Here is a 110361-nt window from a genome sequence, read left to right on the forward strand (position 1 = left end):
TCTTCCTGCCGCAGATCCTGATTCTTTTCCTCTTCATCCTCGCGCTGGAAGACTCGGGCTACCTGCCGCGCGCGGCCTTCCTGCTCGACCGCGTGATGGGCACGGTGGGGCTGTCGGGCCGCTCGTTCATTCCGCTGCTGTCGAGCTTCGCCTGCGCCATTCCGGGCGTGATGGCCACGCGCACCATCAGCAACTGGCGCGACCGCATCACGACCATCATGATCGCGCCGCTCATGACCTGCTCGGCGCGGCTGCCGGTGTATGCGCTGCTCATCGCGGCCTTCATCCCGGCGCGCACCGTGGGCGGCATCTTCAACCTGCAGGGCGTGGTGCTGTTCGGGCTCTACGTGTTCGGCATCGTCTCGGCCATGGCCGTGGCCTGGGTCATGAAGCGCTTCCGCGACAACGCGCAGCACTCGCCCCTGCTGATGGAACTGCCGGCCTACCGCTGGCCCAACCTGCGCAACCTGGCGCTGGGCCTGTACGAACGCGCGTGGATCTTCATCCAGCGCGTGGGCACGATCATCCTCACGCTGACGATCCTGCTGTGGTTCCTGTCGACCTTCCCGTCGCCGCCCGAAGGCGCGACCGGCCCGGCCATCCAGTACAGCCTGGCCGGCATGATCGGCCGCGGCCTGGAGCACATCTTCGCGCCCATCGGCTTCAACTGGCAGATCTCGATCGCGCTGGTGCCCGGCATGGCGGCGCGCGAGGTGGCCGTGGGCGCGCTCGGCACGGTGTATGCGCTGTCGGCCACGGGCGACGACGTGGCGGGTGCGCTGGAGCCGCTGATCGCCGGCAGCTGGACGCTGGCCACCGCGCTGTCGCTGCTGGTCTGGTACGTGTTCGCGCCGCAGTGCATCTCGACGCTGGCGGCCGTGAAGCGCGAGACCGGCTCGTGGAAGTACGTCTGGATCATGGCGGGCTATCTTTTCGCGCTGGCCTACATGGCCTGCTTCATCACCTACCACGTTGCGGTGGCACTCGGAGCAGGGTAAAAAAGCACATCCCCAGGCTTGCCCACTTCGTGTGGCCGCCACCCCCCTCGCCGGGGGCAATACCTGCGGCCCGGCAAAGCCGGTTCCGCGGTATTCCCCGCGGTGTAGGCTTCGGGATTGGAGTATTTGAGATATGACGCAACAACTGATCGTCGGATTGATCGTCGCGGCCGCCGCGTTCTACGCGGTCTGGCGCTGGATGCCCGCGGGATGGCGCCGCGGCGCCGCGCAGAAGCTTGCGGCCGGCACGCAGCGCGCCGGCCTGATCGACGAGGACCGCGCGAAGGAACTCGCCGCCTCGCTCGCCAAGACATCGGGCTGCGGCTCATGCGACACCTGCGGGAGCTGCGCTCCCAAGACCCCCCTCAAGCAACCGCAAGCCGACCAGGCCATCAGCCCCAGCCCGTCCACGCACGGCCGCTGAGACCGATGCCCGCGCACATCCTCGTCGCCGGGGGCGGCATCGGGGGGCTGGCCACTGCGCTGGCACTCGCTCGGGGCCGGCATCGGGCCGACGTGTTCGAACAGGCTGCGGCCTTCGGCGAGATCGGCGCCGGCGTGCAGTTGGGCCCCAACGTCACGCGCCGGCTCCAGAAACTCGACCTGGGCGCCGGGCTCGCCGCCATCGCGGCGCGGCCGGAGGCGCTGGTGGTCCACAGCGCCGAAAGCGGCTCCGAGATGGCCCGCATGCCGCTGGGCGACGCCATGCAGCAGCGCTACGGCGCTCCTTACTTCTGCGTTCATCGCGCCGACCTGCACGGCCTGCTGCTCGAGGCCGTGCGCACGCGCGGCACCGGCACGCTGGTGACCGGTGCCCAGATCCGGCAAGTGGAAACCAGCGACGACCTCGTCTGCCTTTCGAGCACCGACGCGCGCGCCTGGGAGGGCGAGGCCGTCGTCGGGGCCGACGGCCTGTGGAGCATGGTGCGGCGGCAGCTTGACAGCCCCGGCGCCGCGCAGCCGCCGCGCGTCACCGGCCACACGGCCTGGCGTGCGCTGGTCGAGCAATCCGCCTTGCCGGCCGCGTTGCGACGCGGCCGCGTCGATGTCTGGCTGGGTCCGCGCCTGCATGCGGTGACTTATCCGGTGCGCCGCGGCGAATGGCTCAACGTGGTCGTGATCGCCGAGTCCGCGCCCGCCGGCGATGCGCGCGACTGGGACCAGTCCACCAGCATCACCGCCCTGAAGCAGGCCATGGGCCGAAGCTGCGCCGGCCTGCAGTCGCTGCTCGACGCCATGCCCGCCTGGCGCGCATGGTCGCTGGGCGACCGCGCTCCGATGACGGGGCCCGCCGACATGGCGCACGAACGCGTCGCGCTGGTGGGCGACGCGGCGCACCCCATGGTGCCGTACCTCGCGCAGGGCGCGGGCATGGCCATCGAAGACGCGGTGGCGCTCGCCGATGCGATGGCCGACGCGGATGCGGCCGACGTGCCGGCCGCCTTTGCGCGTTACGCCCAGGCGCGCTGGGCTCGCAACGCACAGGTGCAGGCCCGCGCGCGCCGCAACGGCGAGATATTCCATGCCACAGGCCCGGTGCGGCTGGGCCGCGACATGGCGATGCGCCTGCTCGGTGCGAAGCTGCTTGACCAGCCCTGGCTATACGGCGGCTGAGATCCGATCGGCGCCAGGCAGCGCCCCTGATGCCAGGAACACCGCGGAACCGGCTTTGCCGGGCCGCAGGTGTTGCCCCCGGTGAGGGGGTTGGCGCAGCGACACGAAGTGCGCGAAGCCTGGGGGAGAGCCTTTTACAAGCTGAAGGTCTGCAGGTGGTCGATGCGCTCGGCCAGCCCTTCCTGCCCGAGGTAGTGGCCGTACTTGCCGCCCTGCATCTTCGCGAGCGAGTTCTCCAGCTCGAGCAGCATCGCGTCGCGCTCCGCGATGAACGCGGCAGGCACGTCGATGCCCGCCTTCGCGCAGGCCTCCGCGATCAGGTGGGCGCTCGCCGGCGCGCCGCAGGCCGCGCACTTGACGATCGCCGCCACGCTGGGCTCGGCACCGTTTTCCAGCAGGGCGCTCGTGAGCTCGGGCGAGATCTGCCCGTCGATGTTGCGCAGCGCATCGGCCGCCACCGGCGCGCCCGCGCGCACCAGTGCAGCGGCGGCCGCGAAGGCCCCGTGGCTCACCGCGACATCGGTGGCCAGCGCGCTGCCTTGCTGCGGCCCGCCGAAGTCCACGCCGGCAGCTGCAAGCTCGGCCACCAGCTTCGCGTCGTCGGTGGCGATCGCGTGGCGCAGGGCCACGCGCGCCAGCTGCGGCTTGTGGCGCAGCGTGCCTTCGGCCAGCGGCGTGCGCCAGTCGACGACCGCGCGGCAATAGAAGGTCACCAGCTTGTCCATCAGGTCGAGGTCGAGCCCGTGTTCCTCGTGCCGGTCGTCGAGGTAGCCGAGCAGCGTCTGGCCCGAGAAGTAGTCGCTGGTGGGCGCGAGCGGGTCTTCGTCCAGCCGCAGCGCAGCGAAGGCGCCGAAGAGGTCCGGCGCGACGGTGTTCACGCTGTCTTCGTGAAGCGCGTGCGTCCAGGCCGGCGGCAGCCCCTTCTTCCAGGCGACGATCTGGCCGTGTCCGGCGCCGGGCTCGACCACCGCGTAGATGCGGTCGGTGTACTCGAAGCCGCCGAAGGGCAGGTGCGTGAGCTTGCCGCTCCAGGGCGTGCCGTTTTCCTCGGCGGCCTCCTCGGCCAGTTCCTGCTCGTGCTCTATCCAGCCCTGCAGGTCGTTGTAGCCGTCGCTGCCGTTCCAGAAAAGCTCGCTCCAGCTGATGCCCTCGAGGTTGCCGTTCATCTCCAGCGACAGGTCGTAGTCGAGACGCCCGCCGGCGGTTTCCCGCCAGAGCGCGACCAGCGCTTCGGGAAGAGGGCCTGAGCAAAGGGCCTGCACCGCATCGACCTGCTGCTGCGGCATCGGCGGCTGCGCGTCGAAGATCACGCGCTCGGCGAACAGCACGATGCCGTGTTCGCGCAGGGTGGAGAGCTCGTCGGGTGTGAACCGGATGTCGTTCATGGCTGGGGCCTCCGTTGTTTTCCAAAAATGTAGCGCTTTGCGCTCGCGGAGCAATCCGGGCCACCCCAGCTTCATGAGGGCGTTTGCAGTGGACGAAGGCTACAGATCCGTGCGCAGCTTCCAGATCTCGGGAAACAGCACCACGTCGAGCATCTTGCGCAGGTAGCTCACGCCGCCGGTGCCGCCGGTGCCGCGCTTGAAGCCGATCACGCGCTCCACCGTCGTCACGTGGCGGAAGCGCCAGAGGCGGAAGGCGTCTTCCAGGTCGGTGAGCTTCTCGCCGAGCTGATAGAGGTCCCAGTGGTCGTGCGGGTTGCGGTAGACCGTGAGCCAGGCCGCCTCCACGCCGTCGCTCGGCTCATAGGGCTGGGTCCAGTCGCGCTCCAGCCGGTCGGCGGGCACGGGCAGGCCGTGGCGCGCGAGCAGGCGCAGCGACTCGTCGTAGAGCGACGGCGCGCGGTATGCGGCATCGACCTGCGCCAGCAGGTCGGCGCGGTGCGCGTGCGGCTTGAGCATGGCGGCGTTCTTGTTGCCGAGCGCGAACTCGATGCAGCGGTACTGCGCGCTCTGGAAGCCGCTGGAGTTGGCGAGGTAGGGGCGCATCGCCGTGTACTCGGGCGGCGTCATGGTCGACAGCACGGTCCATGCGTTGACCAGCTGTTCCATGATGCGGCTCACGCGCGCGAGCATCTTGAAGGCGTCAGGCAGTTTTTCCTGCGCGATGCAGGCGATGGCGGCGTGCAGCTCGTGCAGCATCAGCTTCATCCAGAGCTCGCTGGTCTGGTGCTGCACGATGAAGAGCATCTCGTCGTGCGCGGGCGACAGCGGATGCTGCGCGTTGAGGATCTCGTCGAGGTGCAGGTAGTCGCCGTAGCTCATGGACTTGCTGAAGTCCAGCTGGGCCTTCTCCTCGTGGACGATGTTCTCTGTGGTTGTCTTTTCGGTGCTCATGATGCTTGCTGGCGGGTCATCGCCAGACCACGGCGGTGTAGGAGACCCGGCCCATGCCGGATTCTTTCTTCGGATAGACGAAGCGCACGACTTCGTCCTTGCGCTTGAACTCCTGGTAGGTCTCGCCGCCGGGAATGCGGCCCTTCTCGCCCGGTGCGTAGCCCGTGGCGCGAGCTTCCTTGACGAGCACGTCGAAGGCAGCCTTGTCGGTCGTCGAGAGCTGGATGCTGTTCTCGGCGGCGCGGCTTTCCACATAGGTGGACTTCATGACGTTGGTGGTGTGGTCGTCGGCGAACTTGTCGTACTCGATCATGCTGACCCACTCGGTCGTGGTCTTGTCGCGGTAAGAGAAGCCCTGGCGCTTGATCTCCTGGCGGAAGGCGTCGGGAGACATGGCGACGAAGGCCTTGAGCTGGGGCAAGGTGAAGCTCGGCTGCTGCGCAAATGCCGGGGCAGCCAGCATCAGGAGCGATGCAAAGAAAGCGATCAATCGGTGGTTCATGGGGCGTTGCTCAGGTGACTGCGTTCTTGCGGTTGAATTCGGCTCGCTTCCATTCGCCCGTTTCGAGCACCTGCACGAGGTGCTCGACCGAGTCCCACACGTCCTCGAAGCCGATGTACAGCGGCGTGAAGCCGAAGCGCAGGATGTCGGGCATCTGCGAGTCGCCGGCGCGGTAGTCGCCGATGACGCCGCGCGCGATCAGTGCCTGCACGATGGCGTAGGCGCCTTCCTCCCTGCTCAGGCAGACCTGCGAGCCGCGCCGGGCATGGTCGCGCGGCGTGACCAGCGAGAGGCCGTGGCCGGCGCAGCGCTCCTCGACCAGCCTGATGAACATGTCGGTCAGCGCGAGCGACTTGGCGCGCAGCGCCGACATCGGGCCATGGTCGCCGTTGAACGACTCGGCCGCGAGCACCGTGTCGAGACCGCATTCGAGCCCCGCCAGCGCGATGATCGGCTGCGTGCCGCACAGATAGCGGCCCACGCCTGGAGCAGGGCGGTAGTGCGGCGTGAACTCGAAAGGCGCCGCGTGGCCCCACCAGCCGGACAGCGGCTGCTCGAACTGGCCCGCGTGCTTCGTGTGCACCCAGGCGAAGGCCGGTGCGCCGGGGCCGCCGTTGAGGTACTTGTAGCCGCAGCCGATGGCGTAGTCGGCGTCGGCCTCGTTCAGCGCCACGGGCACGGCGCCCGCGCTGTGCGCGAGGTCCCACACGGTGAGCGCGCCCACGGCGTGCGCCGCGGCGGTGACGGCCTTCATGTCGTGCATGGCGCCGGTGCGGTAGTTGACGTGCGTGAGCATCAGCACGGCCACGTCCTCTGTCAGCACGCCGGGCAATTCGGTCGCGTCGATCAGCTTCAGCGTGAAGCCGCGCTCGCGGCACAGCGATTCGGCGATGTAGAGGTCGGTCGGGAAGTTGCTGCGCTCGCTGACCACCAGCTTGCGGCCGCTGTCCTTCTGCTGCGAAAGCGCGGCGAACAGCACCTTGTAGAGATTGACGGACGTGCTGTCGGTGCACACCACCTCGCCGGGCGCGGCGCCGATCAGGCGGGCCACCTTGTCGCCCAGGCGCTGGGGCAGGTCGAACCAACTCGCGGTGTTCCAGGAGCGGATGAGGCCTTCGCCCCATTCCTGGGTCACCACTTCGGCGATGCGCGCCGGCGCGGCCTTGGGCATCACGCCGAGCGAGTTGCCGTCGAGGTAGAGCACGCCCTCGGGAATGGTGAATTGGTCGCGCAGGGCGCGCAGCGGGTCTTGCGCGTCGAGCGCGCGGCAGTCTTCAAGGGTCGTCATGGCGGAGGTTTCAGCGAGGAAGTTCGCGCAGCACGGCGCGAACGGGGGAGGCATCGGCGCTCACCAGCTTGAGCGGCAGCGCGATGAGTTCGTAGTCGCCTTCGGGCACGTCGTCGAGCACGAGGTTCTCGAGCACGCGCAGGTCGAGGCGGCGGATGCGTTGGTGGCTTTCCAGCGTCTTGCTGTCGGCCGGGTCGATGCTGGCGGTGTCGATGCCGATGAGCTTCACGCCCATGGCGGCCAGGCGCTCGACGGTTGAGGGCGCGTAGGCGGCGAGTTCGGGGTCCCAGCGGCCGACCGGCATGGCGGCGTAGGTGCGCACCAGCACGCGCTGCGGCAGGGTGCTGTCGACGGCGTGGGCGATGTGCTCCCACTCGATCAGCGGGCCCTTGTCGATGGCGTGGATCACGCGGCAGGGGCCGAGGAAGGGCGTCAGGTCGACGTCGCCGATGGTCTGGCCTTCGGGGTCGTAGTGCAGCGGGGCGTCGGCATGCGCGCCGACGTGGGGCGAGAGCTTGATCTCGCTGACGTTGACCGGGCTGCCCGGCGAAATGGTCGCGGCCCAGCGCTGCTGGTAGGGCGTGTCGCCGGGAAAGACCGGCGCGCCTTCATGCACGGGCGGCGAGATGTCCCAGATCTGGAGGCGGGGTTGCTGTGAACGCATGGCGCGAAGTTAGCGCCGGGCGAGGGGTCGTGGTGTCGGTTATTTCCAACACCAGGCGTGACGAGTTGAAGCCGGGGCCGTGATCAGTGCAGCGCCGGCAACCCGTGCCGGGCCCGCGCACGCTCGCAAGCGTCGCTGCCGGCCTCCAACTCGTGGCACGGATTCGGCCGCCATTCGTAGATGCCGCAGCCCACCGACTGGCCGATCTTGCCGGTGAGTGCCGCGCAGCGCGGCGATGCGTGGTCGGTGCCCCGCATGCGGCAGATGGCGTCGTTCACCTCGACGGCGAGGCCCGAGGGCACCTTGCCGCCGTTCTCGTCGAGCTCGTAGACGCTGAAGTCGACGCGATAGCTGGCGCAGCAGGCGCCGCATTGCTGGCAATCGGACATGTTGCGGCGCCCGCCGGATCAGAGCCTGCCGAGCAGCAGGAACTCCATCAGCGCTTTCTGGGCGTGCAGGCGGTTCTCCGCCTCGTCCCACACCACCGACTGCGGCCCGTCGATGACCTCGGCCTGCACTTCCTCGCCGCGGTGGGCGGGCAGGCAGTGCATGAAGAGGGCGTCGGGCTGGGCCGCGCGCATCATTTCCTCGTCGACGCACCAGTCGGCAAAGGCCTTGCGGCGCGCCTCGTTCTCGGCCTCGTAGCCCATGCTGGTCCAGACGTCGGTGGTGACGAGGTCTGCGCCGCGGCAGGCTTCCATCGGATCCTTGAAGACCTTGTAGCTGTCGCCCGAGCGGATGCCGGCGATCGACTGGTCGACCTCGTAGCCGCTGGGCGTGCTCACGTGCACCGTGAAGCCCAGGATTTCGGCCGCCTGCAGCCAGGTGTTGGCCATGTTGTTGCCGTCGCCGACCCACGCGACCGTCTTGCCCCTGAGGCAGGAAAGCACGTCGCCTCCGGCGCCTTGCGACCCACGATGCTCGATGTAGGTGAAGATGTCCGCCAGGATCTGGCAGGGATGGAACTCGTTGGTCAGGCCGTTGATGACGGGCACGCGCGAGTGCGCGGCGAAGGCGTCGATCTTGGTCTGCTCGTAGGTGCGGATCATCACCAGGTCGACCATGCGGCTGATGACCTTGGCGCTGTCCTCGATGGGCTCGGCGCGGCCGAGCTGGCTGTCGCCGGTAGTCAGGTGCACGACGCTGCCGCCGAGCTGGTACATGCCCGCCTCGAAGCTCACGCGGGTGCGCGTGCTGGCCTTCTCGAAGATCATGGCCAGCGTGCGGTCGACCAGCGGCTGGTGCTTCTCGTAGGTCTTGAACTTCTTCTTGATGATCGCCATGCGATCGAAGAGGTAGGCGTATTCGTCGGCCGTGAAGTCCGAGAACTGCAGATAGTGCCTGATGGCGGGCGCGGTCGTCGTCATTGGGCAGCAGGCTCCGACAGGAAGTTTTTGACGATGGGCGCGAGGATCGCGACGATCTCGTCGGCCTCGGCGACGCTCAGGATGAGCGGCGGCACCAGGCGGATCACCTTGTCGGCCGTCACGCTCAGCAGCAGGCCGGCGTCGCACGCGCGGTTGAGGATCACGCCGCAGGGGCGGTCGAGCTCGATGCCGATCATCAGGCCCTGGCCGCGGATTTCCTTCACGCCCGACAGGCCGCCGAGTTCGCGCTCCAGCGCCGACTTCAGGTGGGCGCCCACGGTGGCGGCGTTCTCGAGCAGGTTCTGCTCTTCCATGATGCGGATGGTCTCGACGCCGGCGCGCATGGCCAGCGGGTTACCGCCGAAGGTGGTGCCGTGGTTGCCGGGGCCGAAGATGTTGGCGGCCTTGGGGCCGGCCACCACGGCGCCGATCGGCACGCCCGAGCCCAGGCCCTTGGCCAGCGGCATCACGTCGGGCTTGATGCCCGCCCACTGGTGGGCGAACCACTTGCCGGTGCGGCCCATGCCGCACTGCACCTCGTCGATCATCATGAGCCAGTCGCGCTCGTCGCACAGCTTGCGCACCTGCTGGAGGTATTCCCAGCGCATCGGGTTGATGCCGCCTTCGCCCTGGATGGTCTCGAAGAACACCGCGACCACGTTCGGATTGCCTTCGGTGGCCTTCTTCAGCGCCTCGATGTCGTTCAGCGGCACGCGGATGAAGCCCTCGACCAGCGGGCCGAAGCCGGCCTGCACCTTGGGATTGCCGGTGGCCGAGAGGGTGGCGATGCTGCGGCCATGGAAGGCGGCTTCGTAGACGACGATCTCGGGGCGCTCGATGCCCTTGTCGTGCCCGAACTTGCGCGCCAGCTTGAGGGCGGCTTCGTTGGCTTCGAGGCCGGTACAGCAGAAGAAGGCATTGGTGAGGCCGGAGATCTCGGTCAGCTTGGTGGCGAGCTGTTCCTGGCCGGTCACGTGGTAGTAGTTGGAGCTGTGGATCAGCTTGGTCAGCTGGTCCTGCAGCGCGGGCACCAGCTCGGGATGGTTGTGGCCCAGCGTGTTCACCGCGATGCCGCCGAGGCCGTCGAGATACGCCTTGCCCGCGGTGTCCCAGACTCGGCAACCCTGACCGTGCGACAGCGCGATCGGCAGGCGACCGTAGGTGTTCATGACGTGGGGCGAGGTGGGCTGGGCGGTAGCGCTCATTCAGGTTCTCCAGATAGGGAAGGCGGATTCTAGGCGCGTGGTTTGACGGCTTCGTTGAGGATTGCGCATCACAGCAATGCCCCATGTTCAGGATGCAAAAAGGGGCGCGGATAGAATCGCTTGCTGCACCGCAGCACCTGCTCCGGTCGCCTCATTCAACGATGATTTCCCCCACAGCCAAAGAAATCTTCATCCAGGGCATCACCAAGGATGGCCGGACCTTTCGCCCGAGCGATTGGGCCGAGCGTCTGGCCGGCGTGATGAGCTCCTTCCGGCCCGGCGGCGCCTTTCCGGGCAGCTACCTGAGCTATTCGCCCTGGTGCATCCCGACGACCATCAACGGCGTGAAGTGCGTGGTCGTGAACCGCGCCCTGCGCGACGCCGAGCCGATGGCCTGGGACTTCTGCGTGAACTTCGCGAGAGACAACGACCTGCAGGTGGCCGAAGCCTGCCTGGTGCCCGACGCACCCATCCCCCCGAAAAAGGCCTGACAGGCCTTTTTCTTTGCCCGTTCCTCGCCTGACTTCCCTGGCTCGCGAAACGTTCGGGCATGAAAAAACCGCCCGAAGGCGGTTTTTCACTTTTGCTGCAGCGCACCCCGATCAAACGGCGGACCGGAGGATTCCGGTCCCGGGCTTGCCTGACAGGTGTCAGGCGGCGGCCTTTGCAGGCGCGAGGGCGAGGGCCTTGACCTTGGCCGACAGGCGGCTCTTGTCGCGGGCGGCCTTGTTCTTGTGGAAGATGCCCTTGTCGGCGATCGCGTCGACGATGCTCTGGGCCTTCGCGAACAGCTCGCTTGCCTTGGTCTTGTCGCCAGCCAGAACAGCCTTTTCGACGTTCTTGACAGCGGTACGGTACTTGGAACGCAGCGAGGTGTTCGCAGCGTTCAGCTTGGTGTCCTGGCGGACGCGCTTACGGCCGGAGGCGAGGCGCGGGTTCTTTTTCTTGGGCTTGGCGGATGCCATGATTTATGTCCTTAGGTGTCTGAGGATGATGCAGCAAAGCCCTCCATTATAGGCTGGGTTGGCTTTTCCGCCGAATCCGGGCGTTTCGGGGCTCCGGCGGGGCCTAAACTCGGCCCCCGTGTCCCTGCTCAAATCCGCCTCCACCGTCTCCCTGCTGACCCTCGCCTCGCGGATCACGGGCCTCGTGCGCGACGTGCTCTTCGCCTCGGTTTTCGGCGTCAGCGCGCTGACCGACGCCTTCAACGTCGCATTCCGCATCCCGAACCTGTTCCGGCGCGTCTTCGGCGAGGGCGCCTTCAGCCAGGCCTTCGTGCCGGTGCTGGCCGCCCGCAAGACCGAAGCGGGCGACGAGGGCGCCCGCCAGCTCATCGACCACGTCGCCACGCTGCTGACCTGGACGCTGGTGATCGTCTGCGTGGCCGGCGTGGCCGGCGCGCCGCTGCTGGTCTGGGCCATGGCCAGCGGGCTGCCCGGCTTCGACGCCGCCGTGGTCATGACGCGGTGGATGTTCCCGTACATCGGCTTCATGTCGCTGGTGGCGCTGGCGGGCGGCATCCTCAACACCTGGCGCAAGTTCGCGGTGCCGGCGGCGTCGCCGGTGCTGCTCAACGTGGCGCTGATCTTGTCGATCGTGGTCGGGGCACCGCTTTTCCGGCACTGGGGCATCGAGCCGATCTACGCCCAGTGCGTGGGCGTCATGGCCGGCGGCGTGCTGCAGCTGGCCCTGCAGATTCCCGCATTGCGCAAGCTGGGCCTGCTGCCGCGCCTGGGCATGAGCCTGCGGGCGCTGCGCACCGCCTGGACCGACCCGAACACGCGCAAGGTGCTCAAGCTCATGCTGCCGGCGCTGCTGGGCGTGAGCGTGGCGCAGATCTCGCTGCTCATCAACACGCAGATCGCCTCGCACCTTGCGGTGGGCAGCGTCACCTGGATCACCAATGCCGACCGGCTGATGGAGTTCCCGACCGCCATGCTGGGCGTGGCGCTGGGCGTGGTGCTGATGCCTCAGCTGGCCGGCGCCCGCGCCGCCAAGGACGATGCGCGCTATTCCTCGCTGCTCGACTGGGGCCTGCGCCTCGTGGTGCTGCTGTCGGCGCCATGCGCCATCGCCTTGCTGCTGTTCGCCAAGCCGCTGGTGGCGGTGCTCTTCCACAACGGCGCGTATTCCGGCGAGGACGTGGGCCGCACCACCCTGGCGCTGATGGGCTACGGCGTCGGGCTCGTCGGCATCGTGGCGGTGAAGGTGCTCGCGCCGGGCTACTACGCCAAGCACGACACGCGCACGCCGATGCTCATCGCGGTGGGCGTGCTGGTGCTGACGCAGATCCTCAACGTCTTCCTGGTGCCGGTGCTGCAGCACGCGGCGCTCACGCTGACGATCGCCATCGGCGCGCTGGTCAACGCGGCGTGGCTGCTGGTCGGGCTGATCCGGCGGGGCAGCTACAAGCCCGAGCCGGGCTGGGGCAGGTTCGCGTTCCAGGTCGTTGCCGGCACGGCGGTGCTTGCGGGGCTGCTGGTCTGGGGCTCGGCGCATTTCGACTGGGTCGCCCTGCGCGAGCAGCGCCTGCTGCGCATCGGCCTGCTGGCCGCGCTGGTCGCCGGCTCGGCGCTGCTGTATTTCGGCGTACTGGCGGCGGTCGGCGTTCGGCTGCGCAGCTTCGTCCGCCGCTGAGGCCCTGCCGGGGCTTTTCAGGCGGGCGCAATACGCGTGTGCCCCTCCTTGACGCTCCCGAATTGCTCCTCTACAAAGCCACATGACGTTCAGCTTTCAGGTTCCCACCGCCCTGGAGTATTTCGAATCGCTGGTCCGCAGCGACGACCAGTTCCCGCTGCTCGAGGCCGCCGCCAGCCTGGCGCAGGACGAATACCCCGATCTCGACGTGCAACAGGTGCTGGGCGACGTCGACCAGCTCCTGGCCCGTCTCAAGCGCCGCCTGCCCGCCGACGCGGCGCCCCTGGCCCGCCTGCGGGCGCTGAACCAGTTCTTCTTCAACGACCTGAACTTCGGCGGCAACGTCAACGACTACTACGACCCCGACAACAGCTACCTGAACGCCGTGCTGCGCACCCGCCGCGGCATCCCGATCTCGCTGGCCGTGCTGTGGATGGAGCTGGCTCAGGGCCTGGGCCTGCAGGCGCGCGGCATCGGGTTTCCGGGGCACTTCATGCTCAAGGTGACGCTGCCCAAGGGGCAGGTGGTGATCGACCCGTTCACCGGCAAGTCGCTCTCGCGCGAGGAACTGAGCGAGCGGCTCGAGCCCTACAAGCGCGGCAACGGGCTGGTGGGCGACTTCGACGTGCCGCTGGGCCTCTACCTGCAGCCCGCGAGCCCGCGCGAGATCATCGCCCGCATGTTGCGCAACCTGAAGGAGGTGCATCACGCGCAGGAAGACTGGCAGCGCGTCATCGCCGTGCAGGACCGCCTCATCGCCCTGTTGCCCAGCGCCTGGGGCGAGTACCGCGACCGCGGTGTCGCGCACGCCGAGCAGGGCAATACCGCATCGGCCGTGCGCGACCTCGAAACCTACCTCGCGAAGGCCGAGGACGCGCTTGACCTCGACGCGATCGCCGAGCGCGTCGCCACGCTGCGCCGCTTGGCCAGCTGAACCGCATGAGCACCCAGGCCGGCGTCAGCCCTGCGCCCGACCTGGGCACATTGCATCAGTTCCACGGCGTGCAGCCCGTGCTGCCGGTATCCGACGTCACCCGCGCCGCGCGGTGGTTCCGCGACGTGCTGGGCTTCGAGCTCGACTTCATTGCCGGCGAGCCGCCCAGCTACGCCCGGGTGAAGAAGGGCGACCGCAGCTACGGTGACCCGGTCTACTTGCGGCTGTGGCAATGCAACGCGCGCGAGGCGAAACCCTGGCGCGGCGAGATCGTGATCCACGTCGGTAAGGACATCGACGGCCTGCACGCCGCCTATGTGAAGCGCGGCGTGACGGTCATCGAGCCGCCCGTCTCCCAGCCGTGGGGGCTGCGCGAATTCGCGATCCGGGAGCCGGACGGCCATGTGTTGCGCTTCTGCGGCTATCTGCCCTGAATCCCGGTGCCCGCCCTCCGAATTTCGGAAACACAAAATTACAAATAGATCGGCACATCCGTGTCGATCCGGCTTCAGCTCGTCCGACGTGTGAACAGGAGCAGGCAATTTCCGACGCCGCTTCACCACCATCAACCTTCAGGAGAAACGAGATGCGATTCATGATTCTGGTCAAGGCCAACGCGGATTCCGAAGCCGGCGTGATGCCCAGCACCGAAATCCTCACCGCCATGGGCAAGTTCAACGAGGAACTGGTCAAGGCCGGCGTGCTGCTGGCGGGCGAGGGCCTGCACCCCAGTTCCAAGGGCGTGCGCGTGCGCTGCGAGGGACCGGCCAAGCGCACCGTCATCGACGGCCCCTTCGCCGAGACCAAGGAGCTGCTGGCCGGCTTCTGGCTGTTCCAGTGCAAGTCGAAGGAGGAGGCCATCGAGTGGATCAAGCGCAGCCCATTCCAGGAAGGCGAGATCGAGATCCGCCAGGTGTTCGAGGCCGCCGACTTCGGCGACTCCATGACCCCCGAGCTGCTCGCCCAGGAAGACCGCCTGCGCGCCGAGACCGAGGCCCGCACCAAGGCTGGCGGCTGAGCCGGCCCCGCCCCCGCACCGAAGGAGACACACCATGCGATTCATGATGCTGATGATTCCCCACGGCTACGAGAACGCCGCGCCCGGCACCGCGCCCGACGTCGAGGCGGTGTCGGCCATGATGGCCTACAACGAGTCGCTGCAGAAGGCCGGCGTGCTGGTCAGCTGCGACGGCCTGCACCCGCCCTCGATGGGCGCGCGCGTGAGCTTCAAGAACCGCAAGCCCAAGGTCGTCGACGGCCCCTTCGCCGAGGCGAAGGAGGTGCTGGGCGGCTTCTGGATCATCGACGTGCCCTCGCGCGCCGCCGCCATCGAGTGGGCCAGCCGCTGCCCGGGCGGCGACAACGAGGTCATCGAGGTGCGCCAGATCCAGGAGATGGAAGATTTCCCGGCCGACGTGCAGGCGGTGGCCGGCGAATTCACCTCGATGCAGGCGGTGAAGAAGCCCGGGGCATGAGCCAGGCCGAGGGCCGCGCCGAGGTTGCCGCCATCCACCGCACGATCGAGGCGGTGTGGCGCATCGAGTCCGCGAAAATCATCGCCACCGTCGCGCGGATGGTGCGCGACGTGGGCCTGGCCGAAGAGCTGGCCCAGGACGCGCTGGTCTCGGCCCTGGAGCAATGGAGCGAATCGGGCGTGCCCGACAACCCCGCCGCCTGGCTCACGGCCGTGGCCAAGCGCCGCGCCCTCGACCGCCTGCGCCACCTGCAGCTGGCCGAGCACAAGGCCGGTGAGATCGGTCGCGAGATCGACGCGCAGCACGAGATGGCGCAGGATGACTTCGCCGAGGCCGTCGATGCCGCGCTGGACGACGACATCGGCGACGACCTGCTGCGGCTGGTGTTCACCGCCTGCCACCCGGTGCTCTCGACCGAGGCGCGGGTGGCGCTCACGCTGCGGGTGATGGGCGGCCTGACCACCGACGAGATCGCCCGCGCCTTCCTCGTGCCCGAGGCCACGGTGGCGCAGCGCATCGTGCGCGCCAAGCGCACCCTGGCCGAGGCGCGCGTGCCCTTCGAGGTGCCGCGCCGGCACGAGCTGGAGGCACGGCTTGCCTCGGTGCTTGAGGTGATCTACCTGGTCTTCAACGAGGGCTACTCGGCCACCGCCGGCGACGACTGGATGCGCCCCTCGCTGTGCGAGGAAGCGCTGCGCCTGGGCCGCATCGTGGCCGAGCTGGTGCCGAAGGAATCCGAGGTGCACGGGCTGGTCGCGCTGATGGAGATACAGGCCTCGCGCACGGCCGCGCGCATGGGGCCCTCGGGCGAGCCGGTGCTGCTGCTGGAGCAGAACCGCGCGCGCTGGGACCAGATGCTGATCCGCCGCGGCCTCGCCGCGCTCGCGCGAGCCGAGTCGCTGGGCGAAGCGCTCGGCCCCTATGCGCTGCAGGCCGCCATCGCCGCCTGCCACGGCCGCGCCCGCACCGCCGGCGAGACCGACTGGGGCCGTATCGCCGCCCTGTACGACGCGCTGGCCGAGCTCGCGCCGTCGCCCATCGTCGAACTCAATCGGGCGGTGGCGCTGTCGATGGCCTTCGGCCCGGCGTCCGGGTTGGAATTGGCCGATGCGCTGCTCGACGAGCCTGCGCTCAAGGGCTACCACCTGCTGCCGACGGTGCGCGGTGACCTGCTCTTCAAGCTCGGCCGCTTCGACGAGGCGCGCAGGGAGTTCGACCGCGCCGCGACGCTCACTCGCAACACCCGCGAGCGAGCGCTGCTGCTGGCGCGCGCCCGGGCCTGCACGTCCGCTGCGAACTGAGCGACGAACTGAACCCCATCTGAACCCATTCAGGGCCGCGCCGGAGCAGAATGCGCAGCCATGCTGCGTGCCCCCTCCCTCCAGCGCCTGTGCGCCTTCGGTCTCGTTCTGCTGCCGGCCGCCTCGGCTCAGGCGCAATTCGATCCTTCCAAGTCGTGGGTCGAGCCGCCGGCCATCGCCGCGCGCTTTCCCGATCCGCCGGTGAGCTACGCCACGCCGGGCTTTCGCGCGGGCCGCACCGACTTCCCCTCGCATGCCGAAGTGCTGGCCTTCCTGGACGAGCTGGCGCGCCAGTCGCCCAACGTGCGCGTCGAGCGCATCGGGATGTCGCAGCAGGGCCGCGAGATGCCGCTGGTGGTGCTGGCCGAGCAGGGCCGCGTCGATCCGGCCCGGCCCACGGTGATGGTGATCGGCCAGCAGCACGGCAACGAGCCGGCCGGCGGCGAGGCGGTGCTGGCGCTGGCGCAGCAGTTCGCCACGGAGCCGGGCTCGGCGCTGCTCAAGAAGGTCAACCTCGTGCTGGTGCCGCGCGGCAACCCCGACGGCGCCGAGCGCTTCACCCGCGTCACCGCCAACGGCATCGACGTGAACCGCGACCACCTGCTGCTGCGCACGCCCGAGGCACGCGTGATCGCAGCGGCCACCCTGCGCTACGCGCCGCAGGTGGTGCTCGACCTGCACGAGTTCACCGTCGGCGGGCGCTGGATCGACAAGTTCGGCGCCGTCATGAAATACGACGGCCTGCTGCAGCCCGCCACCGTGGGCAACCTCGACGCTGCCATCGCCGCGAGCGCGCAGCGCGACTACGTCGACGCCATCCAGTCGGCCTTCGCGCGGGCCGGGCTGCAGGGCTTCAAGTACCACACCACCTCCGGTGGCAAGTCTGACGATCGCACGGTGTCGATGGGCGGCGTGCAGCCCGACACCGGCCGCAACGTGAGCGCGCTGCACCAGGCCGTGAGCCTGCTGCTCGAGGTGCGCGGAGTGGGCTTGGGCCGGGCGCATTTCGCGCGCCGCGTGCACACGCAGGTGCTGGCGGCCACCACGGTCATCGAGACGGCCGCTAAGCAGGGGCCGGCGCTGATGCAGCTCACCGCGCAGGCCGGCCAGCGCGCCAAGGCCGACGCCTGCCGTGGCGACCTGGTGGTCGAGGCCTGGCAGACGCCGGCGAAGCAGCGCCTCGAATTCCTCGATGCGAAAACCGGCGAGGACAAGGCCGTCGACGTCGACTGGCGCGCCGCCGAGCCGCTGAAGATCGTCAATGCGCGCCCGCGCCCCTGCGGCTATTTGCTCGCGTCGAGCGAGACCGTGGCCGTGCAGCGCCTGCAGATGCTGGGCGTGCGCGTGGAGCGCATCGACGGCGCGGCGCCGTGGTCGGTGGAGCGCTACGAGATCCTCTCGCAGGCCGACGGCCAGCGGCAGGATGCGCGTGGCGCCATCGAGGACGGCGAGGCGATCCGCAGCTTCCGCGTGCGGCTGCGCCACGGCCGTGCGGTGGTGCAGCCGGGCAGTTTCTACGTGTCGCTGGCGCAGCCGCTGTCGCCGCTGGTCAGCGCCGCGCTGGAGCCCGATTCGCAGAACAGCTACGCGGCCAACCGGCTGCTGGAGATCGGCGACGACAGGCTGCTGCGCGTGCCGGGTCCGGCGCCCGCGGGCGTCTGGCACTGAGCGGCGTCAGGCGCGGGAAGACGAACCCGCTTCCGACGGCGATCCCGGCAGCCCGAACTGGTGCCATGCGCGGCGTAGCTGCGTGTCGGGAGCCGAAGCCCGACTGCTCCGCCGCCCGCGTGACGCTCGCGCCCGAGGCCAGCGCCAGCTGGGCCGTCGCGAGCCGCAGCCGCCGCAGGTAGGCCAGCGGCGCCACGCCCGCATGCTCGACGAAGAGCCGCGTGAGGTGCCGCGCCGACGTATGCGCCACCTCGGCCATGCGCGGCACGTTCCAGTCGGCCTGCGGCCGTTCGCTCACGGCGTCCTGCACGCGATGCAGGGCGGCGTGCAGGTGGTTGCGGTATGCGAGGAAGGGCGAGAGCTCCGGATCGTGCGGCCCGCGGCGCAGCGGCATCACCATCGACTGCGCGACCTGCGCCGCGAGCGCCTCGCCGCACAGCTCGCCGATGCGGTGCAGGATCAGGTCGATGCCGGTGGTCACGCCCGCGCTGCTGTAGAGCGGCGGATCGATCACGAATACGCGGTTGCTCACCACGTCGCAGCGCGGCTCCACCTCGCGCAATTCGCCCAGGTGATGGTGATGCGTGGTGGCGCGACGGCCCGCCAGCGCCCCGGCGTACGCGGCCAGCACGGCGCCGGCGCAGACCGTCACCAGCTCCAGCCGGCCGCGCTCGAAGCGCAGGCCGCGCAGCCAGTGCAGCAGGTCCTGTGTCTCGGGGTTGTCGATGGCGATGGTGTCGCCCGGCAGGCCCACCAGCACGACCCAGCCGGAGCCGTCCCAGGCCGTGGGCAGCGGCGAGAGCCCGGCCAGCGCCACGCCCACCGAGCCCATGGCCGTCGGCCGGGGGCTGGCGAATTCGATGGCGAAGCGCTCGGGCCGCCCCGCCGCGCGCAGCCGCTGGTTGGCGATGCGCAGCGCCTCCGCCGGCCCGGCCCAGTCGAGCACGAGGCTCCCGGGCAGGAGGACGAACACTACGCGGATGGGGGCTGGCTCGGATTGCTGCGGTTCCATTCGTAGTCCATCTGGTGCGCGGTGCGCTCGGCGAGTTCGAGCCCGGCCAGCCGCTCGACGAGGTGCAGGCTCATGTCGATGCCGGCGCTGATGCCTGCCGAGCTGACGATGCGGCCGTTGTCCACCCAGCGCACGTCCTCGCGCACGTCGAGCGAGGGGAAGCGCTCGCGCAGCTCGGCGATGTCTTCCCAGTGGGTCGTGACCGGGTCGTCGGTCACCACGCCGCTTTGGGCCAGCAGGAAGGCGCCGGTGCAGACGGAGGCGACGATCTTCGCGCGGTCCGCCTGATCGGCTATCCAGCGCAGCGTCTGCGGGCTGGCCATGGGCGCATCGACCACGCCGCCAGGCACGATCAGCACGTCGGCCGCCGGGCTGTCGGCCAGCGTGTGGTTGGCCAGCAACTGCAGGCCGGCGCGCGCCTGAATGGGCTGGCCTGCGGCGGCGTGGGCCACCGAAGCGACCTCGAACAGCGCCGGCGAGCCCGGCCGCAGCCGCTGCCCGACCCGGCTCGCAGTGGTGAACACCTCGAAGGGGCCGGCGAAGTCCAGCGCCTCGACGCCGTCGAACGCGAGGATCAGAACGCGCCTGGTCATGCCGTTCATGCCGTTCATGCCACGGCCCGCTCTAGCGCCTGCGCCACGGTGCAGACGGTGGCGAATCGGCCATGCAGCACGGCGGCCGTGCGGGCCTTGATGTCGGCGGCGGCCAGCGGGCTGCCGTCGGGATGCTTCATGTCGAAGGTGAGGGTGGCGTCGGTGACGTAGTCGACCTCCCAGCCCAGGTCGGAGGCGTGGCGGGTGGTGGTCTCGCAGCATTGCTCGGTGCGGATGCCGCTCACGATCAGCCGGCCGATGCCGTTCTGCGTGAGCCACACGTCCAGCCCGCTGTTGACCAGCGCGCTGTGGCGGTGCTTGGTGAAAGTGGCGGCGGCATCGAAGGCGGCCAGCCCGCCGATGGGGCGCACATGGCCCGATTCGACCGCGAAGGGGTTGCTGGCATCGGCGGGTTCGTCGGTGTGGAAGACCCGCACGATGGGAATGCCCGAGGCGGCGGCGCCTTCGATCAGCGCGTTCTGCGCGGCGAAGTAGGGCGCGGCCTGGCTTTCGTTCCAGTAGGCGCGCTGGCGGAACGACTCCTGGGCGTCGATCACTATCAGACAGGTTTTCATGGCGGGGCTCGCAGGCGGGAGCGGAGGGGATGATGCCGCTCATTCTTTCGCTACGCCAACTTCCGGTCCGCTCGGCACCGGACCAGAATCGATCAGATCAGGACATCGGCCAGGGCGAAAGCCCCGTCAGACCAGCGAAGCCGCCTGCAGCTCTTTCTTCAGGTACGCGTAGTACAGGGGTGCCGCCACCAGCCCCGCGGGCCCGAAGACCGCCTCGGCCACGAACATCACCGCCAGCAGCTCCCACACGCTCATCTGCGTGCGCGCGCCCACCACCTTGGCATTGATGACGTACTCGGCCTTGTGGATCACGATCAGGAAGATCAGGCAGGCCGCGGCAGTGACCGGCGACACCGACAGCCCCACCAGCGTGATCACCGAGTTGCACACCAGGTTGCCCACGATCGGCACCAGGCCGGCCAGGAAGGTGAGGGTGATGAGCGCCGGCGTGTAGGGCAGGTGCGCGTCCCACAGCGGCATGATGAAGAGCAGGAAGATGGCCGTCAGCAGCGTGTTGAAGGCCGCGATCCAGAACTGGGCCGCCACGATCTGGGCGAAGGCCTCGCCGAAGGTCTGCACGCGCCGGTGGAGCTGTTCGGCCAGCGGCAGGCGCCGCATCGGCGCGTGGGCCACGGCGGCCAGGCTGCCGATGATCAGGCCCACGTACGAGAAAAGAATGCCGTGCAGCCACGCGCGTCCTGCCACGGCCAGCGAGCCGGCCTGCGCGCGCAGGTAATTGGCGATCACGCGCTGCACCTCGGCCGCGCCCTCGGGCAGGTAGACCGCGATCTCCACCGGCAGCTTGGAGCGCAGCTCCAGCACGGTGCGCGCGGTGTAGTCGAGCAGCTCCCGGTACTGGTCGGGCGCATCGACGATGTATTCGCGGGCCTGCGACAGCCCCAGCGTGATCAGCGCGATGGGCGCCAGCAGCACGACCGTAACGGCCACCACGCCGGCCCAGCCCTGGGCGCTGCCGGGCCGCCTGGCCAGCGCCGGGATGCGCCCCAGCCCCGAGGCGAGCAGGCGCGCGAACCAGCGCGTGACGAGAAAGCCGATGCAAACGCACAGCAGCCCCGGCAGCAGGTGCTCCCACATCACCAGCATCAGGGCGCCCAGCATCAGCAGGTAGCTGGCGATGGTCACGCCGCGCGAGGCCGCGGGGCGGATGGTGGAAGACGCCGATGAGGCGATGGGGGAGGGCTGCGGCTTGTTGGCCATCCGGTGCGGGTGCGTGCTCTATTCTTCGAAAAAAGTGGACGCAGCAGCCGGCGCTCAGCCGACGACCACGGCCGCGCCTTCGCCGCGCTCGGCGATCACGCCGATTTCGTGCACCGTTTCACCGGCGGCACGCAGCGTGGCGGCGCAGGCCGCGGCTTCGGCGGCGTCGATGACGACCACCATGCCGATGCCGTTGTTGAAGGTGCGGTTCATCTCGATGTCGTCGATGCCGGCCACCTTCTGCAGCCAGGCGAACAGCTCGGTCTGCGGCCAGCTGCCCTTCTTCAGGTGGGCGGCGGTGCCTTCGGGCAGCACGCGCGGGATGTTTTCCAGCAGGCCGCCGCCGGTGATGTGGGCCAGCGCCTTGATCGGGTGCTTGCCCAGCGCCTCGAGCACCGGCTTCACGTAGAGGTGGGTGGGCTCCATCACGGCTTCGCGGAAGGGCTTGCCGTCGAGGGTGGCGGGCAGGTCGGTGCCGGCGCGCTCGATCACCTTGCGCACCAGGCTGAAGCCGTTGGAGTGCACGCCGGCCGAGGCCAGGCCCAGCACCACGTCGCCGGGCTTGACGTTCTGGCCCGTGAGGATCTTCGACTTCTCGACCGCGCCGACCGCGAAGCCCGCCAGGTCGTACTCGCCAGCGGGGTACATGCCGGGCATTTCGGCCGTTTCGCCGCCGATCAGCGCGCAGCCCGAGAGCTCGCAGCCGCGGGCGATGCCGCCGACGACCGCCGCGGCGGTGTCCACGTCGAGCTTGCCGCAGGCGAAGTAGTCGAGGAAGAAGAGGGGCTCGGCGCCCTGCACCAGCACGTCGTTGACGCTCATGGCCACCAGGTCGATGCCGACGGTGTCGTGCATGTTCCATTCGAAGGCCAGCTTGAGCTTGGTGCCCACGCCGTCTGTGCCGCTCACGAGCACGGGCTCCTTGTAGCGCTTGGGCACCTCGAACAGGGCGCCGAAGCCGCCGATGCCGGCCAGCACGCCTTCGCGCAGGGTTTTCTTGGCCAGCGGCTTGATGCGGTCGACCAGGGCGTCGCCTGCATCGATGTCGACACCGGCGTCCTTGTAGCTGAGCGGGGTGGGCGTGGAGGAAGTCATGGGTGGTCGAGGTCGGAAGGGACGCAAAGAGTGGGGGCGGAAGGGGCGCCGGTAACCGTGGTGGCCGGGCCGATAGAATTCCCGATGATTTTAAGGGCCCCCGCGGCCCCCTCCATGAACCTTCCCGGGATGAAACAGCTCGCGCTCGATATCGGCATTGCGACGGGCCCCAGCTTCGACGCCTTTTTCGCCGGCCCCAACGAGGCGGCTCTGCGGCACCTGCAAGTGTGGGTGGGCGGCGCCGGCAGCCCCGTGCTGCACTCGCCGGTGCCCACCTACCTGTGGGGCGACGGCGGCAGCGGCAAGACCCATCTGCTCGAATCGGTGCGCGTCGCACTGCGCGAGCAGGGCGCCAGCGTGGGCTGGCTCCATGCGGGCCTGCTGGAGCCGCCCGAGTTCGACGAGCGCTGGGGCGCCGTCCTGCTCGACGACGTGCACCTCTACACCGCCGTGCAGCAGCACGCGGCCTTCAACTGGTTCGTCAACGCCCAGACCCTGCAGCGCGGCGTGGTCGCCGCCGGTGCATTGCCGCCGGCCGACCTGCCGCTGCGCGAGGACCTGCGCACCCGTCTCGGCTGGGGCCATGTCTTCCACATGCAGGTGCTGAGCGAAAGCGAACGCCGCGCGGTGCTGCGCCAGGCGGCCGACGCGCGCGGCGTGATGCTGTCGGACGACGTGCTCGACTACATGCTCCACCGCTTCAGCCGCGACCTCGGCAGCCTGATGGAGCTGCTCGGGCAGCTCGACGGCTACGCCCTGCAGACGCAACGCGCGATCACCATTCCGCTGATCCGCTCCATGCTCGAGAACGAATAGAAGAGCGAACAAGGCTTCCAACAACAATGATCAAGAAATTCATCGACAAGCTGCTCGGCAAGGGTGCCGGCGGCACGCAGGGCAAGAGCCGCTTCGGCAAGCGCCAGGAGGTGCCGGCCGAGGTCCACGGAATCGATCCGGCCCTGGTCGACGAGCGTGCGAAGAACGTGGTCACCACGCTTCAGCAGGCAGGCTACGAGGCCTACGTGGTGGGCGGCGCGGTGCGCGACCTGCTGCTGGGCCTGCGGCCCAAGGACTTCGACGTGGCCACCAACGCCACGCCGGAGCAGGTCAAGGCGCTGTTCCGCCGCGCCTTCATCATCGGGCGGCGCTTCCGCATCGTGCACGTGGTGTACGGCCGCGGGCGCGAGCACGAGGTGATCGAGGTCTCGACCTTCCGGGCCTACATGGACAACGCCGCCGCCGAGCAGGTGGCCGGCAACGAGCGCACCAGCAAGGGCGAGCTTGCCAGCATGAAGCACGCGGTGGACGCCAGCGGCCGCGTGCTGCGCGACAACGTGTGGGGCCCGCAGGAAGAAGACGCCGCGCGCCGCGACTTCACCGTGAACGCCATGTACTACGACCCGGCCAACCAGGTGGTGGTGGACTATCACAACGGCATCAAGGACGCCCAGAAGCTCACGCTGCGCATGATCGGCGACCCGGCCACGCGCTACCGCGAAGACCCGGTGCGCATCATCCGCGCCATCCGCTTCTCGGCCAAGCTCGCGGCGCTGGGCTTCAAGATGGAAGCCAAGACGGCCGCCCCGCTGGTCGAATCGAGCAAGCTGCTGGCCGACGTGCCGCAGAGCCGCCTCTTCGACGAGATGCTCAAGCTGCTGCAGACCGGCCACGCCATCGCCACGGTCGAGCAACTCAACAAGCTCGGCCTGGCCCGCGGCATCTACCCGCTGCTCGACGTGGTGGTGGAGCGCGCCGACCAGCCCTTCGTGAAGGCCGCCCTGCAGGACACCGACCGCCGCGTGGGCGAGGGCAAGCCCGTGGCGCCCAGCTTCCTGCTGGCCTGCGTGCTCTGGGCCGACGTGCGCGACGGCTGGGCCCAGCGCCAGGAAGGCCGCAACGGCCAGCGCGCGCAGGCGCCGTTCCCTGCGCTGCAGGACGCCATCGACGACGTGTTCAACGCGCGCATCGGCGACGTGTCGGGCCGCGGCAAGCTGGCGGCCGACATGCGCGAGATCTGGATGATGCAGCCGCGCTTCGACAAGCGCACCGGCTCCACGCCCTACAGCCTGGTCGAGCAGGCGCGTTTCCGCGCCGCCTTCGACTTCATGCGCCTGCGCGCCGACGTGGGCGAGGTGAGCGAAGCCATCGCCGAGTGGTGGCAGGAGTTCAGCACCGCCGACGACACGCGCCGCCAGGATCTGCTGGAGCAGGTGCGCGAGGAGCAGAAGGTGCGCCAGCGCGTGCGGGTGCGCGAGACGCCCGCGCCGAAGCCGCGCGGCGGTGAACCGGCTGCGCGCAAGAGTCGGGCTCCCGATTCGGAGCAGGACGCCGAGGTCGAAGAGGCTGAAGTGGAGGCCGGTGCCGTCCCGCCCGATGGCGAGGCGGCGCCGCGCAAGCGCCGGCGTCGCCGCAAGCCCCGAACCGGAGGCGGCGGTGGTGCTGGCGGTGAGGGCGGCCGGAGCGCCGAGGGCGCATGAGCACGCCAGACCGGCCGAAGGACGGCAAGCCGGGCCCCAAGGCCAAGGCTGTACCGCCGCGCGCGGGCGGAGGCGCCAAGCCTCCGTCTGCAGGCGCAAAGAGCGGGCCGCCTGCGCGCCGTGCGCCCACCCGTACCCCTACCCGTGCCCCTTCGCGCAGCCCGCGCGGCCCGCGGGAGGACTACCCCACGGTACAGGCCTTCATCGCCATCGGCGCCAACCTGGGCGATGCCGAGGCATCCGTGAAGGCCGCCATGGCCGACATCGGCGCACTCCAGCGAACCGTGGTGACGGCCCGTTCGTCGCTCTATCGCAGCGAGCCGGTGGATGCCGAAGGCCCCGATTTCATCAATGCCGTGGTGGCGGTGCGCACCGGCCTGGATGCCGAGCAGCTGCTCGTTGCGTTGCAGCGCCTGGAGACGCTGGCCGGCCGCGAAAGACCGTTTCCCAACGCGCCGCGCACGCTCGATCTCGACCTGCTGATGCATGGCAACTCGGTGATCGACACGCCGACGCTGACCCTGCCGCATCCCCGCATGCGCGAGCGAGCCTTCGTGCTGAAGCCGCTCGCCGAGATCGCACCCGACAAGGTGCCGCGCGCCGCGCTGGCGCGTGTCACGGGCCAGGTGGTCAAGCGCATCCTCTGAAGGCCGTGCTGCTCTACGTCCTCGATCTCGCCGGCGTGGCGGTCTTCGCGGTCAGTGGGGCGCTTGCAGCCGGCCATGCGGGCCTCGACTGGCTGGGCGTGGTGGTGATCGCTTCGGTCACCGCGGTGGGCGGCGGCACGCTGCGCGACCTGCTGCTCGACCGCCACCCGGTGTTCTGGATTCGCGACACCCGGTATGTCTACGTGATCCTCGCGGCGGCGGCGTTCACGATTGGCTGGGTGCACCTGATGCCGTTGCCCGAGCACGCGCTGGCCGTTGCCGATGCGCTGGGGCTCGGCTTGTTCGCCATCACCGGTGCGCAGGTGGCCGAGGAGCGGCGCCTGTCGGCCGTCATCGTGCTGCTGGTCGGCACCATGACCGGGGCGGCCGGCGGGCTGCTGCGCGACGTGTTCACCGCCCGCGTTCCGCTGCTGCTGAGCAGCGGCATCTATGGCTCGGCCGCCATTGCGGGCATCGCTGCCTACCTGCTGCTGCAGGCTGCCAAAACGCCGCGTCGCTGGGCCTTTCATGCCGGGGTGCTGCTGATCGTGGCGCTTCGTCTTGGCGGGATCTACGGCGGCTGGCACCTGCCGGTGCTGCGTCTGCCGGCCTGAATTGCAGGTGCTCCGAGGGCTTGAAAAGCCGGTCGGGCCGGGTCGGGGCCGCGCGGCCGTTAAACTTCGCGGGTTTTCATCAAGGCGTCATGAAATTGTGATTGGCGCAGCCTGGAGTTTCCATGTTCGGCAAGCTGCTGCCCCGCGAGGGGAATTTTTTTGAGATGTTCAACCAGCACGCCGAGCGCATCGTCGAGGCGGCGCGGGCGTTCGAGCAACTGGTGACCAATTACAACGACGTGCACCTGCGCGAGCAGTACAACCGCGACGTCGACAACGCCGAGCGCGCCGCCGACCGCGTGACGCACGACGTCAACCGGCTGATCCACAAGACCTTCATCACCCCCATCGACCGCGAGCAGATCCACAAGCTCATCAACACGATGGACGACGTGGCCGACCTCATTCAGGACTCGGCCGAGACCATGGCGCTGTACGACGTGCGCCACATGACGGAAGAGATCGTGCGCCTCACCTCGCTGAGCGTGAAGTGCTGCGACCGCCTGAAGGACGCCGTCAAGTTCCTCGGCCGCATCGCCGACCCCGCCGTGGCCGAGGCCACGCTCAAGACCTGCGAGGAGATCGACCGCCTGGAATCGGACGCCGACCGCGTGATGCGCAGCGCCATGAGCAAGCTGTTCCGCGAGGAGCCCGACGTGCGCGAAGTGATCAAGCTCAAGGCGATCTACGAACTGCTCGAGACGATCACCGACAAGTGCGAGGACGTGGCCAACGTGATCGAGGGCATCGTCCTCGAGAACTCGTAAGCGGGCAGCGACCGATGGCAACGGTTCAGGTCGCCCTCTGGGTGGTTGTGGTGCTGGTCGCTCTGGCGATCCTGTTCGACTTCATGAACGGATTCCACGATGCCGCCAATTCGATCGCGACGGTGGTGTCCACCGGGGTTCTCAGGCCGGGGCAGGCCGTGGTCTTCGCGGCCTTCTTCAACCTGGTCGCGATCTTCATCTTTCACCTGAGCGTGGCCGCCACGGTGGGCAAGGGCATCGCCCAGCCCGGGGTGGTGGACGTGCACGTGGTGTTCGGCGCGCTCGTGGGCGCCATCAGCTGGAACCTCGTGACCTGGTACTACGGCATCCCGAGCAGCTCGTCGCATGCGCTGATCGGCGGCATCGTGGGCGCCGTGATCGCCAAGACCGGCACCAGCGGGCTCGTGGCCTCGGGCATCTGGAAGACGGTGGCGTTCATCTTCGTGTCGCCGCTGCTGGGCTTCCTGCTCGGCTCGCTGATGATGATCCTGGTCGCCTGGGGCTTCCGCCGTGCCACGCCGTCGCGCATCGACCGCTGGTTCCGCCGGCTGCAGCTGGTTTCGGCCGGCGCCTACAGCCTGGGCCACGGCGGCAACGACGCGCAGAAGACCATCGGCATCATCTGGATGCTGCTGATCGCGACGGGGTATGCCTCCGCCAGCGACGCGACGCCCCCGAACTGGGTCATCGTGAGCTGCTACGCCGCGATCGCGCTGGGCACCATGTTCGGCGGCTGGCGCATCGTGAAGACGATGGGCCAGAAGATCACCAAGCTCAAGCCCGTGGGCGGCTTCTGCGCCGAGACCGGCGGGGCACTGACCCTGTTCCTGGCCACTGCGCTGGGCATTCCGGTGTCGACCACGCACACCATCACCGGCGCCATCGTCGGTGTCGGCTCCGCGCAGCGCGCAAGCGCGGTGCGCTGGGGCGTGGCGGGGAACATCGTGTGGGCCTGGATCTTCACGATCCCGGCTTCGGCGTTCGTGGCGGCTATTGCCTACTGGATCAGCATGCAGCTGTTCTGACGGCGGCTACTGCGAAATCTTCCGCCCCTCTTCGATCTGGTGCTCGAAGTAGCGCTGGAAGCTGAAGACGATGCTGGCCATCAGGATCGTGCTGCCGAAGAAAAGGGCCAGCACGACGGCGCCGATGGTGAACCAGTTGGTGCGGCCGGGTTCGGCGTCGGCCGGGGCGCTGGTGTTGAAGCGGGCGTTCCACTTCTCGGGCGTCATCAGGCCGTAGATGATCGCCATCAGCGCGCAGCCTGCGATGGTGAAGCCCAGCAGCGGTATCAGCGCCCAGCTCAGCCCGTCGTCCACGCCGTACATGCGCACGCGCTCGATGCCGTAGACGCCCAGCGCGGTGGGAATGGGCAGCAGCCAGCCTAGCCAGTCGCCCAGGCCGCGCAGGTAGAAGCGGTGCAGCCCCAGAGGGCCGCCGAGGAAGGAGAGCCAGGCGGCAACGGTCTTGTTTTTCATTCGGGTCTGGTGGTGCTGCCTTCGCCGAGCACCTTTTCCATCAATACGACGTCGCGCCATTCGCCGAACTTCCAGCCGCAGTCCTTCAGCACGCCGACGTGCGTGAAGCCCTGGCTGCGATGCACGCCGATGGAGCCTGCGTTGGCCGAGTCGCCGATCACCGCGATCAGCTTGCGCACGCCGGCTGCCTCGGCGGCCTGCGACAGCGCGGCCAGCAGCTTGGCGCCCAGACCCTTGCCGCGCGCTGACTCGGACACGTAGATCGAGTCTTCTGCAGAGAAACGGTATGCCGGGCGCGGCTTGAACCAGTTGCAGTAGGCAAAACCCAACACTTTTCCGTCTTCCTCGGCAACCAGGTAAGGCAGGTTCCTGGCCAGCACGTCGGCGCGGCGTGACGCCATGTCGGTGGGGGAGGGCGGCTCCGTCTCGAAGGTGCCGGTGCCGTGCAACACGTGGTGAGCGTAGATGGCGGTGATGGCTGCGACGTCTTCTTCGCGGCTGGGGCGGATGGCGAGGGGCATGCGGATGGAAACGAATGGCGCAGGGCCGGAATTGGGGGAAAGCGCTTGTCGGGCTATAATCGCGGGCTTTTCAGCGTGTCGCTGGCCGGGTGGCCATGTCGCGTGTCTCGACGCTGGAAGAACATTGTGAGCAGGCCTTCTTTTCATCCACTAGGCTTGCTGACCACCCAAGGATAAATCATGGTCGTCATTCGACTCTCCCGCGGCGGCTCCAAAGGCCGTCCGTTCTTCAACATCGTCGTGTCGGACAAGCGCGTTCGCCGCGATGGCCGTTTCATCGAGCGCCTGGGCTTCTACAACCCGACCGCCAAGGAAAACGAAGAAAGCATCCGTATCGCCCAGGACCGCCTGGCGTACTGGAAGAGCGTCGGCGCACAAGCTTCGCCCACCGTTCTGCGCCTGATCAAGCAAGCCGCCGCGGCAGCTCCCAAGGCGGCGGCCTAAGCCGCCCGCACGGCGATGCTGCCTGCACTCGAAGCCGCCGAATTGCCGGCGGATGCGATCGAAGTAGGGCGCATCGCCGACGCCTGGGGCATCAAGGGCTGGTTCAAGGTCCTGCCCCACAGCGCCCGGCCCGAGGCGCTTTTTTCTTCCAAGCGCTGGTTCCTGCAGGCTCCCGGAGCCTCGGCGAGCACAGCCTTCCGGCTCGCGATCCGCGAAGCCAAGGAACATTCCGACTGCATCGTCGCCACGTCCGCTGACGTGCCTGACCGCAACGCCGCCGAGGCGCTGCGCGGGGCGCGCGTGTTCGTGCCGCGCTCCAGCTTTCCCACCGCCGGCGACGACGAGTACTACTGGGTCGACCTGATCGGCCTGTCGGTGGTCAATCGTGAAGGCGTGGCGCTCGGCGCCGTGCGCGAGCTGCTCGCGACCGGCCCCCAGACCACGCTGGTGCTGGCCGCCGAAGAGGGCGGCAAGGCGATCGAGCGCATGGTGCCCTTCGTCTCCGCCTTCGTCGACAAGGTCGACCTGCCCGGGCGGCTCATCACGGTCGACTGGCAGCCGGACTACTGACCGGCGCCCGCGCGGCATGCGCTTCGACGTCCTCACGCTCTTTCCCGAAATGTTCGCGCCCTTCGTGGCCAGCGGCGTGACGCGCCGTGCCTACGAATCGAAGCAGGTCGAGGTGGTGCTGTGGAATCCGCGCGACTTCGCGCAGGGCAACTACAAGCGCGTGGACGACCGGCCGTTCGGCGGCGGCCCCGGCATGGTGATGATGGCGGAGCCGCTGGCGGCTTGCCTCGACGCGGCGCTCGCGGCGCGTGGCGCCGCCGGCGATGTGCCGGTCGTGCTTTTTTCCCCCATTGGCGAGGCGCTGCGGCACGAAGCGGTCGAGCGCTGGTCGGCCAGTGAAGGGGCGGTGCTGATCTGCGGGCGCTACGAGGGCATCGACCAGCGTTTCATCGACGCGCGCGTCACCCACCAGATCAGCCTTGGCGATTTCGTGCTTTCAGGCGGCGAGATTGCGGCGATGGCCCTGCTGGACGCCGTGGCCAGGCTGCAGCCTGGCGTGCTGGGCGACGAAGCCAGCCATGTGCAGGACAGTTTCAACCCCGCGCTCGATGGCCTGCTCGATTGCCCGCACTACACGCGGCCCGAGCAGTGGAACGGGCAGGGGGTGCCGGCGCCGCTGCTCTCGGGTCATCACGCCCAGATCGAGCGCTGGCGCCGCGATCAGCGGCTGGCAATCACGGCTGCCCGGCGGCCGGAATTGGTCGAGGCGGCGCGTGCCGCCGGACGGCTTGGCAAGGCCGATGAGGCTGCGCTCAAAAAAAAGCTATAATCCCGGGTTCCCCGATCCTCTGTCCGGCCGCGCCCGGTCTTCTTGCGGTTCTCCCCGCGAAAGCCAAAGGCGCCTTTTGTGCAGCCCGGCAAGATCGAATATCAGGAAATCATGAACCTCATCCAGACCCTCGAGCAGGAAGAAATCGCCCGTCTCGGCAAGACCATCCCCGATTTCATGCCCGGTGACACGGTCATCGTCAGCGTGAACGTCGTCGAAGGCACCCGCAAGCGCGTGCAGGCCTACGAAGGCGTCGTGATCGCCAAGCGCAATCGCGGCCTGAACAGCGGCTTCACCGTGCGCAAGATCTCCAGCGGCGAAGGCGTGGAACGTACGTTCCAGACCTACAGCCCGCTGATCGCCGGCATCGAAGTCAAGCGCCGTGGCGATGTGCGCCGCGCCAAGCTGTACTACCTGCGCGACCGCAGCGGCCGTTCGGCACGCATCAAGGAAAAGCTGCCGAGCAAGTCGACGGCTTCGACGGCCGCGTAAAGCAGCCTTCCTGCCGTGCAAAAAAGCCGCCGCTCTGGCGGCTTTTTGCGTTGTTGCCCCCGCTCGGCGACAACTTTCCCTTTTTCCGCTCTACTTCGTCTACCCCGACTCCGGTACCTTTCATCTCTTGACCAACTCATCCACCTCCCCGCAGGCCGCTTCCGCCGAAATCGTCAATGCCGTGGCGCCGCCCACGCTGATGCAGTTCGACCCGCGCAAGGTGCCTTTCGTGGCTGGGGAGGTCCAGGGGCTGCCGGCGGTACCGGCCTCGCAATTGACGGCCCAGGCACTGCGCTCGCGCTTCGCGAACCCGCCCGACTGGACGCCCGAGCTGCGCCGCGAGCCGAGGATGAGCGATCGCGTTCCCGCGCAGGCTGCCGTACTGGTGCCCATCGTGCAGCGCCCGCAGGGCGCGACGGTGCTGCTGACCGAGCGCACCTCGAACCTGTCGACGCATTCGGGGCAGGTGGCATTTCCCGGTGGCCGGGTCGACCCCGAGGACGCCAACATCGCGGCCGCCGCGTTGCGCGAGGCCTGGGAGGAAGTCGGCCTCTCCGCGCAGTACATCGAGGTGCTCGGCAGCCTGCCTACCTATACGACGGTGACTTCGTTCATCGTGACGCCGGTGGTTTTCGCTGGTGCAGCCCGACTTCGAACTCACCATTAATCCTTATGAAGTAGCGCAGGCCTTCGAGGTGCCGCTCGCGTGGCTGATGGATCCGGCCAATCACCGCCACCACACCGTGCCCGCACCGGACGGCACACGGCGCCACTGGTATTCGATGCCCTATCAGGACGGTGCCGACGAGCGCTTCGTCTGGGGTGCGACCGCGGGCATGCTGCGCAATCTCTACCGTTTCCTCGCCGCCTGAGAAGAGCCTGAATGCGGCCTGAACCTTCAGGCGCGCTCGCTATCATCGAAGGATGAGCTTTTTTGCCATCCTGTGCGCGCTGCTGATCGAGCAGGTGCGGCCCCTGGGCCCGCACAACCCCGTGTACGGCGCGGTGCTGGCGTGGACACGCTGGACCAGCCGCAACTTCGATGCGGGCAAGCCGCACCACGGATGGATCGCCTGGGGTCTCGCGGTGTTCGTGCCCACGATCGGCGCACTGGGCATCCACTGGCTTCTGGTGCTCACGCTGGGCCTGCCGTTCGCGGTGCTCTGGAGCATTGCGGTGCTCTACGTCACGCTGGGCTTCCGGCAGTTCAGCCACCACTTCACCGACATCCGCGATGCGCTCGACGAAGGCGACGAGCCGCTGGCGCGCTCGCTGCTCGCGCACTGGCAGGGCGTCGACGCGGCAGACCTGCCGCGCAGCGAAATCGTGCGCCATGTCATCGAGCATTCGGTGATCGCCGCGCATCGCCATGTGTTCGGCGTGCTTGCATGGTTCTCCATCATCGCGGCCATCGGGCTCGGCCCGGCGGGCGCGGTGTTCTACCGCATGAGCGAATTCGTCTCCCGCTACTGGGCGCACAAGAACGGCGCCGCGGTTCAGCCCTCGAGTGTCGCGGTGCAGGAGGCGGCCGATCGTGCATGGCACGCGATCGACTGGTTGCCCGCGCGCATCACCGCGCTGGGCTTCGCGGTGGTCGGCAGCTTCGAGGAAGCGATCGACTGCTGGCGCAACGACGCACAGCGCTTTCCCAACGAGAACGACGGCGTGATCCTCGCGGCCACCTCCGGGGCCGTGAACGTGCGCCTGGGCGGCGGCTCGCTGCGTCCGATCCCGGTCGCCGATCCGCTTCCGCGCGCCCAGGCAGGCGAATCGCTGGCCGACGGCCGCCGCACCGACAGCGGCAGCACGCCTGGACGAGAGCCCGAGCCCGGCCACCTGCGCAGCGTGGTGGGCCTGGTCTGGCGCTCCGTCGTGATGTGGATGGTGCTGCTGGCCTTGCTGACGCTGGCTCGCCTGCTCGGCTGAGCGGCAAGGAGAACGCCAAGCCATGACGCAAGAAGGACAACCGGCGCCCGTCTTCTGGAGCCCGCGCATTGCCGCGCTCGAGCCCTACGTGCCCGGCGAACAGCCGCGCATCGACAACCTCGTCAAGCTCAACACCAACGAGAACCCGTATCCGCCGTCGCCAATGGCCATCGAGGCCATCCGCCGCGCGGCCGAGAACGGCCTGCAGCTCTATCCCGACCCCGCCTCGCTGGCCCTGCGCGAGGCCGTGGCGCGGCGGCACGGCCTGAGCGCCGACCAGGTGTTCGCCGGCAACGGCTCCGACGAAGTGCTGGCGCACGCGTTCTTCGCGTTCTTCCAGCAGGCCGAGCCGCTGCTGATGCCAGACGTGAGCTACAGCTTCTACAAGGTCTACGCGCAGCTCTACGGCATTGCCTGCGAGCAGCTACCTGTGGACGAGGGGCTGCGCATCGACGTCGACGCGCTCGCGGCGCGTGCGCGCCAGGGCTGCGCGGGCATCGTCATCGCGAACCCGAACGCGCCGACGGGCATCGGCCTGCCGCTGTCGCGCATCGAGCAGTTGCTCGAAGCCTGTCCCGATCGCGTGGTGCTGGTCGACGAGGCCTATGTCGACTTCGGCGGCGAAAGCGCGTTGCCGCTGATCGACAGGTATCCGAACCTGCTGGTGGTGCAGACCCTCTCCAAGTCTCGCTCGCTGGCCGGCCTGCGCGTCGGCTTCGCCTGCGGGCAGACGCACCTGGTCGATGCGTTGGTGCGCGTGAAGGACAGCTTCAACTCGTATCCGCTCGACCGGCTGGCATCCGCCGGCTCGGTCGCCGCGCTCGACGACGAGGACTGGTTTCGCAGTACCCGGAACAAGATCGTCGATACCCGCGAAGGACTCTGCCTCCAGCTCGAGGATCTGGGCTTCGAGGTGCTGCCGTCGCAGGCCAACTTCGTCTTCGCACGCCATCCGCAACGCGATGCGGCGGAACTGGCCTCGCTGCTGCGCCAGCGCGCGGTGCTGGTGCGGCATTTCAGGCAGCCGCGCATCGCGCAATACCTGCGCATCAGCATCGGCACGCGGGAACAGTGCAGCACGCTGGTGCGGCACCTGCAGGACATCCTCAATCCATCCGCCTGAAGGACTCACTGGCATGTCGACCTACGACACCGATCCACGCGCCGAGGCCTGTGCGAGCTTCTGGCAGGCCGTGAGCACCCGGCTCGAGAGCCTTCGCGCCTTGCCTGCCCGCGAACTGATGGAAGGGCTGAACTCGCTGCTGGAGCCTCACTTTCCGCGACTGGCCGCCGAGGTGGCCGGCGATCCGCCCGTGTTCAAGCTGGTGCTCACGGCACACGGATCGGTGGACGATTTCGAAGACCTGATGATGCTGGTGCAGAGCAGCCCGAAGCTGCCGAAGGTCGAGGTGGAGGCCTTTCGCCAGCGATCGCGCGACGGCTTCGGCATGCGCATGAACAACTTCGAGCTGGCGAGCTCCGAAGTCCTGGTGAAGCATCAAAGCTACCGCGGGCGGGTGGCGCTGGAGATCGGCTTCGCCAAGCCGATTCCGATGGACATGCAGGACCACGCCCGCCACATGAGCCTCATCATGCTCGACCACATCCTGGGCGAGTACGACTTCGCGGTGAAGGTGGGCGCGGTCGACTATTGCGAGGCCGACGCGCAGGCCGGTTTCGACGGCGTGCCGCTCGACGATTTCGTGCCGCTGTTCGACGCCTGCTGGCGCGACGAGCTCGGCCACACCGGGGTGTTTCCTCCGGGCGAGCACGCGTGGTCCGGCTTGAGCGCGACGCGCACCGCCGAGGACGGCCGCGAGATCGAGATGATCGTCATGCGCAACGACGTGGCGACCGCGCTGGTGGGGCGGGCCGACCTGTGCCACCGTCTGTCGGTGGCGATGCCGGTCGAGTCGGGCGAGGAACTGGACGAGGCGCGCGCCTACGAAGACCGGCTGACTGCGCGGCTGCAGGTGCACGAGGCCGGCTGCTGCACGCACGTGGTGCTGGAGGAGGGCGTGCGCACCGTTCACTTCCAGGTGGCCGACCCCGACAGCGCGATCTCGCAGGCGCAATCGCTGCAGGAAGACATGGATGTGGCGGTGGAGATGGAACTCGTCTTCGATCCCACTTGGCAGTCCTACCGGGTCTGGCTCGGCTGACGGGCGGGACGAAGCCGCCTCCGTTCAGTAGCGCTTCTGGCTCAGCTCGGCGAAGAGCTCGCCATAGATCCTGTAGCGGCTTGCGCTGATGGCGCCCGGCGCCGCGGCCGTTTCCACGTTCGCGATCACGCCGCAGCCCGGCTCGTGCAGGTGCGTGCAGTTGTAGAACTTGCAGTCGCCGGCATGCTCGGCGATGTCGGGCATGAGGCTGGCGAGCTGCATCGGCGCGATGTGGTTCAGGCCGAATTCCTGGAAGCCCGGCGAATCGATCAGGCCGGTGGTGCGGGCCTCGTCGATCCAGTACCAGGTGGTGCTGGTGGTCGTGTGCTTGCCCGAGTTGAGCGCCTGCGAGATCTCCTGCGTCAGCACGGCCGCACCCGGCACCAGCAGGTTGGTCAGCGTGCTCTTGCCAGAGCCCGAAGGGCCCAGCACCAGGGTGGACTTGCCTGCGAGCAGTTTCATCAGCGAGGCGTGGTCCGCTTCCGCCGAGGCCCTCAGCGACAGCGGCAGCACGCCGTGGTGCATGCGCCGATAGGGCGCGAGCCTGGCCCATGCGCGCTCGAAGGGTTCGACCAGATCGCTCTTGTTGAGCGCGATGATCGGCGCGATGCGCTCGGCCTCGGCGGCGATCAGCGCGCGGGCCAGCTGGTGCTCGGAGAACTCCGGCTCCGCCGCGATCAGGATCAGCACGTGGTCGAGGTTGGCCGCGAACGACTTGGTGCGGATCTCGTCCTGCCGGTAGAAGAGGTTGCGGCGCGGCAGTACTTGCTCGATGGTGCCTTCGTCCTCGCTGGGCTGCCAGCGCACCCTGTCGCCGACCACCGCCTGGCTCTTCTTGCCGCGCGGATGGCAGATCAGCCGCTCGCCGGAGGGCGTTTCGACGATGCAGTGGCGCCCGTGGCTGGCAACAACGAGGCCTTCGTGGAGGGCCTTCGCAGCGGCGGCTGCGGGCGCGGCGCGGCCAGGCTTAGCCAAGGGCGCGATCCGTCATCAGGCGGCGGGCGCGGCCCCGACCAGCGCGTCGGCCTGGCGGGCGCAGTCGAAGTCGGTGACCGACAGACCGTTCACGTCGTGCGTGTTGAAGCGCACCACGCAGCGGTTGTAGTGCACCGAAAGGTCGGGGTGATGGTCTTGCGTGTGCGCCACGAAGGCCAGCGCGTTCACGAAGGCGATGGTCTCGAAGTAGTCGGCGAAGCTGAAGGTCTTTTCGATGGCGACATCGGCGCCGTCGCCCGTGAGCTTCCAGCCGTCGAGGCGCGCCAGGGCGGACACGATCTCGGTGGCGCTCAGCGCGTTGCGGGAGGGAGGTTCTTCCAGTCCTTGGGCTTGAACATGCTGCTCATGATGGGCTTCTTCGGAATGCGAGGGTTGGTCGGGTCATGCTGCCGCCGCCATGCGGGCGAGGCGCTCGGAAGCCGGGGGGTGCGAATAGTAGAACTTGACGAACACCGGGTCGGGCGTGAGCGTCGACGCGTTGTCCTGGTAGAGCTTGAGCAGGGCTGCCGACAGGTCGGCGCCGCTGGTCTGTGCCACCGCGTAGGCATCGGCCTCGAACTCGTGCTTGCGCGACAGCCGCGCGGGCAGCGGGGCGACGAAGAAGCCGAACACAGGCGCCGCGAGCATGAACAGCAGCAGCGCCAGCGCGCTGTTGGGCGCAGCCATGTTGGGCTGCACGCCCAGGCCCGTGTAGAACCAGGCTTGCGTCGACACCCAGCCCAGCAGCGCGAAGCCGGCCAGGCTCAGCGCGAACATCGCGACCAGCCGCTTCACGATGTGGCGATGCTTGAAATGGCCCAGTTCGTGCGCGAGCACCGCCTCCACCTCGCCGGCATTGAGCTGGCGCAGCAGCGTGTCGTAGAACACTACGCGCTTGCTGGCGCCGAAGCCGGTGAAGTAGGCATTGGCATGGGCGCTGCGCGTGCTGCCGTCCATCACGAACAGGCCCTTGGCCGCGAAGCCGCAGCGCTTCATGAGGGCGGTCACGCGCTCCTTGAGCGTGGGGTCGTCCAGCGGCTGGAACTTGTTGAACAGCGGCGCGATGAAAGTCGGGTAGATCAGCATCAGCAGCAGGTTGAAGCCCATCCACGCGCCCCAGGCCCACAGCCACCACAGTTGGCCGGCCGCGCCCATGAGCCAGAGGATCAATGCCGCGATGGGCAGGCCGATCACCGCGCCCAGGAGCGTGGACTTGAGCGTGTCGGCCAGCCAGAGCTTCCAGGTCATCTTGTTGAAGCCGAAGCGCTCCTCGAGCCTGAAGGTCTGCCAGAGCGTGAAGGGCAGTTCGAGCAGTCCGCCGATGGCCGCGAAGGCCGCCAGCAGCACCAGTTGCTGCACCATGCCGCCGCCGATCCAGCCCAGCAGGAGCTTGTTGAGCACGTCGAGGCCTCCCAACAGGGTCCAGCCCAGCAGCAGCGCCGCGCTCCATGCCATCTCGACCAGGCCGAAGCGCGCTTTGGCGATGGTGTAGTCGGCCGCCTTCTGGTGGGCGGCGAGGGTGATGGTCTGCGCGAAAGCGGCCGGCACGGTGCCTCGGTGCTGTGCCACGTGGCGGACCTGCCGCGTGGCCAGCCAGAACTTCACGAGCAGGCCCGCGACGATCGCTGCCGCGAAGGCGATGGTGAAGATGAGCGAATAGGACATGGATCGGCGAGTTTAGCCCTCGCTATCCGGGGCCGCAGCCCTTCGACGACAATCCTGCGATGCCCGAATCCCTTGAACCGACGCCCCTCGCAGCCCCGCCGACATTGAAGAAGAGCGACCAGAACCTGGTCTGGCTGGACTGCGAAATGAGCGGCCTCGACCCCGAGAAAGAGCGCCTGCTCGAAATCGCCGTGGTCGTCACCGGCCCCGACCTCACGCCCCGCATCGACGGCCCCGTGCTCGTCATCCACCAGAGCGACGCCGTGCTCGACGGCATGGATGCCTGGAACAAGGGCACCCATGGCCGCAGCGGCCTGATCGACAAGGTCAAGGCCTCCACCCTCGACGAGGCCGCCGCCGAGCAGCAACTGCTGGAATTCATCGCCAAATACATCCCGCGCAGCGGCTCGCCCATGTGCGGCAACACCATCGGGCAGGACCGGCGCTTCCTGGTCAAGTACATGCCCAAGCTGGAGGCTTATTTCCACTACCGGAACCTCGACGTGAGCACGCTGAAGGAGCTCGCCAAGCGCTGGAAGCCTGCCGCCTACAACAGCTTCAAGAAACAGCAGGCGCATACGGCGCTGGCTGACGTGCACGAGTCCATCGAGGAGCTTGCGCACTACCGCGAGACCTTTTTGCGCCTCACGGACTGAGTAAAGAGCAGGGATTAGGTAAAAACCCGAATCCATGCCATAATTGCGGGCTTCGCTGACAGGGCAGGTATTTTTGGCCCGGTGAGCGTTTCTCGCATCTCCCTATCTTGCACACCGCGCCCGATCGCATTCGCTGATCAAAAAGGGCCGCAGCCTCGGGCACCCGCCCGGAGTTGAATGTCGTTGGATGGTTGATGTTTTTAACCACCCAACGGGGCGCCGTCCACGGCGGCGCTCGCGTTTGAGATTGAAATTCATGACCGACGCTTTTGAAGCGCAGGGCGAGTTCGCGCCTGTGCAATCCGCTACCCACAACGAATTCACCGCCGCCACGGACACTGTTTCCGAGGCGCCCATCCTCGAAGCGCTGGACGGCGCCGCTCCCGAAGCTGCTGCGGCCGAAGAACCCGCCGCTCCCAACGGCTTCATCAAGCTGGGCCTCGCCCCCGAGCTGATCGCCGCCGTGGCGGACATGGGCTTCACCCAGCCCACCGCCGTGCAGGAAAAGGTCGTTCCCATCGCCATGGGCGACCAGGACGGCGCAGCCAAGTCGGCGCGCTTCGTCGACCTGATGGTCTCCAGCCAGACCGGCTCGGGCAAGACCGCAGCCTTCCTGCTGCCCGTGCTGCACACCCTCATCAAGCGCCAGGCCGAAGCCGAAGCAGAGGCGAAGGCCGAGTTCCAGCGCCTGGCCGAAGAGGCCGCTGCCCGCGGCGAAGCTCCTCCCAAGAAGCCGAAGCGCAAGGACCCGACCAACGCCCGCCATTTCAAGGCGGCCACGCCCGGCGCCCTGGTGCTGTGCCCCACGCGTGAACTCGCGCAACAGGTCGCGCACGACGCCATCGAACTGGTTCGCCACTGCCGCGGCCTGCGCATCGCGAACGTGGTGGGCGGCATGCCCTACCAGCTCCAGATCGCCCGCCTGCAGAACGCCGACCTCGTGGTCGCCACGCCGGGCCGCCTGCTGGACCTGCAGCGCTCGATGCAGATCAAGCTCGACCAGGTCAAGTTCCTGGTGGTCGACGAGGCCGACCGCATGCTCGACCTGGGCTTTGCCGACGACCTGGCCGAAATCAACCAGCTCACCATCGAGCGCCAGCAGACCATGATGTTCAGCGCCACCTTCGCGCCGCGCATCCAGCAGCTGGCCGCCCGCGTGATGCGCGAGCCGCAGCGCGTGACCATCGACAGCCCGCAGGAAAAGCACGCCAACATCAAGCAGGTGCTGTTCTGGGCCGACAACGCCCAGCACAAGCGCAAGCTGCTCGACCACTGGCTGCGCGACACCAGCATCAACCAGGCCATCGTGTTCGCGAGCACGCAGGTCGAGTGCGACGGCCTCGCCAATGACCTGCAGCAGGACGGCTTCAGCGCCGTCGCGCTGCACGGCGCCCTGAGCCAGGGCCTGCGCAACCGCCGCCTGATGGCGCTGCGCAACGGCCAGGTGCAGATCCTGGTGGCCACCGACGTCGCCGCGCGCGGCATCGACGTGCCGACCATCACCCACGTCTTCAACTTCGGCCTGCCGATGAAGGCCGAGGACTACACCCACCGCATCGGCCGCACCGGCCGTGCCGGTCGCGACGGCATCGCCGTCACCTTCGCGGAGTTCCGCGATCGCCGCCGGATCATGGACATCGAGCACTACAGCCGCCAGCAGTTCAAGGCCGAAGTGATTCCGGGCATGGAACCGCAGCAGCGCATGCCGCAGTCGCGCCCTGATTTCGGTGGCCGCGGCGGCCGTGACGGCCATTCGCGCGACCGCAAGTTCGGCGGTGGCGGTGGTGGCTACCGTGGCGGCAACGGCGGCGGCTATGCCGGCGCCAGCGGCTTCAACGACCGCAACTCGCGTGGCCCGGGTGCATCGGGCCCGCGCGGCGGCTATCAGGGCCAGAACGCCGGTTTCGGCGGCGGCCGTGAAGAAGGCGGCAACGGCGGCGGCTACGGCCGCAAGCCGGGCTGGGGCGACAGCGCTCCGCGCAGTGGCCACGGTCACGGCGGCGGCCGTGGCGACGGCGGCTTCGCGCCCCGTGGCAATGGCGCCGGCCATGGCGGCCCGGGCAAGGTGTTCGTGCCCCGCGACGCCCAGAAGCGTGCGTTCAAGCCCAGCCGCTGATCCGTCCCGGCACGCAGCCTGATGGCTGCACCATCCTCGCGAAAGCCCGCGTTCTCACGAGCGCGGGCTTTTTTCGTTTCGGGCGCGTTCCGGGTTTCCGAGCACGCCGATCTCGTCGAGTTTGATTGACATCTGAATCGATGAAAAGTAATGTAATGGCGCATTGCTTCCCCGGAGTCGCCCCGCGGCCGCCGGTTCATCGACACCTGCTTTTCGACTTTCGACATGAAAATTGCGATTCTTGGGGGTGGTCATGGCGCCTACGCGGCTGCCGCGGACCTGTCTGAAACCGGCCATGAAGTGCGCCTGTGGCGCCGCGATGCCGCAGCGCTCCAGCCGCTGACGCGCGCCGGCGCGATCACGCTGAAGGACGCCGACGGCTCGCGCGAGGTGCCCATCGCGCTCGCCACCGCCGACATCGGCGCCGCCATGCAGGGCGCCGAGCTGATCGTCATCCCGACCCCCGCCATCGCCCAGCACGACATCGCTCTTGCCATGGCGCCGCATCTGGTCGACGGCCAGGTCGTCTTCCTGCCTCCGGGCACCTTCGGCAGCTACGTGATGGCGCGCACCGTGAAGGACGCCGGCAGCCGCGCCGACGTCGCCTGGGCCGAAACCGGCACCTTGCCCTACCTGGCGCGCAAGCACGGCGAGCGCGAGGTGAACGTCACCATCCGCGCGATCCGCCTGCCGACCGGCGTCTATCCGGCCCGCAAGGAGGCGCAGGCGATCGAGGTGATCCGCAGGGCCTATCCGGCGGTGCACGGCTGCGGCGATGCGCTCTCGGGCGCGCTGATGAACGCGGGCCCCGTCATCCACCCGCCGCTGATGGTGATGAACGCCGCGCCGCTGCAGCACTTCGAGCGCTGGGACATCCACAACGAAGGCACGCAGCGCGCCGTGCGCGACGTGACCGACCGGCTCGACCAGGAGCGCATCGCGGTGCGCGAAGCCTTCGGGCAGGGAGCGCCGCACTATCCGCTGGCCGACCACTACAACAACGACCGTTGGATGTACGGCGATGCGCACAAGCAGCTCGTCAAGTCGGGCGACTGGCGCGAGAACATCGACCTGCACACGCACCGCTACATCACCGAGGACACAGAACTCGGCCTCGCCTTCCTCGCCTCCGCCGCGCGCCATGCGGGCGTGGATGCGCCCATCGCGCACGGTCTGCTGGCCATCGTCGGCGGCTTTCTCGGGCGCGACCTGCGGCGCGGCCCCCGTACCTTCGAGAGCCTGGGCTTCGCCGGCCTGAGCACCGCGCAGCTCAAGCAGAGGCTCCACGATGGCGAATGAAACCGCCTCGCTGCCTCGCTTCGCGGCCGTGGGCGCGGGCCGCATGGGACGCGGCATCGCCATCGCGTTCGCCTATGCCGGCCACCGCATCTCGCTGATCGACCTGCGCCAGCGCACCGACGAAGCGTGGCAGCGGCTGCGCGACGAAGCGAAGGCCGAGATCGACGCCAGCCTCTCGGGGCTCGCGCAGCTCGGCGTGATCGGCGAGTCGCAGATCGCCGACATCGCTGCGCGCGTCGATTTCGTCGAGGCCGCCGCCGCCCCGCGGGTACTGGCCGCAGCCGAGCTCGTGTTCGAGGGCGTGCCCGAAACCATGGAGGCCAAGCGCGATGCCTTCGAGCAGCTCAACCGCCATTGCCGCGACGACGCGATCCTCACCTCGACCACCAGCAGCATCCTGGTGACGCAGCTCGCGTCGCTGGTGCGGCTGCCCGGGCGTTTCCTCAACATGCACTGGCTCAACCCGGCCTATGTGATCCCCGTGGTCGAGCTGAGCTGCCACCCCGGCACCGACGCCGCGGTGCTCGCACGCACCAAGGCGCTGATGGAAGAGATCGGCAAGCTGCCCGTGGTCTGCGGCGCATCGCCCGGCTACATCGTGCCCCGGCTGCAGGCGCTGGTGATGAACGAGGCCGCGCGCATGATCGAGGAGGGCGCCGCCACTGCGGAAGAAATCGACAAGGCCACGCGCTACGGCCTGGGCCTGCGCTTCGCTGCGCTGGGCGTGGTGGAGTTCATCGACTTCGGCGGCTGCGACATCCTGCATCACGCGAGCCGCGAGATGTCGGCCTCGCTCGACGCCGGCCGCTACACCGCGCCGGCGATCGTCGGGCAGATGGTCGAGCAGGGGCGGCTCGGCCTCAAGAGCGGCAGCGGCTTCTACGACTACGAGGGCCGCGACGTCGCGGCCTACCGTCGCGACGTGCTCTCGCGCACGCTCGGCGAGCTGCGGCATGCGGGCCTGTGGCGCGCACCTGCCGACCGGACCCTGTCATGAGCAGCATCCGCCGCGCATTCGCCGACCTGTCGGTGGGGCAGGTGCACTACGCGGCATGTGGTGACCGTACGGCACCGGCCGTGCTGCTGCTGCACCAGTCGCCGCGCAGCTGGACCGAGTATCGCGCGGTGCTGCCGCTGATCGGCGCGCGCCGCAGGGCCATCGCGATGGACACGGCCGGCTTCGGCGATTCGGCCGATGGCGGCGTGCCGGCGAGCATCGAGCAATGGGCGCGCGTGGCCTGCGAGCTGCTCGATGCGCTGGGCATCGAGAAGATCGACGTGCTGGGGCATCACACCGGCGGCGTCATCGCGGTCGAGCTTGCCGCGGCGTTTCCGCAGCGCGTTCGCAGCCTGGTGCTGTCCTCCACGCCGTACACCGACGAGCCCTTTCGCAAGGCGCGTGCACAGCGTCCGCCCATCGACGAAGTCGCGCCGAGCGAAGACGGAACGCATCTCGCCGCGCTCTGGCAGAAGCGCCAGGGCTTCTATCCGGCCGGTCGTCCCGAACTGCTCGAAGCCTTCGTGCTCGACGCATTGAAGGTCGCGCGTGTCGAGGAAGGGCACCGTGCCGTGGCGTCGTACCGCATGGAAGAGCGCATCGGCCGCATAGCGCAGCCGGTGCTGATCGTGCGTGCGACCGACGACCCTTTCGCCGCTCCCCATGCCGCCGAACTGCAGCACCACCTTCCGCAGGCGCGCATCGTCGACATCGAAGGCGGCATGGTGCCGCTGCCCGATCAGATGCCCGATGCCTTCGCGCGTACGGTGCTCGATTTTCTGGAGAACCTGCCTTGAAAGCTGTGCGCATCCACGGATTCGATGCTGTGCCCGTGCTGGAAGAGATCGCCGAGCCCACGGCACGGCCCGGGCGCACCATCGTGCGCATGGAGGCTGCGACGGTTGGGCACATCGACCGCACCGTGTGGCGCGGCAGCTTCCTCAAGCATCCGCCCTTGCCCTATACGCCGGGCGTGGAGGCTGCAGGCGTCGTCGTCGCGAGCGGTCGCTACCAGGCGGGGCAGCGCGTCTGGCTGCGAGGAAGCGGCCTGGGCACGCTCTTCGACGGCACATGGTGCGAGCAGATCGATGCGCCCGACGAGGCGCTGGGCCTGTTGCCCGACGACGTGCCGATGACTTTGGGCGCGGCCTTCTTCTCTCCGACGACCTCGGCGTGGGTTGCGCTGCATGAAGTCGCGAAGCTGCAGGCGGGCGAGCAGGTGCTTGTGACCGGGGCGAGCGGCGCCGTCGGCTCGCTCGTGATGCAGCTTGCGCGCGACGCCGGTTGTACGGCCGTCGCGGTCGCTGCGGATGCGGAACCGCCTGCGGTGGCCAGCGCCGATCTGCTGATAGATACCGTCGGTGGCGACGTGCTCGCGCGAACGCTGCCTGCAGTGCGCCCCGGTGGGCGGGCCGTGCTGGTCGGCTACACCGCGGGGCCGACGCTGTCGCTCGACATCGCGCACTTTCTCCAGCGCGACGTGGCCCTGTTGCCCCTCAACATGTTCAGGCGCGAAGCCCAAGGCCGCGCAGCGGTCCCCGAGTTGCTTGCAAGGCTCGCCGACGGCCGCCTGAATCTCGACGTGCGGCCCTTCGCGCTTGCGGATGCCGCGGCCGCACTCGACTGGATCGCACAGCGCGGCCATCGCGGCCGCGCCGTTCTCGTGCCCCGCCTCTGAGCTGCGGGGCCCGAGGGCTCAGTCTTCTTCTCGCTCGTCGGCCGGCAGGCGCATGTGCAGGTCGATCATCTGCCGCAGCGTCTGCTTGAGCTCTTCCGCGCGACGCAGCCCGAAGGGCTCGAGCACGCGCCGCTCGTGCTCGCGCGCAAGTTCCATCAGGTGCTCGACGGCCTTGAGCCCCTTGCGCGTGATGCGCACCAGCGTGATGCGGCGATCACTCTCGTGGGGCAGGCGCTCGACCTGTCCGCGTGCTTCCATGCGGTCCAGCAGCCGCGTCACCGTGGGCTGCTTCGTCACGGTGACCTGCGCGAGCTGGCCGATGCTGACCGGCTCGCTGCCCGCGAGCGAGGCCATCACGCGCCACTCCGACACGGAGAAGCCCTGCTGGCGCGCCACTTCGTGGAACTCCGAGGAGATCAACTGGCTGGCCTGCGCCAGCAGCGCAGGAAGGTAGTCATCGACGAAGCGATGCGATTCGACGGGTTGATCAGCCATGAAGGCACCTCACAGTCGCCACGGGCACGCTGCTTGCATGTCTAGGGTAATTCATGATTGTGGATACATTCATTTGTCAACATTATAGAAAGCACGATGCAACCTCCTGGTCGCATCGTCCCACGACAGACAACAAGGACCCCGATGGCAGAGCGTTCATTCGTTGAAGAAGTCAAGAAACTGCGGCTTTCTGGTGGGGAAGTCTTCCGCGGTGAGGGCATTCTGGCGGTCACCAAGGCCCTTCTGGAGTCGGGAGTTTCCTACGTGGCGGGCTACCAGGGCGCGCCCATCTCGCACCTGATGGACGTGCTGGCCGATGCGCAGGACATCCTCGCCGAGCAGGGCATTCGCTTCGAGAACAGTGCGAGCGAAGCCACCGCTGCCGCCACGCTCGCGGCCTCCGTCAACTACCCGCTGCGCGGCGCCGTCACCTTCAAGGCTACCGTGGGTACCAACGTGGCCTCCGACGCGCTGGCCAACCTGGCCTCGGGCGGCGTGACCGGTGGCGCGCTCATCATCGTGGGCGAGGACTATGGCGAAGGCTCCTCGATCATGCAGGAGCGCAGCCACGCCTTCGCGATGAAGTCGCAGATCTGGCTGCTCGATCCGCGCCCCAACCTGCCCAGCATCGTCGATGCGGTGAAGCAGGGCTTCGATCTCTCCGAAGCCAGCAACACGCCGGTGATGCTGCAGCTGCGCATCCGCGCCTGCCACGTGCATGGCCACTTTGTCGCGGGCGACAACAAGCGCGCGAAGTTCACGCTGAAGGACGCGCTCGAGAACCCGCAGCGCGACGTGGGCCGCATCGTGCTGCCGCCCGCGAGCTTCGTGCATGAACAAGAGAAGGTGAAGGACCGCTGGCCCGCGGCCGTGCGCTTCATCGAGGAGCGCAAGCTCAACGAGTTCTTCTCCGAGGACGCTGACGACATCGGCATCATCGTCCAGGGCGGCAGCTACAACACGCTGGTGCGTGCGCTCGAACGCCTGGGCCTCGCGGACGTCTATGGCGAAACCCAGGTGCCGCTGTACGTGATGAACGTGGCCTATCCCGTCATCGAGAGCGAGGTGATCCGCTTCTGCCAAGGCAAGCGCGCGGTGCTCGTGGTGGAAGAGGGGCAGCCCAACTTCGTCGAGCAGAACCTCGCGACCATCCTGCGCCAGGCCGGCTCCTCCACCGTGCTGCACGGCAAGGACATGCTGCCGGTGGCCGGCGAATACACGGCCGCCGAGCTGCTCAAGGGCGCGCGCAGTTTCTGCGAGCGCTACGAACGCCTCGCGCCATTGCCGGTGCCCGCGCCCGTGCGCAAGGTGATCCCGCTGACCGAGGTCGCGGCCGAGCCGGTGCAGCCTGTCGCGCCGCTCGGCGAAGTGGTCCACGCCCGTCCGCCGGGCTTCTGCACCGGCTGCCCCGAGCGCCCCATCTTCAGCGCGATGAAGCTGGTCGAGCGCGAGCTCGGTCCGCACCACGTGAGCGCCGACATCGGCTGCCACCTGTTCTCCATCCTGCCGCCCTTCAACATCGGCAACACCACCATGGGCTACGGCCTGGGCGGCGCGGGCGCCGCGGCGCTCAACGCGCCTGCAGGCAAGCGCGCGATCTCGATGATGGGCGACGGCGGCTTCTGGCACAACGGCCTGACCAGCGGCGTCGCCAACGCCGTCTTCAACAAGAGCGACAACCTCACCATCGTCGTCGACAACAACTACACCTCGGCCACCGGCGGGCAGGACATCCTCTCGTCGAACGCCGTCAACAAGACGCGCAGCACCGGCCACGAGATCGAGAGCGCCGTGCGCGGCGTGGGCGTGAAGTGGGTGAAGACCATGCGCCGCACCTACGACATCGCCGGCATGCGCGATGCGCTCAAGGAAGCGCTGACCACCAAAGAGAAAGGCCCGAAGGTCCTGATCGCGCAGTCGGAGTGCATGCTCAACAAGCAGCGCCGCGAGAAGCCGCTGGTGCGCAAGGCCATCGCCGACGGCAAGCGCATGGTGCGCGAGAAGTTCGGCGTCGACTCCGACACCTGCACCGGCGACCACTCCTGCATCCGCCTCTCAGGCTGCCCGTCGCTGTCGATCAAGCCCAATCCCGATCCGCTTCGCACCGACCCGGTCGCGACGGTGCTCGACAGCTGTGTGGGCTGTGGCGTGTGCGGCGAGGTTTCGCACGCTGCCGTGCTGTGCCCCTCCTTCTACAAGGCGCAGATAGTGAGCAACCCCAGCCGCTGGGACCAGCTGCGCGAGCGCGTGCGCGCAGCCGTCATCGGCTGGATGCAACGCGGCGAGGCTCGCCGCCGTGAAGCCTATGCCTTCTGAAGCGATGACGAACAGCAAAGCCCAACCGATCAAGATCGCGATCCTCGCCATGGGCGGGGAGGGCGGCGGCGTGCTCGCGGACTGGATCGTCGACATGGGCGAGGCCAACGGCTACGTCGCCCAGACCACCTCCGTGCCGGGCGTAGCCCAGCGCACTGGCGCGACGATCTACTACGTCGAGCTGTACCCCGCTGCGCAGGCCGAAGCCGATTGCGGCACGCCGGTGCTCGCGCTGATGCCGCTGCCGGGCGACGTCGACGTGGTGCTCGCATCCGAGCTGATGGAAGCCGGCCGTGCCGTGCAGCGCGGCCTGGTCACGCGCGAGCGCACCACGCTGATCGCATCCACGCATCGCGTGTTCTCCATCGCCGAAAAGAGCGCGATGGGCGACGGCCGCGTCGACAGCGGCCAGCTCCTCGCCCACACCGCAAACGCCGCCAAGCGCTTCATCCGCTTCGACATGGCCCAGGCCGCTGAGGCTTCGGGCAGCGTGATCAGCGCGGTGCTCTTCGGTGCGCTGGCGGGCTCGGGCGTGCTGCCCTTCAGCCGCGCGCAGTTCGAGGCGACCATCGAACGCGGTGGCGTGGGCGTGAAGCCCAGCCTCAAGGCCTTCGGTGCGGCGTTCGAACGCGCGCAGGGCGGCGACGACGGCGAGCCGGTGAAGGAATCACCCATCGCCGCCCCCGCACCACAGCCGCGCCACCCTGCGGTGCGCGCACTGGTCGAGCGCGTGCAGAGCAGCTTCCCGGCCGAAGCGCAAGACCTGCTGCTCGAAGGCGTGCGCCGCCTCATCGACTACCAAGACCCGGCCTACGCCGGCCTCTACCTCGACCGCATGGCCTCCATCGCGGCCTTACCTGCGGGCGACCACCGCCTGCTGCGCGAGACCGCGCGCCACCTCGCGCTCTGGATGTCCTACGAAGACACCGCCCGCGTCGCGGCCCTGAAGACCCGCGCCACCCGCTTCGAGCGCGTGCGCGGCGAGGCGCGCGTGCAGCCCGGCCAGGTGCTCGCCATCAACGAGTACATGCACCCGCGCCTGCAGGAGATCTGCGAGACGCTGCCCGGCGGCATCGGCCGCTGGCTGATGAATTCCACGCTGCCGAAGAAGATCGTCGAGCGCTTCACGCAGCACGGCCGCGTGATCCAGACCAGCTCGCTGCGCGGCTACCTCATGCTGCGCATGGTGGCGGCATGCAGGCGCTGGCGCCTGTCGACCATCCGCTACGCCGAGGAGAACCGCCGCATCGAGGAGTGGCTGCAGCGCATCGCCGCCACGGCGCAGCGCAATCCGGACCTTGCCGTCGAGCTCGCCCAGTGCCAGCGCCTGGTCAAGGGCTACAGCGACACGCACGAGCGCGGCATCCGCAACTACGACACCGTGATGCGCGCCTTCGAGCGCGCGGGCGAGAGGCTCGCACCGGCCACGCTGCGCGAGCTGCGCGACGCGGCGCTCGCCGACGAGCACGGCCACAAGCTGCAGGCCGCATTGGCGCAGCACGCATTGGCCTGAAGAGAGAACCACGAAGATGAGCACCCCCTCGGCCACCATTCCGCTGCGCGTCACCGAAGCGCGGCAACTGAATCCGCTGATCCGCATGCTTCGCCTGCGTGCCGAGGATGGCCGCGCGCTGCCCGGCTTCGCGGCCGGTGCCCACATCCGTGTGCAGGTATCGCTGGCCGATGGCAAGACCGACTGGCGCCACTACTCGCTCATCAACTTCGACACGGCGCGCAACGCCACCAACGCACCGACCGAGTACGTGATCGCGGTGCGCAAGGAAGCCGAAGGCCGCGGCGGTTCGCGCTTCATGCACGAGGGGCTGAAGGAGGGCGACACCATCGCCATCGAGCCGCCGAAGAACGACTTTCCGCTGCACACCGGCCCGGGCGGCTCGGTGCTCGTGGCGGGCGGCATCGGCGTGACGCCGCTTGCCACCATGGCCGCGCGACGTCGTGCCGAGGGCGCGGCGGTGCGCATGCACTACGCCGGCCGCAGCCGCGAGCTGATGGCGTTCCTGCCCGAGCTGCAGGCGCTGCTGGGCGACGACCTGCACGTGCACGCCGATGCCGAAGCAGGCACGCCGCTGGCCATCGACGCACTGCTCGACGGCGTTCCCGCCGGCGACCGCCTGTACGTGTGCGGCCCCAAGGTCATGCTCGACGCGGTGCTCGAACGCACCCAGGCGCGCGGCTGGGAGCATGACCGCGTGCACTTCGAGCTCTTCACCGAGCCCGTGGCGGAAGAGGGCGACCAGCCTTTCGAAGTGGAGCTGGCGCAGTCGGGCCAGTGCTTCACGGTGCCGGCGGACCAGAGCATCCTCGACTGCCTCATCGAGCAGGGCTGCGACCCGATGTTCGACTGCAAGCGCGGCGAATGCGGCGTGTGCGCCGTGCCCGTGCTCGAAGGCGAGATCGACCATCGCGACTACGTGCTCACCGCCCGCGAGAAGGCGCAAGGCAACGTCATGCAGATCTGCATCTCGCGTGCCAAGGGTGCGCGCCTGGTGCTGGATATCTGAAGCAAGGAGACATGAACGCCATGACCTCGTACAGAGACAACCCCGATGCCATCCGCGCGCTGGTGCAGAACGACCGGGTGCACCGCGACCTGTACACCAGCCAGGAACTCTTCGAGCTGGAGCAGGAGCACTTCTTCGCCAACACCTGGAACTACGTCGGCCATGAGAGCCAGCTGCCCAAGCCCGGCGACTGGATCAGCAACGAGATCGCCGGACGTCCGCTGATCGTTGTGCGCCACTCCGACGGCAGCGTGCGCGTGATGATGAACCGCTGCGCCCACAAGGGCTCGCGCCTGGTCAACGGGCCCTGCGGCAACACCGGCAAGTTCTTCCGCTGCCCTTATCACGCCTGGACCTTCAAGACCGACGGCGCGCCGCTGGCCATTCCGCTGAAGACCGGCTACGAGAACACGCAGCTGCACGAGTGCGAATCGGGCAAGGGCCTGACCACCGTGAAGCACGTGCGCAGCCACCGCGGCTTCATCTTCGTGAAGATCAACGACGCCGGCCCCGATTTCGACGAGTACTTCGGCGACTCGCTGAGCTCCATCGACAACATGGCCGACCGCTCGCCCGAGGGCGAACTGGAGATCGCCGGCGGCTGCCTGCGCTTCATGCACCAGTGCAACTGGAAGATGTTCGTGGAGAACCTCAACGACACCATGCATCCGATGGTGGCGCACGAGTCCTCGGCCGGCACCGCCAAGCGCATGTGGGCCGACAAGCCCGAGAGCGAGCCCAAGCCCATGGCGGTGGAGCAGTTCGTGCCCTTCATGTCCGACTACAAGTTCTTCGAGGACATGGGCATCCGCACGTACGACAACGGCCACAGCTTCACCGGCGTGCACTTCAGCATCCACAGCAAGTACAAGGCGATCCCCGCGTACGACAACGCCATGAAGGCGCGCTACGGCGACGAGAAGACCGCGCAGATCCTCGGCATGGCACGGCACAACACCGTCTACTACCCGAACCTCACGATCAAGGGCGCGATCCAGGCGATCCGCGTGGTCAAGCCGATCTCGGCCGACAAGACCCTCATCGAGAGCTGGACCTTCCGCCTCAAGGGCGCACCGCCGGAACTGCTGCAGCGCACCGCGATGTACAACCGCCTCATCAACTCGCCTTTCTCGGTGGTGGGCCATGACGACCTGCAGGCCTATCGCGGTATGCAGGCCGGCCTGCACGCGAGCGGCAACGAGTGGGTCAGCCTGCACCGCGACTACGACCCGACCGAGCTGAAGGGCGGCGAGATCACCACCGGCGGCACCAACGAGCTGCCCATGCGCAACCAATACCGCAGCTGGGTGCAACGCATGACGGAGACGATGTGATGGCCGGCAGCGCGTCAGAAATCACCCGCCAGCACCTGATCGACTTCGTCGTGAACGAGGCCTACCTGCTCGACACCCGCCGCTACGAGGAGTGGAACGCGCTCTTCACCGACGACGCCTTTTACTGGATACCGCTGATTCCCGATCAGGAGGATGGTCTCAATCACACCTCGCACCTCTATGAGGACAAGCTCCTGCGCGAGCTGCGCATCGAGCGCCTGAAGAGCCCACGCGCCTTCTCGCAGCAGCCGCCGAGCCGCTGCCATCACCTGCTGCAGGTGCCGGTGGTGGAGCAGTTCGACGCGGAATCCCGCCGCTACGTGGTGCGCACCTCGTTCCACTACACCGAGTCGCAGGGCGACGAGATCCAGTTCTACGTGGGCACCTTCTTCCACCACCTCACGGTGCAGGACGGCGCGCTGCGCATGACGCTCAAGCGCGTCAACCTCCTCAACTGCGACGCGGCCCTGCCGGCCGTGCAACTCTTCATCTGACAGGGACGAGATGCCGCACGCCACCGTCCACGACGTCTTCGCAGCCCACCGCGGCCCGCACGCCGCAGGCCGAATTCCTTTTCACCGAATCGGTGACCGCCGCCGCCTACGGCATCGAAGCGGGCGCCATCCGCTGGGGCGAAGCTGCGGAGCGCATCGAGCGGCTGCGCGCGGCCTACGCACGCGCCGGCTACGGCCACGGCCATCGCGTCGGCCTGCTGCTGGAGAACCGGCCGGCTTTCATCTTCCATTGGCTCGCGCTGAACGCACTGGGCGTGAGCGTGGTGCCGATCAATGCTGAGATGCGCTCGGCCGAGCTGGTCTACCTGATCGGCCACAGCGAGATAGGCCTGGCCGTGACGCTGCCCGAGCGCGCGGTCGATCTGCGCGCGGCGGCCGCACAGGCAGGCATCGCCTTCGAGACCATGGGCCCGGACGACGCGGTGCCGCCCGCGAAGACAGCCGCGCCGCGCGCTGGCGAGCCCGTGGGCATCGACACCGAATGCGGCCTTCTCTACACCTCGGGCACCACGGGGCGCCCCAAGGGCTGCATCCTGAGCAATGCCTACTTCCTGCGCGCGGGCGAGTGGTACGCGGCGCTCGATGGCGTGTGCAGCATCCGACCCGACAAGGAGCGCGTCATCACGCCGCTGCCGCTCAACCACATGAACGCGATGGCCTTCTCCACCATGGTGGTGCTGGTCGCGGGCGGCTGCCTGGTGCAGCTCGACCGCTTCCATCCGAAGACCTGGCTGGCGAGCGCGAAGGAGAGCAGCGCGACCATCGTCCACTACCTGGGCGTGATGCCCGCGATGCTGCTGTCGGCACCCGCATCGGCGGCCGACCGCGACCATGCCATCCGCTGGGGCTTCGGCGCCGGCGTGGACCGCAAGAACCACGCACCCTTCGAGGAACGCTTCGGCTTTCCGCTGGTCGAGGCCTGGGCCATGACCGAGACCGGCGCGGCCGCCTGCATCATGGCCAACCGCGAGCCGCGCCTGGTGGGCACCAGTTGCTTCGGCCGGCAGGAAGACTTCGTCGAGATCCGCCTGGTGGGCGACGACGGCAGCGACGTCGGCGTAGATGCGCCCGGCGAACTGCTGGTGCGCTCGGCCGGCCCAGATCCGCGGCGCCACTTCTTCTCCGGCTACCTGAAGGACGACGAGGCCACGCGCGAAGCCTGGGCCGACGGCTGGTTCCACACCGGCGACCTGGTGCGCCGTGATGCCGAGGGCAACTGCTTCTTCGTCGATCGCAAGAAGAACGTGATCCGCCGCAGCGGCGAGAACATCTCGGCCGTCGAGGTCGAGAGCGTGCTCAACCAGCATCCGGCGGTGAAGGCATCGGCCGTGGCGGCCACGCCCGACGAAGTGCGCGGAGACGAGGTGCTGGCCTGCATCGTGATGCGCGAGGGCACTGATGCCTCGCAGCTCGAACAGACTGCGGCCAGCATCGTCCAGCACGCGCTGGCGCAGTTGGCCTACTACAAGGCACCCGGCTACGTGGCCTTCGTCGATGCACTGCCGCTCACGCCGTCGCAGAAGATCCAGCGTGGGCAGCTGCGCGACATGGCGCAGTCGCTGCCCGGCCAGGCCCATTGCATCGACACCCGCTCGATGAAGAAGAGGCAGGCATGACGGCGAAGCGGCTCTCGTACGAAGGCGTCGCAGTCGCGGTGCCCATCACCGTGCCCTACGTGCGCTACTCCACGCGCACCGCGCACTGGTTCGTCGGCCAGGCCATCCAGGCGCTGGTGAAGGCCAGCGGCGTGCCCAAGGAACAGATCGACGGCCTGTGCCTCAGCAGCTTCTCGCTCGCACCCGACACGGCCGTGGGCGTCACCCAGCACCTGGGCCTGTCGCCGCGCTGGCTCGACCACGTGCCCACCGGCGGTGCATCGGGCGTGATGTGCTTGCGCCGTGCGGCGCGCGCGGTGCAGGCGGGCGATGCCGACATCGTGGCCTGCGTGGGGGCCGACACCAACCACGTCGATTCCTTCCGCCAGACGCTGGGCAGCTTCAGCAACTTCGCGCGCGATGCGAGCTACCCCTACGGCTCGGGCGGCCCGAACTCGATCTTCGCCTTCATCACCGCCAACTACATGCGCACCTACGGCGCCAGGCGCGAGGATTTCGGCCGCATCTGCGTCGACCAGCGCACCAACGCGCTGGGCAACCCGAACGCGATGTTCAAGAAGGGGCTGACGCTCGACGAGTACATGGCCGCGCGGCCCATCTCCGACCCGATCCACCTGTTCGACTGCGTGATGCCCTGCGCCGGTGCCGACGCCTTTCTCGTGATGAGCGAGGAGCGCGCCCGTGACCTGGGACTGGCGCACGTGGTGATCCGCGGCGCCATCGAGCGCCATAACGCCTACGCCGAAGACCCGGTGATGGTGCAGGGCGGCTGGCGCAAGGACCGCGACGACCTCTACGCGCAGGCCGGAATCCAGCCAGCGGAGCTCGACTTCGTGCAGACCTACGACGACTACCCCGTCATCGTGATGATGCAGTTCGAAGACCTGGGCTTCTGCGAGAAGGGCGAGGGCCCGGCCTTCGTGCAGGCCAACACCATGACTTTCGACGGCAGCTTTCCGAACAACACGAGCGGCGGGCAGCTTTCGGCGGGGCAGGCGGGGGCTGCGGGCGGCTTCCTCGGCATGGTCGAGGCGATCCGGCAGCTGACCGGCGAAGCCGGCGCGCGCGCCGTGCCCGACGCACAGCTGGGCCTCGTCGCCGGCTTCGGCATGGTGACCTACGACCGCTGCCTGTGCACAGGCGCGGTGATCCTCGGGAGATCGGCATGACCATGCCCTTGATGCGCCCCCCGCGCAAGAACCCGGTGCTGCGCACCCGGCAGATGAACCTGCCGCCTGGCGCGCGCGGCCGCGTGGCGCTGGGCCTGACCGCGGCCGCAGCCGAAGGCCGCTTCGAACTCCAGACCTGCGACGACTGCGGCACGGTGCAGTACCCGCCGCGCGAGGTCTGCCACAAGTGCCTTTCCGCCGCGCTGCGCTGGCGGCAGCAAAGCGGCGAGGGCGAACTGCTCGGCAGCACCACGCTGCATCACAGCAACGACCTGTTCTTCCGCGAGCGGCTGCCCTGGCGGCTGGGCCTGGTGCACCTGGATGCCGGCCCCACGCTCATGGTCCACCTGCATGGCGAGGTCGGCGACGCGCCACAGAGGGTGCGCGTAGGCGCACGGCTCGACCGTGCGGGCCAGGCCGTTCTCATTGGTTTTCCGAACGAAGGGAGTCCCCACATGGCCGACGACAAGATGCTGCGCGAGATGACCAGCGACCCCAAGTTCCGCAAGGTGCTGGTGACCGACGGCAAGACGGAGACCGGCCAGGCCATCGTGCGCGCGCTGGTGAAGGCCGGCGCCGACATCGTCTGGGTCGGCCACGCCGAGCCCTGGAAGAAGATGGGCGACGGCCTCGATGACATCTCGGCGCTGCCGCAGGTCACGCTGGTGCCGCTGGACCTGACCAACGGCCGGCAGGTCACGGAGCTCGCGGGCTCCATCGGCGGGAAGGTCGACATCGTCATCAACAACGCGGAGGTGCACCGCACCTTCGGCATCGGCGCGCGGCGCGGCACCGATGTGGCCAAGGCCGAGATGGACATCAACTACTTCGGGCTGCTGCGCCTCGCGCAGGAGTTTGGTCCCGCGCTGAAAGGCCGCTCGGCCGACGGCGTGACGGGTGCGACCGCGTGGGTCAACCTGCTGTCGATCTACGCGCTGAGCAACTTCCCGCCGCACGGCACCTTCAGCGCATCGAAGGCGGCGGCGCATTCGCTCGCGCAATGCCTGCGCGCGGAGATGCGGCCCGCCGGCATCCGCGTGATCAACGTGTTCCCCGGTCCCATCGACGACGAATGGAACCAGCACACGCCACCGCCCAAGCTCGCGCCCTCGGCACTGGCCAACGCCATCGTGAAGGCGCTGCGCGACGGCGTGGAAGACGTATACCCCGGCGACGTGGCGCAGGAGTGGCTGGAGCGCTGGCGCGACAACCCCAAGGTGCTCGAGCGCGAGCTGGCCGCAGGCGGTTGAGACAGGAGCCAACGAATGACCACGACGACCGAACTGATGTCCACCGCCGAGATCCTCGGCGGCCTGGTGACCGCCATGGCCAGCGGCCGCATCCGCGTGATCGACCTCACGCAGACACTGACGCCCGAGTTCCCGCAGATCGCGCTGCCGCCCGAGATGGGCCAGTGCTGGCCTTTCCGAATCGAGGAGGTGTCGAAGTACGACGAGCGCGGACCCGGCTGGTACTGGAACAATTTTTCCTGCGGTGAACACACCGGCACGCACTTCGACGCGCCGATCCACTGGATCTCGGGCCGCGACCTGCCGAACAACTCGGTGGACACCATCCCCGTGCAGCACTTCGTGGCGCCGGCCTGCGTGATCGACTGCTCGCCGCAGGTGAAGGACGACCCCGACTACCTGCTGACCCTGGAAGACATCGAGGCCTACGAGGCTGCGCACGGCCGCATCCCGAAGGGCGCGTGGGTGCTGATGCGCACCGACTGGTCGAAGCGCACCGACCCCGAGGCCTACCAGAACTTCGACGAGACGGGCCAGCACACGCCCGGCCCGAGCACCGCGGCCGTGCGCTTCCTGGTCGAGCAGCGCGACGTGCTGGGCTTCGGTTCCGAAGCCATCGGCACCGATGCCGGGCAGGGCTACCACCTGCGCCCGCCGTACCCGTGCCACTACTACATGCACGGTGCGGGCCGCTACGGGCTGCAGTGCCTGAGCAACCTCGACCTGCTGCCGCCTTCGGGTGCGGTGCTGATCTGCCCGCCGCTGAAGATCGAGAAGGGCAGCGGCAGTCCGCTGCGCGTGCTGGCGCTGGTGGGAGCGCAGGCGTGAGCGCGGCCGCCCCCAAGGTCGCGGCCGTCACCGGCGGCAGCGCAGGCATCGGCAAGGCCATCTGCGAAGACCTGCTCGCGCAGGGCTACGAGGTGGTGTCGCTCGCGCGCCGCAAGGCCGAGATCGACCACCCGAAGCTGCACAGCATCGAGGTCGACCTGAGCGACCGCGCCGCCACCGGCGAGGCGGTGCGCGAACTGGTCGAGCGCTTCTCGCCCACCACCATCGTGCACAACGCGGGCGTGATCCGCGCCGCGCTGCTGCCCGACGTGAAGCTCGACGACCTCGACGCGCTGGTCGACCTGCACCTGGGCTGTGCGATCCAGCTCGTGCAAGGTGCGTTGCCCGCGATGCGTGCGCAGCGCTTCGGCCGCGTGGTGCTGCTGTCGTCGCGCGCCGCGCTGGGGCTGGCCACGCGCACCAGCTATTCGGCCACCAAGGCCGGCATGCTGGGCATGGCGCGCACCTGGGCGCTGGAGCTCGCGGGCGACGGCATCACGGTGAACGTGGTGGCGCCGGGCCCCATCCGCACCGACATGTTCTACGACGTGGTCGAGGCCGGCAGCGACAAGGAACGCGCGCTCGCCGCATCGGTGCCCGTCAGGCGGCTCGGTGAATCGGCCGACGTGGCACGCGCCGTGCGTTTCTTCGCGGATGCCGACAACAGCTTCGTCACAGGCCAGGTGCTGTACGTGTGCGGCGGCACCAGCGTCGGAAGTCTCGCCCTCTGAACCTCTTCTCGCCTTCCTGCTTTCTCTCGTCCCTCAAAAAAACCACCTCTGGAGCACCGCCATGAAAGTACTGAACCGAATTCGCACATTCGCGGCCATCGCCGCGGGCCTCGGCGCGCTGACGGGCGCCGCGGGCGCGTGGGCCGCCGATCTCAAGGTCGGCTTCATCACTTCGATGTCGGGGCCGGTGTCGTCGCTGGGCATTCCGTACGACAAGGGCATGAAAGCGGCCGTGGCCTACAAGTCGGAAGTCGGCGGCCGCAAGGTCCAGGTGATCCAGCTCGACGATGCGTCAGACCCGTCCACGGCGGCGCGCAACGCGCGCAAGCTGATCGAGGAGGACAAGGTGGACGTCATCATCGGCACGGCCGGCGCGCCGGGCTCGCTGGCCATCGCCGGCGTGGCGCGCGAGACGAAGACGCCGCTGATCTCCATCGCCAACGCCGACCTGGCGGGCGAAGACGGCGCGTGGATGGTGACGCTGCCGCAGCCCGCGCCGCTGATGATGGGCGCGATGGTCGAGAAGATGAAGCAGTCGGGCGTGAAGACGGTCGCCTACATCGGCTATTCCGACGCCTGGGGCGACCTGGTGTACGACGCGCTCATGAAGTCCGCGCCCGGCGCCGGCATCAAGGTGGTGAGCAACGAGCGCTATGCGCGCAGCGACTCGTCGGTGGCTGGCCAGGTGCTGAAGATCGTGGCGCTGCGCCCCGACGCGGTGATCACCGGCGCATCGGGCACGCCGGGCGCGCTGCCCTACCTGGCGCTGCAGGAGCGCGGCTACAAGGGAAAGATCTACGGCATGCACTCGCTGATCAACCCCGACTTCATCCGCGTCGGCGGCGCGTCGGTCGAAGGCCTGCTGGCGCCCACGGGCCCGGTGGTGGTGGCCGAGCAACTGCCCGACGCCAACCCGATGAAGAAGATCGCGATGGACTTCCGCGCCGCCTTCCAGAAGGCCAACGGCGCACCGCCCACCGACACCTTCTCGGCCTACAGCTTCGATGCGTGGCTGATCTATCTCGACGCCGCGCAGCGCGCGCTGGCCAGCAAGGCCGAACCCGGCACGCCGCAGTTTCGCGTGGCGCTGCGCGACGCGATCGTGAGCACCAAGGAGCTGGTGGGCACGCACAGCGTCTACAACTTCAAGCCGACCGACCGCTACGGCTCGGACGACCGCTCTCGCGTCGTGGTGCGGCTCGACAAGGGCCAATGGAAGCTCGTTCCCTGAAACGCCCGACGTGAAGACCCCCATGAAAAAGATCACCCGCATCCTCGCCGCCACGGCAGTCGCTGCAGCCGCCGCCCTCGCCGCGGCGCAGGCCATGGCTGCCGACCTGAAGATCGGCTTCATCAGCTCGCTCTCCGGCCCCGTGGCCGCGCTTGGAGTGCCGTACGAGAAGGGCATCCGCGCCGCGATCGCGGAACGTCCCGAGATCGCCGGACGCAAGGTGCAGCTCATCGTGCTCGACGATGCCTCCGACCCCACCACGGCGGGCCGCAACGCGCGCAAGCTGGTGACCGAGGACAAGGTCGACGTGCTCATCGGCACATCCGGCGTGCCCGGCGCGATGGCCATCGCCTCGGTGGCGCGCGAGCTCAACACGCCGCTGATCTCGCCCACGCCCGTGACCATTCCCGGCTCCGAGGGCGCGTGGACCGTGACCGTGTCGCAGCCCTTCCAGCTCATGGTGGCGGGCGTGGTCGAGCGCATGAAAGCTTCGGGCGTGAAGACGGTCGCCTTCATCGGCTTCTCCGACGCGCTGGGCGACCTGGCCTACGACTCGCTGGTCAAGAGCGCCGACGCGGCCGGCATCAAGGTGGTGGCGAACGAGCGCTATGCGCGCAGCGATTCGTCGGTGGCCGGGCAGGTGCTGAAGATCGTCGCGGCCCGGCCCGACGCGGTGTTCGCCGGCAACTCGGGCACGCCGGGCGCGCTGCCCTACATCGCGCTGGCCGAGCGCGGCTATAAGGGCAGGATCTACGGCACGCACGGCCTCATCAACGCCGACTTCGTGCGCGTGGGCGGCGCTTCCATCGAGGGCCTGCAAGTGCCCAGCGGTCCGGTGCTGGTGGCCGACCAGCTGCCTGACAGCAACCCGATCAAGAAGGTGTCGATGGGCTTTCGCAATGCGTACCAGAAGCTCAACGGCGCGGTGCCGACCGATGCCTTCTCGTCGTACACCTACGACGCTTTCCTGCTGCTGGCGGACGCGGCCTCGCGCACCAAGGGCGAGCCGGGCACGCAGGCCTACCGCACGGCGCTGCGCGATGCGATCGTGAGCACGAAGGAGCTGGTGGGCACGCACGGCATCTACACCTTCAAGCCCGACGACCGCTACGGCTCCGACCAGCGCGGCGTGGTCATCGTGCAGATGACCAAGGGCCAGTGGAAATTGGTCCCGTAGCCCCCGGACCGGCCACCGAGCACAGCCATGACCACCTACCGCAATCGCCCCGATCTCGTCGCGGCGCTGGTGCAGGACGACCGGGTGCACCGCGACCTGTACCTGAGCGAGGAGCTTTTCGCGCTGGAGCAGGAGCATCTGTTCGCCGGCACCTGGGTCTTCCTGGGCCATGCGAGCCAGGTGCCGCAGGCCGGCGACTTCGTGACCCAGGAGATCGCCGGACGGCCGCTGCTCATGGTGCGCCAGCCCGACGGCGACGTTCACGTGCTCTACAACCGCTGCGCCCACAAGGGCACGCAGCTGGTGACGGACGAGTGCGGCAACACCGGCCGCTTCTTCCGCTGCCCGTACCACGCCTGGACCTACAAGCTCGACGGCGCGCCGCTCGGCCTGCCGCTGAAGAACGGCTACGAGGGCACGCAGCTCAAGGCTTGCGAGTCGGGGCAGGGGCTCTCGGTGGTGAAGAACGTGAAGGTGTACCGCGACTTCGTGTTCGTGCGCCTTTCCGACACCGGCCCTTCGTTCGACGAGTACTTCGGCGAGGTGCTGGGCGCCATCGACAACATGGTCGACCGTTCGCCCGAAGGCAAGCTCACGGTGGGTGGCGGCGTGCTGCGCAACATCGTCCACTGCAACTGGAAGATGTACCTGGAGAACATCAACGACACGGTGCATCCGATGTCCACGCACGAGTCGGCCACTAAGGCGGCCGAGGCGCTGTGGGAGGGCCATGCGCCCTCCGACCCCAAGCCGATGGCGATGGAGCAGATCCTGCCCTTCGGCGCGGGCTACGAGTTCTTCGACAGGATGGGCGGGCGCGCGTTCGCCAACGGCCACAGCGTGCTGGGGGTGAACTTCAGCATCCACTCCAACTACGCGCAGCTGCCCGAGTACGAAGCCGCCATGAGCGCTGCGCATGGCGAGGCGCGCGCGGCCGAGATCCTGCAGCGCTCGCCGCAGAACTCGGTTTTCTTTCCGAGCCTGTCGGTCAAGGGCTCGCCGCTGGCCATCCGCGTGATCCGCCCGCTGGCGGCCGACCGCACGTTGATCGAGGCGTGGAGCTTCAGCGCGGCCGGCGCGCCTGCGCTGCTCTTCGAACGTGCCATGAGCTACAACCGGCTGGTGTTCTCGCCGATGTCGGTGGTCGCGCACGACGACGTGCACCTGTTCGAGAGCATCCAGCAGGGCCTGCGCGCGGGCGGCAACGAATGGGTGAGCCTGCATCGCAACTTCGACCCGGCCGAGAAGCAGCAGGCCACGATCACCACCAACGGCACCAACGAACTGCTGATGCGCAACCAGTTCCGCGCCTGGGCGAAGGCCATGGCGGCGGGCATGGAGGCCACGGCATGACGGATCCGCGCGATTTCGTCGCCCATGAGGCGGCGCTGCTCGACGAGCGCCGCTTCGACGACTGGCTGGCCCTGTTCGCGGAAGACGGCCACTACTGGGTGCCGCTGCTCGGCGCGGCGCAGGCCGATCCCTTCTCGCACAACTCGCTGGCCTTCGAAGACCGCCTGCTGCTGCAGCTTCGCGTGGAGCGGCTGAAGAACCCGCGCGCGCATTCGCAGCATCCGGCCAGCCACAGCCAGCATGTGCTGCAGCCCTCGCGCATCGAGCGCGAGGAGGGCGATGAAGCGTGGCTGCGCACGCCGTTCCTCTACGTCGAGGCGCGCGGCGAAGGGCAACTGCTGCTGAGCGGCACCGCACGCCACCACCTCGTTCGCACGTCCACGGGATGGCTGATCCGCGAGAAGCGCATCGACCTGCTCAACGCCCCGCGCGCGTTGCCCGCCATCCAGTTGTTCATCTGATCCATCCGAGTTACCCGTTGTCCATTCCAACCATCCTCACCGGAGCTACGACATGAAGAGCCTGATGCAGACCTTGACGCGCGGCGCCCTTGCCGCCGCGCTGACCGCCTGTGGCGTTGCCAGCGCATTCGCGGCCGACCTCAAGGTCGGCCTGAGCGTGTCGCTGTCGGGGCCGAACTCCTCGCTGGGCGTGCCCTACGCCAAGGGCATGCAGGCCGCACTCGCCTACAAGGGCGAGGTGAACGGCCGCAAGATCCAGCTCGTCGTGCTCGACGACGGCTCCGACCCGACCACGGCCGGGCGCAATGCGCGCAAGCTCATCGAGGAGGAGAAGGTCGACGTGCTCATGGGCACTTCCGGCGTGCCCGCCGCCATTGCCATGGCGCAGGTCAGCAAGGAGGCGAAGACGCCGCTGATCGGCCTCACGCCCATCCTGCTCGACCCCAACGAGAACCCTTGGGTGATGACGGTGGCCCAGCCCACGCAGCTCATGATCGACGCGGTGGTCGAGCGCATGAAGCGCAACAACGTGAAGACCGTGGGCTACATCGGCTTCTCCGACGCCTGGGGCGACCTGGTGTACGAGGCGCTGATGAAGGCCGCGCCCGCCGCCGGCATCAAGGTGGTGAGCAACGAGCGCTACGCGCGCGCCGACGCCTCGGTGACCGGGCAGGTGCTGAAGATCGTGGCGCTGCGCCCCGACGCGGTGATGACCGGCGGCGCCGGCACGCCGGGCGCGCTGCCGTTCCTGGCGCTGCAGGAGCGCGGCTTCAAGGGCGGCGTTTACGGCCAGCACGGACTCATCAACCCCGACTTCGTGCGCGTGGTCGGCGCGGCAGGTCAGAACGCGCTGATGCCGACGGGCCCGGTGATCGTGGCCGAGCAGCTGCCGGCCGACTACCCGACGAAGAAGATCGCGACCGACTTCCGTGCCGTCTTCCAGAAGGTCAACAACGCACCGACCAGCGATGCCTTCTCTGCCTATTCCTTCGACGGCTGGCTGGTGTTCGCCGATGCGGCATCGCGCGCGATGAAGAAGGCCGAGCCGGGCACGCCCGAGTTCCGCGTGGCGCTGCGCGACGCCATCTTCAGCACCAAGGAAGTGGTGGGCACGCACGGCGTTTACACCTTCAAGCCCGGCAGCCTCTACGGCGTGGATGAACGCGCCCGGGTGATCGTCAAGCTCGACAACGGCCAATGGAAGCTCGCACCTTGAACCTCTTGCCTTCGACTCTGTGGAGGGCCGCGCGATGACCTGGGACGTGGCCCTCATCCTCATCACCGACGGCCTCGCCAACGGTGCCATCTATCTGCTGGCCGGCCTCGGGCTGGTGCTGATCTTCTCAGTCACGCGGGTGGTGTTCGTGCCCTTCGGCGACATCGCGGCCTTCGCGGCGCTGTCGCTCGCGGCCTTCGAGACCGGCCGCGTGCCGCCGACCATCGGCATGGTCGCGGTGCTCGCGGCGCTGGCGCTGGCCACCGAAGTCGGCAGCCTCCTGCGGCGCGGCGAGACCGCGCGCATTCCGAAGGCGGTGCTGACCTGGGGCGTGCTGCCAGCCATTCCCTGCGCGCTGGCGTGGCTCGCGGCGCGGCCCGGCGTGCCGGTGGCGGTGCACATCGCGGTGGCGGTTCTGCTGGTGGTGCCCATCGCGCCGCTGCTGGCGCGGGTGGTTTTCCAGCCGATCGCCGATGCCTCGGTGCTGGTGCTGCTGATCGTGTCGCTCGCGCTGCACTTCCTGCTGTCGGGCCTGGGCCTGCTGTTCTTCGGGCCCGAGGGTTCGCGCACCACGCCGCTGACCAGCGCCGTGTTCACGCTGGGCGAAGGCTTCACCGTCAGCGGGCAGGTGGTGCTGATGGTGGGGGCGGCCATCGTGCTGAGCGGCCTCTTCTTCCTGGTGTTCGAGCGCACGGTGGCCGGCAAGGCGCTGCGTGCGACGGCGGTGAACCGCGTGGGCGCGCGGCTGGTCGGCATCCGGCCGGTGCGCACCGCGCTGCTGGCATACGGCTGCGCCTCGCTGCTGGCGGGGCTGATCGGCGTGCTGATCGCGCCGGTGACGACGATGTACTACGACTCGGGCTTCATCATCGGCCTGAAGGCCTTCGTGGCCGCGATCATCGGTGGCCTCGTGAGCTACCCGATGACGGCCGTGGGCGCGCTGGCGGTCGGCGTGGTGGAGAGCTTCGCCTCGTTCTGGAGCGGCGCGCTGAAGGACGTGATCGTGTTCAGCCTGCTGATCCCGGTGCTGATGCTGCGCTCCTTCGCGGCCGCGCATGCCGAAGAGGAAGAAGACGAGGTGGACGAATGAACGGCAATCGCAAACGCATGGCGTGGATCGTCGGGCTGGTCGTGGTGCTGGCGCTGGTGCCGGTGTTCGCGGGCAGCTTCACCGTCTCGCTGCTCAACGACATCGGCATCGGCGCGCTCGTGGCGCTGGGCCTCGTGCTGCTGACCGGCGTGGGCGGCGCCACCTCGTTCGGGCAGGCGGCCTTCGTGGGCATCGCGGCCTATGCGACCGCGTGGCTCACCACTGCGCAGGGCATGTCGCCCTGGCTGGGGCTGCTGTTCGCGCTGCTGCTCACGGGGCTGTCGGCATTGGCCATCGGCATGCTCACGCTGCGGCTGGGCGGGCACTTCCTGCCGCTGAGCACCATCGCCTGGGGGCTCTCCATCGCGATGCTGTTCGGCAACGTCGATGGTCTGGGCCGGCACACGGGCCTGTCGAACATTCCGGCACTGCAGATCGCGGGCTGGTCGCTGGCCGATCCGCGTGCGATGTACTGGCTGATCTGGACGGTGGTGGGGCTGGCCTGCCTGTTCAGCCACAACCTGCTGCAGTCGCGGCCGGGGCGCGCCATCCGTGGACTGCGCGGCGGCGCGACGCTGCTGGCGAGCGTGGGGGCGGACGCTTACCGCGTGCGGCTTTCGCTCTTCGTCACTGCGGCCCTGCTCGCTGGGCTGGCGGGCTGGCTCTACGCCCACATGAACCGCTTCGTGAGCCCGTCGCCATTCGACGTGCGCGCCAGCATCGAGTATTTGCTGATGGCGGTGGCCGGCGGCCTGGGCCAGCTGGGCGGGGCGCTGGTGGGCGCCGCTCTGGTGCTGGTGCTGAAGAACGGCCTGCAGGACGTACTGCCGATGCTCACGCAGCGCGCCGGCCAGCTGGAGGCAGTGGCCTTCGCCGCGCTCTTCATCCTGCTGCTGCACTTCGCGCGCGGCGGCGTGATGGGGCTGCTGCGCCGCTGGACGCGACGCCGCGCCGGCGCGCGGGGGCCTTCGCGCCACGAAGGGCCCGCGGTCGACCCGCTGCCCAACCGCACGCTGCCCGCCCGCGGCTCGCCCGTGCTGTCGGTGAACGGCGCGGTCAAGCGCTTCGGCGGTCTGGTGGCGGTGAACGACGTGAGCTTCGACGTGAAGGCCGGCGAGATCGTCGGGCTGATCGGGCCGAACGGCGCGGGCAAGTCGACCATGTTCAACCTGCTGACCTGCACGCTGCCGATGAGCTCGGGCCAGGTGCGCTTCCTCGAGCACGACATCGCCGGCATGCCGCAGCGCGAGGTGGCGCGGCTGGGGCTGGCGCGCACTTTCCAGCACGTGAAGCTGCGCCCGCACATGAGCCTGCTCGACAACGTGGCGCTGGGCGCGCATTCGCGCACGCGCTCGGGCATCCTGAAGGCGGGCCTGCGGCTCGATCGCACGGAAGAGCAGCAGATCCTGCAGGAAGCGCAGCGCCAGCTCGACCGCATCGGCCTGGGCGACCGTGCGCACGAGCAGGCGGGCAGCCTGCCGCTGGGCACGCAGCGCATCCTGGAGATCGCTCGCGCGCTGGCCGCCGACCCGGTGCTGCTGGTGCTCGACGAGCCTGCGGCCGGGCTGCGGCGCAAGGAGAAGATGGCGCTCGGCGACCTTCTGCGCAAGCTGCGCGAGGAAGGCGTGACCATCCTCATCGTGGAACACGACATGGACTTCGTGATGAAACTGGTGGACAGGCTGGTGGTGATGAATTTCGGCTCCAAGCTCGTGGAGGGCGTGCCCTCGGCGGTGCGCGCGGATGAGCGCGTGCAGGCGGCTTATCTGGGGAGCGTTGTATGAGCGCCGCACGGCCGCCCGAAGGCGCGGGCCCCCTTCAGGGGGCGCGCGAAGTACACGAAGTGACGAGCCTGGGGGTGTCGGTATGACCGCGATGCTGGAGATCGGCGACCTGCATGTGTCATACGGGCAGGTCGAAGCTGTTCGCGGCGTGTCGCTCGACCTGCAGCCAGGCCAGATCATCTCGGTGATCGGCCCCAATGGCGCGGGCAAGACCACGCTGCTGGCCGCCGCCATGGGCCTGCTGCCTTGCAAGGGCACGCTGCGCTTCGAGGGCGAGGACCTGCAGGGGCTCGACGTGGAGGCGCGCGTGGAGCGCGGCCTGTGCCTCGTGCCCGAGAAGCGCGAGCTCTTCGGCGAGCTCACCGTGCTCGACAACCTGCAGCTCGGCGCCTATGCCAAGCGGCTGCGCGGCGACGCGATGAAGAAGCGGCTGCAGTCGGTGTACGACCGCTTTCCGCGCCTGGCCGAGCGCCGCTCGCAGCGAGCCGACACGCTCTCGGGCGGCGAGCGGCAGATGCTGGCCGTGGGCCGCGCGCTGATGTCGGCGCCGCGCCTGCTGATGCTCGACGAGCCCAGCCTGGGCCTGGCGCCGCTGATCGTGCGCGACATCCTGGCGATCGTGCGCAAGCTGCGGGAGGACGGCGTGTCGATCCTGCTGGTGGAGCAGAACGCGCGCGCCGCGCTCGAAAGCTCCGACCACGGCTATGTGCTGGAGACGGGCGAGATCGCGCTCTCGGGAGCCTCGGCCGAACTGGCGAGCGACTCGCGCGTGCAGGCCACCTACCTCGGCGGAGGCACGCACGATGACGACTGAGCCCCGCGCCGTACCGCCCGCGCAACGTACGTTGCCGGTGATGCTGCAGCGGCAGCCCGAACTGTTCGGCGCGCGCACGCTGCTGAAGATCGCGGGGAGCGCGTGGACGCACCGCGATGCGGCTCGCGTTGCGGCGGCGCGGGCCGGCGCGCTGACGCAGGCCGGCGTGGTTCGCGGCGATCGCATCGCGGTGATGTGCGGCAACCGCGTCGAGTTTCTCGAAAGTTTTCTGGGTGCGGGATGGCTGGGCGCTTCGACGGTGCCGGTCAATACGGCGTCGATGGGGCCGCAGATCGAATACTTCCTTGCGAACAGCGAGGCGAAGCTGCTGGTGATCGAAGCGGGCTTCCTGGAGCGGCTTGCGGCGGCAGACCTGGGGCGTACCGCGCTGCGGGAGATCTGGGTTGTCGGCGAGACGGCTTCGGATGCCTGGCGGGCACTTGCGGGCGTGCGCGTCGTGGCGTATCCCGCGCATGGGGAACCCGTCGAGCCTGCGCCGGTGCAGCCTGGGGACGCGCTCGCGATCCTCTACACCTCGGGCACCACGGGGCCCGCCAAGGGCGTGGTCTGCCCGCACGCACAGTATTTCTGGTGGGGTGTGAACACCGCGGAGGTGCTCGGCGTGGGCACCGACGACGTGCTGTGCACCACGCTGCCGCTCTTCCACATCAACGCGCTCAACACCTTCGCGCAGGCTGCCCTGACGGGCTCGCAGGTGGTGTTCGAGACGCGCTTCTCGGCGTCGGGCTTCTGGCCGACGATGCGCGCGAGCGGGGCGACGGTGGTCTATCTGCTGGGAGCGATGGTGCCGATCCTGCTGGCCCAGCCCGAAGGGGCCGGGGAGCGCGACCACCGCGTGCGCATCGGGTTCGGGGCCCGGCGTGCCGGCTGCCGCCGCTGCCGCGTTCAAGGCGCGCACGGGCGTGTCGCTGCTGGAGGGCTATGGCTCGACCGAGACCAACTTCGCCATCGCCACCGCGCCCGATTCGCCGCGCGGCGGCGTGATGGGCTGGCTGCGCCCGGGTTTCCAGGCGCGCGTGGCCGACGAAGACGACGCGGCCCTCCCACCCGGCGAGGCGGGCGAACTGCTGCTGCGCGCCGACGAGCCCTACGCCTTCGCGAGCGGCTACTTCAACATGCCGGAGAAGACCGTCGAGGCCTGGCGCAACCTCTGGTTCCATACCGGCGACCGCGTGGTGCGCGATGCGGATGGAGCCTTCCGTTTCGTCGACCGCATCAAGGACGCGATCCGGCGGCGCGGGGAGAACATCTCGTCGTTCGAGGTCGAGCAGGTGCTGCTGAGCCACCCTGCTGTGGCTTCGTGCGCCGTGTACCCGGTGCGCTCCGAGCTCGCCGAGGACGAGGTGATGGCCGCGCTTGTGGTTCGCGAGGGCGCGACCGTCGATCCTGCCGAGCTCGCGCGCTTCTGCGAAGGCCGGCTGCCGTACTTCGCCGTGCCGCGCTACATCGATGTGCTGGCCGACCTGCCGCGCACCGAGAACGGCAAGGTACAGAAGTTCAAGCTGCGGGAACGCGGCGTGGGGCCGCAGACCTGGGACGGTCGGCCCGCGAAGGCCTGAGCATGACGAACCTGGCGCCGCAGCTTCCTCTTTCCGGGCGCGTGGCGTTCGTGACGGGAGCGGGGCAGGGCCTGGGCGCGGCCATCGCGAGAGGGCTGGCACAGGCGGGCGCGCGGGTGGCGCTGGCCGACATCGAGCTGCCGGCGGTCGGGGCCGTGGCCGGCGAGATCGGCGGGTTCGCGCTGCGGCTCGACGTGCGCGACGAAGCGGCATTCCGCGAGTGCTTCGACAGGGCCGTCGCGCATTTCGGCTGCGTCGACATCTTGGTCAACAACGCGGCGCGCACGCCATCGACCTCGCTGTGGGACATCACGCCCGAGGAGTGGGACGACGTGCTGGCCATCAACCTGCGCGGCAGCTTCTTCGGCTGCCGCATCGCGGGCGCCACATGCGTGAGCGCGGCGGGGGCCGAATCGTCAACCTCGGTTCGATGGCCGGGCAGCAGGCGAGCAGCGCGACAGGCGTGCATTACGCGGCGAGCAAGGCCGGGATGCTGGCGCTGACGCGGTCGTTCGCGCAGGAACTGGCGCCTCATGGCGTGACGGTGAACGCGCTGGCCCCGGCGGCGATCCAAAGCCCCGCGCTCGATGCAATGGAACCTGCGCGGCTGCAGGCGCTGCAGGCGGGCATTCCGCTCGGGCGTTTCGGGCTGGCCGAGGAGGTGGCGGCGGCCGTGGTCTACCTGGCTTCTCCTGCGGCGGCCTTCATGACCGGCGCGACGCTGGACCTCAACGGCGGCCGTTTCATGCGCTGACAAGGCTTGCCGGGCCATCCGGTTAAAATGGTTCAGAACTAAATCATTCAGGTATGCAATCAAATTCACTGACTGGCCGGCACGCCCTCGTCACGGGCGCTGCACGCGGCATCGGGGCGGAGATCGCCCGCACGCTGGCTGCCGAAGGCGCCACGCTGACATTGCTGGGTCGTGACCGCGAGGCGCTGCAGCGGGTGGCGGATTCGCTGGCCGGCAGCGGGCACGGCGTCGTCGCCGCGGACGTGGCGAGCCCGGAGGCCGTGCAGGCGGCGTTTGCCGAGGCCCGGGCGGCACGCGGGCCGGTCGTGGTGCTCGTCAACAATGCGGGCGCTGCGGAGAGCGCGCCCTTCCTCAAGACCTCCTTCGAGCTCTGGCAGCGGATGCTGTCGGTCAACCTCACGGGCAGCTTCCTCTGCGCGCAGGCGGCGCTGCCGGACATGCTCGACGCCGGCTGGGGCCGCATCGTCAACATCGCCAGCACGGCGGGGCAGAAGGGCTATGCCTACGTGGCGGCCTACACCGCGGCCAAGCACGGCGTGGTCGGGCTCACGCGCTCGCTGGCGCTGGAGGTGGCGCGCAAGGGCATCACGGTGAACGCCGTGTGCCCGGGCTATACCGACACCGACATCCTGCGCAACAGCGTCGCCAACGTGGTCGGCAAGACGGGGCGCAGCGAGGCCGATGCGCTGGCGGAGTTCTCCAGCGTCAATCCGCAGAAGCGCATCGTGCAGCCGGCCGAAGTGGCCGATGCCGTTCGCTGGCTGTGCGGCGAGGGTGCCGCATCGGTCACCGGGCAGTCGATCTCGGTTTCAGGGGGAGAAGTGACATGAGCACACGCAACGACGCCTCGCATGCCGTGCTGAGCGATGCGGAAGAGCTGGGCCACGAGGCCCGCGCCGGCCACGACGATCACGCGGTGCTCAAGCTGTGGCTGCGCATGCTGGCCAGCACCACGCAGATCGAGTCCGAAATCCGCCGCCGGCTGCGCGAGCGGTTCGGCATCTCGCTGGCGCGCTTCGACTACATGGCGCAGCTCTACCGCTACAAGGACGGCCTGAAGATGCGCGTGCTGTCGCGCTACCTGATGGTGACCGGCGGCAACGTCACCGGCCTGACCGACGAACTCGAGCGCGAAGGCATGGTGGCGCGCTCGCCCAGCCCCGACGACCGCCGGGCCTGGATCGTGAGTCTCACGCCCACGGGCCGCCGCACCTTCGAGACCATGGCGAGCGAGCACGAGCAGTGGATCCTCGAGATGTTCTCGGGGCTCGACATGAAGACCGTTAAGCAGCTGCACACCCAGTTGGGCCTGCTGCGCGTGCACGTGATGCGCGGCGAGCCGGCAGGCGAGGAGGGCTGAGCGTGGCCGGCGCAAAAGAGTTCTGCAGGCCGCGGCTGATCCGCTTCTCGGACTGCGATCCGGCAGGCATCGTCTTCTATCCGCAGTACTTCGTGATGCTTAACGGCCTCGTCGAAGACTGGGTGAACGAAGGCCTGGGCCTGAGCTACCACGGGCTGGTGGCGCAGCGGCGCATCGGCCTGCCCACGGTGAAGCTCGAGGTCGATTTCCGCGCGGTGAGCCGCATGGGCGACCAGGTGATGCTGGGGCTGGCCGTGGAGCGTCTCGGCTCCCGCTCGATGACCTTGCGCGTGCGCTGCTTCGAGCCGGTGAGCGGCGAAGTGCGCATGCAGATGCAGCAGGTGCTGGTGACGACGTCGCTGGAGACCCATCGGGCCGTCGAAATTCCGGACGACATGCGCGCGGCCATCGTGCGCAACGCCCCCGAGCTGGGCTGAGGCTTCTTCAGGACGCGGGCTCGCTGCCGGCAGCGGCGTCCTGCGCGCGCTTCTTCAGCCAGCCCGCGAGTTCCTTCTTTCCCTTGGCGTTGGCATTGCGCCAGGCTTCGCGGGCCGCGGCGACGAAGCGTTCCTCGGCAGCATCCGGCACTTCGCTGGGCCGGTCTTCCTCGTCGAGCCAGCCGAGCTCGACGCCGCAGTGCTTTTCGATCTGCCTCGCCAGGTTGTCGCCAATGGGACGGGAGCTCTTGATCTGGCTCCACATGCTGGGGGAAATCTCGATCTTCTTCGCGAACGCCTGGTCCAGCCCCTTGGCTGGCAAGCCTGCGGCAACGGCCTCTTCGAGAAAGCGGCGGTGCAGCGCAAGCGCATTGCGGCGACGCGCGACGGTGATATTGGGCACTGTTCAAAAACAACAACAAGACAAAAAAAGATTGTCCCGGTTGTTGACGCAGTCGTAAACACTATTTACAGTTGCCCTCAATCGCGGCCCCAAGCCGTACCATTTTTCCAACCCCTAACGGCCGACAGCGGCAATTTTTGACTCAGGACCCATCGTGAACACCGCACTGAACCTCACCAGCATTCGACCCGCTTCGGGTCGCTCGCTCGTGCGCGTCTGGGCGTGCGGTGGTTTCGTCGGCATGCCGTCGGTCCGATCGAGCCAGCACCGGAGCCGCGCGTATTCCACGAAAGCCGCAGCCAGCCTGCGTTTTGGAAAACTCGAGGATCAGGTGCTACCGGGTGGAGGTTGCGCATAGGCGCACACCTTCCAAGCTCTCTCATGTGGAGGCCCGGAAACCGCAAGGTTCCGGGCCTTTTGTTTTGGTTTTTCATTTCGGGTGTGCCTTCACCACACCGCCAGAACCCACCGCGTAGACGGTCTGGCGGGATGTGCAGGAACTGATCACTCCTGTGCAGCGACGTCGTACGGGACAGCGCCCAGCGTGCTGTCCGTCGCGTGAGGACACAACCGAAATGGAAAGCGAATCACCGTTTTTCGAGCAAGACAACAGAACCCGAGCGGGACAGGGCCATGCAGATGGCCCTCCCGCGGAAACCGGCCGCAAAGATTGGGCGGCGCCGGAACTCGTAACCGGACACTTTTTGTTTACGACCCGCGTTAGCTCAATGGATCAGAGCACTTGCCTACGAAGCAAGGGGTTGCACGTTCGAGTCGTGCACGTGGGGCCATTTCTTCGCTTTTTTGTTCGCTGTCACATCACCGAGGAGCAATCGCCATGCGCAAGCGCAATACCCCGATCCGGATGATCGCCGTCCGCCCGGCACAGCCGCGCGAGCGCAGCACGGTGCTGGGCCTGGTTCGGCGCTTCGGCCTCATGGCCGGTCCCCGCACCCCGAGTTCGTGCGAGCAGGGGCGCGAGTCGCCGCTTGAAGCACTCGATCTCGACCAGCGCGTTCGCGCGGTCGGCGAGTGGTAGCTGGTCACCCGTCTGTTCTTCGTCTTCATGGTGCGCGTAGCTCAATGGCAGAGCCGCGGGTTGTGGTCCCGCTGACGACGGTTCGATTCCGTTCGTGTACCCCATGGCTTCTTGCCTTCATTCATCAACAACCCCGCAACCGTCGCCGCGAAAGGAGGCGATTCATGCACCCTCACGTCCTGCAACTCGATATTCAGGGCACGCCGCAAGCCTGGATCTCGCTGGAGCAGGCGGTGTTGCACTACGCGACCGGCTCGGTCGCCTGGGAAGACGGCGATCAGCCGCTGGCCACGCTGCGCGGCGGATTCAACATGGCGCGTGGTGCGCAGTCGCGCATCGAGGTGGCACCGATCATCGCGCTGCGCGGTGCGTCGAAGATCAACCTCTTCGACGTGATTCCGAGCGTCACCAAGAGCAAGCTGCTGCGCCGCGACCGCTACACCTGCGCCTACTGCGCAGGCGTCTTCCACGAGCGCGACCTGCAATGCGAGCACGTGCTGCCCGAATCGCGCGGAGGTCCGTGGACCTGGACCAATCTCGTGAGCGCATGCGCGGCCTGCAACAACCGCAAGGCCGCGCGCACGCCGGAGGAGGCAGGCATGCCGCTGGTGTATCTGCCTTACGTGCCAAGCCGCTACGAGAACTTCCTGCTCGAAGGCCGCAACATCCGTGCGGACGTGCATGAGTGGCTGGCGAAGCGGCTGCCCAAGGGCTCGCGGCTTCAGTAGGGGCTGGATGGTGATCCTGTCCTGCGCCCATGAAAAAAGCCCGCTGTCCTCGGGACGGCGGGCTTTTGCTCGTATGGACGGGGCCGAGTGGTCAGCGCCCGATGCCGAAGAAGCGGTAGGCGACCACGCCGGCTGCTGCCAGGCCGCCCACGATGGCCAGGATCACCTTGGCCGCACGGCCCGAGCCGCGCTTCGAGCGTGGCCAGTGGTCCGGCCCGATCAGGTCGATGGGAACGGTGGGTTTGCCTATGTCGGACGCCTTTTCCATGGGAGGAAATATAGCTCACGCCCGAGGCGTGGTCCGAGGCCGGGCGCATTCTGTCGCCTCGATGCATCGTCCTCGAGTCCGGCCGCGGCCAGACAAAAAAATACCCGCATGAGCGGGCCGAACGAGCCTTGGCGGCTTCGAATTTGCTATCCCTGGGTCTTTCTTGTTCGATGCGTGACAGCAGGTGCAAGATGCCACGTCGGATGGAGGTAGCTTGTAACTCGAAGGCGAGCGGCATGTAGCCGATGGAGTAAACCGTGAAATATTTCCTTATGAACAAAGAAATCATTCTCGAAAGCCTGAAGCGTGCATTGGAGAGTTGGGTTCGCAATGCTTCGGCAGCGCAGCTGTGGCAGGTGCATCAGGAGGGCGGTCTCGGCGCGTCGATCGAGGCGGACGACGACGTGGTGCAGGTGCGCATCGTCCTCGGCGGCTCACGAGATGCGTTGTCGGCCATCGGCAAGACCGATGGGCGATTGCCCGTCACCGAAGCCTTTCTCGGCAGCGCCGCCTGGGGAGCGCCGCCGGCGCAGGGCAGTCCGGAACGAGAGCAGTGGTTCCTGTCGAGCGAACTTGCGCAGACGCATGCGCGCCAGTACCTGGTGGCCGAGGTGAGCGAGCGACATGACTCGCTCGAGCGCTGCGTCGACGAGTGGATCGCGCTGCGGGAGAGCTGAGCCCGAAGCGGGCTGGTGACCGGCGCAGCCAAAGAAGAAAAAGCCTCCTCACGAAGGTCATGAGGAGGCTTGGACGAAAAAATAGCGCGGAGACCGCGCTATTTTTAGTGTTGGTGGTGGGCCCTGAGTGACTCGAACACTCGACCTACGGATTAAGAGTCCGCTGCTCTACCAACTGAGCTAAGAGCCCTTGCTTTGAAAACGTTTAGTGTTTTCTGGCAAGACCACGAGTATATCCCAGAAATCGAGCTTGTCCAAAAAATTTGTGACTTGCAGCGTTAGGATTCGTCATCAACGATGGGGCAGGGCCCCTCAACCCAGGAGAACTTCGATGACTGACGCCAGCACCACGCCACATGTCCTGATCACCGGCGCCGCAGGCGCACTGGGCCGCGCGGTAGCCCAGCACTTCATCGATCAGGGCGCGCGCCTCGCGTTGGTCGATCACCACGCGGGTCGTCTGGCTGAAGTGTTCCCGGGACTCGACAACTCGCGGCACCTCCTGCTGTCCGGCGACGTGACTTCCACGGCCGAGATGGCGGCTCTTGCGGAACAGGCGCTCAAGTCCTTCGGGCGCATCGATACGCTGGTGCATATCGCGGGTGGCTTCGAGATGGGCGAGGCGACGCACGCGCTCACGCGAGCAAGCTGGGACCGCATGATGAACCTCAACGCCTGGTCGTTCGTCGCGGTGACGCAGGCAGTGCTGCCCTCGATGATCGAGCGGCGCGCCGGCAGCGTCATTGCCGTCACCGCCAAGGTGGCGGCGCGCGGCGTGCCGGCGATGGCCGCGTACATCGCCTCGAAGAGCGCGCTGCAGCGCCTGGTGGAAGCGATGGCGGCGGAAGCGGCGCCACATGGCGTCAACGTCAACAGCGTGGCTCCCAGCGTGCTCGATACGCCAGCGAACCGGCAGGCGATGCCTGATGCGAATCCTGCCGAATGGGTGTCGACCTCGGTCGCCGCACAGACCATCGCATTCCTCGCGTCGCCGGGTGCTGCTGCGCTGCACGGGCAGCACCTGACGCTCGATGCCTGAGCGAAAAGAGAAAAGGCCTTGGCGGATGCCAAGGCCTTTTCGTGTCGGTTGGTGGAGTGGCTCGAACGTGGACTGTACAGGCGACTCGGATGAAGGCTCAGAAAGAGCATCGCGTGCCGCTTTCGACGCATGCCATCGCGCTCATCAAGGTGCAGCCTCAGATTAAGGGCAATGAGCTGGTCTTCCCAGCTCCTCGAGGCGGCGTGTTGGGGACGGCCTTGTGAAACGTGTTCCACGCGAAACGCAGGGGACTCAAAATCCTCCGCACGCGAGGCGTGCCGGTTCGATTCCGGCCTCGGGCAATACCGGCGTGACAGGCCGGTATTCGCCCGGGGCCGACCCCCCGTCCTTGGCACTCAGGTTTGCAGCTTCTTGGCCCACTTGCCGAGGTGTGCTAGACAGATCCCCGAAAGGGCGAGTATGGCCAACGCGACCCAGCCGGCGACGGTCTCGGGGACCATCATTCGCAGCCACCAAGGCAGCGCTGCCAAGAAGTCCGGCGGGACGATGCCGGTGCGAGCGGACATCCGTTCGACCTTTCCGCCGATGCGATCAAGACGCAAGCCCAGCACTGCGAGAAGCCCGGCCAGGGAGAACAACGCTCGGCCCACCGCATTGAATGCGGCGGGGTAAGAAACGAGCAGACCGAAGAACCACTCAGGCATTGCATCCCTTCGTCGGGAGTGCGAAGCATCGCACGCCTGCAACGCGACCCGCAACTCAGTTCGCTCAAGCCGATCAACTTCGAACGGTTTCAGACCTGAACGGCTGCAACAAGGAGGCGCCAGCGAACGGCGCTGCCGTTGTTGTGCTGATGGTGGTTCTGCGGTGGCAAGGCGTGATCCTTCGCAATCCCAATCTCATCACCGCAACCTGTGCAGCGGTAAATCCCTGCGTCAGGCGCCGCGGTTCCGGGTGTTCTGTCGGTATCAAAGTTTCCGTGCTGAGACTGAGTCAGATGGGTGCCGTACTTGTACAAAGCCATGATGTCTCCTCCGCGCCAAATTGCGCGGGAAGATCGTGCGCGCGGCAGGCGGACCCGTTGAAGAGGGTCGACCCTCTCGCCCGTTTCGGGGATGGACAAGGCCGCCGGAACTCGTTCCACGCGAAACCTGTAGCCTCGGAGCATGAATTTTTTGCCCATCTATGTCACCGACGAAGAGCTTGCATTCATCTGCTCGCCACTCGTACAGCGTGGTGGGAGAGCGGGGAGCAGAGCTGTTCATCCCCAGCGTGCCCGGCACGATCGTTCCGAATCACGCGATGGCCGCGGCCGGAGGCGGCACCACCATCTACAACCGAACGGTGGGCGATGTGGCCACGAAGCATGGTGATTGAGGCCATGAAAGTCGTGCAAAACCAGCAGGCCGCGCGGTATGCGCGCAGTCGTGATTTCGGAGGTGTGGTTGCATGACGCTGATCGCAAACCTTGCAACAGCCGATGTACGCGTCAAGGCGTTCGAGTCGATAGATGCTCTCGTGTGTCAGCCGCCGGTTTGGAGTATGCCGATAGCCTGCAGAGCGAAAGAGATATCGGTCCCCTGCAACAACTTCTGCCGCTCTTTGTGGGCGACGGCTACACCCACAACCGGGAAGCCGAATCTGAAGTCGTTTTCATCCTCGCTATGGAATTGCCATATTGGCCCCCCACTCATGCCTTGGGGCTTCGGGAACACAACCGCTTCCTTCTGAGCGTTGATTCCCGATTTCCGGTCAAAGTTGAGTAGCAGATGGTCTTGGGTGGGCAAATTCAACTCGGAATACACACTTTCGTCCGCTGAGTGACCGAAGTAGGCATATGCTTTTGCGCGGATCTCCCCGTGCGCACGACGAAATTCGTTCTTTGATGAGGGAAAACCAAGAACGGCAAAGTCGCGCCCTATACGTGGTAACAACCTAGGACGAAGCTCATGGATTTCGAATGCGAGTCGCTCGATCTCCCGGTATGGCGGCCGCGGCGTGCCGGGGGCGAGGCGCACGACTGCTACATCAATATTGTCTTGGTCACGGGGCACATTTTTGCCGCTATGACATAGCTGGCCGAGCACTTCCGTCCTGATGTTTGATCCGCTATAAAAATAAAGTCGCCCTTCCGACCTCAGGTCGAGGACATGGGCGGCTGAAACCAAGTAGTCGGCTGGCCCCAACTGCACCAAGAACGCTGTGCCAACTTGCTCGGGCAAGCCGTTCCAGTTGTCAATGTAGAGAGGAATGACGTAATGCGTCATCACGTCGGCTGCGCGGGAGAACATCTGGGGTTCGAATCGCTGCTCAGCCATGGCGGGTTCAGTGGTGGGTAGAAAGCAAAACGGGCCTTCCAGGCCCGTTGTTGCTAGCGAAATGGTGGAGAGGAGGAGGATCGAACTCCCGACCTCCGCATTGCGAACGCGGCGCTCTCCCAGCTGAGCTACCCCCCCAACGCAAGGCGAATTTTAACCAAAACTCCCGTTTTGGCGCATGCCGCCGTGCCAAGATGCGCGCCTCGCGAAACACGGAGCAAAGACTGCATGGCCTCGTTCGACCCCGCCTGGCTGGAAGGCATGTACAACAACCTCGCGCGGGTCAGGAACCACCCCGCGTATTTCGAGCGCTGGGCGAAGGAATCCGCTGCGGCGCGCGAAGCCCTTCCGGCCCGCATCGACGTGCCCTACGGCCAGGGCGTGAACGAGACGCTCGACATCTTTCCCGCGCCGGTGCCCGATGCGCCTGTGCTGGTCTTCATCCACGGCGGCTACTGGCGAGCGATGGACAAGAAAGACCACTCCTTCATCGCCCCGGCCTTCAACGATCGCGGCATCTGCGTGGTCCAGCCCAACTACGCGCTCTGCCCCGGCACTTCGGAGCAGCCCGTCACTGTGCCCGGCATCCTGCTGCAGATGGTGCGTGCGCTCGAATGGACGTGGCGCCACATCGCTGATCACGGCGGCGACCCGGCACGGATCACCGTCGCGGGCCACTCGGCGGGCGGCCACATGGCGGCGGCGCTGCTGGCCTGCGACTGGAAGGCCGTCGCGCCCGACCTGCCTGCGCATCTGGTGCGCAACGCGCTGTCGATCTCGGGCCTCTACGATCTTCGCCCGCTGCAGCGCACGCCGTTCCTCGAGAACACGCTGAAGCTGACCGACGCCGATGTCCTGCGCGCCAGCCCCGCCTTGTGGCCGGCGCCGAAGCGCGGCCAGCTGTACACGGTGGCCGGCGGCAGCGAGAGCGAAGAATTCATCCGCCACAACGCGATGATCCGCGACGCGTGGGGCCGCAACACCGTGCCGGTGTGCGAGGTGCTCCCGGGGCTCAACCACTTCGACGTGGTGGACGCGCTCGCCGATCCGGCGCATTCGCTGCACCGGCACGCGGTGCAGCTCCTGGAAGCCTGAGGAGGGCCGTTACATCAGCAGGTGCTCGCCGGCGTTGTCGCCGCCGAGCGTGACGTAGTTGACCTTGCGGATGTCCATCAGCGCGCGGCCACCCGCGTAGCTGATAGAGCTCTGCACGTCCTGCTCCATCTCGATCAGCGTGTCGGCCAGCTTGCCCTTGATGGGTTCGAGGATGCGCTTGCCCTCGACGTGCTTGTACTCGCCCTTGTTGAAGTCGCTGGCCGAGCCGTAGTACTCCTTGAAGAGCTTGCCTTCGACCTCGACGGTCTTGCCGGGCGACTCCTCGTGCCCCGCGAACAGCGAGCCGATCATGACCATCGACGCGCCGAAGCGCACGCTCTTGGCGATGTCGCCGTGGTCGCGGATGCCGCCGTCGGCAATGATCGGCTTGGTCGCCACGCGGGCGCACCACTTGAGCGCCGACAGCTGCCAGCCGCCCGTGCCGAAGCCGGTCTTGAGCTTGGTGATGCAGACCTTGCCCGGGCCGATGCCGACCTTGGTCGCGTCGGCGCCCCAGTTCTCGAGGTCGATCACCGCCTCGGGCGTGCCGACGTTGCCGGCGATCACGAAGGTCTTCGGCAGCTTCTGCTTGAGGTAGCCGATCATGTTCTTCACGCTGTCGGCGTGGCCGTGCGCGATGTCGATCGTGACGTACTCGGGCACGAGGCCCTGGGCCACCAGCTGGTCGATGGTGTCGTAGTCCGCCTTCTTCACGCCCAGCGAGATGGAGGCGAACACGCCCTTGCCCTGCATGTCCTTGACGAACTCGACGTTGTCGAGGTCGAAGCGGTGCATCACGTAGAAGTAGCCGTTCTGTGCCAGCCACAGGCAGATCGACTCGTCCACCACCGTCTTCATGTTGGCGGGAACCACCGGCAGGCGGAAGCAGCGCTCGCCCAGCGTGACGCTGGTGTCGCACTCGGAACGGCTCTCCACGCGGCACTTGCGCGGGAGGAGGAGGATGTTGTCGTAGTCGAAAATCTGCATGACCAGGCTCCAGTAAATATGGCCCCCCGGCTTGCCACTGCGTGTGCTTCGCCACCCCCCGAGGGGGAGGCTCGAGCCGCCTTGGGGCGGCCCGGCGGCGGCCGGGATCGTTGAAAGAAACGAATGAGCGCTTGGTCCGGCCGGCTTCTGCAGTACGTTTCGCGAAGGAAACGCCCACAAAAAAACCGGGCGCAAGAAACTTGGGCCCGGTGATTGATTTTACGCGGACTCGCGAAGCCGGGTCTTCCGCTTCTTTATATAACCCGCATACGCCGTGGTTTCTACAATTGGAGGATGTTGTTTAACGATCCTGCGGCCGACGCCCATCCCCCAGCGCTGCCGCTGCTCCAGAACCTGAACGCGGAGCAGCTTGCCGCGGTCACGTTGCCCGAAGGCAACGCCCTCATCCTGGCAGGCGCCGGATCCGGCAAGACGCGCGTGCTCACCACCCGCATCGCCTGGCTGCTGCAGACCGGCCAGGTCTCCGCCGGCGGCATCCTCGCCGTGACCTTCACCAACAAGGCCGCCAAGGAAATGATGACGCGCCTTACGGCGATGCTGCCCGTCAACGTGCGCGGCATGTGGATCGGCACCTTCCACGGCCTGTGCAACCGCCTGCTGCGCGCGCACTGGAAGCTCGCCAACCTGCCTTCCACCTTCCAGATCCTCGACACGCAGGACCAGCTCTCGGCCATCAAGCGCCTGATGAAGCAGTTCAACGTCGACGACGAGCGATTCCCCGCCAAGCAGACCCAGTGGTTCATCGCCGGCGCCAAGGAAGACGGCCTGCGCCCCGACGCGATCGAGGTGCGCAACGACGACGACCGCAAGAAGGTCGAGCTCTACCGCCTCTACGAAGAGCAGTGCCAGCGCGAAGGCGTGGTCGACTTCGGCGAGCTCATGCTGCGCAGCTACGAGCTGCTGCGCGACAACGAACCGGTGCGCGAGCACTACCAGCGGCGCTTCCGCCACATCCTGATCGACGAGTTCCAGGACACCAACCGCCTGCAGTACGCGTGGATCAAGATGCTCGCGGGCAACACCGTCGAGGGCCGCTTCGTGCCGGGCCAGCACAACAGCGTGATCGCCGTGGGCGACGACGACCAGAGCATCTATGCCTTCCGCGGTGCGCGCGTGGGCAACATGACCGACTTCGTGCGCGAGTTCGACGTGCGCCACCAGATCAAGCTGGAGCAGAACTACCGCAGCTACAGCAACATCCTCGATTCCGCCAACGAGCTCATCGGCCACAACAAGAAGCGCCTGGGCAAGAACCTGCGCACCGACCAGGGCCCCGGCGAGCCCGTGCGCGTGTACGAGGCACCCACCGACCTCGCCGAGGCGCAGTGGATGGTCGAGGAAATGCGCCAGCTCGTGCGCGACGGCTACGAGCGCAAGGAAATGGCCGTGCTCTACCGCAGCAATGCGCAGAGCCGGGTGATCGAAACCGCGCTCTTCAATGCCTCGGTGCCGTACCGCGTGTACGGCGGCCTGCGCTTCTTCGAGCGTGCCGAAATCAAGCACGCGCTGGCCTACCTGCGGCTGCTGGAGAACAAGGACGACGACACCAGCTTCCTGCGTGTCGTCAACTTCCCGCCGCGCGGCATCGGCGCGCGCACGCTCGAAACCCTGCAGGACGCTGCGCGCGCAGCCAACCGTTCGCTGCACGACGCGGTGAGCGTGGTCGGCGGCAAGGCCGGTGCCAACCTCACGGGCTTCGTCGCCAAGATCGACGTGCTGCGCGAGCAGACCCAGGGTGCGAGCCTGCGCGAGATCATCGAGCTGGTTCTCGACCACAGCGGACTCGTCGAGCACTACAGGGCCGACCGCGAAGGCGCCGACCGCATCGAGAACCTGGACGAACTGGTGAACGCGGCCGAGAGCTTCGTCACGCAGGAGGGCTTCGGCCGCGACGCCGTGGCGCTGCCTGTGGACGAACTGCGCCAGTCGCCCGCGAGCCAGGGCCTGGACCCCAACCGCCCGGTGCTCGACGAGCCGCTCGCGCCCGACGCCGAGACCGGCGAAACGCTGAGCCCGCTGGCCGCCTTCCTCACGCATGCCGCGCTCGAATCCGGCGACAACCAGGCGCAGGCGGGCCAGGACGCGGTGCAGCTCATGACCGTGCACGCCGCCAAGGGCCTGGAGTTCGACTGCGTGTTCATCACGGGCATGGAAGAGGGCCTGTTCCCGCACGAGAACTCGATGAGCGACTTCGAGAGCCTCGAGGAAGAGCGCCGGCTGATGTACGTGGCGATCACGCGCGCCCGCAAGCGCCTGTACCTGAGCCATTCGCAGACCCGCATGCTGCACGGCCAGACCCGCTACAACCTCAAGAGCCGCTTCTTCGACGAGCTACCAGAGGGCGCCCTCAAGTGGCTCACGCCCAAGAACCAGGGCTTCGCGCCCTCGGCCTTCGGCTATGGCGGCGGCTACGGCAGCACGCGCGGCGGCTCGGGCGGATACGGTGGCGGCTACGGCGGCAGTTCGGGCGGAAGCCGCGACAAGGACACCTTCGCCAGCCCGCCCGTGCCGCCGCAGAAGACCGCGCCCTCGCACGGCCTGCGCTCGGGCATGCAGGTGTTCCACAACAAGTTCGGCGAAGGCACGGTGACCGCACTGGAAGGCACCGGCGACGACGCGCGTGCACAGGTCAAGTTCGCGCGCCACGGCGTGAAGTGGCTGGCGCTGTCGGTGGCCAAGCTCACGCCGATCTGAGGCTGCCGGGCGGGAGCGCTGCCGGCCGCGGCGGCGCTCAGTCCGGGTTGAAGGTGTCGCGGAAGGTGAACCAGTTCGACGCCTGCGCCATCGCGGCGAGCGTCATCACCGTGCCGAGCATCAGGATGTTGCCGGCGGTCATTGCGCCGGTGCCCGAGCCCAGCGAGCCCACGCCGATCACGACGGTGCCGACCAGCGCCGCCGCGAGCAGGCCGAGCAGGAGCACGCCGCACCATGCGAGCCAGTACAGCGCATAGGCGCCGAAATTGCGGAACATCGCGACCAGGCTGAAGAAGATGCTCTTCACCGGCTCCACGCGATGCCAGTGAACCAGCGCGGGCGCATGCCAGATGGCGGCGATCAGGGGCAGCGTCAGGCACATCTGCAGCAGGTTGGCCACCTGGAAGCGGCTGCTTTCCATCACTTCCTTGGCGGGAGCCTCGCCGGTGAAGTAGCTGCGCATGAACTGGCCGCCATCGACGACCGCGGTCACGAACACCGTCAGCAGGCAGTACACCGCCGAGATCACGCCCAGCACCGCCAGCGAGCGCCATTCCGCCCGCATGGCCTGTGCGACCGACAGGAACATGAGCGCGCCGGTCGGCTTCCTGGGACCGGGAGTGCCGTCAGCGGCCGCGGCCTTGTCGCTGGCGGAGGCATCGGCCACCGAGGCCGCGACCATGAAGCCCAGCGTGGAGAAGGGCAGCAGCACGAAGGGAAGAAACCTGCCGATCACCGGCAGCTGAGAGATCGTCGAGATCAGCGCCATGAACAGCATGAACAGCGACACGAAGGCCAGCGGCTGCCGCCAGAAGTTCTTGAGCCCGAGGCGGACCCATTCCACGCCGGTTCGCGCCGGCACGAGGTTGAGTTTCATGTGTGAAGGTCAGGCAGCCAGCAGCGGCTCGAGGGCCTGCGCCACGGCATGCGGATGGGTGGCGCGGTCGCGCAGCACGCGCTCGAAGTGCGTGGGGTCATGGGGCTTGAGCATGCTCGCCTCGCGCGGCAGATGGAAGTCCCAGAGACGGGAGATCCAGAAGCGCAGCGCCGCGGCACGCAGCATCGCGGGCAGCAGCGCGCGTTCGGCGGCATTCAGCGCGCGCACGGACTCGTAGGCCGACAGCAGCGCGTCGGCGCGCTCGGGGTCATGGCGGCCGGTGGGCAGGTCGATGGCCCAGTCGTTCAGGCACACGGCCAGGTCGAACAGCCAGGTGTCTGTGCCGGCGAAGTAGAAATCGAACACGCCGGTCAGGCGCGGCGCCGCGCCGGGCTCGCCGTCGGTTGCGAACATCACGTTGTCGCGGAACATGTCGGCGTGCACCGGACCGCGCGGCAGCGCCGCATAGGCCGACGATTCGGCGACGTGGTTCTGGTAGGCCAACTCGGCGCGCAGCAGGTTCGCCTGCGATTCCTCGATGTACGGCAGCACCACCGGCACCGTTTCGTTCCACCAGGGCAGCCCGCGCAGGTTCGGCTGGATGCGGGGGTAGTCGCGCCCCGCGAGGTGCATGCGCGCCAGCATCGATCCCAGCTCGGTGCAGTGCGCCGCGGTTGGAGCCAGTTCGCTGCGGCCAGAGAGCTTCTGCACCACCGCCGCCGGCTTGCCGGCCACGAGGTGCAGCAGGTCGCATGAAGCCTCGGCGGGCACCGGCGGTTGCTGGCCCTTGCGGGGCTTGCCGGCAGCTTCGGCCTCGGGCAGCGCAACAGGCGCGGGCACCGGCAGGCCGGCGTCCGCCAGGTGCTTCATCAGACAAAGGTAGTAAGGCAACTGCTCGGCGCTCAGGCGCTCGAACAGCGTCAGCACGAACTCGCCGGACTCGGTGGTCGCGAAGTAGTTGGTGTTCTCGATGCCACCCTCGATGCCGCGCAGATCGCGCAGCGGGCCCAGGCCCAGGCTCTGGACGAGCGCGTCTGCCTCGCCGAAGCCGACTTCGGTAAAAACTGCCATGGAGGTACTCAGCGCTGCATTGCTGCCGCGATAACCGGAAGGGAGACTGCCTCCATCACGGTCAGAACTTCATCACGTTCCAGACGCGGGGGCCGTTGGCGCCCGTTTCGCTCGAACCCTGGCGGCCCGTGGCGGCATCGGCCGGCAGCACTTCGTAGCCCGGCATGTTCGACTTGGGCTTGACGTTGATGCTCTGCGTACGGCCGCCGTAGCGGACTTCGTCGACCGAGGCGCCGCTGTCCTCGGTGTGGATGTGCTCGACCTTCTGGTTGCGTCGGCCTTCGGCCTTGGCCTGCTCCTGATTTGGGAGCGCTTCGGCCGGAGCCGCCGCCGGGGCGGGCGCCGCTTGTTGCGCCTGCACGGCGGCAAAGGGGGTTGCGAAGGCCAGCGCCAGCAGGATGCGGCGGGCGACCAGGAGTGTGGAGCTAGGCATGCAGGCATTGTAGGCGCGCGCCCGGTTCCGGGGCGTCGGTTGGCACCTCGTGGCGTCGTGGTTCCGGGGGCTGTCGCGGGCACGGCAAAATGCCCCGATGACCGACAAGAAAACGCTGCTGCTCGTCGATGGCTCGAGCTACCTCTACCGCGCCTTCCACGCCATGCCCGACCTGCGGGCCGTGCCCGGCGACCCGAAGAGCCCGGCGACCGGCGCCATCCGCGGAATGATCAACATGATGACCGCGCTGCGCCGCGAGGTGCGCGCCGACTACGCAGCCTGCATCTTCGACGCGCCCGGCAAGACCTTCCGCGACGACTGGTACCCCGAGTACAAGGCCAACCGCTCGCCCATGCCCGACGACCTGCGCAGCCAGATCGACCCCATCCACGAAGTGGTGAAGCTGCTCGGCTGGCCCGTGCTCAGCGTGCCCGACGTGGAGGCCGACGACGTCATCGGCACGCTCGCCCGGATCGCCGCCTCGCAGGGCGTCGAGGTCATCGTCTCCAGCGGCGACAAGGACCTGAGCCAGCTGGTCGACGAGCACATCACCATCATCGACACCATGAACGGCAAGCGGCGCGACGTAGCCGGCGTCACGGCCGAGTTCGGCGTGCCGCCCAGCCTGATGATCGACTACCAGACGCTGGTGGGCGACTCGGTCGACAACGTGCCCGGCGTGCCGAAGGTCGGCCCTAAGACCGCTGCCAAGTGGCTGCTCGAATACGGCTCGCTCGACGCCTTGATCGAGCGCGCCGCCGAGGTGAAGGGTGCCGCGGGCGAGAACCTGCGCAACGCCCTCGAGCAGCTGCCGCTGAGCCGGCGCCTCGTGACCATCCGCACCGACTGCGACCTCGACGGCCACGTCACCGGCCTGCCCTCGCTCGATGGCCTGCCGGTGGGCGCGCCGCAGACGGCCGAGCTCAAGCCCTTCTACGAGAAGTTCGGCTTCAAGAGCCTGGTCAAGGCGCTCGAGGCGCAGGCCGTGCCGCCCGAACTGATCGAGGAGAACCTCAAGAAGAAGGCGGCTTCCGGGAAGGTCGATACCGACCAGGGCGGCCTGTTCGACGAGCCCTCCGACATGCAGGCGCTGGAAGCCGCCGCGCCCGCGAGCAACCTGAAGTACGAGACCATCACGACCTGGGAGCAGTTCGAGGCCTGGCTCGCGAAGCTCGAGGCGGCTGAGCTTGCCGCCATCGACACCGAGACCACCTCGCTCGACGAGATGGTCGCGCAGATCGTCGGCATCAGCTTCAGCGTGACGCCCGGCGAGGCCGCCTACATTCCGCTCACGCACAACTACCCCGATGCGCCCGAGCAGCTGCCCATCGACGAGGTGCTGGCGAAGCTCAAGCCCTGGCTGGAGAACGGCGCGAAGAAGAAGCTCGGCCAGCACATCAAGTACGACCGGCACGTGTTCGCCAACCACGGCATCGAGGTGCAGGGCTACGCGCACGACACCATGCTGCAGAGCTACGTGCTCGAAGTGCACAAGCCGCACGGCCTTTCGAGCCTGGCCGAGCGCCACCTGGGCCGCAGCGGCATCTCGTACGAAGACCTGTGCGGCAAGGGCGCGCACCAGATCCCGTTCAGCCAGGTCGACATCGCCAAGGCCGCCGAATACTCGTGCGAGGACAGCGACCAGACGCTGGACGTGCACAACACGCTCTGGCCGCGCCTGCAGGCCGACGAGAAGCTGCTCTTCATCTACCAGCTCGAGATGGATTCGAGCGAGGCCCTCTACCGCGTGGAGCGCAACGGAGTGCTGATCGACGCGCCCACGCTGGCCGCGCAGAGCCATGAGCTCGGCAAGCGCATCATGGAGCTGGAGCAGGAGGCCTACGAGATCGCCGGCCAGCCCTTCAACCTCGGCTCGCCCAAGCAGATCGGCGAGATCTTCTTCACCAAGCTGGGCCTGCCCGTGGTCAAGAAGACGCCCAGCGGCGCGCCCAGCACCGACGAAGAGGTGCTCGAGAAGCTCGCTGAAGACTATCCGCTGCCGGCCAAGATCCTCGAGCACCGCAGCCTCTCCAAGCTCAAGGGCACCTATACCGACAAGCTCGGCCAGCTCGCCAACCCGCGCACGGGCCGCGTGCACACGCACTATGCGCAGGCGGTGGCAGTCACGGGTCGGCTGTCGAGCAACGACCCGAACCTGCAGAACATCCCGATCCGCACACCCGAGGGCCGGCGCGTGCGCGAGGCCTTCGTGGCGCCGGCGGGCAGCGTGATCGCCAGCGCCGACTACTCGCAGATCGAGCTGCGCATCATGGCCCACATCAGCGGCGACGAATCGCTGCTGCGCGCCTTCACCGAAGGCATCGACGTGCACCGCGCGACGGCCGCCGAGGTGTTCGGCTCCACGCCCGACCAGGTGTCGAGCGAGCAGCGCCGCTACGCCAAGGTCATCAACTTCGGCCTGATTTACGGCATGAGCAGCTTCGGCCTCGCCAAGAACCTGGGCATCGAGAACAAGGCTGCGGCTTCGTACATCGAGCGCTACTTCGCTCGCTACCCGGGCGTGAAGGCCTACATGGACGAGACCAAGGCGCTGGCGAAGGAGCAAGGCTACGTCGAAACCGTGTTCGGCCGGCGCCTGTACCTGCCCGAGATCAACTCGCCCAACGGCCCGCGCCGCGGCGGCGCGGAGCGCGCGGCCATCAACGCGCCGATGCAGGGCACCGCGGCCGACCTCATCAAGCTCAGCATGGTCAAGGTACAGAACGTGCTTGACGAAGAGAAGCGCGCCACCCGGATGATCATGCAGGTGCACGACGAACTGGTGTTCGAGGTGCCCGAGGCCGAGATCGAATGGGTGCGCACCGAGATCCCGCGCATCATGGCGGGCGTTGCCTCGCTGAAGGTGCCGCTGCTGGCCGAGATCGGCGTCGGTCCCAACTGGGACAAGGCGCACTGAAAGAGAACATCAAGAAGAAGAGAGCAGGGAACGGACAAGGACGAGACAACCAGTCAGCCACACAAGGAAGAAACGCAAGAACATGAACCGATTCCCGCACCGCCAATTCCTGCTCGCCGCCGTCTGCGCCGCCTTCCTCGGCAGCGCCTTCGCGGCGCCCGATGCGAAGATCGCCGCGCTCGCCGCCAAGGAAAAGCCCGCCCTGCTCGACACGCTGAAGGAGCTGGTCTCCATCGAGTCCGGCAGCCGCGACCTCGACGGCCTGGAGAAGATCTCCGACCTCATCGCCGCGAAGTTCAAGGCGCTGGGAGGCGAGGTCGAGCTGATCGATCCGAGCGCGGAGGCCTATCGCATGGAAGACACGCCCGAGAAGATCGGCCGCGCGGTGCGTGCCACCTTCAAGGGCACGGGCAAGAAGAAGATCCTGCTGATCGCGCACATGGACACGGTCTACACCGTGGGCATGCTCAACAAGCAGCCCTTCCGCATCGAGGGCGACAGGGCCTACGGCCTGGGCATCGCCGACGACAAGCAGGGCGTGGCCGTCATCACGCACATCGTGTCGATGCTGCAGGCGATGAAGTTCAAGGACTACGGCACGCTCACCGTGCTCATCAACGGCGACGAGGAAATCAGCTCGCCCGGCGCTCGTGCGCTCATCACGCGCATGGGCAGCGAGCACGACGCGGTGCTGTCCTTCGAAGGTGCCTCGGTGAAGGAAGACAAGCTCTCGCTCGCCACCGCGGGCATCGCATCGGTCACGCTGAACGTCACCGGCAAGGCCTCGCACGCGGGCTCGGCGCCCGAGCTGGGCGTGAATGCGCTGTACGAGCTGTCGCACCAGATCCTGCAGATGCGCGACCTGTCCGACCCGGCCACGGGGCTGAAGATGAACTGGACCATCTCCAAGTCGGGCAGCAACCGCAACGTGATCCCGGCCAGCGCCACCGCCGCGGCCGACGTGCGCGTGCTCAAGGTGAGCGACTACGACCGCATCGAGCAGCAGGTGAACGAGCGCGTGAAGAAGCAGCTCATTCCCGAGGCCAAGGTCGAGCTGAAGTTCGAGCGCCGCCGTCCGCCGCTGGAGTCCTCCGACGCTTCGATCGCCATGGCACGCCACGCGCAGCAGATCTACAAAGACGAACTCGGCCTGCCGCTGGGCGCCGACGACAAGGCCGCCGGCGGCGGCACCGATGCGGCCTTCGCCGCGCTCAAGACCAAGGCGCCGGTTGTCGAGCGTTTCGGCCTGCAGGGCTTCGGCGCGCACTCGGCCGATGCCGAGTACGTGCTGGTCAATTCGATCGAGCCGCGCCTGTACCTCGGCACGCGCATAGTGATGGACCTCGCCCGAGGCAAGGCGTCCTCGGGCAACTGAACCCTTCGCTCGCAATGCGACTGCGCCACATCGAGGTCTTCAACGCGATCATGCTCACGGGCAGCGTGAGCGCGGCGGCGCGGCTCATCAACATCACGCAGCCGGCGGTGAGCCGCACGCTGCAGCATGCCGAGCTGCAGCTGGGCTTTCCGCTGTTCCAGCGGGCCAAGGGCCGGCTCACGCCGACCACCGAGGCGCTCACGCTGTATCCGCACATCGAGCGGCTGTTCGCGCAGCTCGACGAGGTGCAGCGGCTGGCCTCCAACCTGCGCACGGCCGGCGACACCGGCGAGCTGCGCATCCTGAGCGTGCTGGCGCTGAGCTACGACATCCTGCCGCGCGCGCTCAAGGCATTCCGCGAGAAGCATCCGGGCTATGCGATCACGGTGGAGTCGCTGCATTCGCCGCAGATCATGTCGGCGCTGCTGCTGCAGGAGGCCGACGTGGGCTTCGCCTTCAGCCCGGCGGTGCATCCCTCGCTCACGCAGGAGACGCTGGCCGACAGCCGCATGGTGTGCATCGCGCCCAAGGGCATGCTGCCGCGCACGCTGGTGCGCAACGGCTCGGTGGCGCTGCACGATCTCGTCGACCGGCCGGTGATCGGCCTGGACAGCCGCGACCCCGTGGGCACCAGCCTGAGCCAGGCCTGCCGGCAGGCGGGCGTGGGCTTCCAGCAGGCGGTGGTGACGGTGCAGACCTACCACGCGGCGCTGGCCATGGCGCACCACGGCATCGGCATCGCGCTGGTGGACGGCTGCACGGCGCGCTCGGCCGACCGCGAGAAGGTCGACGTGCTGATGCTGGAGCCCCGGATCCCGGTGCCTATCCGCGCGCTGCGTTTCGCTGCGCGGCCCGACTCGGTGGCGGTGCGCGGCATCACGCGCTGCATGCAGGAAGCGATTCAGGAAACGATCTAGGACCTAGCGAGGCCCTGGGCCCTGGTCAGGCCTGCAGTTCCTGCGCGACGCGCAGCGCCGAGCCGAAGGCCAGCGTGAAGCCCAGAGCCCCGTGGCCCGTGTTGAACAGCATGTTCGACGGGGCGCTGCCGAGCCGTCCGATGATCGGCAGCCCCTTGGGTGTGGCGGGGCGCATGCCGGTCCAGGGATGCAGTTCCTTCGAGCCGGCTCGCATGCGGGAAGAGGGCGCGCGTGGCGGCCACCAGCGTCTCGATGCGTGTGGCCGGAATGCTCGCGTCGTGGCCCACCAGCTCGGCCATGCCCGCCACGCGCAGGCGCGAGCCGATGCGTGCGAACACCACCTTGCGCGCGCTGTCCGTCACGTTCACATGCGGTGCCGCGCCCGGCGCGGAATCGACGTCCACCGTGATGCTGTAGCCCTTGAGCGGATACACCGGCAGATAGGCCCCGAGCGCGCGGCCCAGCCTGTGCGACGCGGAGCCCAGCGCCATGACGAAGGCGTCGGCCTCCACGTCGCCGTCGCCGGTGCGTGCCGCGGCGATGCGGTTTCCGCTGCGCACGAAGCCCTGCACCTCGGCGCCGGACATGAAGCCCACGCCGCGCGTGCCCAACGCCTTCGTCAGCTCGGTGCACACCTTGAGGCAGTCGGCGGCGCATTCGCTGGGCGTATGGACGGCGCCCGCCATCCGGTCGCGGTAGCTTGCGAGCGCGGGCTCGATGGCGATGCATTCCTCGGGCGTCACCAGCCGCTGCTCGCTGCCCATGGCGCGCTGCAGTTCAAGCTGGGCGCGGGCGCCTTCGAGCGATGCCTGGCTCGCATACAGCACCAGCTTGCCGGTGGCGGAGAAATCGCAGTCGGGCGAAAGCTCGGCACGCATCGCCTCGAACTCGACGCGGCTCGAGGCGGCCAGTTCCAGCAGCCTGGCCGTGGTGTCGCGCGAGGTGCGCGCGTTGCAGGCCGCAAGGAACTCCATGCCCCAACGCCACTGCAGCGGATCGAGCTGCGGCCGCAGCTTGAGCGGCGAGTTGGGCGACAGCAGCAGCTTGGGCAGCTGCTTCCAGATCGAGGGGTCGGCCAGCGGCTGCACGTACGAATAGCTGAGCTGCGCGCCGTTGCCGCCGCTCGCGCCCGAGCCGGGGGCGGCGCGGTCGATCACGGTGACCTGATGGCCCCGGCGTTCGAGCTGCCAGGCGGTCGCCAGGCCCACGATGCCGGCGCCGAGCACACACACATGCATGGGGCGACTTTCCGCAAGGAGATTGATTAGAGAACCGAGGCTCGGACTGTAGGCGCGCTCGGCTGCGGGCGGAAATGCCAAAAGAACCCCCGCCCATAACCTTTGGGCATGGGCCAGGTTTCAATTGGAATTGTCGTTTTGCGTCGCTACTTCCTACACTGGCCGCCTGTTCAGTCCAACCGAATGAAGGCTCGAATGAAACTCTCCGTCCTGATGTCTTCCCTGGCCGCCACGGTGCTTTTCACCGCCACGGGCGCGCAGGCCGCCGATACGCTGGCCAAGATCGCCGAGTCCGGCAAGATCACGCTCTCCTATCGGGAGTCGTCGGTGCCCTTCAGCTACCTGGACGGCCCCAACAAGCCGATCGGGATGGCGGTGGACCTTTCCAACGCCGTGGTCGAGGCGGTGAAGAAGAAGCTGAACAAGCCCAACCTGCAGGTGGCGCTCATGCCCGTGACCTCGCAGAACCGCATTCCGCTCATCACCAACGGCACGGTCGACCTGGAGTGCGGCTCCACCACCAACAACACCGCGCGCGGCAAGGACGTGGCCTTCGCCATCAACCACTTCTACACGGGCACGCGCCTGCTGGTGAAGAAGTCGTCGAAGATCAAGAACTACGCCGACCTCGCGAAGAAGACTGTGGCCAGCACCACCGGCACCACCAATGCGCTGGTCATGCGGAAGTACAACGCCGAGAAGAACCTCGGCATGGACATCGTGCTCGGCAAAGACCATGCCGATTCCTTCCTGCTGGTCGAGAGCGACCGCGCCGCGGCCTTCGCCATGGACGACATCCTGCTGTACGGCCTGATCGCCAATGCCAAGGCGCCGGGCGACTTCGAGGTGGTGGGCGAGTCGCTGCAGGTCGAACCCTACGCCTGCATGCTGCCCAAGGACGACCCGGCCTTCAAGAAGCTGGTGGACGACACCTTCGCCGGCATGATGAAGAGCGGCGAGTTCGAGAAGCTCTACGACAAGTGGTTCATGCAGCCGATTCCGCCGAAGAACGTGCCGCTGAACCTGCCGATGAGCCCGCAGCTCAAGGAAAACCTCAAGGCCCTGAGCGACAAGCCCGCGACTTGAGTTCATCCCCCAGGCTGCGCGCACTTCGGGTCGCGCACGCCTTCCCCCTCCGGGGCAATGCCAGCGGCCCGGCAAAGCCGGTTCCGCGGTATTCCTGAAACAGAGATAGAAAGATCATGAGTTCGACCAGCGTCGTTGGCATTCTTGGCGGCATGGGCCCCGCGGCGGGTGCCGACTTCGTGCGGCTCTTCGTGCAGGCCTGCACGCAGCAGATGCGTGCGCGCGGCGAGCCGGTGCGCGACCAGGCCTTTCCCGAGCACTGGCTCGCGCAGGTGCCGGTGCCCGACCGCACCGAGGCACTGGCTTCGGCCGATCAGGGCGCGCACCAGCCGCTGGAGCCGATGCTGCAGGCACTGGGCCGCCTGGCCGCGCTCGGCAGCCGCACCGTGGCCATCGCCTGCAACACCGCGCATGCCTGGCACGCGAGCCTGCAGGAGCGCTTTCCGCAGGTCGAGCTGCTGCACATGGCACGCGAGACGGCGCAGCACCTTACCCGCCAGGGCGCGACCGGCGTGGCGCTGATGGCCACCGAAGGCACCTACCGCATCCGCCTCTACGAGAAGGCGCTGGCCGAGGAAGGCCTGGAATGCCATGTGCCGCTGCCCGAGGAGCGGCAGATCATCACGCGCGGCATCTTCGAGGGCGTGAAGGCCGGCAACATGCAGCTCGCCGAGCAGTGCTTCTCCGATGTGGCGCTGCGGCTGGCCGGGCGCCATGGCCCCGTCTCCATCGTCATGGGCTGCACCGAGGTGCCGCTGGGCCTGCAGGGCTCGGCCGCGGTGGCCGGGCTCGATCTCGTCGACCCCGCGCAGGTGCTGGCAGCCGCGCTGGCGCGACGGGCCTACGGGGCGCCGCAACCCCACTGAGACCAGGGGGCATGCAGGCCCCGGCCGATTTCGCCTACATTGCGGCGTGCGTTTTTCCATGGCGCAACGTCCCTTGTACGACGATCCAACCGGAGCCCACTACATGCCTCTCGACGACAGCCGTTCCGACTTCGACTCGCTTCGCCCCGGCGAAAGCACAGAGCAGGGCGCCACGCGCCGCACCGCCCTCAAGGCCGCCATCGGCGTGGGCTACGCGGCCGCGGTGATGCCGGTGATGGCGCAGACCGCCATCAGCACCCCGGCCGATGGCCTGAAGGCCGGCCCCATCAAGTACGCCGTCGGAGACTTCGAGGTGCCCGCCTATGCAGCGGCGCCCGCCGGCAAGACCGGCCTGCCCGTGATCCTGGTGATCCAGGAAATCTTCGGCGTGCACGAATACATCGCCGACACCTGCCGCCGCTTCGCCAAGCTCGGCTACCTGGCCATCGCGCCCGAGCTGTATGCCCGCCAGGGCGACCCGCGCGGCTACACCGACATCCCGAAGCTGCAGGCCGACATCGTCAGCAAGGTGCCCGACGCGCAGGTCATGGCCGACCTCGACGGCGCCCTGGCCTATGCCAAGGCCAACGGCGGCGACACCAGCAAGGCGGGCATCACCGGCTTCTGCTGGGGCGGTCGCATCGTCTGGCTCTATGCGGCCACCGGCAAGGTCAAGGCGGGCGTGGCCTGGTACGGCCGGCTGGTCGGCCAGGCCAGCGAACTGACGCCGAAGCATCCCGTCGATGTGGCCGCCGGCCTGCAGGCGCCGGTGCTCGGCCTCTACGGCGGAAAAGACCAGGGCATCCCCCTTGACACGGTTGATAAGATGAAAGCAGCTCTGGCCAACGGAACTCCGGCGGCCAAGGCGTCGAGCTTCGTGGTGTATCCGGAAGCAGGCCACGCGTTCCATGCCGACTACCGCCCCAGCTACGTCAAGAGCGCGGCGGAAGACGGCTGGCAACGCGCCGCGGCCTGGTTCAAAGCCAATGGCGTCGCCTGAAGACGGCGCCCTGTAGCCACCCCCGCCGAAGGCCGTCGAATGACGGCCTTTCTCTTTTTATGAACGGACAACGGCCGCCGGAACTTCTCCGGGAGCCGTCTTTCTTGCGCAAGCAGCTATGAATTTGATAGTCATCATCGTGGCGACCCTGGTTGCCGGTATCGGGAGCGTCTGGCTCGCGGCCCTCCTGCTGAAGGTGGGCGTGCGAAGCGGCTCGGGCGGCGTGAACCCGCAGCACCTGCTGAGCCTGGCGGCCGGCGCGCTGCTCGCCACGGCCTTCATGCACCTGCTGCCCGAGGCCTTCGAGAGCCGCATCGAGCCGGCGCTGCTCTTCGGGGTGCTGCTGTTCGGGCTGGTGTTCTTCTTCCTGCTCGACAAGGCCGAGCTGTGGCACCACGGCCATGAACACCACCACGGCGGCGGGAAGGACCACGGGCACGCGGGCCACGACCATCACCACGGGCACGGCCACGATCATGGCCACGACCACTCCCATGCGCACGACCAGGGCCCCCGCACCGGCGGCTGGGCCGTGCTCACCGGCGACAGCGTGCACTGCTTCGGCGACGGCATCCTGATCGCCTCCGCCTTCACCGCCGATCTGCGCCTGGGCCTGGTGGCCGCCCTCGCGGTGCTGGCGCACGAGATTCCGCACCACATCGGCGACCTGGTCGTGCTGCGCCAGAGCTCGGCCAACCAGCGCGCGGCACTGGTGAAGGTGTCGCTCGCCGGCACCATGACCGCGCTGGGCGGCATCGTGGGCTGGTGGCTGGTCGATCAGCTGCACGGCCTGCTGCCGTACTTCCTGGTGCTGGCCGGCAGCAGCTTCGTCTACGTGGCGCTGGCCGACCTGATTCCGCAGCTGCAGAAGCGCCTGCCGGCGCGCCAGACGGCCGCGCAGATCCTGTGGCTGGCGGCGGGCATCGTGCTGGTCACGCTGGTGAGCCGCCTGGCGCACGGCGAGCACGGGCACGACCACGGCCATGACGACCCCGGCCACGGGGAGCATGGGCACGTGCACAAGGACTGATCTTCCGGACCGGCGGGAAACTTTCCGACACCGACGCCTCGCGCCGGATGAACCGGAACGGCCGAAACAGGCGCACCATAGGGGGCGTGTCAGAAACAAGCCGAGGAAAGATCATGAATGCCACCGCGCGATCCGCTTCGCCCGCCGAAGACGATGAGGACACCACGCCCGCCGACGATTTCGAGGAACCCGAGGACGATATCTCCGATGACCTGTCGGAGGAAACGGGGATCGATCTCACCGACGCGAGCGAACTCGACGCGGACAACGTGCCAGCCGACGAAGAGTTCGACCGGGTGATGAACGCGCCCGACTGAGCGCGCCCACCAGGCCCACCAGGCCCACCAGGCTCAGGCAGCCACTTTGCGCCGCGTGATCACCTGCCCGTTGCGCACCCCGCAGTGCGCCCCGTTGCGCCAGGTCAGGGCGCCGTTCACGATGACCGCGTCGATGCCTTCGGCCGGCTGCATCGGCGATTCGTAGTTTGCGGTGTCGCGCACCGTCGCGGCATCGAAGATCACCACATCGGCGTGGTGGCCCGGCTTCAGCGTGCCGCGCTCGTGCAGGCCGAAGTTGCGGGCGGTGAGCCCGGTCATCTTCCAGACGGCCGTTTCCAGCGGGAACAGGCCCACGTCGCGGCTGTAGTGCCCCAGCACGCGCGGGAAGGTGCCCCACAGCCGCGGATGCGGCTTGTCGCCCAGCGGGATGCCGTCGGAGCCGATCATGGTCTCGTCGAAGGCGAGGATGCGCTGCACGTCGTCCTCGTCCATCATGAAGTAGATCGCGCTGCCGGGCTGCAGCCGCTTCGCCGCTTCCTCGCCCGAGACGCCCCATTCGGCCGCGATGTCCTTCAGGTCGCGGCCCGCGCATTCGGGGTGCGGCACGCTGGAGGCGATGAGCACGCGGCCTTCCATCATCCCGCGGTCGGTGCGGATCATGGTGGAGCCGGCCGTGTAGGGGTAGCAATCGAGCCCGATGCACTGGTGCTTCATCGCCTCCTGGATGAAGGGCAGCGTGACCTTCGTCTTGCCGAAGTTGCGCGTGTTCTGCACCTTGTGATGCGACACCACCACCGGAATGCCCAGCGCGCGGCCGATGTGGAAGGTTTCCTCCAGCGACTCCATCACGCGGTCGCTCTCGTCGCGCATGTGGGTCACGTACAGCGCCTTGCGCGAGGTCAGCGGGCGGCCGACCTCGATGATCTCCTCGGTCGTCGCTTTCACAGCGGGCGGGTAGAAGGTGCCGGTCGACAGGCCGATGGCGCCGGCCTGCATCGCTTCCTCGACCATCGCCTGCATGGCCTTGATCTCGGCCTCGTTCGCGGGGCGGTCGAGGTCAGCCATGGCTACCGCGCGCAATGTCGAATGGCCCACCATCGCCGCCACGTTCACCGACGAAGGCGCGGCGCGCAGCGCATCGAGGTACGCAGCGAAGCTGGTGAAACGGCCTTCGGCGGGCGAATCGAGCAGGCTCAGCGGCATCGGCAGGTCCATGTCGGCGCGCAGCGGCGCGGCGCTGATGCCGCAGTTGCCCGCCACCACCGTGGTCACGCCCTGCGACACCTTGAAAGGCATCTGCGCCTGCGAAAGCACCGCTTGGTCGTCATGCGTGTGCGAATCGATGAAGCCGGGCGCGACGATGCGGCCCGTGGCGTCGATCGTCTGTTCCGCCGTGTGGCCGGCGAGCTTGCCGATGGCCACGATGCGATCGCCGACGATGCCGACGTCGGCGTCGAAGCGCGGCGCCTTGGTGCCGTCGATCACGGTGCCGCCGCGGATCAGCAGTTCGTAGTGGGGGAGCTTTTCGGACACGGGAGGAATCCTTTCTTCAGCGGAAATGGCAGGCGACCAGGTGGCTTCCGGTCGCGGACGACGAAGGCCGCTCGCTCAGCTCCGGCGCCTTCTCCTTGCACACGGCCTGCGCCATCGGGCAGCGGGTGTGGAAGCGGCAGCCCGAGGGCGGATTGGCCGGGCTCGGCGGATCGCCCTGCAGCAGCATGCGGCGCGCCGGCGTGCGCGGATTGGGCACCGGCACGGCCGACAGAAGAATCTCGGTGTAAGGATGCAGCGGCGCCGAGAACAGCGTGTCGCGGTCGGCGATCTCGACGATGTGGCCGAGGTACATCACCGCCACGCGATGGCTGATGTGGCGCACCACCGCGAGGTCGTGTGCGACGAAGAGGTACGCGATGCCGAACTCGGCCTGCAGGTCCATCAGCAGGTTGACCACCTGCGCCTGCACCGACACGTCGAGCGCCGACACCGGCTCGTCGCACACGATCAGCTTCGGATTCAGCGCAAGGGCGCGCGCGATGCCCAGGCGCTGGCGCTGACCGCCCGAGAATTCATGCGGGAACTTCTTCACCGCTTCGGGCCGCAGCCCGACGCGCGAGAAGAGCCACTGCACCCGTTCGCGCCGCTCGGCGGCCGCGCCCATGCCAAAGTTCCGCAGCGGTTCCGTCACGATGTCGCCGGCCGTCAGCCGAGGGTTCAGCGAGGCATACGGGTCCTGAAAAATGATCTGCAGGTCGCGCCGGCGCATGCGCATGTCCTCGGCGGAGAGTGACAGCAGCTCCCGGCCTTCGAGCTGCACCGAGCCCGAGGTAGGCTCGACCAGCCGCATCACCGACTTGGCCGTGGTCGTCTTGCCGCAGCCCGATTCGCCGACCAGCGACAGCGTCTCGCCGCGTGCGACGTCGAAGGAGACGCCGTTCACCGCCTGGATCGGAGGCCTGGCCGGCCGCAGCCAGCGCTTGGGAGTGGTGTAGTGCTTGCGCAGGTCACGCACCTTCAGCAAGGGCGTTGCAGCGGTTGTCGTCATGCGGCGATCTCCTCGGCACCGGCCCAGTTTTCCTCGACGGCGAAGCAGGCCACGACATGGTCGCCGCCTTGCTGCGTCAGCCGCGGCGTTTTCGGCGCGGCAGCGTTCGCGCGCCTGGCTGCAGCGTGCCGCGAAGGCGCAGCCGCGGCCCAGTTCGTGCGCGGCCGGCACCAGCCCCGGAATCTCGGTGAGCCGCGTGCTCGCGGTGTTCATGGCGGGCATCGAGGCCATCAGCGCGCGGGTGTAGGGGTGCAGCGGGCGGTCGAACAGGTCGATCACGTCGGCTTCCTCCACCTTCTTTCCGGCGTACATGACGACCACGCGGTCGCAGCTCTCGGCGACCACGCCAAGGTCGTGCGTGATCATCACCACGCCCATGCCCAGCTCCTTCTGCAGCCGCTTGATGAGGTCGAGGATCTGCGCCTGGATCGTCACGTCCAGCGCGGTCGTCGGCTCGTCGGCGATCAGCACCTCGGGGTTGCAGGCCAGGGCCAGCGCGATCATCACGCGCTGGCGCATGCCGCCGGAGAGCTGGTGGGGGTATTCGTTCACGCGGCGCTCGGGCTCCGGGATCTGCACCACGCGCAGCATCTCGACCGCGCGCTTCATCGCGTCGGCGCGGCTGGCCTTCTGGTGCAGCTGCACCGTCTCGGCGATCTGCCGGCCCACGGTGAGCACGGGGTTCAGCGATGTCATCGGCTCCTGGAAGATCATCGAGATGCGGTTGCCGCGGATCTGGCGCATCTCGCGCTCGCTCAGCCGCATCAGGTCGGTGCCGCGCAGTCGCACCGCGCCCATGTGGCGGCCGGGCGGCGTGGGCACCAGCCGCAGGATCGACAGGGCGGTCACGCTCTTGCCGCAGCCCGACTCGCCGACAACGCCGAGCGTGCGGCCCGCGCGCACCGTGTAGGAAACGCCGTCGACCGAGCGCACCACGCCGCCGGGCGTGAGGAAGTGCGTGCGCAGGTCGTCGACTTCGAGCAGCGGCTCGCCGGGAGCCAGCGCTGCGTGGGACATGGCGATGGTCATGGGGCTGCCTCGCTCAGAGTTGGCGCGCCAGGCGTGGGTCCAGCGCGTCGCGCAGGCCGTCGCCCAGCAGGTTGATGGCCAGCACCGTGGCCGCCAGCAGCAGGCCCGGGTACAGGATGATGTGGAACGCCACGGCCACGAAGTTGCGGCCCTCGGCCATCATGTTGCCCCAGCTCGGCGTCTGCGAAGGCACGCCCACGCCGAGGAAGGAGAGCGCGGCCTCGGTCAGCACGGCGGCCGCGGCCACGAAGGTGGCCTGCACGATCAGCGGCGCCACGGTGTTCGGCAGCACGTGGCGCACCAGGATCACCGGAAGGCGCGTGCCCACCGCATGCGCGGCCTCCACGAAGAGCTGCTCGCGCAGCGTGAGCGCCAGCGAGCGCACCAGCCGCACCACGCGCGGAATCTCCGGCACCGTGATGGCGACGATCACCGTCGTCAGGCTGGCGCGCGTGACCGCCATCAGCGCGATGGCCAGCAGGATGCCCGGTATGGCCATGAGCCCGTCCATCACGCGCATGATCGGCCCGTCCGCCCAGCGCACGAAGCCGGCCACCAGCCCGAGCGCGACGCCGAAGAAGGTGGCCAGCAGCGCCACCGACGCGCCCACGATCATCGACACCCGCCCGCCCCACACGGCGCGGCTGAACACGTCGCGGCCCAGCGCGTCGGTGCCGAACCAGTGCTCGGCCGAGGGCAGCTGCATGCGCGCGAGCGGGTCGATGTCCTGCGGGTCGTGCGTAGCGATCCAGGGCGCGGCGATGGAAAGCGCCGCCACCGCGATCAGCAGCAGCGCGCCGATGATCAGCGTCGGGTGCTTGCGCAGCCAGCGCAAGCGCGGCGGCCCGAAAGGCGGCTCGACCGGCGGTGCGACTTCAGCGGTGGCGGGCGTCGCGGGCACGTCGATGTCGCTCATGGGAAGTACGGAGGACATGGGTGGTTCAGTACTGGATGCGCGGATCGAAGAGCCGGTAGCTCAGGTCGATCAGCAGGTTGATCAGCACGTACACGCCCGCCGACAGCAGCAGCACGCTCTGGATCACCGGGTAGTCGTGCCGCTGCACCGAGTCGATCACCAGCCGGCCCACGCCGGGAATGGCGAACACCGTCTCGGTGACCACCACGCCGCCGATCAGCAGCGCGATGCCCGCGCCCACGGTGGTGGCGATGGGAATGGCCGCGTTGCGCAGCGCATGGCCCAGCACCGGCAGCACGCCCAGGCCCTTGGCGCGGGCGGTGCGGATGTAGTCCTCGTGCAGCACTTCGAGCACGGTGGCGCGCGTCATGCGCGTCACCAGCGCGATGTAGACCAGCGCGAGGTTCACGCAGGGCAGCACCAGCGAGCGCAGCCACTCGCCCGGGCCCTCTGCGAAGCGCACGTAGCCCTGCACCGGAAACCACGGCAGCTGGATCGCGAAGCTGTAGACCAACAGGTAGCCCACCAGGAAGACGGGCACCGAGAAGGCCAGCACCGCGAAGAGCATCACCAGCCGGTCGATCCAGCTGCCCGCGCGGTAGGCCGCGAGCGTGCCCAGCGGCACCGACACCACCAGCGTGATGAGCATGGTCAGCGCGGCGATCGACACCGTGGGTTCCAGCCGCTGGCCCAGCAGCTGCGTGACGGGCATCTGCGTGAAGATCGAAGTGCCCAGGTCGCCGGTGAAGAGCTTGCCGATCCACAGCCCGAACTGCTGCCACAGCGGCAGGTTCAGGCCCAGCGCGGCGCGCAGCTTCTCGATGTCTTCGGTGGTGGCGAGGTCGCCCGCGATGAGTGCGGCCGGGTCGCCCGGCGAGAGGTGGATCAGCAGGAACACCACCACGGCCACCACCGCCATGACGGGCAGGGTCGCGATGAAGCGTCGAACGATGTAGCCCATGGCGGTGCCCCTCCGGCCCTTACTGCCTGTCGAGCGCCCAGACCGTCGGCATGCCGGACCAGAGCTTGTCCAGGCCCTTCAGGCTGGTGCGCGCGGCGAAGGCGGCCGAGTACTGGCCGGCGTTGATGTACGGCACGGCCTCGTAGGCGCGGGCCTGGAAGGCGTCGAGCAGCTCCTTGCGCTTGGCGGGAACGGTTTCCTTCAGCCAGGCGGTGCGCAAGTCGTCCAGCTGCTTGTCGCAGGGCCAGCCGGGCAGGGTATTGCCGCAGGCCGCGCTCAGGTAGGCGTTGCTGATGGGCGAGTTGGCGTCAAATTCGCCGGCCACGGTGACGTAGATGTTCCAGCCGCCGGCGTCGGGCGCATCGCGCTTGGCGCGGCGTGCGCCGATGGAGGCCCAGTCCATGGTCTGGGCATCGACGTTCAGGCCGATGCTCTTCATGGTCTGTGCTGCCATCAGCGCCTCGGCGTTCAGGTAGGGCACGTCGCTGGGTACCAGCAGCACCACCTTCTCGCCCTTGTAGCCGGCGTCGGCGAGCATCTTCTTGGCCTTGGCGACGTCGGCCTTGCGGTAGGGCTCGGCGCCGGCCGCGGTGTCGTTGGGGCTTCCGCAGATGAAGTAGGTGGCGCAGTAGGCCATGCGCATGTCCAGCGGGAAGCCCATGGCCGCCATGAAGCGCTCCTGGCTCACGGCCTGCAGCAGTGCCTGGCGCACCTTCGGGTTGTTGAAGGGCGCATGCAGCTGGTTCATCACCAGGAAGCCCTGGTAGGCGCCGCCGGAGCCGATCTTCACGCCCGTATCGGTGCGCAGCGGCGCGATGTAGTCGGGCGGCAGCTGCTCGATGATGTCGACCTCGCCGCGCTTGAGAGCGGCCACCGCGCTGTTGGCATCGGGCAGGTAGAGCCACTCGACGCGGTCGAAGTTGCTCTTCTTGCTGCCGGCCAGTCCGCTCGGCGGTTCGCTGCGCGCCACGTAGTTGGGGTTGCGCACGAACACGGCCTTGTTGCCCGGCACCCATTCGTCGCGCTTGAACACGTACGGGCCGGAGCCCAGCACTTCGGTCAGCGGCGCGGTGGCGGGCATCTTGGCCAGCCGCTCGGGCAGCACCACCGGCGGAAAGCCCGAGGGCTTGGCCAGCGCGTCGAGCACCATGCCGAAGGGCTCGTTGAGCGTGAGCGTGAAGCTGCGCGCGTCGGTGGCCTTCCACTCGGCGCCGCTGGCCGTCATGGCGCGGCCGAGGCTGTCGCGCGCGGCCCAGCGCTGCAGCGACGCGACCGCGTCGGCCGAGGTGACGGCGCCGCCGTCGGAGAACTTGAGGTTGGGGCGCAGCGTGAAGCTCCACTGCTTGCCGTCCTTCGAGGCGTTGTACTTCTCCACCATCTGCGGCTGCGGCTTGCCGCTCGCGTCCTGCGCGAAGAGGGTGTCGTACACCATGTAGCCGAAGTTGCGCGAGATGTAGGCGGTGGTGAAGGTCGGGTCGAGGATCTTCAGGTCGGCATGCGCCACCACCTTCAGCGTCTTGGGCTGCGGCGTCTGGGCATGCGCGGGAAGGCTCGCCGCGAAGGCGGTGGAAAGGGCCAGGGCGGCAAGAGCGCCAAGCGTCCGTCGTTTCATCGTCGGTTCTCCGGTGAGGGAAGGCAGCAGGAAAAGAGGAGGCGAAAGAAGGGCGGCTCAGGCCGCGACGCCGATCGGCCACTTGGGCAGGCGGGCCTTGCGATAGGGCAGCGTGTTCAGGTCGAGCGTGACGGCGCCCGGCGCGCCTGCATAGATGACGTGCTTCGCCACCTTGGAGTACGAAGCGTAGAAGTGCTGCGACGACTTCACGACGATGATCTTCTTCGCGGCAAGGTCGCAGCCCAGTTGCGTGAACAGGTCGGTGCCCATCGCCTGGTTACGCAGCGTGATCAGCACGATTTCGATGCCGTTGGCCTCGACGAGCGCGCTGTCGCCCATCAGCGTGGGCGTGCCGGCCAGGCCGGTCATCACCAGGTCGTGCTTGAGCGCCTTCACGGTGCATTCGAGGTCGAGCGGGTCGCCCGACAGCGGACTGATCTTGCCGCCGATGCGCATCGGCAGCTTCGCGCCCACGCCGGCGTCGAAGGCGATGCGCACCGCGATCGGGTCCCACAGCGGGCCCAGCGCCGCGTTGGCGATGCCGCGTTCGGCCATGCGTCGCAGGATGAATGTGGAGTCGCTCGCGGCGCCGCCGCCGGGGTTGTCGGCACCGTCGGAGATCACCACCGGGCCGCCGTCGAAGGCCAGGGCCTCGTCGAGCGATGCATCGATGCCGGGGTAGTTCACGGTGAGGCCGTCGCGCATCGCGATGACCTCGTCGGCGAGCTGGCGCGCCAGCATGTCGGCCTTCGCCTTGTCGCCGTCGGTGTAGACCAGCACCTTGGTGCCCATCTCGGGCACGTCGCCCCACGAGAAGCCGTGCGTGAGCGAGATAGAGAGCACGCCGTCCTTGCCTTCGAGCGACTGCATGCGCTCGACGAAGCCGCGCGCCGGCTGGCGCGAGGTGTGGACGGTGACGATCATGTCGCAGTCGACCACCGCCGCCACCGGCCGCACCTTGCCCTCGACCGTGGCGGCGCAGATGTCGACCAGCTCCAGCCCGCGCTCGAGCACGTCGGTGTGCGGGTACTCCTTGAAGGAGATCATCACGTCGGCGTTGGAGATCATCTCGGGCGTGAGGTGGTTGTGCGGATCGAGCTCCGCGCCGATCACCACGTCGGGCCCGACGATCTGCCGCACGCGCGCCAGCAGGTCGCCTTCGCAGTCGTCGTAGCCGTCGGCCACCATCGCGCCGTGCAGGCCGAGCAGCACCATGTCGACCGGCAGCACCGCGCGCAGGTCGTTCAGCAGTTCGTCGCGCAGCGTCTCGTAGGCGTGGCGCGTGGTGGTGCCGCTGGGTTGCGCGCCGGCCACCATGCCTTCGAACAGCGTCCAGCCCTTGTCGGCGCCGCGCATGCGTGCGGCCCACAGCGGGCCCGAGAAGAGCGTCATCGCCTCGGGGTGCTTGCCGGCGGGGAAGTAGCCGCGGTCCTTGAAGGAGGCGAGGCCCGTCGGCATCGGGCCGAAGGTGTTGGTTTCGGTGGCCAGGGAAGCACTGAAGACGCGCATGGTCGGACCTCGTGGAGTGGTTCTGTGTGTGTGGGAGAAAACAGGCCGGGCTCAGCCCGCGGCCGCGCGCAGCCGCTGCGGGCCCAGCATTTCCGCCGTGAGCCCGAAGGAGGCGATGCGCTCCGGCAGCGGCAGCCCGCGTGCGAGCGCGGCGCAGGCCTCGCCCATGGCGGCCGAGGTCTGGATGCCGTAGCCGCCCTGTGCCGCGACCCAGAAGAAACCGGGCACGCCGGGCTCGAAGCCGCCGACCAGGTCGCCGTCGGCCACGAAGGAGCGCAGGCCGGCCCAGGTGCGCGTGGGGCGGCGGATGGTGAGCGTGGTCGCCTCCTCGATGCGGTGCATCGCGATGGCGATGTCCATCTCCTCGGGCTGCACATCCTGTGGCTCGACCGGGTCGGCATTGGCCGGCGAGCCGAGCAGCATGCCGGCGTCGGGCTTGATGTACCAGCCCTCGTCGGCGCCGAACACCATGGGCCAGTGCGCCACGCTCTGGCCCTCGGGCGGCGCGAAGATGAATGCGGAACGCCGGCGCGGCTCGATGCCCAGCGGCGGCACGCCGGCCATGCGCGCGATGGTGTCGACCCATGCGCCGGCGGCGTTGAGAACCACGGGCGCTTCGTAGACCGCGCCGCCGGCCTCGACGCGCCAGCGCTCGCCCACGCGCTCGATGGCTGTCACGCCCGCGTCGCACACCAGCTTGCCGCCCGCGCGACGCATGCCGCGCAGGTAGCCCTGGTGGATGGCGTGCACGTCCATGTCGGCGGCGTCGGGCTCGTACACGGCGCCCAGCACCTGCTCGGGGCGCAGCGCGGGCACCATCTCGCGCGCCTGCTCGCCGCTCAGGCGGGAGGCGCCGGTGTCCATGGCGCGCAGCACTTCCCAGTGGGCTTCGAGCTCGGCCATGTGCTCGGCGCCGGCGACCATCATCGCGCCGCGCGGGGTGAGCAGCGGATGCTCGCTGAAGCCTTCGGGCGGATGTTCGAGGAAGGCGCGGCTCGCCATGGTGAGGGCGCGCACCTGCGCGGTGCCGTAGCTTTCCATGAAGAGGGCGGCGGACCGGCCGGTGGAGTGGTAGCCCGGTTGCGATTCGCGTTCGAGAAGGATCACGCGTGCGTGCGGGGCGAGCCAGTGGGCCACCGAGGCCCCGGCGATGCCGCCGCCGATCACGAGGAAGTCAGCCACGATGGGCTCTGGAGTGCTGGAAGTCATCGGCGAAAAGTGTAGGAAGAAATTTGCGGATACGCAAATTGATTCGAGGGTACCAAGGGGAAACCATGGTGCACCGCATCGGTGAAATTTGCGCTAACGCAATTTGCGCATACGCAAATTCCGGGCCCGCGTCATGCGGGCCGTCATGGATGGCGCAGGCGCCGGCTGGCAGAATCCACCGGCATCACAAGAGAAAGCCAAGCGTGAATCCACACACAGGGACCAAGACGGGCACGAAGCCCAGGGACGAGCCGCCCACGCTGGACCGCGTCACCTTCGGCAACCGCCTGCGCACCGCGCGCAAGCGCTTCGGCTGGACGCTGGCGCAGCTGGCCGAGCGCTCTGGCGTGTCGATCACCACCATCTCGCGCGCCGAGCGCGGACAACTCGCGCTGGGCTACGAGAACTTCACCGCGCTGGGCCGCGCGCTCGAGATGGACATGAATGCGATGTTCGCCGGCGCCGGCGTCAAGCCCGCGCAGCTCGACGGCCCGGTGGTCACGCGCTCGGGCAAGGGGGTGGTCTACAAGGGGCTTTCCATCGCCTATGAATTCCTCGGCACCACGGCGGCGGGCAAGCAGATGAGCCCCATCGTCGGCACGGTGCACGCGCGGCAGATCCACGGGCCGGAAGACTTCGTGCGGCACGCAGGCGAGGAGTTCGCCTATGTGCTTTCGGGCGAGATCGAGGTGCACTTCGAGAACGGCGAGGTGGTGCACATGGCGCGCGGCGACTCGCTGTACTTCGACAGCCGCCTGGGCCACGCATACATCAGCGTGAGCCGGCAGCTCGCACGCATCGTCGGCATGACCATCGGCGAGAGCGGGCACATGAAGTCGGCGCGCGAGGGCGAGGCGCGCAGCATGCCGGTGCCGGCCGCGGGCAAGCCTGCGAAGCGTCCGGCCAAGGCTTCCGGGAAGCCGGGGAAGGTAAAGGGCGGACAGCCCTGACCTGATGCTGCGGGACCGGCCGGTCCCGAGCTGGATATCGATTTCCGCGAACTCCCATGCCGGCACCCGGCAAGGAGAGTCATTGATCGATTCGCGTAAAACCTTAGTCCGCGAATTTCCAAAAAAGAGGCGTTGCCCGGCCTCTTTCGATTCTTCCTGAATTGAAATTGTCCGTGAGGCGGCGGTGCCCCGGATTTGCCATTTCCATCGAAAATAAGCTATTAGTTATATCCGGATCGAGCCGAATATGAATAGCTTGCGGCGACCTGAACACCGCAGCGATGACATGGTGTTTCATTTTCGATTTGACTCGGGCGCCATCTTCGGTTTACACCCGGTGTTTCGACGGGCATCGCAGTGCCGATCGCGTCGATGCAATGCGCTGGAACAGAACAGATTTTCGTAATTCGGGGCTCCTGCCAATTCCGAAGTTCTCGTCTTTGCGCGTCAACAAATTTAAATGATGCGTCATTTGTGCAGCCTGCCAATTACAGTGCTGCAGCGCGGAATAATCGTGCATCGCCTCGCGGCTTTGCCGCGAAAAAAATCCATCCCGCCGCCCGCAGAATTCGCGCTTTTTTCTTCTTTCACCAGTTGACAGCGCGGGCTCCCGGGGAGCGCCCGTTATGCAGGAAACGACCGTGGAAGCCGCTGCGCCCCCGACCCGTGACGACCCGGCCAGGCCGCCGCCGCTGCCACTGCCGCTGCAATTGGGCCGGCGGGGCGCGCGATCGACGTTCGCGCTCCTCTGGCTGAGCGAAACCGCTTTCGATCTCGGCACCACGCTGGTCAGCTTCGCCGTGGGGGTCTGGATCTTCTCGCGCACGGGCTCGGCGCAGGACTACTCGTTCTCGGTGCTGGCCGCCGCGCTGGCGGCGATGCTGGTCACGCCCTTCGCCGGCGCGCTTGCCGACCGCCACGACCGGCGCTGGGTGGTGCTGTCGTGCGACATCGCCGCCATTGCCTGCACCTTCGCGATCGTGATGGCGCTGCTGTCGGGCCGGCTCGGCGTCGGCGCGCTGTATGTCTACGCCGCGGTCGCGGCGGCGGCGGGTGCGCTTCGCCGACCCTCGATCCGGGTGGCGGTCAGCCTCTTCGTGCCCAAGGACCGCTTCGCGCAGGCCGGCGGGCTGACCGGCATCTCTCGCGCGCTGGTGCAGATCGGCGCGCCCGCCGCGGCCGGCTTCCTGATGGCGCGAACGGGCGGCCTGCAGGGCGTGATGGCGACACAGCTGTGCCTGCTGCTGGCCGCGGCCGCGCTGGTGTTCGCGGCACTGACCCGCGCCGGGGCGCAGGTGCGCGGCGGGCAGCGCGCCTCCGGCGGTGATTCCGTGCGCGACGCCTCGTTGTGGCGCAGCGCAAGCACGAGCTTCGCCGGCGCACTCGCCTACCTGCGCGAGCAGCCGCTGATGCGCGCGCTGCTCGGCTACGGCGCGCTGGTGCAGTGCCTGATGGTGCTGGCCACCGCCATGGTGACGCCGCTGGTGCTGTCCACGCATTCCAGCGGCGTGCTGGGACTCGTGATGTCGGTGGGCATCGTCGGCGGCCTGCTCGGCTCGATCCTGGTCGCCACCGCGCGGCTTCGGCACGGGCTCATGCAATGGGTGCTGGCATGCGACGCGCTGCAGTGCGCCGCCGTGCTCGTGGCGGGATGCGTGACCACGCCGGCCCTGTGGTGCGCCGCGGCCTTCGTCTGCCTGTTCTGCGGCAGCACCTCGGTCGCGTGTTCGCACGCACTGTGGATGCGCAAGGCGCCGGCGGGCCGGCAGGGCAGCGTGTTCGCCCTGATCGCCGCATCCAACATGCTGGTGATGTGCGTGGTGCTGCTGGCCGGCGGCTGGCTCGCCGATGCGGTGCTGGAACCGGCGCTGCGCCAGGGCGGCTCGCTCGCCGATACGGCGGTGGGCGTGTGGTTCGGCACCGGGCCGGGCCGTGGCATCGGCCTGCTGTTCTTCGCGACCGGCGCGGCGGGCCTCGCGCTGACCGTCTTCGCGCTCTTCCATCGGCGCCTGCGCCGGCTGGAAGCGCTGGTACCGGATGGTGGCGAATCGTGAGCGGCCAGATCCTTCACGCCCTGAGCTCGCCCCAGCAGGCCGTCTGGCTCGACCAGTCGCTGGCGCCCGACCTGCCTTGCCACAACATCGGCGTGGCGGCCAGCCTCGAAGGGCCCATCGACCTCGACCGGCTGGAAGCCGCGATACGTGCCGTCGTGGCGCGCCACCAGGCGCTGCGCATCGTGCTCGAGCGCGGCGGCAACGGCGAGGCCATGCAGCGCTTCGCCGCGCCCGATGACCACGTCCTCGCCGGCACGGCATTGCAGCGCTTCGATTTCAGCGGCGATGCCGATCCGGAAGCAGGCGCCCGGGCGCACCTGCGCGCAGCCTTCCTCGCTCCCTTTGATCTGCATGGCCAGCGACTTTGGCGCATGCAATGGCTGCGGGTCGCGCCCCAACGCGGCTACTGGCTGGTCTGTTTCCATCACCTCATCGCGGATGGATGGTCGGTCTCGCTGACCGGCAATGCCATCGCCGAGGCCTACAACCGGCTCGGGCGCGGCGAGGCCGCCGTCGAAGAGGGAAATGAGGAAGGGGATGGGGACGGGGGCGACGGCTATGCCGGCTTCATCCGCCAGGACGCCGAATACCAGGCCTCGCCGCGCTACGCCCGCGACCGCGCCTTCTGGCTGCGGCGCCATGCACGACTTGCGCAGCCGCTGTTCGAGGAAGCGCCTGCGCGGCGCCTCCATGCGGGCCGAAGCAGGGTCGAGCAGGCCGTCTGGCAGCTGGAGCGCGCGGATCACGATCGCCTGACCGGTGTGGCCGAGGCGCAGGGCGCATCGAGCACGCATTTCCTCGCCGCGCTGCTGGCGGTGTACTTCGCGCGCCTGCACGGCCGCGAACGCGGCGAGGGCAACGAAGTCGTCATCGGCATGCCGGTGCACAACCGCACGACCGCGGCGCAAAGGCGCATGCCGGGCATGTTCTCGGGCGCAATTCCGGTCGGCATCGCGGTCGATACGCGGGAGACATTCGCGCAGACCCTGCGCCGCGTCGCGGGCGAGCTGAAGCAGTGCTACCGCCACCAGCGCTATCCGCTGGCCGACCTGCACCGCGAGCTGCTGGCCGGTGTTGGCGAACGGCGGGGCCTGTTCGACATCTCCCTGTCGATCGAAAGCTTCCAGGGCGACATCGGGCTCGAAGGCATCCGCAGCACGGTGCTCCCGCTGCACAACGGCCACGAGCGCCAGCCGCTCGCGGTCTACGTGCGCGACTACGAGCAGGGGCGACCGGTGCATATCGAGTTCAACCACGACCCGGCTGCGTTCTCCGCGCGGGAGATGGCCGTGCACCTTCGGCGGCTGAAGGTGCTGGCGCGTGCCGCGACCGATGCGCCGGACACGCCCGTGGGTGACCTGCCGCTGATGGACGAGGCCGAGCACCAGCTTGTGGTGCACGGCTTCAACCGGCCGCTGCTCGACACCGGCGCGCCCTCGTTGATCCATGCGCTGTTCGAGCGGCAGGCCCAGCGCGATCCCGATGCCATCGCGGTCCAGTTCGAAGGCACGCGGCTGAGCTACGGCGAACTCGACCGCCGCGCCAATCAACTGGCTCACCATCTGCGCGAGCTGGGCGTCGGCCCCGACGCGCTCGTCGCGATCTGCATGGAGCGCGGGCCCGGCGTGGTGATGGCCATCCTGGCCACGCTCAAGGCCGGCGGTGCTTATGTGCCGCTGGACCCGGTGCACCCCGACGAGCGCCTCGCCCACATGCTGCGCGACAGCGCGCCGGTGGCGCTGATCGGCGACGGCGCTGCGCTGGATCGGTTGCCGGCGTCCGCTTCATGCCAGCGCATACGCCTCGACCGGCCATGGGAAGAAGCGCCCTGGGCCAACGCGCCCACCGGCAATCCACGGGTCGAGGGCCTCGCGCCATCGCACCTGGCCTATGTGATCTACACCTCCGGCTCCACCGGCCTGCCCAAGGGCGTGATGGTCGAGCATGCGCAGGTCGGCCGACTGTTCGCTGCCACGCGCGGCTGGTTCGATCTCGGCCGCGACGACGTCTGGACCCTGTTCCATTCCTTCGCCTTCGACTTCTCGGTCTGGGAGTTGTGGGGCGCGCTGATCCATGGCGGCCGGCTGGTCGTCGTGCCGCATGCGGTCAGCCGCGCGCCGGAGGAATTCCATCGCCTGGTGTGCGAGCAGGGCGTGACCGTGCTCAACCAGACGCCCAGCGCGTTCCGCCAGTTCGCCGCCGCATGCCGGGCCGCGGCGAAGGCGCTGCCGGCGCACGCGCTTCGGCATGTGATCCTCGGCGGCGAGGCGCTGGAGACGGCCGCGCTCGAACCCTGGTTCTCGCAGGAGGGCAACCGGCGCGCACGCCTGGTCAACATGTACGGCATCACCGAGACGACAGTGCACGTCACCTGCCGCGTGCTCGGCCCGGACGATGCCGGGCGCACCGGCGCAAGCCCGATCGGCACGCGCATTCCCGACCTGTGCCTGTACGTGCTCGACGCGCGCGGCCGGCCGCTGCCGGTGGGCTGCG

104 protein-coding genes, 5 tRNA genes and 7 pseudogenes (2 of these 116 running past the window's edge) are annotated in these 110361 nt (G+C 68.1%); 75 read left to right on the forward strand and 41 right to left on the reverse strand.

Annotated features, from left to right (window positions below; all coding sequences use genetic code 11):
• From ACHMXA_RS11550 to ACHMXA_RS11560, 3 genes are all read left to right on the forward strand, one after another.
• Window positions 1–998: the 3' portion of a ferrous iron transporter B gene (locus ACHMXA_RS11550; RefSeq protein ID WP_176664503.1), read on the forward strand. 898 nt of this gene lie to the left of the window's left edge; only the last 998 of its 1896 coding nucleotides appear in the window; the start codon falls outside the window, past its left edge; it ends in the stop codon at window positions 996–998.
• A gap of 133 nt (window positions 999–1131) precedes the next feature.
• Window positions 1132–1422 (forward strand): DUF6587 family protein, encoded by a 291-nt coding sequence (locus ACHMXA_RS11555; RefSeq protein ID WP_176664504.1) that lies wholly within the window; start codon window positions 1132–1134, stop codon window positions 1420–1422.
• A gap of 5 nt (window positions 1423–1427) precedes the next feature.
• Window positions 1428–2612: an FAD-dependent monooxygenase gene (locus ACHMXA_RS11560; protein ID WP_176664505.1), complete on the forward strand. Its 1185-nt coding sequence runs from the start codon at window positions 1428–1430 to the stop codon at window positions 2610–2612.
• A 134-nt stretch (window positions 2613–2746) separates the two neighbouring features.
• Here ACHMXA_RS11560 and ACHMXA_RS11565 read toward each other — a convergent pair whose 3' ends face one another.
• From ACHMXA_RS11565 to ACHMXA_RS11600, 8 genes are all read right to left on the reverse strand, one after another.
• Window positions 2747–3997, reverse strand: coding sequence for an SMI1/KNR4 family protein (locus tag ACHMXA_RS11565; RefSeq protein ID WP_176664506.1), 1251 nt, complete (start codon window positions 3995–3997; stop codon window positions 2747–2749).
• Between the two features lie 99 nt (window positions 3998–4096).
• Window positions 4097–4948: a tryptophan 2,3-dioxygenase gene (gene kynA / locus ACHMXA_RS11570; RefSeq protein WP_176664507.1), complete on the reverse strand. Its 852-nt coding sequence runs from the start codon at window positions 4946–4948 to the stop codon at window positions 4097–4099.
• A 16-nt stretch (window positions 4949–4964) separates the two neighbouring features.
• Window positions 4965–5450, reverse strand: coding sequence for a hypothetical protein (locus ACHMXA_RS11575; protein WP_176664508.1), 486 nt, complete (start codon window positions 5448–5450; stop codon window positions 4965–4967).
• Between the two features lie 10 nt (window positions 5451–5460).
• A complete protein-coding gene (gene kynU, locus ACHMXA_RS11580) occupies window positions 5461–6738 on the reverse strand; it encodes a kynureninase (RefSeq protein WP_176664509.1) in 1278 nt (425 codons plus the stop codon).
• A gap of 10 nt (window positions 6739–6748) precedes the next feature.
• The gene (gene kynB / locus ACHMXA_RS11585; protein ID WP_176664510.1) at window positions 6749–7402 is read right to left on the reverse strand and encodes an arylformamidase; all 654 of its coding nucleotides are present in this window, start codon (window positions 7400–7402) and stop codon (window positions 6749–6751) included.
• Between the two features lie 83 nt (window positions 7403–7485).
• Window positions 7486–7791, reverse strand: coding sequence for a YkgJ family cysteine cluster protein (locus ACHMXA_RS11590; RefSeq protein WP_176664511.1), 306 nt, complete (start codon window positions 7789–7791; stop codon window positions 7486–7488).
• Window positions 7792–7809: 18 nt separating this feature from the next.
• On the reverse strand, window positions 7810–8769 hold the full coding sequence (argF, locus tag ACHMXA_RS11595; protein ID WP_176664512.1) for an ornithine carbamoyltransferase: 960 nt from the start codon (window positions 8767–8769) through the stop codon (window positions 7810–7812).
• Window positions 8766–9974, reverse strand: coding sequence for an aspartate aminotransferase family protein (locus ACHMXA_RS11600; protein WP_176664513.1), 1209 nt, complete (start codon window positions 9972–9974; stop codon window positions 8766–8768). Before ACHMXA_RS11600 ends, argF begins: the two co-directional genes overlap by 4 nt.
• 161 nt (window positions 9975–10135) lie before the next feature.
• Here ACHMXA_RS11600 and ACHMXA_RS11605 point away from each other — a divergent pair, with 161 nt between their 5' ends.
• On the forward strand, window positions 10136–10465 hold the full coding sequence (locus tag ACHMXA_RS11605; RefSeq protein ID WP_176664514.1) for a DUF3579 domain-containing protein: 330 nt from the start codon (window positions 10136–10138) through the stop codon (window positions 10463–10465).
• A 159-nt stretch (window positions 10466–10624) separates the two neighbouring features.
• On the opposite strand, the gene rpsT is transcribed toward ACHMXA_RS11605, so the two are convergent.
• The gene (rpsT, locus tag ACHMXA_RS11610; RefSeq protein WP_019654625.1) at window positions 10625–10939 is read right to left on the reverse strand and encodes a 30S ribosomal protein S20; all 315 of its coding nucleotides are present in this window, start codon (window positions 10937–10939) and stop codon (window positions 10625–10627) included.
• A 118-nt stretch (window positions 10940–11057) separates the two neighbouring features.
• Between rpsT and murJ the strand changes: the two genes are divergently transcribed.
• The 7 genes from murJ (at window position 11058) to ACHMXA_RS11645 (ending at window position 17989) form a co-directional block, all read left to right on the forward strand.
• Window positions 11058–12611, forward strand: a complete 1554-nt coding sequence (gene murJ / locus ACHMXA_RS11615; RefSeq protein WP_176664515.1) for a murein biosynthesis integral membrane protein MurJ — start codon at window positions 11058–11060, stop codon at window positions 12609–12611.
• Between the two features lie 82 nt (window positions 12612–12693).
• Window positions 12694–13545: a SirB1 family protein gene (locus tag ACHMXA_RS11620; protein WP_176664516.1), complete on the forward strand. Its 852-nt coding sequence runs from the start codon at window positions 12694–12696 to the stop codon at window positions 13543–13545.
• Window positions 13546–13550: 5 nt separating this feature from the next.
• Complete coding sequence (locus ACHMXA_RS11625) at window positions 13551–13979, forward strand: VOC family protein (protein WP_176664517.1); 429 nt, start codon at window positions 13551–13553, stop codon at window positions 13977–13979.
• A gap of 152 nt (window positions 13980–14131) precedes the next feature.
• Window positions 14132–14563: a YciI family protein gene (locus ACHMXA_RS11630; protein ID WP_176664518.1), complete on the forward strand. Its 432-nt coding sequence runs from the start codon at window positions 14132–14134 to the stop codon at window positions 14561–14563.
• A gap of 34 nt (window positions 14564–14597) precedes the next feature.
• Complete coding sequence (locus ACHMXA_RS11635) at window positions 14598–15020, forward strand: YciI family protein (protein ID WP_395320722.1); 423 nt, start codon at window positions 14598–14600, stop codon at window positions 15018–15020.
• Window positions 15017–16321, forward strand: a complete 1305-nt coding sequence (locus tag ACHMXA_RS11640) for an RNA polymerase sigma factor (RefSeq protein ID WP_176664520.1) — start codon at window positions 15017–15019, stop codon at window positions 16319–16321. The genes ACHMXA_RS11635 and ACHMXA_RS11640 overlap by 4 nt, the downstream gene beginning before the upstream one ends.
• A 60-nt stretch (window positions 16322–16381) precedes the next feature.
• Window positions 16382–17989, forward strand: a complete 1608-nt coding sequence (locus ACHMXA_RS11645; RefSeq protein WP_176664521.1) for a M14 family metallocarboxypeptidase — start codon at window positions 16382–16384, stop codon at window positions 17987–17989.
• Window positions 17990–17995: 6 nt separating this feature from the next.
• Here the strand turns inward: ACHMXA_RS11645 and ACHMXA_RS11650 are convergent.
• From ACHMXA_RS11650 to purM, 5 genes and pseudogenes are all read right to left on the reverse strand, one after another.
• Window positions 17996–19001 (reverse strand): annotated as a pseudogene (locus ACHMXA_RS11650) (GlxA family transcriptional regulator).
• On the reverse strand, window positions 18962–19594 hold the full coding sequence (locus tag ACHMXA_RS11655) for a DJ-1/PfpI family protein (protein WP_176664523.1): 633 nt from the start codon (window positions 19592–19594) through the stop codon (window positions 18962–18964). Before ACHMXA_RS11655 ends, ACHMXA_RS11650 begins: the two are co-directional and overlap by 40 nt.
• A gap of 14 nt (window positions 19595–19608) precedes the next feature.
• A complete protein-coding gene (locus tag ACHMXA_RS11660) occupies window positions 19609–20169 on the reverse strand; it encodes a cysteine hydrolase family protein (protein WP_176664524.1) in 561 nt (186 codons plus the stop codon).
• Between the two features lie 126 nt (window positions 20170–20295).
• Entirely contained in the window at window positions 20296–21387 is a 1092-nt protein-coding gene (locus tag ACHMXA_RS11665; protein WP_176664525.1) for an AI-2E family transporter, read from the reverse strand.
• A 54-nt stretch (window positions 21388–21441) separates the two neighbouring features.
• Window positions 21442–22482 carry a phosphoribosylformylglycinamidine cyclo-ligase gene (purM, locus tag ACHMXA_RS11670; RefSeq protein ID WP_176664526.1) on the reverse strand — a complete coding sequence of 347 codons (1041 nt, stop codon included), beginning with the start codon at window positions 22480–22482 and terminating at the stop codon, window positions 21442–21444.
• A gap of 129 nt (window positions 22483–22611) precedes the next feature.
• On the opposite strand from purM, the gene hda reads away from it, so the two are divergent.
• The 6 genes from hda to ACHMXA_RS11700 all read left to right on the forward strand — a co-directional run bounded on the left by hda (window position 22612) and on the right by ACHMXA_RS11700 (window position 28012).
• On the forward strand, window positions 22612–23298 hold the full coding sequence (gene hda, locus ACHMXA_RS11675; RefSeq protein ID WP_305144331.1) for a DnaA regulatory inactivator Hda: 687 nt from the start codon (window positions 22612–22614) through the stop codon (window positions 23296–23298).
• Between the two features lie 26 nt (window positions 23299–23324).
• On the forward strand, window positions 23325–24959 hold the full coding sequence (gene pcnB / locus ACHMXA_RS11680) for a polynucleotide adenylyltransferase PcnB (RefSeq protein WP_176664528.1): 1635 nt from the start codon (window positions 23325–23327) through the stop codon (window positions 24957–24959).
• On the forward strand, window positions 24956–25606 hold the full coding sequence (folK, locus tag ACHMXA_RS11685; RefSeq protein WP_176664529.1) for a 2-amino-4-hydroxy-6-hydroxymethyldihydropteridine diphosphokinase: 651 nt from the start codon (window positions 24956–24958) through the stop codon (window positions 25604–25606). Before pcnB ends, folK begins: the two co-directional genes overlap by 4 nt.
• Window positions 25607–25611: 5 nt before the next feature.
• A complete protein-coding gene (locus tag ACHMXA_RS11690; protein WP_176664530.1) occupies window positions 25612–26220 on the forward strand; it encodes a trimeric intracellular cation channel family protein in 609 nt (202 codons plus the stop codon).
• Window positions 26221–26342: 122 nt separating this feature from the next.
• Window positions 26343–26987: a DUF47 domain-containing protein gene (locus ACHMXA_RS11695; protein ID WP_176664531.1), complete on the forward strand. Its 645-nt coding sequence runs from the start codon at window positions 26343–26345 to the stop codon at window positions 26985–26987.
• A 14-nt stretch (window positions 26988–27001) separates the two neighbouring features.
• On the forward strand, window positions 27002–28012 hold the full coding sequence (locus ACHMXA_RS11700; protein ID WP_395320726.1) for an anion permease: 1011 nt from the start codon (window positions 27002–27004) through the stop codon (window positions 28010–28012).
• A gap of 6 nt (window positions 28013–28018) precedes the next feature.
• On the opposite strand, the gene ACHMXA_RS11705 is transcribed toward ACHMXA_RS11700, so the two are convergent.
• Both ACHMXA_RS11705 and ACHMXA_RS11710 read right to left on the reverse strand, forming a co-directional pair.
• The gene (locus ACHMXA_RS11705; RefSeq protein ID WP_176664533.1) at window positions 28019–28465 is read right to left on the reverse strand and encodes a TM2 domain-containing protein; all 447 of its coding nucleotides are present in this window, start codon (window positions 28463–28465) and stop codon (window positions 28019–28021) included.
• Window positions 28462–28986 carry a GNAT family N-acetyltransferase gene (locus ACHMXA_RS11710; RefSeq protein ID WP_176664534.1) on the reverse strand — a complete coding sequence of 175 codons (525 nt, stop codon included), beginning with the start codon at window positions 28984–28986 and terminating at the stop codon, window positions 28462–28464. Before ACHMXA_RS11710 ends, ACHMXA_RS11705 begins: the two co-directional genes overlap by 4 nt.
• 180 nt (window positions 28987–29166) lie before the next feature.
• Between ACHMXA_RS11710 and rpsP the strand changes: the two genes are divergently transcribed.
• From rpsP to ACHMXA_RS11750, 8 genes and pseudogenes are all read left to right on the forward strand, one after another.
• Window positions 29167–29430: a 30S ribosomal protein S16 gene (gene rpsP, locus ACHMXA_RS11715; RefSeq protein ID WP_007831311.1), complete on the forward strand. Its 264-nt coding sequence runs from the start codon at window positions 29167–29169 to the stop codon at window positions 29428–29430.
• 15 nt (window positions 29431–29445) lie between these two features.
• Window positions 29446–30000, forward strand: a complete 555-nt coding sequence (gene rimM / locus ACHMXA_RS11720; protein ID WP_176664535.1) for a ribosome maturation factor RimM — start codon at window positions 29446–29448, stop codon at window positions 29998–30000.
• 16 nt (window positions 30001–30016) lie between these two features.
• Entirely contained in the window at window positions 30017–30769 is a 753-nt protein-coding gene (gene trmD, locus ACHMXA_RS11725; RefSeq protein WP_176664536.1) for a tRNA (guanosine(37)-N1)-methyltransferase TrmD, read from the forward strand.
• A gap of 111 nt (window positions 30770–30880) precedes the next feature.
• A complete protein-coding gene (gene rplS, locus ACHMXA_RS11730; protein ID WP_176664537.1) occupies window positions 30881–31261 on the forward strand; it encodes a 50S ribosomal protein L19 in 381 nt (126 codons plus the stop codon).
• Window positions 31262–31388: 127 nt separating this feature from the next.
• Window positions 31389–32133: pseudogene (locus ACHMXA_RS11735) on the forward strand (CoA pyrophosphatase).
• A 52-nt stretch (window positions 32134–32185) separates the two neighbouring features.
• Window positions 32186–33187 (forward strand): CobD/CbiB family protein, encoded by a 1002-nt coding sequence (locus ACHMXA_RS11740; protein ID WP_176664539.1) that lies wholly within the window; start codon window positions 32186–32188, stop codon window positions 33185–33187.
• A gap of 22 nt (window positions 33188–33209) precedes the next feature.
• Window positions 33210–34310 carry a histidinol-phosphate transaminase gene (gene hisC / locus ACHMXA_RS11745; protein WP_176664540.1) on the forward strand — a complete coding sequence of 367 codons (1101 nt, stop codon included), beginning with the start codon at window positions 33210–33212 and terminating at the stop codon, window positions 34308–34310.
• Window positions 34311–34323: 13 nt separating this feature from the next.
• The gene (locus ACHMXA_RS11750; RefSeq protein ID WP_176664541.1) at window positions 34324–35349 is read left to right on the forward strand and encodes a hypothetical protein; all 1026 of its coding nucleotides are present in this window, start codon (window positions 34324–34326) and stop codon (window positions 35347–35349) included.
• Between the two features lie 24 nt (window positions 35350–35373).
• Here ACHMXA_RS11750 and rsgA read toward each other — a convergent pair whose 3' ends face one another.
• The 3 genes and pseudogenes from rsgA to ACHMXA_RS11765 form a co-directional block, all read right to left on the reverse strand.
• Window positions 35374–36324, reverse strand: coding sequence for a ribosome small subunit-dependent GTPase A (gene rsgA / locus ACHMXA_RS11755; protein ID WP_176664542.1), 951 nt, complete (start codon window positions 36322–36324; stop codon window positions 35374–35376).
• A 15-nt stretch (window positions 36325–36339) separates the two neighbouring features.
• Window positions 36340–36692, reverse strand: a pseudogene (locus ACHMXA_RS11760) (4a-hydroxytetrahydrobiopterin dehydratase).
• 34 nt (window positions 36693–36726) lie between these two features.
• Window positions 36727–37989, reverse strand: a complete 1263-nt coding sequence (locus ACHMXA_RS11765) for a M48 family metallopeptidase (RefSeq protein WP_176664544.1) — start codon at window positions 37987–37989, stop codon at window positions 36727–36729.
• A 59-nt stretch (window positions 37990–38048) separates the two neighbouring features.
• Between ACHMXA_RS11765 and orn the strand changes: the two genes are divergently transcribed.
• A complete protein-coding gene (gene orn / locus ACHMXA_RS11770) occupies window positions 38049–38645 on the forward strand; it encodes an oligoribonuclease (protein WP_176664545.1) in 597 nt (198 codons plus the stop codon).
• Between the two features lie 256 nt (window positions 38646–38901).
• Window positions 38902–40761, forward strand: a complete 1860-nt coding sequence (locus tag ACHMXA_RS11775) for a DEAD/DEAH box helicase (RefSeq protein ID WP_176664546.1) — start codon at window positions 38902–38904, stop codon at window positions 40759–40761.
• Between the two features lie 54 nt (window positions 40762–40815).
• Here ACHMXA_RS11775 and ACHMXA_RS11780 read toward each other — a convergent pair whose 3' ends face one another.
• A complete protein-coding gene (locus ACHMXA_RS11780; protein WP_176664547.1) occupies window positions 40816–41016 on the reverse strand; it encodes a hypothetical protein in 201 nt (66 codons plus the stop codon).
• On the opposite strand from ACHMXA_RS11780, the gene ACHMXA_RS11785 reads away from it, so the two are divergent.
• The 4 genes from ACHMXA_RS11785 to ACHMXA_RS11800 are packed head-to-tail and all read left to right on the forward strand — an operon-like array spanning window position 40987 to window position 44735.
• A complete protein-coding gene (locus tag ACHMXA_RS11785; protein ID WP_176664548.1) occupies window positions 40987–42060 on the forward strand; it encodes an NAD/NADP octopine/nopaline dehydrogenase family protein in 1074 nt (357 codons plus the stop codon). The genes ACHMXA_RS11780 and ACHMXA_RS11785 overlap by 30 nt on opposite strands.
• Window positions 42050–43057 (forward strand): 3-hydroxybutyryl-CoA dehydrogenase, encoded by a 1008-nt coding sequence (locus ACHMXA_RS11790; protein WP_395320735.1) that lies wholly within the window; start codon window positions 42050–42052, stop codon window positions 43055–43057. Before ACHMXA_RS11785 ends, ACHMXA_RS11790 begins: the two co-directional genes overlap by 11 nt.
• Entirely contained in the window at window positions 43054–43854 is an 801-nt protein-coding gene (locus tag ACHMXA_RS11795; RefSeq protein ID WP_395320737.1) for an alpha/beta fold hydrolase, read from the forward strand. Before ACHMXA_RS11790 ends, ACHMXA_RS11795 begins: the two co-directional genes overlap by 4 nt.
• A 5-nt stretch (window positions 43855–43859) precedes the next feature.
• Entirely contained in the window at window positions 43860–44735 is an 876-nt protein-coding gene (locus ACHMXA_RS11800; RefSeq protein ID WP_395321289.1) for a zinc-binding alcohol dehydrogenase family protein, read from the forward strand.
• A gap of 18 nt (window positions 44736–44753) precedes the next feature.
• Here ACHMXA_RS11800 and ACHMXA_RS11805 read toward each other — a convergent pair whose 3' ends face one another.
• Window positions 44754–45230 (reverse strand): MarR family winged helix-turn-helix transcriptional regulator, encoded by a 477-nt coding sequence (locus tag ACHMXA_RS11805; RefSeq protein WP_176664552.1) that lies wholly within the window; start codon window positions 45228–45230, stop codon window positions 44754–44756.
• A gap of 144 nt (window positions 45231–45374) precedes the next feature.
• On the opposite strand from ACHMXA_RS11805, the gene ACHMXA_RS11810 reads away from it, so the two are divergent.
• From ACHMXA_RS11810 to ACHMXA_RS11925, 24 genes and pseudogenes are all read left to right on the forward strand, one after another.
• On the forward strand, window positions 45375–47546 hold the full coding sequence (locus ACHMXA_RS11810) for a thiamine pyrophosphate-dependent enzyme (RefSeq protein ID WP_395320740.1): 2172 nt from the start codon (window positions 45375–45377) through the stop codon (window positions 47544–47546).
• A gap of 4 nt (window positions 47547–47550) precedes the next feature.
• Window positions 47551–49059, forward strand: a complete 1509-nt coding sequence (locus tag ACHMXA_RS11815; protein ID WP_395320742.1) for an indolepyruvate oxidoreductase subunit beta family protein — start codon at window positions 47551–47553, stop codon at window positions 49057–49059.
• Window positions 49060–49075: 16 nt separating this feature from the next.
• On the forward strand, window positions 49076–50068 hold the full coding sequence (locus ACHMXA_RS11820) for a PDR/VanB family oxidoreductase (RefSeq protein ID WP_395320744.1): 993 nt from the start codon (window positions 49076–49078) through the stop codon (window positions 50066–50068).
• Between the two features lie 20 nt (window positions 50069–50088).
• Window positions 50089–51402, forward strand: a complete 1314-nt coding sequence (locus ACHMXA_RS11825; RefSeq protein ID WP_395320746.1) for an aromatic ring-hydroxylating dioxygenase subunit alpha — start codon at window positions 50089–50091, stop codon at window positions 51400–51402.
• On the forward strand, window positions 51402–51896 hold the full coding sequence (locus ACHMXA_RS11830; RefSeq protein ID WP_176664557.1) for an aromatic-ring-hydroxylating dioxygenase subunit beta: 495 nt from the start codon (window positions 51402–51404) through the stop codon (window positions 51894–51896). Before ACHMXA_RS11825 ends, ACHMXA_RS11830 begins: the two co-directional genes overlap by 1 nt.
• A 10-nt stretch (window positions 51897–51906) precedes the next feature.
• Window positions 51907–53533, forward strand: a pseudogene (locus tag ACHMXA_RS11835) (AMP-binding protein).
• Window positions 53530–54702 (forward strand): thiolase family protein, encoded by a 1173-nt coding sequence (locus tag ACHMXA_RS11840; RefSeq protein WP_395320749.1) that lies wholly within the window; start codon window positions 53530–53532, stop codon window positions 54700–54702. Before ACHMXA_RS11835 ends, ACHMXA_RS11840 begins: the two are co-directional and overlap by 4 nt.
• Window positions 54699–55952: an SDR family NAD(P)-dependent oxidoreductase gene (locus ACHMXA_RS11845; protein WP_301506629.1), complete on the forward strand. Its 1254-nt coding sequence runs from the start codon at window positions 54699–54701 to the stop codon at window positions 55950–55952. The genes ACHMXA_RS11840 and ACHMXA_RS11845 overlap by 4 nt, the downstream gene beginning before the upstream one ends.
• A 15-nt stretch (window positions 55953–55967) precedes the next feature.
• Window positions 55968–56780: a cyclase family protein gene (locus ACHMXA_RS11850; protein WP_093198749.1), complete on the forward strand. Its 813-nt coding sequence runs from the start codon at window positions 55968–55970 to the stop codon at window positions 56778–56780.
• Window positions 56777–57511 carry an SDR family NAD(P)-dependent oxidoreductase gene (locus tag ACHMXA_RS11855; protein ID WP_395320751.1) on the forward strand — a complete coding sequence of 245 codons (735 nt, stop codon included), beginning with the start codon at window positions 56777–56779 and terminating at the stop codon, window positions 57509–57511. Before ACHMXA_RS11850 ends, ACHMXA_RS11855 begins: the two co-directional genes overlap by 4 nt.
• Before the next feature lie 61 nt (window positions 57512–57572).
• The gene (locus ACHMXA_RS11860) at window positions 57573–58742 is read left to right on the forward strand and encodes an ABC transporter substrate-binding protein (RefSeq protein WP_176664563.1); all 1170 of its coding nucleotides are present in this window, start codon (window positions 57573–57575) and stop codon (window positions 58740–58742) included.
• Between the two features lie 22 nt (window positions 58743–58764).
• The gene (locus ACHMXA_RS11865) at window positions 58765–59919 is read left to right on the forward strand and encodes an ABC transporter substrate-binding protein (RefSeq protein ID WP_176664564.1); all 1155 of its coding nucleotides are present in this window, start codon (window positions 58765–58767) and stop codon (window positions 59917–59919) included.
• Between the two features lie 27 nt (window positions 59920–59946).
• The gene (locus ACHMXA_RS11870) at window positions 59947–61272 is read left to right on the forward strand and encodes an aromatic ring-hydroxylating dioxygenase subunit alpha (protein ID WP_176664565.1); all 1326 of its coding nucleotides are present in this window, start codon (window positions 59947–59949) and stop codon (window positions 61270–61272) included.
• Window positions 61269–61733, forward strand: a complete 465-nt coding sequence (locus ACHMXA_RS11875; RefSeq protein WP_176664566.1) for an aromatic-ring-hydroxylating dioxygenase subunit beta — start codon at window positions 61269–61271, stop codon at window positions 61731–61733. The genes ACHMXA_RS11870 and ACHMXA_RS11875 overlap by 4 nt, the downstream gene beginning before the upstream one ends.
• Before the next feature lie 52 nt (window positions 61734–61785).
• Window positions 61786–62949: an ABC transporter substrate-binding protein gene (locus ACHMXA_RS11880; protein ID WP_176664567.1), complete on the forward strand. Its 1164-nt coding sequence runs from the start codon at window positions 61786–61788 to the stop codon at window positions 62947–62949.
• Between the two features lie 34 nt (window positions 62950–62983).
• Window positions 62984–64039, forward strand: coding sequence for a branched-chain amino acid ABC transporter permease (locus ACHMXA_RS11885; protein ID WP_176664568.1), 1056 nt, complete (start codon window positions 62984–62986; stop codon window positions 64037–64039).
• Window positions 64036–65823, forward strand: coding sequence for an ATP-binding cassette domain-containing protein (locus ACHMXA_RS11890; protein ID WP_176664569.1), 1788 nt, complete (start codon window positions 64036–64038; stop codon window positions 65821–65823). Before ACHMXA_RS11885 ends, ACHMXA_RS11890 begins: the two co-directional genes overlap by 4 nt.
• A gap of 82 nt (window positions 65824–65905) precedes the next feature.
• The gene (locus tag ACHMXA_RS11895) at window positions 65906–66637 is read left to right on the forward strand and encodes an ABC transporter ATP-binding protein (RefSeq protein ID WP_126022780.1); all 732 of its coding nucleotides are present in this window, start codon (window positions 65906–65908) and stop codon (window positions 66635–66637) included.
• Window positions 66627–68217, forward strand: a pseudogene (locus ACHMXA_RS11900) (ATP-dependent acyl-CoA ligase). Before ACHMXA_RS11895 ends, ACHMXA_RS11900 begins: the two are co-directional and overlap by 11 nt.
• 2 nt (window positions 68218–68219) lie before the next feature.
• Window positions 68220–68720, forward strand: a complete 501-nt coding sequence (locus ACHMXA_RS11905; RefSeq protein WP_395320757.1) for an SDR family NAD(P)-dependent oxidoreductase — start codon at window positions 68220–68222, stop codon at window positions 68718–68720.
• Window positions 68648–68971, forward strand: a complete 324-nt coding sequence (locus tag ACHMXA_RS11910; protein WP_395320759.1) for an SDR family oxidoreductase — start codon at window positions 68648–68650, stop codon at window positions 68969–68971. The genes ACHMXA_RS11905 and ACHMXA_RS11910 overlap by 73 nt, the downstream gene beginning before the upstream one ends.
• 53 nt (window positions 68972–69024) lie before the next feature.
• On the forward strand, window positions 69025–69801 hold the full coding sequence (locus tag ACHMXA_RS11915) for an SDR family NAD(P)-dependent oxidoreductase (protein WP_176664572.1): 777 nt from the start codon (window positions 69025–69027) through the stop codon (window positions 69799–69801).
• Complete coding sequence (locus ACHMXA_RS11920) at window positions 69798–70331, forward strand: MarR family winged helix-turn-helix transcriptional regulator (protein ID WP_176664573.1); 534 nt, start codon at window positions 69798–69800, stop codon at window positions 70329–70331. Before ACHMXA_RS11915 ends, ACHMXA_RS11920 begins: the two co-directional genes overlap by 4 nt.
• Window positions 70332–70333: 2 nt before the next feature.
• Window positions 70334–70768, forward strand: a complete 435-nt coding sequence (locus ACHMXA_RS11925) for a thioesterase family protein (RefSeq protein WP_176664574.1) — start codon at window positions 70334–70336, stop codon at window positions 70766–70768.
• Between the two features lie 7 nt (window positions 70769–70775).
• Here the strand turns inward: ACHMXA_RS11925 and ACHMXA_RS11930 are convergent, their stop codons facing one another.
• Window positions 70776–71171, reverse strand: a complete 396-nt coding sequence (locus ACHMXA_RS11930; protein ID WP_176664575.1) for a hypothetical protein — start codon at window positions 71169–71171, stop codon at window positions 70776–70778.
• A gap of 714 nt (window positions 71172–71885) precedes the next feature.
• Between ACHMXA_RS11930 and ACHMXA_RS11935 the strand changes: the two genes are divergently transcribed.
• The 4 genes from ACHMXA_RS11935 (at window position 71886) to ACHMXA_RS11950 (ending at window position 72938) form a co-directional block, all read left to right on the forward strand.
• Window positions 71886–71962 (forward strand) — tRNA-Arg (locus ACHMXA_RS11935).
• A gap of 47 nt (window positions 71963–72009) precedes the next feature.
• Entirely contained in the window at window positions 72010–72210 is a 201-nt protein-coding gene (locus tag ACHMXA_RS11940; protein WP_176664576.1) for a short-chain dehydrogenase, read from the forward strand.
• Between the two features lie 30 nt (window positions 72211–72240).
• A tRNA-His gene (locus tag ACHMXA_RS11945) sits at window positions 72241–72314 on the forward strand.
• Window positions 72315–72374: 60 nt separating this feature from the next.
• Window positions 72375–72938 carry an HNH endonuclease gene (locus ACHMXA_RS11950; protein WP_395320763.1) on the forward strand — a complete coding sequence of 188 codons (564 nt, stop codon included), beginning with the start codon at window positions 72375–72377 and terminating at the stop codon, window positions 72936–72938.
• A gap of 91 nt (window positions 72939–73029) precedes the next feature.
• Here the strand turns inward: ACHMXA_RS11950 and ACHMXA_RS11955 are convergent, their stop codons facing one another.
• Window positions 73030–73206, reverse strand: coding sequence for a hypothetical protein (locus ACHMXA_RS11955; RefSeq protein WP_176664578.1), 177 nt, complete (start codon window positions 73204–73206; stop codon window positions 73030–73032).
• Window positions 73207–73463: 257 nt separating this feature from the next.
• Here ACHMXA_RS11955 and ACHMXA_RS11960 point away from each other — a divergent pair, with 257 nt between their 5' ends.
• Complete coding sequence (locus ACHMXA_RS11960) at window positions 73464–73883, forward strand: hypothetical protein (RefSeq protein WP_395320764.1); 420 nt, start codon at window positions 73464–73466, stop codon at window positions 73881–73883.
• Window positions 73884–73997: 114 nt separating this feature from the next.
• Here the strand turns inward: ACHMXA_RS11960 and ACHMXA_RS11965 are convergent.
• Window positions 73998–74073 (reverse strand) — tRNA-Lys (locus tag ACHMXA_RS11965).
• Window positions 74074–74214: 141 nt separating this feature from the next.
• On the opposite strand from ACHMXA_RS11965, the gene ACHMXA_RS11970 reads away from it, so the two are divergent.
• Complete coding sequence (locus tag ACHMXA_RS11970; RefSeq protein ID WP_395320765.1) at window positions 74215–74922, forward strand: SDR family NAD(P)-dependent oxidoreductase; 708 nt, start codon at window positions 74215–74217, stop codon at window positions 74920–74922.
• Between the two features lie 194 nt (window positions 74923–75116).
• Window positions 75117–75221 (forward strand) — tRNA-Leu (locus ACHMXA_RS11975).
• Window positions 75222–75278: 57 nt separating this feature from the next.
• Here ACHMXA_RS11975 and ACHMXA_RS11980 read toward each other — a convergent pair.
• The 4 genes from ACHMXA_RS11980 to ACHMXA_RS11995 form a co-directional block, all read right to left on the reverse strand.
• Window positions 75279–75587 carry a hypothetical protein gene (locus tag ACHMXA_RS11980; protein ID WP_176664581.1) on the reverse strand — a complete coding sequence of 103 codons (309 nt, stop codon included), beginning with the start codon at window positions 75585–75587 and terminating at the stop codon, window positions 75279–75281.
• An 89-nt stretch (window positions 75588–75676) separates the two neighbouring features.
• Entirely contained in the window at window positions 75677–75907 is a 231-nt protein-coding gene (locus tag ACHMXA_RS11985) for a hypothetical protein (RefSeq protein WP_176664582.1), read from the reverse strand.
• Between the two features lie 499 nt (window positions 75908–76406).
• Window positions 76407–77201, reverse strand: coding sequence for a serine protease (locus tag ACHMXA_RS11990; protein ID WP_176664583.1), 795 nt, complete (start codon window positions 77199–77201; stop codon window positions 76407–76409).
• A gap of 62 nt (window positions 77202–77263) precedes the next feature.
• Window positions 77264–77339: transfer RNA gene (locus ACHMXA_RS11995), tRNA-Ala, on the reverse strand.
• Between the two features lie 90 nt (window positions 77340–77429).
• On the opposite strand from ACHMXA_RS11995, the gene ACHMXA_RS12000 reads away from it, so the two are divergent.
• The gene (locus ACHMXA_RS12000; RefSeq protein ID WP_395320768.1) at window positions 77430–78296 is read left to right on the forward strand and encodes an alpha/beta hydrolase; all 867 of its coding nucleotides are present in this window, start codon (window positions 77430–77432) and stop codon (window positions 78294–78296) included.
• A gap of 9 nt (window positions 78297–78305) precedes the next feature.
• On the opposite strand, the gene ACHMXA_RS12005 is transcribed toward ACHMXA_RS12000, so the two are convergent.
• Complete coding sequence (locus ACHMXA_RS12005; protein ID WP_176664585.1) at window positions 78306–79283, reverse strand: GMP reductase; 978 nt, start codon at window positions 79281–79283, stop codon at window positions 78306–78308.
• A gap of 294 nt (window positions 79284–79577) precedes the next feature.
• On the opposite strand from ACHMXA_RS12005, the gene ACHMXA_RS12010 reads away from it, so the two are divergent.
• A complete protein-coding gene (locus ACHMXA_RS12010; RefSeq protein WP_176664586.1) occupies window positions 79578–81998 on the forward strand; it encodes a UvrD-helicase domain-containing protein in 2421 nt (806 codons plus the stop codon).
• Window positions 81999–82035: 37 nt separating this feature from the next.
• Here ACHMXA_RS12010 and ACHMXA_RS12015 read toward each other — a convergent pair whose 3' ends face one another.
• The 3 genes from ACHMXA_RS12015 to ACHMXA_RS12025 form a co-directional block, all read right to left on the reverse strand.
• Window positions 82036–82875, reverse strand: coding sequence for a BPSS1780 family membrane protein (locus tag ACHMXA_RS12015; RefSeq protein WP_176664587.1), 840 nt, complete (start codon window positions 82873–82875; stop codon window positions 82036–82038).
• Between the two features lie 9 nt (window positions 82876–82884).
• Entirely contained in the window at window positions 82885–83946 is a 1062-nt protein-coding gene (locus tag ACHMXA_RS12020) for a homoserine kinase (protein WP_176664588.1), read from the reverse strand.
• Window positions 83947–84007: 61 nt separating this feature from the next.
• The gene (locus ACHMXA_RS12025) at window positions 84008–84379 is read right to left on the reverse strand and encodes a hypothetical protein (RefSeq protein ID WP_093198812.1); all 372 of its coding nucleotides are present in this window, start codon (window positions 84377–84379) and stop codon (window positions 84008–84010) included.
• A 97-nt stretch (window positions 84380–84476) separates the two neighbouring features.
• On the opposite strand from ACHMXA_RS12025, the gene polA reads away from it, so the two are divergent.
• From polA to ACHMXA_RS12040, 3 genes are all read left to right on the forward strand, one after another.
• Complete coding sequence (polA, locus tag ACHMXA_RS12030; RefSeq protein ID WP_176664589.1) at window positions 84477–87296, forward strand: DNA polymerase I; 2820 nt, start codon at window positions 84477–84479, stop codon at window positions 87294–87296.
• An 82-nt stretch (window positions 87297–87378) separates the two neighbouring features.
• A complete protein-coding gene (locus ACHMXA_RS12035; RefSeq protein ID WP_176664590.1) occupies window positions 87379–88671 on the forward strand; it encodes a M20/M25/M40 family metallo-hydrolase in 1293 nt (430 codons plus the stop codon).
• Between the two features lie 14 nt (window positions 88672–88685).
• Window positions 88686–89588, forward strand: coding sequence for a LysR family transcriptional regulator (locus ACHMXA_RS12040; protein WP_176664591.1), 903 nt, complete (start codon window positions 88686–88688; stop codon window positions 89586–89588).
• Window positions 89589–89613: 25 nt separating this feature from the next.
• Here ACHMXA_RS12040 and ACHMXA_RS12045 read toward each other — a convergent pair.
• A pseudogene (locus ACHMXA_RS12045) lies at window positions 89614–90826 on the reverse strand (D-amino acid dehydrogenase).
• A gap of 195 nt (window positions 90827–91021) precedes the next feature.
• Between ACHMXA_RS12045 and ACHMXA_RS12050 the strand changes: the two are divergent.
• The 5 genes from ACHMXA_RS12050 (at window position 91022) to ACHMXA_RS12070 (ending at window position 95125) form a co-directional block, all read left to right on the forward strand.
• Window positions 91022–91912 carry a transporter substrate-binding domain-containing protein gene (locus ACHMXA_RS12050; RefSeq protein ID WP_176664593.1) on the forward strand — a complete coding sequence of 297 codons (891 nt, stop codon included), beginning with the start codon at window positions 91022–91024 and terminating at the stop codon, window positions 91910–91912.
• A 116-nt stretch (window positions 91913–92028) separates the two neighbouring features.
• On the forward strand, window positions 92029–92778 hold the full coding sequence (locus ACHMXA_RS12055; protein ID WP_176664594.1) for an aspartate/glutamate racemase family protein: 750 nt from the start codon (window positions 92029–92031) through the stop codon (window positions 92776–92778).
• A 103-nt stretch (window positions 92779–92881) separates the two neighbouring features.
• Window positions 92882–93778: a dienelactone hydrolase family protein gene (locus ACHMXA_RS12060; protein ID WP_176664595.1), complete on the forward strand. Its 897-nt coding sequence runs from the start codon at window positions 92882–92884 to the stop codon at window positions 93776–93778.
• A gap of 118 nt (window positions 93779–93896) precedes the next feature.
• The gene (locus ACHMXA_RS12065; RefSeq protein WP_176664596.1) at window positions 93897–94808 is read left to right on the forward strand and encodes a ZIP family metal transporter; all 912 of its coding nucleotides are present in this window, start codon (window positions 93897–93899) and stop codon (window positions 94806–94808) included.
• 113 nt (window positions 94809–94921) lie between these two features.
• A complete protein-coding gene (locus ACHMXA_RS12070) occupies window positions 94922–95125 on the forward strand; it encodes a hypothetical protein (protein ID WP_176664597.1) in 204 nt (67 codons plus the stop codon).
• Window positions 95126–95158: 33 nt separating this feature from the next.
• Here ACHMXA_RS12070 and ACHMXA_RS12075 read toward each other — a convergent pair whose 3' ends face one another.
• The 8 genes and pseudogenes from ACHMXA_RS12075 to ACHMXA_RS12110 all read right to left on the reverse strand — a co-directional run bounded on the left by ACHMXA_RS12075 (window position 95159) and on the right by ACHMXA_RS12110 (window position 104864).
• Window positions 95159–96619 carry a D-aminoacylase gene (locus tag ACHMXA_RS12075; protein WP_176664598.1) on the reverse strand — a complete coding sequence of 487 codons (1461 nt, stop codon included), beginning with the start codon at window positions 96617–96619 and terminating at the stop codon, window positions 95159–95161.
• 16 nt (window positions 96620–96635) lie between these two features.
• Window positions 96636–97628, reverse strand: a complete 993-nt coding sequence (locus ACHMXA_RS12080) for an ABC transporter ATP-binding protein (protein WP_176664599.1) — start codon at window positions 97626–97628, stop codon at window positions 96636–96638.
• A pseudogene (locus ACHMXA_RS12085) lies at window positions 97625–98657 on the reverse strand (ABC transporter ATP-binding protein). The gene ACHMXA_RS12080 and the pseudogene ACHMXA_RS12085 overlap by 4 nt, the downstream one beginning before the upstream one ends.
• 13 nt (window positions 98658–98670) lie before the next feature.
• Window positions 98671–99591 (reverse strand): ABC transporter permease, encoded by a 921-nt coding sequence (locus tag ACHMXA_RS12090; protein ID WP_256098957.1) that lies wholly within the window; start codon window positions 99589–99591, stop codon window positions 98671–98673.
• Between the two features lie 7 nt (window positions 99592–99598).
• On the reverse strand, window positions 99599–100534 hold the full coding sequence (locus ACHMXA_RS12095) for an ABC transporter permease (RefSeq protein WP_007831166.1): 936 nt from the start codon (window positions 100532–100534) through the stop codon (window positions 99599–99601).
• 19 nt (window positions 100535–100553) lie between these two features.
• Window positions 100554–102146, reverse strand: coding sequence for an ABC transporter substrate-binding protein (locus ACHMXA_RS12100; RefSeq protein ID WP_176664601.1), 1593 nt, complete (start codon window positions 102144–102146; stop codon window positions 100554–100556).
• Window positions 102147–102203: 57 nt separating this feature from the next.
• Complete coding sequence (locus ACHMXA_RS12105) at window positions 102204–103655, reverse strand: M81 family metallopeptidase (protein WP_176664602.1); 1452 nt, start codon at window positions 103653–103655, stop codon at window positions 102204–102206.
• Between the two features lie 51 nt (window positions 103656–103706).
• Entirely contained in the window at window positions 103707–104864 is a 1158-nt protein-coding gene (locus ACHMXA_RS12110) for an FAD-binding oxidoreductase (RefSeq protein ID WP_176664603.1), read from the reverse strand.
• Between the two features lie 203 nt (window positions 104865–105067).
• On the opposite strand from ACHMXA_RS12110, the gene ACHMXA_RS12115 reads away from it, so the two are divergent.
• From ACHMXA_RS12115 to ACHMXA_RS12125, 3 genes are all read left to right on the forward strand, one after another.
• The gene (locus tag ACHMXA_RS12115; protein WP_176664604.1) at window positions 105068–105814 is read left to right on the forward strand and encodes an XRE family transcriptional regulator; all 747 of its coding nucleotides are present in this window, start codon (window positions 105068–105070) and stop codon (window positions 105812–105814) included.
• 626 nt (window positions 105815–106440) lie between these two features.
• Window positions 106441–107868 (forward strand): MFS transporter, encoded by a 1428-nt coding sequence (locus ACHMXA_RS12120; RefSeq protein ID WP_176664605.1) that lies wholly within the window; start codon window positions 106441–106443, stop codon window positions 107866–107868.
• A protein-coding gene (locus ACHMXA_RS12125) for an amino acid adenylation domain-containing protein (RefSeq protein WP_395320778.1) crosses the window boundary here: on the forward strand, window positions 107865–110361 show its 5' end (the start). 8735 nt of this gene lie beyond the right edge of the window; 2497 of the gene's 11232 nt are visible here — the first part of the coding sequence; it begins with the start codon at window positions 107865–107867; the stop codon falls past the right edge of the window. Before ACHMXA_RS12120 ends, ACHMXA_RS12125 begins: the two co-directional genes overlap by 4 nt.

Origin of the sequence: Variovorax sp. UC74_104 (assembly GCF_044055375.1) — a bacterium.
In the GTDB taxonomy this organism is placed as follows: Bacteria; Pseudomonadota; Gammaproteobacteria; order Burkholderiales; family Burkholderiaceae_C; genus Variovorax.

What these genes read in the sequence shown, in the direction of transcription:
- ACHMXA_RS11555 (WP_176664504.1), top strand. Translation starts at nt 1,132, where the DNA reads ATGACGCAACAACTGATCGTCGGATTGATCGTCGCGGCCGCCGCGTTC.
- ACHMXA_RS11560 (WP_176664505.1), top strand. Translation starts at nt 1,428, where the DNA reads ATGCCCGCGCACATCCTCGTCGCCGGGGGCGGCATCGGGGGGCTGGCC.
- ACHMXA_RS11565 (WP_176664506.1), bottom strand. Translation starts at nt 3,997, where the DNA reads ATGAACGACATCCGGTTCACACCCGACGAGCTCTCCACCCTGCGCGAA.
- kynA (WP_176664507.1), bottom strand. Translation starts at nt 4,948, where the DNA reads ATGAGCACCGAAAAGACAACCACAGAGAACATCGTCCACGAGGAGAAG.
- ACHMXA_RS11575 (WP_176664508.1), bottom strand. Translation starts at nt 5,450, where the DNA reads ATGAACCACCGATTGATCGCTTTCTTTGCATCGCTCCTGATGCTGGCT.
- kynU (WP_176664509.1), bottom strand. Translation starts at nt 6,738, where the DNA reads ATGACGACCCTTGAAGACTGCCGCGCGCTCGACGCGCAAGACCCGCTG.
- kynB (WP_176664510.1), bottom strand. Translation starts at nt 7,402, where the DNA reads ATGCGTTCACAGCAACCCCGCCTCCAGATCTGGGACATCTCGCCGCCC.
- ACHMXA_RS11590 (WP_176664511.1), bottom strand. Translation starts at nt 7,791, where the DNA reads ATGTCCGATTGCCAGCAATGCGGCGCCTGCTGCGCCAGCTATCGCGTC.
- argF (WP_176664512.1), bottom strand. Translation starts at nt 8,769, where the DNA reads ATGACGACGACCGCGCCCGCCATCAGGCACTATCTGCAGTTCTCGGAC.
- ACHMXA_RS11600 (WP_176664513.1), bottom strand. Translation starts at nt 9,974, where the DNA reads ATGAGCGCTACCGCCCAGCCCACCTCGCCCCACGTCATGAACACCTAC.
- ACHMXA_RS11605 (WP_176664514.1), top strand. Translation starts at nt 10,136, where the DNA reads ATGATTTCCCCCACAGCCAAAGAAATCTTCATCCAGGGCATCACCAAG.
- rpsT (WP_019654625.1), bottom strand. Translation starts at nt 10,939, where the DNA reads ATGGCATCCGCCAAGCCCAAGAAAAAGAACCCGCGCCTCGCCTCCGGC.
- ACHMXA_RS11620 (WP_176664516.1), top strand. Translation starts at nt 12,694, where the DNA reads ATGACGTTCAGCTTTCAGGTTCCCACCGCCCTGGAGTATTTCGAATCG.
- ACHMXA_RS11625 (WP_176664517.1), top strand. Translation starts at nt 13,551, where the DNA reads ATGAGCACCCAGGCCGGCGTCAGCCCTGCGCCCGACCTGGGCACATTG.
- ACHMXA_RS11630 (WP_176664518.1), top strand. Translation starts at nt 14,132, where the DNA reads ATGCGATTCATGATTCTGGTCAAGGCCAACGCGGATTCCGAAGCCGGC.
- ACHMXA_RS11635 (WP_395320722.1), top strand. Translation starts at nt 14,598, where the DNA reads ATGCGATTCATGATGCTGATGATTCCCCACGGCTACGAGAACGCCGCG.
- ACHMXA_RS11640 (WP_176664520.1), top strand. Translation starts at nt 15,017, where the DNA reads ATGAGCCAGGCCGAGGGCCGCGCCGAGGTTGCCGCCATCCACCGCACG.
- ACHMXA_RS11645 (WP_176664521.1), top strand. Translation starts at nt 16,382, where the DNA reads ATGCTGCGTGCCCCCTCCCTCCAGCGCCTGTGCGCCTTCGGTCTCGTT.
- ACHMXA_RS11655 (WP_176664523.1), bottom strand. Translation starts at nt 19,594, where the DNA reads ATGACCAGGCGCGTTCTGATCCTCGCGTTCGACGGCGTCGAGGCGCTG.
- ACHMXA_RS11660 (WP_176664524.1), bottom strand. Translation starts at nt 20,169, where the DNA reads ATGAAAACCTGTCTGATAGTGATCGACGCCCAGGAGTCGTTCCGCCAG.
- ACHMXA_RS11665 (WP_176664525.1), bottom strand. Translation starts at nt 21,387, where the DNA reads ATGGCCAACAAGCCGCAGCCCTCCCCCATCGCCTCATCGGCGTCTTCC.
- purM (WP_176664526.1), bottom strand. Translation starts at nt 22,482, where the DNA reads ATGACTTCCTCCACGCCCACCCCGCTCAGCTACAAGGACGCCGGTGTC.
- hda (WP_305144331.1), top strand. Translation starts at nt 22,612, where the DNA reads ATGAAACAGCTCGCGCTCGATATCGGCATTGCGACGGGCCCCAGCTTC.
- pcnB (WP_176664528.1), top strand. Translation starts at nt 23,325, where the DNA reads ATGATCAAGAAATTCATCGACAAGCTGCTCGGCAAGGGTGCCGGCGGC.
- folK (WP_176664529.1), top strand. Translation starts at nt 24,956, where the DNA reads ATGAGCACGCCAGACCGGCCGAAGGACGGCAAGCCGGGCCCCAAGGCC.
- ACHMXA_RS11695 (WP_176664531.1), top strand. Translation starts at nt 26,343, where the DNA reads ATGTTCGGCAAGCTGCTGCCCCGCGAGGGGAATTTTTTTGAGATGTTC.
- ACHMXA_RS11700 (WP_395320726.1), top strand. Translation starts at nt 27,002, where the DNA reads ATGGCAACGGTTCAGGTCGCCCTCTGGGTGGTTGTGGTGCTGGTCGCT.
- ACHMXA_RS11705 (WP_176664533.1), bottom strand. Translation starts at nt 28,465, where the DNA reads ATGAAAAACAAGACCGTTGCCGCCTGGCTCTCCTTCCTCGGCGGCCCT.
- ACHMXA_RS11710 (WP_176664534.1), bottom strand. Translation starts at nt 28,986, where the DNA reads ATGCCCCTCGCCATCCGCCCCAGCCGCGAAGAAGACGTCGCAGCCATC.
- rpsP (WP_007831311.1), top strand. Translation starts at nt 29,167, where the DNA reads ATGGTCGTCATTCGACTCTCCCGCGGCGGCTCCAAAGGCCGTCCGTTC.
- rimM (WP_176664535.1), top strand. Translation starts at nt 29,446, where the DNA reads ATGCTGCCTGCACTCGAAGCCGCCGAATTGCCGGCGGATGCGATCGAA.
- trmD (WP_176664536.1), top strand. Translation starts at nt 30,017, where the DNA reads ATGCGCTTCGACGTCCTCACGCTCTTTCCCGAAATGTTCGCGCCCTTC.
- rplS (WP_176664537.1), top strand. Translation starts at nt 30,881, where the DNA reads ATGAACCTCATCCAGACCCTCGAGCAGGAAGAAATCGCCCGTCTCGGC.
- ACHMXA_RS11740 (WP_176664539.1), top strand. Translation starts at nt 32,186, where the DNA reads ATGAGCTTTTTTGCCATCCTGTGCGCGCTGCTGATCGAGCAGGTGCGG.
- hisC (WP_176664540.1), top strand. Translation starts at nt 33,210, where the DNA reads ATGACGCAAGAAGGACAACCGGCGCCCGTCTTCTGGAGCCCGCGCATT.
- ACHMXA_RS11750 (WP_176664541.1), top strand. Translation starts at nt 34,324, where the DNA reads ATGTCGACCTACGACACCGATCCACGCGCCGAGGCCTGTGCGAGCTTC.
- ACHMXA_RS11765 (WP_176664544.1), bottom strand. Translation starts at nt 37,989, where the DNA reads ATGTCCTATTCGCTCATCTTCACCATCGCCTTCGCGGCAGCGATCGTC.
- orn (WP_176664545.1), top strand. Translation starts at nt 38,049, where the DNA reads ATGCCCGAATCCCTTGAACCGACGCCCCTCGCAGCCCCGCCGACATTG.
- ACHMXA_RS11775 (WP_176664546.1), top strand. Translation starts at nt 38,902, where the DNA reads ATGACCGACGCTTTTGAAGCGCAGGGCGAGTTCGCGCCTGTGCAATCC.
- ACHMXA_RS11785 (WP_176664548.1), top strand. Translation starts at nt 40,987, where the DNA reads ATGAAAATTGCGATTCTTGGGGGTGGTCATGGCGCCTACGCGGCTGCC.
- ACHMXA_RS11780 (WP_176664547.1), bottom strand. Translation starts at nt 41,016, where the DNA reads ATGACCACCCCCAAGAATCGCAATTTTCATGTCGAAAGTCGAAAAGCA.
- ACHMXA_RS11790 (WP_395320735.1), top strand. Translation starts at nt 42,050, where the DNA reads ATGGCGAATGAAACCGCCTCGCTGCCTCGCTTCGCGGCCGTGGGCGCG.
- ACHMXA_RS11795 (WP_395320737.1), top strand. Translation starts at nt 43,054, where the DNA reads ATGAGCAGCATCCGCCGCGCATTCGCCGACCTGTCGGTGGGGCAGGTG.
- ACHMXA_RS11805 (WP_176664552.1), bottom strand. Translation starts at nt 45,230, where the DNA reads ATGGCTGATCAACCCGTCGAATCGCATCGCTTCGTCGATGACTACCTT.
- ACHMXA_RS11810 (WP_395320740.1), top strand. Translation starts at nt 45,375, where the DNA reads ATGGCAGAGCGTTCATTCGTTGAAGAAGTCAAGAAACTGCGGCTTTCT.
- ACHMXA_RS11815 (WP_395320742.1), top strand. Translation starts at nt 47,551, where the DNA reads ATGACGAACAGCAAAGCCCAACCGATCAAGATCGCGATCCTCGCCATG.
- ACHMXA_RS11820 (WP_395320744.1), top strand. Translation starts at nt 49,076, where the DNA reads ATGAGCACCCCCTCGGCCACCATTCCGCTGCGCGTCACCGAAGCGCGG.
- ACHMXA_RS11825 (WP_395320746.1), top strand. Translation starts at nt 50,089, where the DNA reads ATGACCTCGTACAGAGACAACCCCGATGCCATCCGCGCGCTGGTGCAG.
- ACHMXA_RS11830 (WP_176664557.1), top strand. Translation starts at nt 51,402, where the DNA reads ATGGCCGGCAGCGCGTCAGAAATCACCCGCCAGCACCTGATCGACTTC.
- ACHMXA_RS11840 (WP_395320749.1), top strand. Translation starts at nt 53,530, where the DNA reads ATGACGGCGAAGCGGCTCTCGTACGAAGGCGTCGCAGTCGCGGTGCCC.
- ACHMXA_RS11845 (WP_301506629.1), top strand. Translation starts at nt 54,699, where the DNA reads ATGACCATGCCCTTGATGCGCCCCCCGCGCAAGAACCCGGTGCTGCGC.
- ACHMXA_RS11850 (WP_093198749.1), top strand. Translation starts at nt 55,968, where the DNA reads ATGACCACGACGACCGAACTGATGTCCACCGCCGAGATCCTCGGCGGC.
- ACHMXA_RS11860 (WP_176664563.1), top strand. Translation starts at nt 57,573, where the DNA reads ATGAAAGTACTGAACCGAATTCGCACATTCGCGGCCATCGCCGCGGGC.
- ACHMXA_RS11865 (WP_176664564.1), top strand. Translation starts at nt 58,765, where the DNA reads ATGAAAAAGATCACCCGCATCCTCGCCGCCACGGCAGTCGCTGCAGCC.
- ACHMXA_RS11870 (WP_176664565.1), top strand. Translation starts at nt 59,947, where the DNA reads ATGACCACCTACCGCAATCGCCCCGATCTCGTCGCGGCGCTGGTGCAG.
- ACHMXA_RS11875 (WP_176664566.1), top strand. Translation starts at nt 61,269, where the DNA reads ATGACGGATCCGCGCGATTTCGTCGCCCATGAGGCGGCGCTGCTCGAC.
- ACHMXA_RS11880 (WP_176664567.1), top strand. Translation starts at nt 61,786, where the DNA reads ATGAAGAGCCTGATGCAGACCTTGACGCGCGGCGCCCTTGCCGCCGCG.
- ACHMXA_RS11885 (WP_176664568.1), top strand. Translation starts at nt 62,984, where the DNA reads ATGACCTGGGACGTGGCCCTCATCCTCATCACCGACGGCCTCGCCAAC.
- ACHMXA_RS11890 (WP_176664569.1), top strand. Translation starts at nt 64,036, where the DNA reads ATGAACGGCAATCGCAAACGCATGGCGTGGATCGTCGGGCTGGTCGTG.
- ACHMXA_RS11895 (WP_126022780.1), top strand. Translation starts at nt 65,906, where the DNA reads ATGACCGCGATGCTGGAGATCGGCGACCTGCATGTGTCATACGGGCAG.
- ACHMXA_RS11905 (WP_395320757.1), top strand. Translation starts at nt 68,220, where the DNA reads ATGACGAACCTGGCGCCGCAGCTTCCTCTTTCCGGGCGCGTGGCGTTC.
- ACHMXA_RS11910 (WP_395320759.1), top strand. Translation starts at nt 68,648, where the DNA reads ATGGCCGGGCAGCAGGCGAGCAGCGCGACAGGCGTGCATTACGCGGCG.
- ACHMXA_RS11915 (WP_176664572.1), top strand. Translation starts at nt 69,025, where the DNA reads ATGCAATCAAATTCACTGACTGGCCGGCACGCCCTCGTCACGGGCGCT.
- ACHMXA_RS11920 (WP_176664573.1), top strand. Translation starts at nt 69,798, where the DNA reads ATGAGCACACGCAACGACGCCTCGCATGCCGTGCTGAGCGATGCGGAA.
- ACHMXA_RS11940 (WP_176664576.1), top strand. Translation starts at nt 72,010, where the DNA reads ATGCGCAAGCGCAATACCCCGATCCGGATGATCGCCGTCCGCCCGGCA.
- ACHMXA_RS11950 (WP_395320763.1), top strand. Translation starts at nt 72,375, where the DNA reads ATGCACCCTCACGTCCTGCAACTCGATATTCAGGGCACGCCGCAAGCC.
- ACHMXA_RS11955 (WP_176664578.1), bottom strand. Translation starts at nt 73,206, where the DNA reads ATGGAAAAGGCGTCCGACATAGGCAAACCCACCGTTCCCATCGACCTG.
- ACHMXA_RS11970 (WP_395320765.1), top strand. Translation starts at nt 74,215, where the DNA reads ATGACTGACGCCAGCACCACGCCACATGTCCTGATCACCGGCGCCGCA.
- ACHMXA_RS11980 (WP_176664581.1), bottom strand. Translation starts at nt 75,587, where the DNA reads ATGCCTGAGTGGTTCTTCGGTCTGCTCGTTTCTTACCCCGCCGCATTC.
- ACHMXA_RS11985 (WP_176664582.1), bottom strand. Translation starts at nt 75,907, where the DNA reads ATGGCTTTGTACAAGTACGGCACCCATCTGACTCAGTCTCAGCACGGA.
- ACHMXA_RS11990 (WP_176664583.1), bottom strand. Translation starts at nt 77,201, where the DNA reads ATGGCTGAGCAGCGATTCGAACCCCAGATGTTCTCCCGCGCAGCCGAC.
- ACHMXA_RS12000 (WP_395320768.1), top strand. Translation starts at nt 77,430, where the DNA reads ATGGCCTCGTTCGACCCCGCCTGGCTGGAAGGCATGTACAACAACCTC.
- ACHMXA_RS12005 (WP_176664585.1), bottom strand. Translation starts at nt 79,283, where the DNA reads ATGCAGATTTTCGACTACGACAACATCCTCCTCCTCCCGCGCAAGTGC.
- ACHMXA_RS12010 (WP_176664586.1), top strand. Translation starts at nt 79,578, where the DNA reads ATGTTGTTTAACGATCCTGCGGCCGACGCCCATCCCCCAGCGCTGCCG.
- ACHMXA_RS12015 (WP_176664587.1), bottom strand. Translation starts at nt 82,875, where the DNA reads ATGAAACTCAACCTCGTGCCGGCGCGAACCGGCGTGGAATGGGTCCGC.
- ACHMXA_RS12020 (WP_176664588.1), bottom strand. Translation starts at nt 83,946, where the DNA reads ATGGCAGTTTTTACCGAAGTCGGCTTCGGCGAGGCAGACGCGCTCGTC.
- ACHMXA_RS12025 (WP_093198812.1), bottom strand. Translation starts at nt 84,379, where the DNA reads ATGCCTAGCTCCACACTCCTGGTCGCCCGCCGCATCCTGCTGGCGCTG.
- polA (WP_176664589.1), top strand. Translation starts at nt 84,477, where the DNA reads ATGACCGACAAGAAAACGCTGCTGCTCGTCGATGGCTCGAGCTACCTC.
- ACHMXA_RS12035 (WP_176664590.1), top strand. Translation starts at nt 87,379, where the DNA reads ATGAACCGATTCCCGCACCGCCAATTCCTGCTCGCCGCCGTCTGCGCC.
- ACHMXA_RS12040 (WP_176664591.1), top strand. Translation starts at nt 88,686, where the DNA reads ATGCGACTGCGCCACATCGAGGTCTTCAACGCGATCATGCTCACGGGC.
- ACHMXA_RS12050 (WP_176664593.1), top strand. Translation starts at nt 91,022, where the DNA reads ATGAAACTCTCCGTCCTGATGTCTTCCCTGGCCGCCACGGTGCTTTTC.
- ACHMXA_RS12055 (WP_176664594.1), top strand. Translation starts at nt 92,029, where the DNA reads ATGAGTTCGACCAGCGTCGTTGGCATTCTTGGCGGCATGGGCCCCGCG.
- ACHMXA_RS12060 (WP_176664595.1), top strand. Translation starts at nt 92,882, where the DNA reads ATGCCTCTCGACGACAGCCGTTCCGACTTCGACTCGCTTCGCCCCGGC.
- ACHMXA_RS12065 (WP_176664596.1), top strand. Translation starts at nt 93,897, where the DNA reads ATGAATTTGATAGTCATCATCGTGGCGACCCTGGTTGCCGGTATCGGG.
- ACHMXA_RS12070 (WP_176664597.1), top strand. Translation starts at nt 94,922, where the DNA reads ATGAATGCCACCGCGCGATCCGCTTCGCCCGCCGAAGACGATGAGGAC.
- ACHMXA_RS12080 (WP_176664599.1), bottom strand. Translation starts at nt 97,628, where the DNA reads ATGACGACAACCGCTGCAACGCCCTTGCTGAAGGTGCGTGACCTGCGC.
- ACHMXA_RS12090 (WP_256098957.1), bottom strand. Translation starts at nt 99,591, where the DNA reads ATGTCCTCCGTACTTCCCATGAGCGACATCGACGTGCCCGCGACGCCC.
- ACHMXA_RS12095 (WP_007831166.1), bottom strand. Translation starts at nt 100,534, where the DNA reads ATGGGCTACATCGTTCGACGCTTCATCGCGACCCTGCCCGTCATGGCG.
- ACHMXA_RS12100 (WP_176664601.1), bottom strand. Translation starts at nt 102,146, where the DNA reads ATGAAACGACGGACGCTTGGCGCTCTTGCCGCCCTGGCCCTTTCCACC.
- ACHMXA_RS12105 (WP_176664602.1), bottom strand. Translation starts at nt 103,655, where the DNA reads ATGCGCGTCTTCAGTGCTTCCCTGGCCACCGAAACCAACACCTTCGGC.
- ACHMXA_RS12110 (WP_176664603.1), bottom strand. Translation starts at nt 104,864, where the DNA reads ATGACTTCCAGCACTCCAGAGCCCATCGTGGCTGACTTCCTCGTGATC.
- ACHMXA_RS12120 (WP_176664605.1), top strand. Translation starts at nt 106,441, where the DNA reads ATGCAGGAAACGACCGTGGAAGCCGCTGCGCCCCCGACCCGTGACGAC.